We start from the raw sequence: 91,902 nt of genomic DNA on the forward strand, positions 1-91,902 counted from the left end.
ATCTTGCCGAGGTACATCACGCCGACCCGGTCGGAGATGTGCCGCACGATCGAGAGGTCGTGGGCGATGAACATGTACGACAGGCTGAACTCGTTCTGCAGCTTCTCCAGCAGGTTGATCACCTGCGCCTGGACGGAGACGTCGAGGGCGGAAACCGGCTCGTCGCAGATGATCACCTCGGGCTTGAGCGCGAGGCCGCGGGCGATGCCGATGCGCTGGCGCTGGCCGCCGGAGAACTGGTGCGGGTACCGGTTGATGTACTCCGGATTCAGACCGACCACGTCCAGCAGGTCCTGCACCGCCTTGCGCCGGTCGCCCTTGGGCGCCACCTCCGGGTGGATCTCGAAGGGCTCCCCGATGATGTCGCCGACCGTCATCCGCGGGTTCAGCGAGGTGTACGGGTCCTGGAACACCATCTGGATGTTGCGCCGGACGTGGTGGAGGGCCGTGCCCTTGAGGTGGGAGATCTCCTCGCCCTTGAACCGGACGGAGCCGCTGGTGGCGGGCTCCAGGTTCATCAGCACCTTGGCGAGCGTCGACTTGCCGCAGCCGGACTCGCCGACGATGCCGAGGGTCTCGCCCTGCATCAGGTCGAAGGAGACCCCGTCGACGGCCTTCACCGCGCCGATCTGCTTCTTGACGATGATGCCCTGGGTCAGCGGGAAGTGCTTGACCAGGTCCCGCACCTGCAGGATCGGCTCGCCGCGGGGCACCTCCCGGGCGAAGGCGGCGTCCTCGGGCACGGCCTCCACCGTTCCCGCCCCGTCAGACGTCATGGAGGGTCTCCTTCCAGAAGAAGCACGCGCTGCCCCGCCCCGGCAGGGGCGCACCGGTGTCGGCGGTGACCTCGAAGAGCTCGGGCTCCTCCCGTCGGCAGATGTCCTGGGCCCGCGGGCAGCGCGGGTTGAAGGCGCAGCCCTTGGGGATCCGCAGCAGGTTGGGCGGCAGGCCCTTGATGGCGTAGAGCTCCTGGCCCTTCTGGTCCAGGCGCGGGATGGAGTCGAGCAGGCCGCGGCTGTAGGGGTGGGCCGGGTTCTTGTAGAGGTCGTGGACGGGGGCGGTCTCGACGATCCGGCCGGCGTACATCACGGCGATCTTGTCGGCCACGTCGGCGACCACGCCGAGGTCGTGGGTGATCAGGATCAGACCCATGTTGTACTCGGCCTGGAGCTCCGCCAGCAGGTCCATGACCTGCGCCTGCACGGTCACGTCCAGCGCGGTGGTCGGCTCGTCCGCGATGATCAGGTCCGGTTCCAGGGCCAGCGCCATGGCGATCATGATGCGCTGGCGCATGCCGCCGGAGAACTGGTGCGGGTAGTCGTTGACGCGTTCCTTGGCGGCCGGGATCCGGACGCGCTCCATCAGCTCGATCGCCTTGGCCTTGGCGTCCTTGCGGGAGGCCCCGCGGTGCACCCGGTACATCTCGCCGAGCTGCGTGCCGACCGAGTGGACGGGGTTCAGTGCGGACAGCGCGTCCTGGAAGATCATGGCCATCTGTTCGCCGCGGATCTTCCGGCGCTCCTCCTTGCCGAGCTTGAGCAGGTCGCGGCCCTTGAAGACGATCTCGCCGCCGGTGACGTAGCCGGGCGGGCTGTCCAGGATGCCCATGATGGCCTGGGCGGTCACCGACTTGCCGGAGCCCGACTCGCCCAGGACGGCGAGCGTCTCGCCGGCGGCGACGGAGTAGTTCACGCCGTTGACGGCCTTGGCGACGCCGTCGCGGGTGCGGAACTCGACCTGCAGCCCGCGCACGTCGAGCAGGACGTCGCCGGCCGGGCTGCCGGCACCGGACGCCTGGGGATCGATCCGGATGGCTCCGGCGTCGTCGTCGCTGTTGCCGCTGTTCATGGTTGGTGGGGGCCCCTCTCAGCGCAGCTTCGGGTCGAGTGCGTCGCGGACGGCGTCGCCGAGCATGATGAACGCCAGGACGGTGATGCTCAGGGCACCGGCCGGGTAGAGCAGCATGTGCGGGGCGTTGCGGAAGGTCGCCGAGGCCGAGGAGATGTCGATGCCCCAGGAGACGGTCGGCGGCTTGAGGCCGACGCCGAGGAAGCTCAGGGTGGCCTCCAGGGCGATGTAGGTGCCGAGCGCGATGGTGGCCACGACGATGATCGGGGCCACCGCGTTGGGCAGGATGTGCCGGAGCATCAGCCTGGAGTTGCTCGCGCCGAGGGCCCGGGCCGCGGTGACGTAGTCCTGCTGTTTCGCGGTGATCACGGCGCCTCGGCCGATGCGGGCGATCTGCGGCCAGCCGAGGACCACGATGAAGGCGACCACGATCCAGATCGACCGGCTCGGGATGACCGAGAGGAAGACCAGGCCGCCGAGCAGGATCGGGATGCCGAAGAAGATGTCGGCGACCCGGGAGATGACCGAGTCGGACCAGCCGCCGAGGAAGCCGGCCAGGCCGCCGAGCGTGGTGCCGACCAGGGCGGCGCCGACGGTCGCGCAGACGCCGACCGTGATGGAGGCGCGGGCGCCGTACACGGTGCGGGCGTAGACGTCGCAGCCCTGCCCGTCGAACCCGAAGGGGTGGCCGGACTCGGAGCCCTGCTGGGCCTTCGAGAGGTCGCACTTCAGCGGGTCGGTGGAGGTGAACAGCCCGGGCCAGATCGCCATGATCACCAGGAAGACGATGAGCAGTCCGGAGATGATGAAGATCGGGTTGCGGCGCAGGTCCCGCCAGGCGTCCTGCCAGAGGCTGCGCGGCTTGACGCGGTCGTCGGCAGCGGCGATCTCGGGCTCGTCGTCGAGGCGTTCGTTCTTGATTAAAGTCTGCGCTTCCATGGTGCCGAGGTCGAAGGTCCGGCTCTCGATGGCACTCTGGATCTCTTCTTCCTCGGTGCCGGCGTCCGCGAGCGGGTCCGCTTTGTTGTACTTCTCCTGGTCAGGCATAACGGATCCTCGGGTCCAGGACCGCGTAGAGCAGGTCGACGAGCAGGTTGGCCGCCAGGTAGATGATGATCAGGACGGTCACGAAGCCGACGACCGTGGCCGTGTTCTGGCGGACGATGCCCTGGTAGAGGTAGAAGCCCACGCCGTGGATGTTGAAGATCCGCTCGGTGACCAGCGCGCCGCCCATGAGCGCGCCGAGGTCGGCACCGAGGAAGGTGACGACCGGGATCAGCGAGTTGCGCAGCAGGTGGTTGATCGTCACCCGGCGGCGCGGTAGGCCCTTGGCCGTCGCGGTGCGCACGAAGTCGGCCCGGGAGTTCTCGGCGACGGTGGTGCGGGTGAGGCGGGCGACGTAGGCGAGCGACACGGAGGCGAGCACGATGCCCGGTAGCAGCAGCGACTCGAAGGTGAGGTCCTCGCCTGCGGTGGCGGGCAGGATGCCCCACTGCACGCCGACCAGGTACTGGAGCACGTAGCCGGTGACGAAGGTGGGGATGGAGATGACGACCAGGGTGAAGATCAGCACCGTGTTGTCCGACCAGCCGCCGCGGCGCAGGCCGCTGATGAGGCCGAAGCCGATGCCGAAGATCACCTCGATGGTGAAGGCCACCGCGGTCAGCTTGATCGTCGCCGGGTAGGCGGTGGCGAGCAGCGAGGTGACCGACTGCCCGTTGAAGGTGGTGCCGAAGTCCCAGCGGAACAGGTTCCCCATGTAGATCAGGTACTGGAGCCACAGCGGCTCGTCCAGGTTGTACTGCTTGCGGATCTGCTCGGCGACGACCGGGTCGGGGGCCCGATCGCCGAAGAGGGCGTTCACGGGGTCGCCGAGCGCGTGGACCATCACGAAGATGAGGAAGGTGCTCCCGAGGAACACCGGGATCATCTGGAGCAGGCGTCGGATGACGTAGCGTCCCATGCGAACCTCCAGGGGGCCGCCGGAAGGGCGGCTGCCGGGGCCGTGCGGCCCCGGCAGCCGCTGCCGACTACTTGACGGTGATCTGGTCGTAGACCGGGACGCTGAACGGGTTGAGCAGGACGTTGGTGACGCGGGAGGACCAGCCGACGGTGCCGTTCTGGTACCAGAGCGGGATCGCGGGCAGGTCGGTGGCGAGCAGCTTCTCGCCGTCCTGGAACTGGCTGATCGCCGCGGACTTGTCCGAGTTGGCGTTGGCCTGGTTGACCAGGGAGTCGAACTGCGGGTTGCTGTAGCCGGAGTCGTTCGAGGAGGCGCCGGTGGTGTACACGGGCTGCAGGAAGTTCTGGATCAGCGGGTAGTCCATCTGCCAGCCGGTGCGGAACGGGCCGGTCATCTTCTTGGTGGTGACCTGGTTGCGGAAGTCCGCGAAGGTGCCGATCGGGTTGCCGACGCACGCGCTGGTGTTGCCGAGGGCGTTGTTGATGCTGTTGCAGACGGCGTCGACCCACTCCTTGTGCGGGCCGTCGGCGTTGTAGGAGATGGTGAGCTGGCCGCCGGGGATGCCGCCGCCCTCCTGGACGAGCTGCTTGGCCATGGTCGGGTTGTAGGTGCAGGCCTGGCCGCAGATGCCCTCCTTGAAGCCGCCGGCGGCGCCGAGCACCGGGGAGGTCCAGTCACTGGCGGGGGTGCGGGTGTTGTTGAACACGACCTTGGTGATGGTGTTCCGGTCGATCGCCATGGCGAGGCCGAGGCGGACCTTCTGCGCGTTGGGGGTGTTCCAGTTCGCCTGGTACAGCGGGAAGGAGATCGTCTGGATGATGCCGGCCGGGGTGTTGAGGAAGCGGCCGTTGAGGTCGGTCTCGACGGTCTTCAGCGCGCTGTTCGGCAGGCCGTTGTCGACGTCGAGGTTGCCGGCCTGGAGGTCGGCGTAGGCGGCGTTGGTGTCGGTGTAGACCTTGAGGTCGATGCCGCCGTTCTTGGGCTTGTCCGCGCCGGTGTACCCGGAGAACGGCCGCAGCTCCATCTTGGCGCTCTTGGTCCACGAGGAGATCTCGTACGGGCCGTTGCCGATCGGCTTGTTGAGGTAGGCCGCGTGGTCGGAGAAGAAGCTCGCCGGGAGCGGGACGAAGGCCGAGTAGCCGAGGGTCGCGGGCCAGGTGGAGAACTTCTGGGTGAGCGCCACGGTGAAGGTGTTGTCGTCGACGACCTTCAGGCCGGAGAGGGTCTGCGCGGTCGGGTTGCCGGAGGCCGGCGCGACCTGGTCGTAGCCCTGGATGTACTGGAAGAAGCTGCTGTTCAGCTGCTTGTTGGTGGAGAGGGCGCCGTAGTTCCAGGCGTCCACGTAGGACTTGGCGGTCACCGTGGTGCCGTCGCTGAACTTCCATCCCGGCTTGAGCTTGACCGTCCAGTTCTGCTGGTCGTCCGAGGTGATCGACTCGGCGTTGGCGTTGCTCGGTTCACTGGTCTTCGGGTCGTACTGGACCAGGCCGGTGAAGATCATGTCGATGACGGCGCCGCCGTTGACCTCGTTGGTGTTGGCGGGCTCGAGCGGGTTCTGCGGGTCTCCCCACCAGGCGGTCACGATGCCGCCGGTGCCTCCGCTGGCGCCGCTGCCTCCGCCTCCGCCCCCGCTGCTGCCGCAGCCGGTGGCCACCAGGACCACGCTCGTCGCGACGACCACGGCCCAGCGCACTCTGGTCGCAGGCATGAGGCTCCTCCTCTGGGTGTATGACGCATCACACCCCATCGAAGGATCGGGTCATCGGCGGCGCGAGCTGGATACGGCCGGATGGGTGCCCAAAACCCCGCGGGCCCGTGGTGCGCTCGCACCACGGGCCCGCGGAGGGTCGTCAGGCCGGTCAGGAGAGGGCCGCGACGGGCTCGCGCACCGCGGCGAAGTGGCAGGCCGAGGCGTGCTTGGCCGGGCCCTCGCCGATCTCCGGGACGGCCAGCAGCGGCAGCTCGGTGCTGCAGCGCTCCTCGGCCTTCCAGCAGCGGGTGCGGAAGCGGCAGCCGGACGGCGGGTTCGCCGGCGAGGGGATGTCGCCGGAGAGGATGATCCGCTCGCGGCCCTCACGGCCGGCCGGGTCCGGCACGGGGACGGCGGAGAGCAGCGCCTGGGTGTACGGGTGGGTGGCGTGCTCGTAGATCTCCTCGTCGGAGCCGATCTCGACCATCGTGCCGAGGTACATCACGCCGACCCGGTCGGAGATGTGCCGCACGATCGAGAGGTCGTGGGCGATGAACATGTAGGAGAGCTCGAAGTCCTTCTGGAGCTGCTCCAGCAGGTTGATCACCTGGGCCTGGACGGAGACGTCGAGGGCGGAGACCGGCTCGTCGCAGATGATCACCTCGGGCTTGAGCGCGAGGCCGCGGGCGATGCCGATGCGCTGGCGCTGGCCGCCGGAGAACTGGTGCGGGTACCGGTTGATGTACTCCGGGTTCAGACCGACCACGTCCAGCAGGTCCTGCACCGCCTTGCGCCGGTCGCCCTTGGGCGCCACCTCCGGGTGGATCTCGAAGGGCTCCCCGATGATGTCGCCGACCGTCATCCGCGGGTTCAGCGAGGTGTACGGGTCCTGGAACACCATCTGGATGTTGCGGCGGACGGCCTTGAGGGCCGCGCCGGACAGCCGGGAGATGTCCTCGCCCTTGAAGAGCACCTGGCCGGAGGTGGCCCGCTCCAGGTTCATCAGCACCTTGGCGAGCGTCGACTTGCCGCAGCCGGACTCGCCGACGATGCCGAGGGTCTCGCCCTTGTGCAGCTCGAAGGAGATGCCGTCGACGGCCTTGACCGCACCGACCTGCTTCTTGAAGAGGATGCCCTGGTGCAGCGGGTAGTGCTTGACCAGGTCCTTGACCTCCAGGATGGGCTCAGCCATGGAGGGTCTCCTTCCAGAGGTGGCAGGCGCTGCGGCGGCCGGCGAGCTCCGCACCGTCCTTGTCGAGCACCTGGTGCAGCACCGGGATCTCGGTGCGGCACAGGTCGGTGGCCGCGTCGCAGCGCGGGTTGAACGCGCAGCCGGACGGCACCTTGAAGAGGTTGGGCGGCAGGCCCTTGATGGCGTACAGGTCCTCGCCCTTCTGGTCCAGTCGCGGGATCGACCGGAGCAGGCCCTTGGTGTAGGGGTGGGCGGGGTTCGCGTACAGCTCGTGGACGGGGGCGGTCTCGACGATCCGGCCGGCGTACATCACGGCGATCTTGTCGGCCACGTCGGCGACCACGCCGAGGTCGTGGGTGATCAGGATCAGACCCATGTTGTACTCGGCCTGGAGCTCCGCCAGCAGGTCCATGACCTGCGCCTGCACGGTCACGTCCAGCGCGGTGGTCGGCTCGTCCGCGATGATCAGGTCGGGCTGCAGGGCCAGCGCCATGGCGATCATGATGCGCTGGCGCATGCCGCCGGAGAACTGGTGCGGGTAGTCGTTGACCCGCTGGGCGGCGGCCGGGATCCGGACGCGGTCCATCAGCTCGACGGCCTTGGCCTTGGCCTCCTTCTTGGAGGCGCCCTCGTGCACCCGGAACATCTCGCCGAGCTGGTAGCCGACGGAGAGCACCGGGTTCAGCGAGGAGAGCGCGTCCTGGAAGATCATGGCGATCTTGCGGCCGCGGATCCTCCGGCGCTGCTCCTCCTTCATGGCGAGCATGTCCTCGCCGCGGTAGAGGATCTGGCCCTGGGTGATCCGGCCCGGCGGCATGTCGAGGATGCCCATGATCGTCTGGGCGGTCACCGACTTGCCGGAGCCCGACTCGCCGAGGACGGCGAGGGTCTCACCGGCGGCGACGGAGTAGTTCACGCCGTTGACGGCCTTGGCGACGCCGTCGCGGGTGCGGAACTCCACGTGGAGGTCGCGGACCTCCAGCAACGGCGTGCCCACGGCGAGCCGGTCGGTCTTCTTGGTCTCGATGGCGGTGGTCATCCGATCGTCACCCCTTCTCTCAGCGCAGCTTCGGGTCGAGGGCGTCGCGGACCGCGTCGCCGACCATGATGAAGGCCAGCACCGTGACGCTCAGCGCCGCGGCCGGGAAGAGCAGCACGTGCGGCGCCTCCAGGAAGCGGTTCGAGGCGTCGCTGATCATCAGGCCCCAGGAGATCTGCGGCGGCTGCACACCGATGCCGAGGTAGGAGAGCGCGGCCTCGGCGCCGATGTACACGCCCAGGCTGATCGCGGAGACCACGATGACCGGGGCGACGGCGTTCGGCATGATGTGCCGGAAGGTGATCCGCAGGTTGCCCGCGCCGAGCGCCTTGGCGGCCACCACGTAGTCGTTGTGCTTGTTGGCGATCACCGAGGCGCGCATGATCCGGAAGATCTGCGGCCAGCCGAGGGCGGCCAGCACCATCGACACCGACAGCACGTTGCCGGAGCCCCAGAACGACATGATCAGCATGCCGCCGAGCAGCGACGGGACGGCGAAGAAGATCTCGGTGAAGCGGGACAGCACGCTGTCGAGCACACCGCCGACCCAGCCGGCCAGCAGGCCGAGCAGGCAGCCGACGACGGTCACCAGGGTGGTGGTCAGCACGCCGACCACGATGGAGTTGCGGGCCGACCACACCGTGCGGGTGTAGACGTCGCAGCCCTGCACGTCGAAGCCGAACCAGTGCTCGGCGCTGGGGCGCTTCAGCGAGTCCGCGAGGTCGCAGGCGTCGTTGGCGAACGGGCTGCCGCTGGTGAACAGCTGCGGGACGGCCGAGACGACGAGCAGCAGGAGCACCAGGGTCGCGCCGATCACGAAGACCGGGTTGCGGCGCAGGTCGCGCAGGGCGTCGCTCCACAGGCTGGCGACGCGCTCCGGCTTCTGCTTCGGCTCCTGCCCGCCGGCCGCGGCGGCGCTGCCGCTCGGGGCCTCGGGGTCGACGACGATCGTGTCACTCATAGCGGATCCTCGGGTCGAGCACGGCGTACAGCAGGTCCACGAGCAGGTTGGCGACCAGGTAGACCAGCACCAGCAGGGTCACCACACCGACGATGACCACGCCCTGCTTGTTGTAGATGGACTGCGCGAGCAGGCCGCCCACACCGTGGATGTTGAAGAGCTTCTCGGTGATGACCGCACCGCCCATGAGCGCGCCGAGGTCGGCGCCGAGGAAGGTGACAATCGGGATCAGGGCGTTGCGCAGCGCGTGCCGGCCGATGACCCGGCGGCGGCTGAGGCCCTTGGCGACGGCGGTGCGCACGTAGTCGGCGCGCATGGTCTCCATCAGGCTGGTGCGGGTCAGCCGGGCGACGTACGCCAGCGAGGTGGAGGCGAGCACCAGGGCCGGCAGCAGGTAGGCGCGCAGGCCGTCCTCCTCCCGGAAGGAGACCGGGAAGAAGTCGATGCCGTAGTCGTTGCGGAGCTTGACGCCGAGCAGCAGCTGCAGCGCGGAGCCGAGCACGAACACCGGGACGGAGATGACCAGGAGGGTGGAGATCAGCACCAGCTGGTCGAGGAACTTGCCCCGGCGCAGGGCCGCCAGCACACCCGCGGACACACCGATCACGGCCTCGATCGCGAAGGCGACCAGGGCCAGGTTGACGGTGTACGGGAGCGCTTCGCTGATCATGTCGATGACCGCGCGACCTCGCATGTCCTCACCGAGGTTGCCGGTGAAGACCCCGCTGATGTAGTGCCAGTACTGCACCAGGAACGGGTCGTTGAGGTGGTACTTCTCGCGGATCAGCGCGGCGACCAGCGGGTCGGGGCGCTTCTCGCCGGAGAGCGCCTGCACCGGGTCGCCGGGCAGTGCGTTCACCAGGTAGTAGATCAGAAGCGTCGCACCGAGCAGTACAGGGATCGCCTGTATCAGTCGGCGGATGACATAGCGGCCCATCAGACCTCCACACTTTCGGGCAAGGAAGGAGGCGGCCGGCCGGGTCCGAGGACCCGGCCGCCCGCCCCCGGTCGTCTGCTACCGGGTCAGCCGGCGAGCTCGACGTTGGCCAGGTCCATGCGGCCGAAGGCGTCGGTGTCGACGTTCTTCACGGACTTGGTGTACGCGGCGGAGGACATGTTGGTGTACACGGGGATGTACGGCAGGTCCTGGACGAGGACGTCGTCGGCCTGCTGGTACAGCTTCAGGCCCTCCTCCTGGGTCTTCGCCTGGTCGGCCTGGGTGAGCAGGCTCTCGAACTTGTCGTTGACGTAACCGCCGTAGTTCGAGCCCTGGTCGATGGCGACCTTGGAGAAGATCGGGCGCAGGTAGTTCTCGGCGGACGGGTAGTCCATCGACCAGCCCATGCGGAAGGCGCCGGAGTACTGCTTCTCGCCGAGCGAGTCGAGCAGCTTGCCGAACTTCTCGAACGGCTTGGCGGTGACCTCGACGCCGAGGTTCTTCTTCAGCTGGTTGGCGACGGCCTCGATCCACTCCTTGTGGCCGCCGTCGGCGTTGTAGCCCAGCTCGATGGTGTTGTTCGGGACACCGCCGGCCTGGGTGAAGAGCTCCTTGGCCTTGGCCGGGTTGTAGGTGCCGGCCTCGCCCAGGGCGCCCTTGCGGTAGCCGGCCACCAGCGGGCTGATGAAGTCGTCGGCGGGGACGCGGCTGCCGTTGAAGATGGTCTTGCTGATGGCCTCGCGGTCGATGGCCATCGAGATCGCCTTGCGGATCTCCGGCTTGCCGTAGGTGGCCGGGTTGGTGGCGATCGGGAAGCCGATGTAGCCGACGCCGGACTCCGGCTTGTAGATGTAGCGGTCGCCGAACTCCGACTTCACCGTGGACATCGCCGAGGTGGGCAGCTTGTCGGTGATCTGGATCGCGTCGGTGCGCAGGTCGTTGTACGCGGTGTCCAGGCTGTCGTAGATCTTGAAGGTGACGCCCTGGAGCTTGGCCTTGCCGTCCGCGGCCGGGAAGGCGTCGTAGCGCTTCACCTTGATCTGCTTGTTGTGCTCCCAGGAACCGTCCATCTGGAACGGGCCGTTGCCGACCGGCTTCTCGCCGAAGGCCTTGGGGTCGGTGAAGAACGCCTTGGGCAGCGGGTAGAACGCGGTGTAGCCCAGCATGGTCTTGAACTGGGAGAACGGCGCGTTCAGGGTGACGGTGAAGGTCTTGTCGTCGACGACCTTCAGGCCCTTGAGCTCCTTGGCGGTGGGCTTCTTGTCCTTGCCCGGGGCGAGCTCCTCGGAGCCCTCGATCTTGGCGAAGAAGGGCAGGCCCTCCTGCGCGTTGTCCTGGTTGGCGCCGTAGTTCCAGGCGTCGACGAAGGACTGGGCGGTGACCTTCTCGCCGTTGTGGAAGGTGTAGCCGTCCTTCAGCTTGATCGTCCAGACCTTGCTGTCGGCGGACTCGATGGACTCGGCGACGCGGAGCTTGGGCTCGCTGGTCTTGACGTCGTAGTCGACCAGGCCGGCGAAGAGGGCGTTCAGCACCTCGGCGCCCTCGGACTCGGCGGTGTTGGTCGGGACCAGGCCGTGCTGCGGCTCGCCGAGCTGGACGGCGATCGAGCCGCCGTCCTTGGCGGTGGCCTTGTCGCCGCTCGTGCCGGACGTGCTGCAGGCGGTCGCGGCGAGGGCGACAGCGGTGGCGGCCACGATCCACTTGGCCGGGGTTGCTCCGCGCATGGGGAGATGCCTCCTGAGGTGGTTTCAACGCGGAGGCACCGCAGGGGGGATGGCCGGAGTCTTCGCCCCGGCCATGAGGTGCCTCCTCGCCCGAGGTTCGGCGCGCACCCCTGCGCGTGACCCGTGACCCGAGCTCGACTGTCCCACTATCGGACACCGTGAGATGCGGAACTGACCATTACGGATCTCAATTTGGTCACATGCGCGACGAATTGGTTTCACAAATTGGACATTGAGGGCATACCCAACCGGCACCAAACGGACAGTCGTCGCGCATGACGGTCGGTCACGCACGATTACCGGACATCGGCGGTGCTCCGGATACCGGACACCCCGACCGGCCCCGGGCAGACGAAACGGCCGGCTCCCGCCCCCGCGGAGGGGGGTGGGAGCCGGCCGTCCGACGCCGTGCCGAGGCGTACTGCGGGCGTCAGCCCTTCTTGGCGCGCGAGGCGGTGCGGCCGCGCTCCTTCTGGTCCAGGACGACCTTGCGGATGCGCACGGTCTCCGGGGTCACCTCGATGCACTCGTCCTCGCGGCAGAACTCCAGCGACTGCTCCAGCGAGAGCTTGCGCGGCGGGACGATCGACTCGGTCACGTCGGCGGTCGAGGACCGCATGTTGGTGAGCTTCTTCTCCTTGGTGATGTTCACGTCCATGTCGTCGGAGCGCGAGTTCTCGCCGACGATCATGCCCTCGTACACCTCGGTGCCGGGGTCGGTGAACAGCACGCCGCGCTCCTGCAGGTTGGTCATCGCGAAGGCGGTGACCACACCGGCCCGGTCGGCGACCAGGGAGCCGTTGTTGCGGGTCGTCAGGGCGCCGAACCACGGCTCGTAGCCCTCGTGGATCGAGTGCGCGATGCCGGTGCCGCGGGTGTTGGTGAGGAACTCCGTCCGGAAGCCGATCAGGCCGCGGGACGGGACCACGAACTCCATGCGGACCCAGCCCGAGCCGTGGTTGGACATGTTGTCCATCCGGCCCTTGCGGATGCCCATGAGCTGGGTGACGGCACCCATGTGCTCCTCGGGCACGTCGACGGTGAGGCGCTCGACCGGCTCGTGGGTCTTGCCGTTGACCTCGCGGGTGACCACCTGCGGCTTGCCGACGGTCAGCTCGAAGCCCTCGCGGCGCATGGTCTCGATCAGGATGGCCAGCGCCAGCTCACCGCGGCCCTGCACCTCCCAGGCGTCCGGGCGCTCGGTGTCCAGCACGCGCAGCGACACGTTGCCGATGAGCTCGCGGTCCAGGCGGTCCTTCACCTGGCGGGCGGTGACCTTGCGGTCGACCTTGGCACCGGACTTGGCGTCCGCGCCCTTGCCGGAGCCGCCCTTGCCGACCAGCGGCGAGGTGTTGGTGCCGATGGTCATCGAGATGGCCGGCTCGTCCACCGTGATCAGCGGCAGGGCGATCGGGTTCTCGGTGTCGGCCAGGGTCTCGCCGATCATGATGTCGGAGATGCCGGCGACGGCGCAGATGTCGCCCGGGCCCGCCACCTCGGCCGGCTTGCGGGTGAGCGCCTCGGTCATCAGCAGCTCGGAGATGCGGACGTTCTGGATCGAGCCGTCGCGCTTGATCCAGGCCACCGTCTGGCCCTTGCGCAGCTCGCCCTGCTCGACGCGGAGCAGCGCGATGCGGCCGAGGAAGTTGTCGGCGTCCAGGTTGGTGACGTGCGCCTGCAGCGGGGCGGCGTCGTCGTAGGTCGGCGCCGGGACGTGCTCCAGGATGGTGGAGAAGAACGGCTCCAGGCTGGTGGAGTCGGCCGGGACGGTGCCGTTCTCCGGCTTGGTCAGCGAGGCGACGCCGTCACGGGCGCAGGCGTAGACGATCGGGAACTCGATCTGGTCCTCGTCCGCGTCCAGGTCCAGGAACAGGTCGTAGGTCTCGTTGATGACCTCGTCGATCCGGGCGTCCGGACGGTCGGTCTTGTTGATGCAGAGGATGACGGGCAGCCGCGCGGTGAGCGCCTTGCGGAGCACGAAGCGGGTCTGCGGCAGCGGGCCCTCGGAGGCGTCGACCAGCAGGACGACCGCGTCCACCATCGACAGACCGCGCTCGACCTCGCCGCCGAAGTCGGCGTGGCCCGGGGTGTCGATGATGTTGATGGTGATCGGCGCGCCACCGTCCTTGGGGTGGTACTTGACCGCGGTGTTCTTCGCGAGAATGGTGATGCCCTTCTCGCGCTCCAGGTCGTTGGAGTCCATCATGCGGTCGTCGAGCTGCTGGTGGGCGGCGAAGGCGCCGGCCTGCTTCAGCATGGCGTCGACCAGCGTGGTCTTGCCGTGGTCGACGTGGGCGACGATGGCGACGTTACGGATGTCGTTGCGCGTGGGCATGCGGAGCGGAATCTCCCGGTTCGTGGGTTTCGGCGCCCGGCTGCGTGACGCCGACTTGCGATCCCTGTCGATCGCGGCCGCCCGTTCCCGCCTGCTACTACCGGTCCACCCGCCGGGCACACCATGCCACGGCTCCTCCTATGGTACGGGGATTCGTGTCAAGGGCCGAAACGGCCGGTGGCACCGGGTGCAAGATCACATCGCGCCGCGGGACCGGCCGTACCCGTCCGGTGCCCCCGCTCCGGTCAGTCCTGCCGGAAGCCGACGTCCTGGTACCGCGGGGTGGTGAAGCCGTACGCGCCGGCGCCGGCCACCCCGTTGCGGACGGCCACCAGGTCGGGGCGGCGGTAGAGCGGGACGACGTCGGCGAGCTGCCACAGCCGGGCGTCGGCCTGCTGGAGCAGGCCCTGCCGGGCGGCCGGGTCGAGTTCGCCGGCGGCGCGGTCCAGCAGCCGGTCGATCTCCGCGGTGCCGCCGCGGCCGTAGTTGCGGCCGACCACCGGCAGGCCGTCCGGGCCGGGCTGCGGCTTGGCGTACAGCGGCCGGGTGTCGGAGGGGTAGGCGCTGGCCGGCCAGGAGAACAGCGCGAGGTCGAAGTCGCCCTTGGCGAGGTGGTCGGTGACGAAGGTGTCCACGGGGACGGGCTCGGCGGCGACCGCGATCCCGGCCGCGGCGAGGTCGGCGGTCAGCGCGTCGGCGGTGCGGCGGGCGGTGGTGGAGCCGTCCGGGATGAGCAGGGTCAGCGCGAGCTTCTTGCCGTCCTTGCTGCGGGTGCCGTCCGAGGAGGCCCAGCCCGCCCGGTCGAGCAGGGTGCCGGCGGCGGCCGTGCCGAGCGCCCCGCTGTTGTCGCGGTAGCCGTCCTGCCCGGCCACCAGCAGGTGGTTGCCGAGCGGGACGGCGCCGAGGCCGAGCGGCCCGAGCGCGGCGGTGGCGGTCTTCTGCCGGTCGACGGCGCGGGCGACGGCCTGCCGGACGGTGGTGTCGGCCAGCGGACCGCGGGCGGTGTTCAGGGTGAGCTGGGTGAAGGCCGCGGCGGGCGCCCGGTGCAGGGTGAGGCCGGGCAGCGTCTCGGCCCGGTGCAGGGCGTGCGCGGACGCCTCGACCATGGCGGCGGCGTCCGGCGGCGCGGCGGCCGTGGTGCCCTCCGGGACGGCCCGGTCGACGGAGGCGGTGACGGCGGCGACGTCGAGCTCGTCCTTGGCCAGCGCGTCCAGGCGGCCGGCGGCCGGGACTGCCAGGAAGTCGATCTCCTGGGCCTTCGCCGGGTCGCCCCACCAGCGGGGGTTGCGGGTCAGCACGGCGCGGCCGGCGCCCTTGTCCCAGCCGGTCAGCACGAACGGCCCGGCCGAGGTCCGGAAGCCGCCGTCGAGCGGCTGGTTGAAGGCGTCCGCGGTGGACGTCCGGGCCGCCGGGTACAGCGGGGAGAAGAGCGAGCGCCAGTCCGCGTACGGCTGCTTGAAGACCACCTTCACCTCGTGCGGACCGCTGCCCTGCTCGACGGAGGCGATCGCGTCGTAGCCGGCCGGGCGGTCGCTGCGGAAGGCCGGGTCGGCGCCGGACAGTGCCTTCCACTGGGCGGTGAAGTCTGCGGCCGACAGCGGCGAGCCGTCGCTCCACACCGCGGCGGGGTTGAGCCGGTAGGTGACGGTCTGCGGGCTGCGGCCGGCCGGGGTGGACTCGGCGCCGGCCAGGTAGTCCGGGTCGGGGGTGGCGCGGCCGCGGTCGTCCAGCCGGAACAGGCCGGGCAGCAGGGCGCGGGCGATCAGCTCGGAGTCGGCGTCCGCCGCGGGCTGGTAGACGTTCAGGGTGGCCGGGACGGCGTCGACCGCCCAGCGCACGGTGCCGCCGTCGCGGGTGTGCGCGCGGTCCGCGGCGGTGACGTCGGAGGCGGCGGGGCCGTCCTGGGAGCCGCCCGTGCAACCGGCGAGGCCGGCGGCCAGACAGAGGGCGGCGGCCGCGGCGGCGGCCCGGTCGGCGGCTCGGCTGGCGCGCATGCGCTCCTCCGTCGGGGTGTGGCCGGCCCGAGGAATCCGGGAATGCCCCAACGAAAGGCCATCGGCCGCGCCCGCCCGGGGCGACACGGCGCCCGGGCGGACAGATCCACCCGGGCGGCGTAGACCCTCGGGATCAGAGCGCCAGTTCGAACCAAACGATCTTGCCGTTGGGGGTGCGGCGGCTGCCCCAGCGTTCGGCGAGCAGGCTGACCAGTTGCAGGCCGCGCCCGCCCTCGTCGGTCTCCTGGGCCCGGCGCTGCCGGGGCTGCGCGTAGCCGTCGTCCCAGACCTCGCAGAGCACCGTGCGGTCCCGCATCAGCCGCAGCCGGATCTCGCCGCGGCCGTGCCGCAGCGCGTTGGTGACCAGCTCGCTGACCAGCAGCTCGGTGGTGTCGACCAGCTCGTCGAGGCCGCGGTTGATCAGCCAGTCGCAGGACCGCTCGCGGGCCCGGCCGACCGAGGTCGGCTCGGCGGGCAGCCTCCAGTCGCCGACCGAGCCCTCCGGCAGGGCCTGGACCTTGGCCATCAGCAGGGCGATGTCGTCCTCGCCGTGGTGCGGGATCAGCTCGTCGAGCACCTCGTCGCAGAGCTGCTCCAGGTGCTTGGAGCCGTGGGTGAGCGCGGCCCGGAAGGCCCGCAGGCCCTCGTCCAGCTGGTGCTTGCGGGACTCCACCAGGCCGTCGGTGTAGAGGCCGAGCACCGCGCCGTCGGGCAGCGTGATGGTGACCTCCTCGAAGGGCTCGCCGCCGACGCCGAGCGGCAGGCCGGGCGGCACGTCGAGCATCCGGGCCGGTTCGCCGGGGCTGAGCAGCGCGGGCGGCAGGTGGCCGGCGCTGGCGAAGGTGCAGCGCTGGGTGACGGCGTCGTACACGGCGTAGACGCAGGTCGCGAGGTAGACCTCGACGCTGCCCTCGCCGGAGGTGCCGCCGGGGTCGCCGTCGCCGAGGCCGCGGGCGATCTCGTCGAGGGCGCCGAGCACCTCCGCCGGGTCGAGGTCGAGCATGGCGAGGGTGCGCACCGCGGTGCGCAGCTGGCCCATGGCGACGGCGGCCCGCAGGCCGCGGCCCATGACGTCGCCGATGACCAGGGCGGTGCGGCTGCCGGGCAGCGGGATCACGTCGAACCAGTCGCCGCCGACCTCGGTGTTGTTGTTGCTGGGCAGGTAGCGGCGGGCGATCTCCAGGCCGGTGGCCGCCGGGTTGCCCGGGGGCAGCAGGCTGCGCTGGAGGATCAGCGCGCGCTCGTGCTCGCGCCGGTAGAGCCGGGCGTTGTCGACGCAGACGGCGGCGCGGGCGACGAGTTCCTCGGCGATGGCGACGTCCCGCGCGTCGAAGGGCTCGGAGCCGATCGCCCGGGAGAGCTGGACGAGGCCGAGCACCTGGTCGCGGGCGACCAGCGGGACGACCAGGGTGGAGCGCAGCAGCGGGTCGGGGCCGGGCTGCGGGACGACGCTGCGGCCGGTGCGCAGGGCGCGGGCGTGCGGGGAGCGCGGCGGGTAGCAGAGGGTGCCGCCGGCCTCGGCGACCGGGACGGCGCCCAGGCCCTCGCCGAGCACCGAGGAGGCGCCGCCGACGACGCTGGAGACGGCGACGCGGCGCAGTTCGCCGGAGCCGTCGAGCAGGCCGGGGCCGCCGGAGAGCGGGCCGGAGTCGCCGGAGAGGAGCGCGGTGTAGAGGTCGACGGTGGCGAGGTCGCAGAACTGCGGGACGATCACGTCCAGGAGTTCCTTGGCGGTGGTCTCCAGGTCGAGGGTGGACCCGATGTGGGTGCTGGCCTCGTTGAGCAGGGCGAGGCTGCGGCGGACGCCGGCGGCCTCGCGTTCGGCGACGTGCCGGCTGGTGACGTCCTGCACCTGGCCGGCCACGCCGAGCGGGGCGCCGCCGGGGCCGTTCAGCCGGAACAGGGCGGCGGACCAGCGGCGGCGGCCGTCGCGGGTGCCGGCGGCGGGGACGCCGCCGGCGAAGCGCAGGTCGAGGATCGGCTCGCCGCCGGCCAGCACCTTGCGCAGGGCGACCTGCAGCCGCTCGGCCTCGCCGGGGGCGAAGAGCTCGGCGGGGGCGAGGCCGGGGAGGTCCTCGGGGTCGCGGCCGACGCAGGCGGCGAAGGCCGGGTTGACCCGTCGCAGGCGCAGGTCGGGGCCGAAGAGGAAGAAGCCGGTCGGGGTCTGGCCGAAGACCGCCTCGGAGGCGGCGAGGCCGTCCTCGACGGCGCGCAGCCGGCCGACGTCGACGGCGAGGCAGGTGGCGCCGGCGGCGGGGCCGCTGTCGACGGGCATCAGGTAGAGCTCGGCGAGGCCTTCGCCGCCCGCGGTGTCGCGGTAGGGGGTGGTGCCCGTCCACTCCTCGCCGGCGAGGACGCGTTCGAGGCGGGCGCGGCCGCGCTGCCAGTGCTCGCGGGGGACGAGGGTGGTGATCGGGTCGGCGCCGAGGGCGTCGCCGACGGGTACGCCGAAGAATTCGGCGGCGCGGCCGCTCCAGTGGCTGATCCGGCCGTCGGGGCCGATCGCGAAGGTGGCGACCCGCAGGTAGCCGTAGATCGATCCGGGTTCGCCGGGGCCGCGACCGCCGGCGTCGCCGCGCGGGGCGACGCCCTCGTCGTCGGGTGCGCCGGGCTGTCCGGGCACGGCGGCATGACCGCTGCTGCTCGGCGCCTGCGGCGCCGGAATGCTGTTCAACGGACCGACCCCTCCAACCAGTGCCCATCCGGATGTCGAGAAGACCGAGTATTCATCATCCGGGTGCGAGCGCACACGCCCCCGAGCATCACAACATCGAATCGGGGGAGGCCCGCGCGGTGCCCCTTACCCGGCCGTCGCTGTTCGAACCGGCCTGGCCTGCACGGATCGGGCGGTTCGGTCAAGAGCCGGGTCGGACATGGCTGCGTCGTGCACGGATCTGGCAGGATCGATCCGCCGTGTGTCTCGAAAACGCCTACGGATTCGGGCATTTCATCACATGACACAACATCAGCGCCAGCCCGCCGGAACACCCGTCCCGCGGTGTTCCCCCGCAGGTCGCGCGGCGGCTGCGGAGGTGTCGCCCGGGAGCCCGGGGAATCGCGCGGAGCGCGCGCCGAAGTCGGAAAAGTCAGACTTTATGGGTCCGTCTGCCGGACGCCGTCGCCACCGTCCGCACCGGCGCGCCTGCGCCGCGCACGGCCACCGCGGGCGACCGTCCTACTCCTCCGAGTAGTCGCCCTCGGGGTCGTCCGGGGAGAGCTCGAACCAGACGACCTTGCCCATGCCCTCGGCCCGGGCGCCCCAGCGCAGCGCGAGACGGCGGACGAGCTCCAGGCCGCGGCCGCCCTCGTCGGCCTCGGCGGCGTGCCGCTCGCGGGGCGGGTCGGGCAGCGGGTCGCTGATCTCCACCAGCAGCATCTCGCCGAGGGTGAGGCGGACGCCGATCGGTGCGCTGGCGTACCGGACGGAGTTGGTGACCAGCTCGCTGACCAGCAGTTCGGCGGTGTCGGTGAGGTGCCCGGCGCCCCATTCGGCGAGGGTGCCTCGGACGAGGCGGCGGGCCCGGGAGACGGCGGTCGGCTCGGCGGGCAGCGTCCAGCCGGCCGTCGGGGTGCCGGCCTCGCCGTGGCTGAGCCGGGCGAGCAGCAGGGCCACGTCGTCGGGCTCACGACCCTGTTCCATGGTGTCGAGCACGGCCTCGCAGGCCTGCTCGATGGAGGCGTAGGGCTGTTCCAGCACGCTGATCAGCCGGCCGAGGCCGACGTCGAGGTCCTTGTCCCGGGACTCCACCAGGCCGTCGGTGCACAGGGCGAGCAGGGTGCCCTCGGCCACGTCCAGCTCGACCGATTCGAAGGGCACGCCGCCGACGCCGAGCGGTGCGCCGGAGGGCAGGTCGAGGACCTGGCCGACGCCGCCGGGCAGCGGGCCGCCGGCGGCCGGGGCGGGGCCGTCGCCGTCCTTGGGCACCACCAGGACGGGCGGGATGTGGCCGGCCTTGGTGACGGTCAGCCGCCGCCGGACGGGGTCGAAGACCGCGTACACGCAGGTGGCGAGGAGCGCCTCGTCGGGGCCCTGGGCGAGGTCGTCGGCCAGCTCGTGGACGTGCCGCAGCAGGATCTCCGGCGGCAGGTCGAGGGCGGCCAGCACGCGGACGGCGGTGCGCAGCCGGCCCATGGTGGCGGCGGCCCGCAGGCCGTGGCCCATGACGTCGCCGACCACCAGGGCGGTGCGGTCGCCGGGCAGCGGGATCACGTCGAACCAGTCGCCGCCGACCTCGGTGCCGCTGCTGCCGGGGACGTAGCGGTAGGCGACCTCGACGCCGGTGGGCTGCGGGACCTGCTGGGGCAGCAGGGTGCGCTGCAGGGTGAGGGCGGCGGTCCGCTCGCGGGCGTAGAGGCGGGCGTTGTCGAGGGAGCTGCCGGCCCGGTCGGCGAGTTCGACGGCGAAGGCCAGGTCGTCGCGGTCGAAGCCCTCCCGGTAGCCGGCCCGGCTGACCACCAGCAGGCCGATGACGATGCCGCGGGCGCGCAGCGGGACGACCAGCCGGGAGTGCACGCCGAGCTCGTGCGCCGCCTGGGCCTTCGGGTCGCCGGGGTAGCTGAGGTCCTCGGACTCCTCCTTGCCGCTGAGCAGCTCGGGGATGCCGGTGCGCAGCACCCGGCCGAAGGCGGACTCCTCGGTGAAGGTGATCCGGGCGCCGCGGCGGAGCATCACCTCGACCTCCGGGCCGTCCTGGACGGAGGCGGTGCCGAGCTGCAGCAGGGAGGTGCGGCGGTCGTGGCCGTGCCGGGGCAGGTCGTCGCCGTGCGCGACGGCCTGCAGCAGGATGACGGCGGAGTAGTCGGCGAGCCGGGGCACCACGGCGCCGGCGAGCTCCTGGGCGATCCGGGAGGCGTCGAGGAGGTCGCCGATCCGGGAGCCGAACTCGTTCAGCAGGGAGAGCCGCCGGCGGGCGTGCTCGACCTTGGAGACGGCCCGGTAGCGCTCGGTGACGTCCATGACGGTGCCGGAGATGCCGAGCACCCGGCCGGCCCGGTCGGTCATCCGGCTGTAGGAGATCGAGCGGAAGCCGGAGCGGGCGGTGACCGGTGCGGCGAGGGTGACGTCGATGACCGGCTCGCCGGTGGCGAGGACCTGCCGCTGGATGGCGGTGATCTCGTCGGCGGCCCGTTCGGGGAGGGTCTCGCCGGTGGTGCGGCCGACGTGGTCCTCCATCGGGACACCGTTCATCTCGGCGAGGGTGCTGTTGACGGCGGTGTAGCGCAGCTCGGTGTCGAGGACGGCGATGCCGAGCGGGGACTGCTCGAAGAGCGCGTCGCGGACGGCGAGGTCGCGTTCGACGGCGGCGACGGTGCGGGCGTCGGCGAGCGCCACCTGGAGGAAGGGCGTGCCGTCGCCGTCGACGAGCAGTGAGATCCGCACCTCGACGGGGACGTTCACCCCGTCCCGGTCGGAGAGCCGGGTGATGCCGTGCCAGCTGCCGATCCGCAGCGTCTCCTCGATGGCCAGCCGGGCCTGGCCGATCAGCTCGGGGTCGCCGATCAGCTGGTCGATCCGGCGGCCGACCAGGAGCTCGCTGGGCCAGCCGAGCATGTCCTCGGCGGCGGGGCTCCAGAGCACCACCCGGCCGGAGGTGTCGAGGATCGCGATGGCCACCTTGACGACGTCGAAGAGGCTGCCGCGGGCCGGCTCGGCGACCTTGGCGCCGGCGGCGGGGGTGCCGGGGAACGGCAGGATCGGGCGGCCCCGGGGCGAGGCGTTGGGCGGGATGTCGCGGGGCTGCGGTCCGGGCCGGGTCTGCTCGGCGGGGCGGGCGCGGCCGCCGCGGCGCAGCCGGGCGCGGGCGGCGGCGCTGCCTGCTGCGGCGCCGGCGGTGCGGCCGGGCACGCCGGGGGTGGCCGTGCGCTGCGATCCGCGCCGGGGGAGGCGACGGGCCCGCCGCTCTCCCCCGCCGTTTCCCGTGGTCGACACCGACGGCGCCTCCGGCTCGTGGGCTGGGCACCGCGGCCGGGGCCGGGTGCGGGAGGGGTCGGCGGGGCGCCGCCGCGCCCCGCCGATCCCGATGAATTCTGCCGAACTGTGACATACCCCATGCGATGGGTTGATATCCCGGCAAGCGGGTCGACTTTCCGATTCGGCCGCGATCCGGCGGCTGCGGTTCGGCTGCGTGGAGCAATCGGTGGCGGGACGGCCCCGCCGGTCCCGTACCCGGTCCGGGGGCGGCTCAGCCCCGGACCGGCCGACTCCGGTCGGCGGCCCCCGTCGGCGGGCCCCGGGGGGCGCCTCGGGGTGGGCCGCGGCCGGCCGGGCCGGCTGCGGGCTCAGTCCTCGGCGAGCAGCGCGGCGACGTGCGGGAGGACCTCGCGATCGTGGGCGAGCCAGTCGACGTCGTCGAGTTCGCCCGGGCCGAGCCAGCGCAGCTCGGAGTGGTCGGCGAGCGCTCGGGGCTCGCCGGAGAGCAGTTCGGCGGCCCAGATCCGCAGTTCCAGGCCGGCCCGCACCGACCAGCTGCCGGGCAGCGGGCGCAGCGCGCGGGCCCGGATGCCGAGCTCCTCGGCGAGTTCGCGTTCCAGGGCCTGCTCCTGGGTCTCGCCGGGTTCGGCCTTGCCGCCGGGGAACTCCCAGTAGCCGGCCACCTCGGGGGGCGAGTTGCGGCGGGCGGCGAGCACCCGGCCGCGGTGCACCAGGGCGCCGCCGACCACGTACCGGACCTCGGGCCGCTCCGGCTGCGGGGTGGCCGTTCGCTGCGGGGTGCGGGGTTCGACGGCCTCGACCCAGTACAGCTGCTTGTGGCCGCGGGCCTCGAACTCGGCGGCGAGCGCCTCGGCCTCGGCCCGGCCGAGCCCGGTGGCGACGAGGTAGCGGTTGCCGTTGTCGTCCTGTCGCATCACCCGGTGATCGTCCATGCCGCCACCGTAACGGGCCCGGCCCGGTGGGGGACAGGCCGGACCCGTGCGCCGACCGTAGGCCACCATTGCTACCGACCGGTACGGGCCCGGTTAACGGTGGGTAAGACGGCCCCGCACCGCCGCTCAGCGGCGGGCGAGCAGTTCGCCGTGCAGGACGGCGAACCAGCCGTCCGGGTCGGCGGCCCAGCGGCGCCAGCCGGCCGCGATCCGGGCCAGGTCGCCGGCGTCGGCCAGGCCCTCGGCGAGGGCGGTGGCGGCGGTGGCGGACCTCTCGGTGCGCTCGGCCCAGGTCTCGCCCCACCACTGCCGCCGCTCCGGGTCGGCGAAGGTCCAGCTGCCGGAGCCGGCGGTGAGGTCGGTGAACCCGGCGGCGCGGGCCCAGGCGGCCAACCGGCGGCCGGCGTCGGGCTCGCCGCCGTTGGCCCGGGCGATCCGCCGGTACAGCGCGGACCACTCGGCCAGCTCCGGGAGCTCCGGGTACCAGGCCATCGCGGCGTAGTCGGCGTCGCGGACGGCGACCAGGCCGCCGGGTGCGGTGACCCGGCGCATCTCGCGCAGGGCGGCCACCGGGTCGGCGACGTGCTGGAGCACCTGGTGGGCGTGCACCACGTCGAACGCGCCGTCGGCGTACGGCAGCCGGTGCACGTCGGCGACCTCGAAGACCACCGTGCCGATCCCCCGTTCCACGGCGTGCGCGGCGGCCTGCGCGAGCACCTCGGCGGAGGTGTCGACGGCGACCGTCCGGCCGTCGGGGCCGAGCCGTTCGGCCAGGTCCGCGGTGATCGTGCCCGGCCCGCAGCCGACGTCCAGCAGCCGCTGCCCCGGGCGGAGTTCCGGCAGCAGGTAGGCGGCGGAGTCCGCGGCGGTGCGACTGCCGTGCGAGCGCAGTACGGACTCCTGGTGGCCGTGGGTGTAGGCGGCCCGACGGTTCGTCATGTTCGGCTCCTCTCGGCTCCTCACGATGCCGCCGAGCGTAGACCCGTCTCGCTTGACGAGAAATATCGTCCCACTATTCAAGATGATGGGGCGTCGGCGTGGCCACCGCAGGGGCCGCACGACGACAATCTGAGCATGGGAAAGACGTACGAACGCATCGACGGCCGGCTACGCGCCTTCATCGAGAGACAGCCGGTCTTCTTCACCGCCACCGCTCCGCTGGCCGGCGACGGGCACGTCAACCTGTCCCCCAAGGGCCGCGCCGGCACGCTCGCCGTCCTGGACGAACTCACCCTGGCCTACCTGGACTTCGGCGGCAGCACCGCCGAGACCCTGGCCCACGTGCGGGAGAACGGCCGGATCACGCTGATGTGGTGCGCCTTCGACGGGCCGCCGACCGTGGTGCGGGTGCACGGCCGCGGCGAGGCCGTCTTCCGCGACGACCCGCGCTTCGCCGAGCTGATCGGGCACTTCGACCCGGCGGCGGACGGCTCCGCGCTGCGGGCCGTGGTGCTGGTGCACGCCGAACGGGTCAGCGACTCCTGCGGGTTCGCCGTGCCGTTCATGGACTACCGCGGTGACCGGGAGCTGCACGCCCAGTACTTCGACCGCAAGACCGACGAGGAGTTCGGCGTCTACTGCGAGGGCAAGGAGTACGTCGGCACCAGCATCGACGGCCTGCCCGCACTGCCGCTGCCGCTGCCGCCGCGGACCGGCTGAGGCCCGCGACGGCAGCGGCGCCTGGTCGGTTCGGGGTGAACCAGGTGGAGCGGGACTTCTTCCACTCCGGGTGGGTGAGGTCCTCGGCCTGGGTGCCGTCGGCCTGGAGGTCGGCGGCGCCGTCGTCGGTGACCAGCTGGGCGCGGCCGCCCGGCACGGTGAGGTCCGGCACGTCCACCACGGCCTCCGGTCACCTGGTCGTACGGGCGGTGACCGTACGGTGGAGCGGTAGCCGACAGATCGGAGACCCCGTGTCCCGCCGCCCGTACGTCCTGCTGAGCGCCGCCGTCTCCCTCGACGGCCACCTCGACGACGCGTCACCGGAGCGGCTGCTGCTCTCCAACCCGGCGGACTTCGACCGGGTGGACGAGGTCCGGGCCGGCTGCGACGCACTGCTCGTCGGCGGCACCACGCTGCGCCGCGACAACCCGCGACTGCTCGTCAACTCGCCCGAGCGGCGGGCTCGACGCGTCGCGGACGGCCGCCCGGAGTACCCGCTGAAGGTCACCCTGACCGCGAGCGGCGGCCTCTCGCCCGCGCTCGACTTCTGGCACACCGGCGGCGCCAAGGCCGTCTACACCACCGACGCCGCCGCCCCCGCACTGCGCGGCGCGCTCGACGGGCTCGCCGAGGTCGTCGCGCTCGGCGGCGAGGTGGGGCTCGGCGCCCTCCTCGACGACCTGGGCGGCCGCGGCGTACGGCGGCTCATGGTCGAGGGCGGCGGCAGCATCCACACCCAGTTCCTCGCCCAGGGCCTCGCCGACGAACTCCAGCTCGCCGTCGCCCCGCTGCTGGTCGGCCAGAGCGGCGCGCCCCGCTTCCTCGGCCCGGCCGACTACCCGGGCGGACCCGCCCGGCGGATGCGGCTGCTGGAGGCACGTACGGTGGGCGACGTCGTCCTGCTCCGCTACGCCCCGAAGGAGTCCACCCCGTGACCAGCGAAGCCGCCCCCGGCACCGACCTGTACTGGCTCGCGCGCGCCGTGGAGCTCTCGCGCCGCTGCCCGCCCTCCGCGACGGCCTTCTCGGTCGGCGCGGTGGTCGTCGGCGCCGACGGCGAGGTGCTCGCGGAGGGCTACAGCCGCGAGGTGGACGAGAGGAACCACGCCGAGGAGGCCGCGCTCGCCAAACTGCCGGCCGGCGACCCGCGGCTGCGCAAGGCCACCGTGTACAGCTCTCTGGAGCCGTGCGGGCAGCGCGCCTCGCGGCCGCGCACCTGCGCCCAGCTGATCATCGCGGCCGGGGTGCCGCGGGTGGTGGTCGCCTGGCGCGAGCCGGACCTCTTCGTGCAGGCCTGCCAGGGCACCGCGCTGCTGGAGGCGGCCGGGGTGGAGGTCGTGGAGCTGCCGGAGCTCGCCGGGCCGGCCCGCGAGGTCAACGCGCACCTGCTGGGCGGCTGATCCGGCCCGGGCGTCCGTCCCGGCCCGCTTCGGCGGCACTTTTGTATCCTGGTGAGACAAACACCCGTTTCCGAGGAGCCGCCCCGCATGCCTGCCACGACGCTCACCACCCGCGCCCTGCTGCTCGACATGGACGGCACCCTGGTCAACTCGGACGCGGTGGTCGAACGGTGCTGGCGTCGCTGGGCGGCCCGGCACGGCCTCGACGGCGACGCCGTCATGAGCGTCGTGCACGGCCGCCAGGGCCACCTGACCATGGCCGTGCTGCTGCCCGACCGTCCGGTGGAGATCAACCTCGCCGAGAACCGGCAGCTGCTGGCCGAGGAGACCGCCGACACCTACGGCGTCGTCCCCGTCCCCGGCGCCGAGGCCTTCCTCGCCGCACTCCGCGGGCAACCGCACGCCCTGGTGACCTCCGCCGACGAGCCGCTGGCCCGTGCCCGGATGGGCGCCGCCGGACTCCCGCTGCCGCAGACCATGATCACCGCAGGCTCGGTAGGCGCCAGCAAGCCCGACCCGGAGGGCTTCCTCAAGGGCGCCGCCGCCCTCGGCTTCGCCCCCGCCGACTGCCTCGCCTTCGAGGACTCCGAGGCCGGCATCACCGCCGCCCTCGCCGCGGGCATGCCCGTGGTCGGCATCGGCCCGCGCGCCCTGCCGCACCCCGCCACCGTACACGCCGAGGACCTGGAGCAGGTCGCGGTCGCCCCGCAGCCGGACGGCTCGCTGCGGATCACCGTCGGCTGAGCCCGGCCGCCCCGGGGCGCCCTCCCGTGCAGCACCCGGGTGCCGTCCCGGTGCGTCACCTCCCGGCCCGTCACCGCCCGGTGCGAGGCTGCCAGTTCCCCGGGGGCGGCGCGATCCGGAGCGGCGGCGCACGGCGGCAGGGCGGTTCCCCCTGACGATCCGCGGCCGTCGTCCGCACCTCGCTCCGAGCCTTGCTCCCGCCCGGCGGGCGCCCGCGCCCGCCGGGTGGGGTGCGCCCGCGAGTCGTACCGTGGAGGGAGGCCGACCGGGATCGTCGGCCCTCGCTCCGTGCCCGGTCCGGCCCAGGGGGTCGGCACGGTCAGGAGCTTCTTGTCATGGGCAGCAAGACGATCGAGGAACTGGCGGGCGCCCTCCACGGGAGTGTGGTCGGGCCCGGCGACGAGGACTACGACGAGGCCCGCAGGGTCTACAACGCGATGATCGACCGCAAGCCGGCGGCCGTGGTGCGCTGCGCCAACGCCGGCGACGTGATGGCGGCGGTCGACTTCGCCAGGAACAACGGGATGCCGCTGGCCGTCCGCGGCGGCGCGCACAGCGTCCCCGGGTACGGCACCTGCGACGGCGGCGTGGTCGCGGACCTCACGGGCATGCGCGGCGTCCGGGTCGACCCCGTCCGCCGCACCGCACGGGTCGAGGGCGGTGCCACCCTCGGCGACCTCAACGCGGCCACCTACCCCTTCGGGCTCGCCGTCACCGGCGGCATCATCTCGACCACCGGCGTCGGCGGCATCACCCTCGGCGGCGGAATCGGCTACCTGGCCCGCAAGTTGGGGCTCACCTGCGACAACCTGCTGTCCGCGGACGTGGTGACGGCCGACGGCCGGCTGCGGGTCGTCAACGAGAAGGAGGAGCCGGACCTCTTCTGGGCCCTGCGCGGCGGCAGCGGCAACTTCGGCGCGGTCACCTCCTTCGAGTTCGGGCTCAGCCCGGTGAAGGACGTCTTCGGCGGCCCGATGCTCTTCGAACTGGAACACGCCGAAGCCGTCCTGAAGCGCTACCGCGAGTACATCGAGGAGGCACCGGAGGATCTCGGCGTCTTCCCCGGCTTCCAGATCGCCCCGCCGCTCCCGTTCATCCCGGAGGACCGGCACGGCGACACCTTCGCCCTCGTGGTGGCCTGCTGGGCGGGCCCGATGGAGGAGGCCGAGGCGGCGATCCGGCCGATGCGCGAGGTCGCGCCGCGGGTCGCGGAGATGGTCGGCCCGATGCCGTACCCCGCGCTCAACAGCGCCTTCGACCCGCTGGTGCCGCCGGGCCTGCAGCACTACTGGAAGGGCGTCTTCTCGACCGAGCTCACCGACGACGCGATCACCGCCCACCTGGAGCACGGGCCGAAGGTGCCGGCCGTGAACTCCACGATGCACATCTACTCGATCAACGGGGCGTGCCACCGGATGGCGCCCGGGGCCACCGCCTTCGCCCACCGCGAGGCCACCTTCGCCACCGTGATCGCCGGGATGTGGCCCGACCCGGCCGAGAACGACGCCAACGTCGCCTGGGTGCGCGACTACTACGCCGCGGTCGCCCCGCACTCCGAGGCCGGCGGGTACGTCAACTTCATGGCCGACGACGACCAGCACCGGGCCGCCGACAACTACGGCTCCAGCTACGCCCGGCTGGTGGAGGTCAAGCGGGCCTACGACCCCGGCAACCTGTTCCGGGTCAACCACAACATCAAGCCGTAGCCGGGTCGGCGGCCGGGGCCACGGCCGCGGCCGTCAGCCGAAGACGGCGCCGGCCAGCTGCATGATGACCGGGGTCTCGGCGCCGTCCAGGCCGGTCGGGTTGAGCGAGTAGACCACCGTCCGGGAGAGGTCCCGGGTGGCGAACACGCCGTTCGTCCAGCCCGGCCGGGAGCCGGTCTTGCCCCAGATCTCCACGCCGCCGACCTTCGTCCGCTCCAGGCCCATGCTCATGCAGGCCCGGCCGGCGTCCGGCCCGGTCTCGCAGTGGCTGCTGTGGTGGGTCGGCACGTCGGGGACGGTGAACAGCGCCTCCTGCTGGGCGGGCGGCAGCAGGCGGCCGCGGAACAGCGCGGTGACGAAGCGGTCCAGGTCGGCGGCGCTGGAGATCAGCCCGCCCTCCGCCCACGGCCAGGGGCTCTGCTCGGTCACGTCCACCTGCCGCAAGGTCCCGTCCGGGCCGGGCACGGTCAGCCGGGGACGGGCGGCCGGGCGCCGCAGCGCCGGGTCGTCCGCGGCCGGCACCGAGGTGTCGTGCAGCCCGAGCGGGCGGACGATCCGCTGCTGCACCTCGTGCGCGTAGTCGTGCCCGGTGACCTGCTCGACCAGCAGGCCGGCCACGAAGGTGTTCATGCCGTTGTACTGCTGCGCGGTGCCGGGCGCGAAGGCCATCTCCTGACCGTCCATGGTGGCCACCACGCGCTCCGGCGACCAGGACTCGAAGCGGTGGTCGACGAACCACGCGGCCGTGCCGTCGCCCCACGGGCCGTCGGCGCCGTTCGGGAGCCCGCTGGTGTGGTTCAGCAACTGCCCGACCGCGATCGGCGGGAAGGAGGCCGGCAGCAGGCCGGGCAGGTAGTGCTGGACGGGGGTGTCGAGGTCGAGGCGGTGCTCGGCGGCCAGTTGGAGCACCACCGTCGCGGTGAACACCTTGGAGATCGAACCGATCCGGAACCGCCCGTCGGCGTCCGGGGCCCGGCCGGTGGCCGGGTCGCCGATGCCGCCCACCGCGTCCAGCCGGCCGGCCCGTCCGGAGACGTGCACCAGTGCCCCGGACACCTCGGAGGTCGGCAGCCCGGCGAGCACCCGGCGGACGGCCGCCCGGTCCAGCGGCGGCACCGCCGCGTCCTGCCGCACCACGGCCGCCGGCCCGGAGGCGGCCGAGGCGGGTCCGGCCGCGGTGCCCACCGCCAGTGCGGCGAGCACCGCCCCGGCGGCGGCGACGGCGGTCCAGCGGGTACGGCGCACAACAGCGGTCACGGCGGCATCTCCTGATGGTTCGTCGGCACGGACCGGTCCGCCCGGCCCCGCACAGGAGTCTGGCGAAACCGGCCCGCCGATCCATCGGGGACGAACCCCCACCCGCCCCCGATCCCGCACCCGGGACAACCCCGACCCCGACCCGGGCTCCCCTCCGGGACGGGGGACCCGCGAAGGGGCCGGCCCCGGAGGAGCCGACCCCTTTCGAGCCGCGTGTCCGCCGCGTACCGACGCGGCACCGGACGGTCAGACGTTGAAGCGGAACTCCACCACGTCGCCGTCCTGCATGACGTACTCCTTGCCCTCGATGCGGGCCTTGCCCTTGCTGCGGGCCTCGGCGATGGAGCCGGTCGCGACCAGGTCGTCGAAGGAGATGACCTCGGCCTTGATGAAGCCCTTCTGGAAGTCGGTGTGGATGACACCGGCGGCCTCGGGGGCGGTGGCGCCCTTCTTGATCGTCCAGGCCCGGGTCTCCTTGGGGCCGGCGGTCAGGTAGGTCTGCAGGCCGAGGGTCTCGAAGCCGACCCGGGCGAGGGTGGCGAGGCCGGGCTCGTCCTGGCCCATGGACTGGAGCAGCTCCAGCGCCTCCTCGTCGTCGAGCTCGATCAGCTCGGACTCGATCTTGGCGTTGAGGAAGATCGCCTCGGCGGGGGCGACCAGGGCGCGCTGGGCGTCCTTGAAGTCCTCGTCGGCGAGCTCGTCCTCGTCCACGTTGAAGACGTAGAGGAACGGCTTGGCGGTGAGCAGGTGCAGCTCGCGGATCGGGTGGGTGTCGAAGCCCGCCTCGAAGAGGGTCTTGCCGGTCTCCAGGATCGCCTTGGCGGCCTCGGCGGCGGCCAGCACCGACGCGGTGTCCTTCTTGAGGCGCGCCTCCTTCTGCAGGCGCGGCAGGGCCTTCTCCACGGTCTGCAGGTCGGCGAGGATCAGCTCGGTGTGGATGGTCTCGATGTCGTCCTTGGGCGAGACCTTGCCGTCGACGTGCACCACGTCCGGGTCGGTGAAGGCGCGGACGACCTGGCAGATCGCGTCCGACTCGCGGATGTTGGCGAGGAACTTGTTGCCCAGGCCCTCGCCCTCGCTCGCGCCGCGGACGATGCCCGCGATGTCGACGAAGTCGACGGTGGCCGGCAGGATGCGCGCCGAACCGAAGATCTCGGCGAGCTTCGCCAGCCGCGTGTCGGGGACGCCGACGACGCCCACGTTGGGCTCGATGGTGGCGAACGGGTAGTTGGCCGCCAGCACGTCGTTCTTGGTCAGGGCGTTGAACAGGGTCGACTTGCCGACGTTCGGCAGGCCGACGATTCCGATCGTGAGCGACATGAAGCGATGTCCCGTGGGCTTGGAGGGCGTGGAGCGGCCGGAGGCGGCCGATCCCCCAGTCTACGGGGCTCGCTCAGCCCGTCCGGTCGGGCTCCAGGAACTCCAGCCGGTTGCCGAGCGCGTCGGCGCTGCGGAAACGGCGGCGACCCGGGACGGAGTCGTCCCACCGGACGGGGTGGCCGTGCTCCTCCAGCCGGGCCGCGAGCGCGTCCAGGTCGTGCACCAGGATGCCCGGGTGGGCCTTGGCCGAGGGCGCGAAGTCGGGGACGACGCCGAGGTGCACCTCCACTCCCCCGCTGCGGAACCAGCAGCCGCCGCGCGCCGCCAGCACCGGCGGCTTGGCCAGCTCGGTCATCCCGAGCACCCCGGCCCAGAACGCCCGGCAGGCCGGCTCCGCACCGGCCGGGATGTCGAGCTGCACGTGGTGCAGCCGCTCGAAGCCGAAGTCCGTCATCGCACCCCTCCACCGGTGACCGCCCTCGGTCACCCCTGCTCCGGTTCGTCGCCGTCCTATCCCCGCCCGGCCCGGCGGCGGACCGCGTCGGTCGTGGACGACGCTACTCCTGCCGCGGACACGCCCGGTCCGGAATTCCGGCATTACACACTGTGGCGATGATCGGACCGTACGTTGGGTGGGTGGAGCAGCAGAGCATCCGTACCCAGCCCCCCGGGCCCCGGCGGCAGCCGCCGTCCGGCACCGACCGGGCCGCCGTCCCGGGCCCCGCCGCGCCCGTCGACTCCCGGTTGCGCTCGGCCTCCGGCGGCGCGCCGGTCCGCCGTCCGCGCCTGCCGTGGGCGGGCCGCGGCCGGGAGCGGACGGGGCGTCCGGCCCGGCTGACGGCGGTGGGCACCGGGGTGGCCGCGGTCGCCGGGACCCTGCTGGTCGCCGGGGTGGACCGGACGCTGTTCGGCGGCCTCGGCGTGCTGTTCGGCCTGGGCTACCTGGTGCTCTGCTTCCAGCTGGCCGTCCGGGTGCGCTACCCGGACCTGCCGGCGGCGCCGATCGCCGGGCCGATCGCGTTCGCGCTGGCGCTGGCGCTGCTGCAGCCGGCCTCCACCTCCGGGCTGACCGGCCGGGTGGTGTCGCTGGCGAGCGGGCTGGCGGTGCGGGCGGGCTGGCTGTTCGCCGGGACGGGCCTGGCGGCCGTGATCGTGGCCGCCCGGTTCGTGGCCCAACGCCGGATCCGCCGCACCCGTTAGCCCCGCAGGGATGCACGGCACGGGTGCAGCACCAGGGGCGCGTGGGGGCACCTGACGTGACCGCCCCGGGCTCTAGGCCGCGTGGGCCGCGGCGGCCATCGCGGCGCCGACGATGCCCGCGTTGTTGCGGAGTTCGGCGGGGAGGACCTCGGCGTCGCGCTTGCGCAGCAGCGGCAGGAACTTCTCGTGCTTGCGGCTGACACCGCCGCCGATGATCATCAGCTGCGGCGAGAACAGCATCTCGACCAGGTCGAGGTACTCGTCGACCCGCACCGCCCACTCGGCCCAGGACAGCCCGTGCCGTTCCCTGGCGGCCGAGGAGGCGCGCCGCTCGGCGTCCTTGCCGCGCAGTTCGAGGTGGCCGAGCTCGGTGTTGGGCACCAGGGCGCCGTCGACGAAGAGCGCGCTGCCGATGCCGGTGCCGAAGGTGAGCAGCAGGACGGTGCCGCCCCGGCCGCGGCCGGCCCCGTGGGTGACCTCGGCGATGCCGGCCGCGTCCGCGTCGTTGACGACGGTGGCGGGCAGGTCGAGGGCCTCGCGGAAGAGCCCCTCAGCGTCCATGCCGATCCAGTCCTTGTCGACGTTGGCGGCGGTGCGGGTGCGGCCGCGGACGACCACCCCGGGGAAGGTCAGGCCGACCGGCCCCTGGTGGCCGAAGTGCCGGACGACCTCGACGACCGCCTCGACCACCGCGTTCGGCGAGGACGGCTGCGGGGTGAGCACCTTGAAGCGCTCCTCGGCGAGCCCTCCCCCGGCCAGGTCGACCGGGGCGCCCTTGATGCCCGAGCCGCCGATGTCCACGCCGAATACCGTCGCCATTCCGCAGTTCCTCCCTCGAAGCGTCGTCCACAGCCTGTGCACAAACCACGGGCTGCGCACCAACCTACGGGGGCGGGGCCGCCCCCGCCCGCCGTGCCGTCCCTCCGGTACCCGGTGGCGGGCAGCACGAAGCCCGGGCGTCCGCGGTGTGCGGGCGCCCGGGCTCGGGGCGGGGCCGGGGCCACCGGGCCCCGGTGCACGGGTCAGAGCTTGCCGGCGGCCTCGGCGCGCAGGTCGCGGCGGAGCTCCTTGGGCAGCGAGAAGATCAGGTGCTCCTCGGCGGTCTTGACCGTCTCCACGTCGGCGTAGCCGCGCTCGGCGAGGAACTCCAGGACACCGTCGACGAGGATCTCGGGCACCGAGGCGCCGCTGGTGAGGCCGACGGTGGTGACGCCCTCCAGCCAGGCCTCGTCGATCTCGTCGGCGAAGTCGACCAGGTGGGCGGCCTTGGCGCCGTACTCCAGGCCGACCTCGACCAGGCGGACGGAGTTGGAGGAGTTCTTGGAGCCGACGACGATCAGCAGGTCGGTCTCGGGGGCGAGCTGCTTCACCGCGACCTGGCGGTTCTGGGTGGCGTAGCAGATGTCGTCGCTGGGCGGGGAGACCAGCAGCGGGAAGCGCTTCTTGAGCTCGCCGACGGTGGCCATGGTCTCGTCCACCGACAGGGTGGTCTGGGAGAGCCAGACGACCTTGGACTCGTCGCGGACCTGCACGTTTCCGACGTCCTCGGCACCGTCCACGAGGTGGATGCGGTCCGGGGCCTCGCCCATCGTGCCGATGACCTCCTCGTGGCCCTCGTGGCCGACGAGCAGGATGTCGTAGTCCTCCTCGGCGAAGCGCACGGCCTCCTTGTGCACCTTGGTGACCAGGGGGCAGGTGGCGTCGATGGTGGCGAGCTTGCCGGCCTTCGCCTCGTCGTGCACGGACGGGGCGACGCCGTGCGCGGAGAAGACCACGATCGCGCCCTCGGGCACCTCCTCCGTCTCGTCGACGAAGATCGCGCCCTTCTTCTCGAGGGTCTGCACGACGTACTTGTTGTGGACGATCTGCTTGCGGACGTAGATCGGGGCCCCGTACTGCTCCAGGGCCTTCTCCACGGCGATGACGGCGCGGTCGACGCCCGCGCAGTAGCCCCGGGGGGCGGCGAGCAGGACACGGCGCTGTGCAGTGGTGGACATGGCTCCATCGTACGGGCGCCCCGCCGCGGCGCCCGACGCGCAGGGGGCCGACGCGCGCGGGGCCGATGCGCCGGGCCGGGCGCGGCGGCGGCGTCACCGGGCGGCGCTAGCCTCGTGGGCATGGCGAACAGCAGCTCCCCCGAGGCGCCCGTCCCGGTCGGCAGGGTGTCGGCGATGATCGGCGGTTGGATCGACCGGCTGGGCGAGGTCTGGGTGGAGGGGCAGATCGCGCAGCTGAACCGGCGCCCCGGCGCGGGGATGGTGTTCCTGACGCTGCGCGACCCGGAGCGGGACGTGTCGCTCACCGTGACCTGTTTCCGTCCGGTCTTCGAACAGGTGGCGGAGGCCGTGCAGGAGGGCTCGCGGATCGTCGTCCACGCCAAGCCCGAGTGGTACACCGCGCGCGGCACGCTCTCGCTGCGGGCCTCGGAGATCCGGCTGGTCGGGCTGGGCGAGCTGCTGGCCCGGCTGGAGCAGCTGAAGCGCAAGCTCGGCGCGGAGGGGCTGTTCGACGCGGAGCGCAAGCGGCCGCTGCCGTTCCTGCCGCACTGCGTGGGCCTGGTGACCGGCCGCGGCTCGGCGGCCGAGCGGGACGTGCTGGAGAACGCCCGGCGGCGCTGGCCGGCCGTCCGCTTCGAGGTGCGCAACGTGCTGGTGCAGGGACCGAACGCGGCGGCGCAGGTGGCGGCCGCGGTGCGGGAGCTCGACGAGCACCCGGAGGTGGACGTCATCGTGGTGGCCCGCGGCGGCGGCAGCGTGGAGGACCTGCTGCCGTTCTCCTCCGAGGAGCTGGTGCGCACCGTGGCGGCGGCCCGCACCCCGGTGGTCAGTGCGATCGGCCACGAGCCGGACCAGCCGCTGCTGGACTTCGTCGCCGACTTCCGGGCGTCGACGCCGACCGACGCGGCGAAGCGGGTGGTTCCGGAGGTGGGCGAGGAGCTCGCCCGGGTGCGCCAGCTGCGGGACCGCGCCCGGCGCTGCGTGGTGGGCCGGGTCGAGCGGGAGCTGCACGGGCTGGAGGGGGTGCGCAGCCGTCCGGTGCTGGCCGCGCCGCACCGGCTGGTGGAGGACCGGGCGGCGGAGGTGACGGCGCTGGTGGAGCGGGGGCGGCGGGTGCTGGGGCACCGGCTGGACCATGCGCAGACGGACCTCGGGCACGCGCTGGCCAGGGTGGTGGCGCTGTCGCCGCTGGCCACCCTGCAGCGCGGCTACGCGGTGCTGCAGCGGGCGGACGGGGCGGTGGTGACGGACCCGGCGCAGGTGGCGGCCGGGGACGAGCTGCACGCGCGGGTGGCGGAGGGCGGCTTCGGGGTGACCGTCGCGCCGGAGTGAGCGCGGGCCGCGTCGCGCGACCGGGCTCATTCGACCGGTGTGCGGGCGTGCGGGGGACGGCTCATGGTCTCCTGCACGAGGGTGTTCCACTCGCGGCTGAGGTCGGCGAGCTCGGCCTGGGCCCGGTCGGCCGCCTCGTGGGCGTGCCGCAGTTCCCGGTGCACGGCCTCCAGCAGGCGCAGCAGGGCGTCGGCGCCGAGCTGTCGGCCGTCGGCGAGCGGCGGTGCGGGGGGCGGCGGTATCTCGGGCGGTGCGGCCGGCGGCAGGGCGGCCGCGCGGGCGGCGACGAGCTCGGCCTGACGGGCCGTCCTGGCCTCGGTCTCGCGCATCCACCGCCTGGTCCTCGCCAGGGCGTACTCGGTGGTGGACAGCGCCGCCACGGCCAGGCAGCCGAGGAACGGGATCCAACGGGTGTCGTAGGTGCCGGCGACGATCAGTGCTGTTCCGCCGACCGCGCCCACCGCTCTGAGCGCGTCGGCCGCCACCGGAGAGAATCTCGGCATTACTGGCCTCACCTCTGCATGTGCACTGCCCCTCCCCCGCGGTTCTCGTCCGGCGGAAAAGAACCGCGCTCGCTTTCCTGCTGCAGGCCGATCGCCTGGGCGATGGAGGCGAGAAGGAATTTCCGGATCATGGGGTGGGTTACACCCCAGGCGTCCAACGCTTCCTCAGGGGTGATGGGTGAGCGTACTCCCCGGGGGAGATCGTTTGCGGATTCCTCGGAAATCACTCCGCCGCGCACCAGCAGCTCGTGCAGGTCCAGGTGGACGACCTGCGCGATTCTCTGGAATTGGGAGGGGCGGGGAAGGGTGTCGCCGCGCAGCATGCGCCCGACCGCGGAGGCGCTCATGCCGGTGTCCCTGGCGAGGGCGAGCCGCCCGCCGGCGCCCGGGGTGAGGTCGTAGCCCGCGCGCCGGGCGGCCTCGTGAACGACGGCACCGAAACGTTGGGCGGGGGTGGTCTCCGAGGCGGTGTCCTCAGTCGGCTGCATGGCGGGCAAGGCTAGCGCGTGTCATGTCCCAGATGCATCTACTTGCATGAGTGCAAGCCAATGACGATCAGTCAGGCCCTGCCAAATCTGGGTGGCAGTGAGGCGAACTGACGGAATTTCGGAATCGCTTGCACGCATGCATGCCCGCTCGTATCGTTGCGGGACCTGCTCTCCGGGAGGTCCGGTATGGATGGGACGCTGCGTGGAACGCCGCGTGGAACACCGCACCTGATCGAGGCCGCCAAGGCCGGCGACCGGGACGCCTGGGCGGAGTTGTACCGCCGATATCGGGGGCCGGTCCTGGCCTTCCTCACGCGGCGCACCGGGAATCGCGCACTCGCCGAGGACCTGACCCAGGACACGTTCGTCCGCGCAATGGCGTGCATTGACGGGTTCCACTGGACGGGGAAGGACATGGGGGCGTGGATTTTCACCATCGCCCGGAACATCATGTTCGACCACGACAAACGGCGGGCCACCCGCAGCGAGTCGACGGTGGCCGCGGTCGCGGATTCCGATGCGGGAATCTGCGTCGAGGACCAGGTGGTCTCCCTCGTCGAGGCCGAGCGCGTTTTCGCCGCGCTCGCGACATTGACCGAGCACCAGCGGACGGCGCTCACGCTGCGCTACTGGGACGACCTCAGTTCGCGGGAGGTGGCGGACGCGATCGGCATCCGGGTGGGCGCCGTGAAGACCCTCACCTGGCGGGCCCGCAGCACCCTGCGCCGCACCCTCGTCGCCCCCGCCGCCGTCTCCGCCGAGCGCTGCGGCCCCGCGGAGCACCGCGCCCCGGCCGAGCGCTGCGCCGCGGCCGAGCGCCGCAGCCCGTCCGCCCGGCGGCCGGTCAGCCCGCGCTGACGGCGGGCGACCGCACCGGCCTGTCGTCCGCAGCCCCTACGCTGGCGGCATGGCAGATCAGCAGCAGGACGGTCAGGCGGTCCGGGGTGCGGCCGGCGGCGACGAGGCGCTCGGGTACGAGCAGGCCAGGGACGCGCTGCTGGAGGTCGTCCGGCAGCTGGAGACCGGCGGCACCTCGCTGGAGGAGTCGCTGGCGCTGTGGGAGCGCGGCGAGCGGCTGGCCAAGGTCTGCCAGCGCTGGCTGGACGGCGCCCGGGCCCGGCTGGACGCGGCGCTGGCCGCCGAGGAGTCCGCCGAGGGGTGAGCCGCCGGCGGCGACGGCGGGTGACCCGGGGCACGCCCCGCAGGTGTGACGGGGGTCACGCCTGCTTGCGGAATAGTTTAAGTTTCACCTAACGTTGGAGCCCGGTGAACGGTCCTCCCGGCCGTCTCGACCGCTCTCCCGTCTTCCGTTTGAGGTGGATTCCGCAATGACTCTGGCACTCGACGCCGCCGCCCAGGACCTGCTCTTCCGCGAGGCCCGTACCGCCAACACCTTCACCGACGAGCCGGTCAGCGACGAGCAGGTCCGGGCCATCTACGACCTGGTCAAGTTCGGCCCCACCGCGTTCAACCAGCAGCCGCTGCGCATCGTGCTCGTCCGCACCGACGAGGGCCGCGAGCGCCTGCTGCAGCACATGGCCGAGGGCAACCGCGCCAAGACCGCCACCGCCCCGCTGGTCGCCATCCTCGCGCAGGACAACGAGTTCCACGAGGAGCTCCCGACCCAGCTGCCGCACTTCCCGCAGGCGAAGGACATGTTCTTCTCCGAGCGCCCCGTCCGCGAGGCCTCCGCCACGCTGAACGGCGCCCTGCAGGCCGCGTACTTCATCATCGGCGTGCGCGCCGCCGGCCTGGCCGCCGGCCCGATGACCGGCTACGACGCCGCGGGCCTGAACAAGGAGTTCTTCGCCGACGGCGAGCACTCCGTGCTGGCCGTGGTCAACATCGGCAAGCCCGGCGAGGACGCCTGGTTCCCGCGCTCCCCCCGCCTGGAGTACGACGAGGTCGTCACCACCGTCTGATCCCGCTCCGGGCCGCGCACGGCCCGGGCAGGACGAAGGCCCCCGCGGTTCGCCGCGGGGGCCTTCGCCGTACGTCCTCGGGGGCGCGCACCGGCGCCGCGCGCTACTTCAGCGCGGCGGCCAGCTGGGCCAGCTCGTCGTACGAGGCGGAGCCGGTGACGACCGTGGTGGCGGTGCCGGCCGGGGTCGCGAGACCGCGGTACTTGGTGCCCTGGAAGCGCTGCCAGTCCCGGCCGGCCACCGGCGCGCTGCCGTCCGGCTTGCCGCCCGGCACCACGGTGTCGATCACGTCGTCACGGGTGCCGTTGGACTGCTCCACCGCGGCGTACTGGCCGGACGGGGTCACGAAGCCCAGGTGCCACACGGCGTTGCCCTTGCCGTCCTTGCGGTACTCGACCGAGGTCGCCCGCCACTGCTCGGAGAGCCCCTGCGGGCCGAGCACCGGGTAGGGCGCGGCGCGCTTCGCCGAGGCCAGCGCCGAACGGTAGTCGACGACGTGCACGCCGTCGCCGCCCTCGTGCGGGATGAAGAGGTATCCGAAGAAGCCCACGACACCGACCGCCAGCATCGACAGGATCATGTCCCGTACCGTCTGCCGGCCTCTCTTGCTGCTGCTGCCTGCCACCCGTCCATGGTGGACCATGCCCTCCGCGCCCCCGACCACCGGGTACCCCCCGGCGGGGTGAAGCCGGACGAACCGCCGCATACCGGCTGGTCGCGCCGGGTGCGCCACAGACACCCGTCCGGGTGCCGGATACGATCGCACCAACCCTCACCACGGCGTTCCGACCTGGCAGTAGTCGGGCGCTCACTGGCCGTCGCGTACAGAGAGGTAACGACGATGACCACGCAGTACCCGCACCACCTCCCCAGCTCGCTGGAGGTCGCTCCGGAGGCCCCGGACCGCAACCTCGCCCTGGAACTCGTCCGCGTCACCGAGGCCGCCGCGCTCGCGGCGGGCCGCTGGGTCGGCCGCGGCGACAAGAACGGCGCCGACGGCGCGGCCGTGAAGGCCATGCGCACCCTCGTCTCCACCGTCTCGATGAACGGCGTCGTCGTCATCGGCGAGGGCGAGAAGGACGAGGCGCCCATGCTGTACAACGGCGAGCGTGTCGGCGACGGCACCGGCGCCGAGTGCGACGTCGCCGTGGACCCGGTGGACGGCACCACGCTGACCGCCAAGGGCATGCACAACGCGGTGGCCGTCCTCGCGGTCGCCGACCGCGGCACCATGTTCGACCCCAGCGCGGTCTTCTACATGGACAAGCTGGTCTGCGGCCCGGAGGCCGCGGACTTCGTCGACATCTCCGCGCCGACGGCCGTCAACATCCGCCGGGTCGCCAAGGCCAAGGGCATCGCCGTCGAGGACGTCACCGTCGTGGTGCTGGACCGGCCCCGCCACCAGGGCCTGGTCAAGGAGATCCGCGAGGCCGGCGCCCGGATCAAGTTCATCTCCGACGGCGACGTGGCCGGCGCCATCATGGCCGCCCGCGAGGGCACCGGCGTCGACCTGCTGATGGGCGTCGGCGGCACCCCGGAGGGCATCATCGCGGCCTGCGCGATGAAGTGCATGGGCGGCGTCATCCAGGGCCGGCTGTGGCCGAAGGACGAGGCGGAGCGGCAGAAGGCGCTGGACGCCGGTCACGACCTCGACCGCGTCCTCACCACCGACGACCTGGTCTCCGGCGAGAACGTCTTCTTCGTCGCCACCGGCATCACCGACGGCGAGCTGCTGCGCGGCGTGCACTACCGCCAGGAGACCGCCACCACCAGCTCGCTGGTGATGCGCTCCAAGAGCGGCACGATCCGGCGCATCGACTCCACCCACAAGCTGTCCAAGCTGCGGGCCTACAGCGCGATCGACTTCGACCGCGCCAACTGACGCGGCACGTCGCGAACGGCGGCCCCGGGCGTCCACGCCCGGGGCCGCCGCCGTTCGTCAGCCGGCTATCCGGCCCGTCGGCACCCGCCGCGCCTCGCGCAGCTCCGCCTCCCGGCGCCGCCGCCGGGCCAGCACCACCCGCCGCTCGGCCGCGGTCAGCCCGCCCCACACCCCGTACGGCTCCGGCATGGCCAGCGCGTGCTCGCGGCACTCCAGCAGCACGGGGCACCGGGCGCAGACCTGCTTGGCCTGCTCCTCACGCGAGAGCCGGGCCGCCGTCGGCTCCTTGGACGGCGCGAAGAACAGCCCGGCCTCGTCGCGACGGCAGGCCGCCCCGGTGTGCCACGGGTTGTCCTCCAGCGGGTCCGCAGGGGCCCCCACCGTCACCGGACTGCGGCGGACGGCGGCGGAGCCGGTGGCGCTGGACTCGATGGGATGCAGCACGGCTACTCCTGACGCGGTACGGGACTCGGGGAAGCTCGTCCCTGCCCGACTGCCCCGTGCCCACCCGCCGCGGCGCCGCCGCCGTACGGGATCACAGCCGTAACAGGAACCGATGTGCGTGGGGAACTACCCCCTCGCCCCCCGATTCATGCACACCGCACGCAACCGACTACTCCCTGCACTCGACACAACGACGAGTGCCCGCAGCGCAGTTGGCCGGGCGGCGGACTCCAGCCCGGCCCCGCACCCGGCGCCGCTCAGCGGTCGAGCTGCTTGCGCGCCCACTCCCGCAGCTTCTTGCCGCGGCGCGGCTTGGCCTCGCAGCCGCCGAAGACCGCCGCGCCCTTCACCCGCACCACCGGCGCGTACGGGTCGGCCGCGGTCTGCTCGCGCACCGAGAAGCCGCCGAAGATGCCCACGCCGCCGCCGTGCAGGCTGACGTTCTCCGGCACCTTGATGTCCACGCCGCCGAAGATCGCGGTCACCTCGATGACCACCTCGGGCGATTCGAAGACCGCGTCGGTCAGGTCGATCTCCACCCCGCCGAAGACCGCGACGGCCTTCAGGTGCGGCCCGACCCGCCAGCGGCCCTTGCGCTCCGCCCCGCCGAACACCGCCACCATGGTCGGCGCCTCCTGGCGGGCCGGCGGCAGCGGCGCGCGCTGCTGCTGCAGCGGCGGCTTCTCCATCGAGAGCGGGGCACCGGTGGCGGCCGGCAGGTCCCGGGTGAGCGGGACGAGGTCGCCGAAGGTCTTCGCGGCGTAGGCCGCCTCGATCCGCTCCGAGTGCTCCTCCACCGTCAACCGGCCCTCGGCGTACGCGTCGCGCAGCAGGTCGGCGACCCGTTCGCGGTCCGCGTCCGAGCACCGCAGATCGGCCTCGGCGACCGGCGCGGCGACCGCGGGCTGCGCCTGCGGGACGGGGGCCGGCTCCTGCTTGGTCATGGGTACGGGCTGCTGCCCCTGGTCGTCGGGCGACGGCGAAGTGTCCACGCCCAAAGCCTAGCCATCGGGATCACTCCGAACGAGAGTTCGCCGGAGAAAGGCGTGAGCCCCGTCACGCAGGCTCACCTGCGCTCCGCCGCCGCGCCGCCTGCACCTACATTGGAGGGTGCTTCGCAGACGCAGCCGACCTCGCTAAGGATCTCCCCCCATGGCCACCCCGGAATTCGAGTACCGCGACCTCCTCCCGCTCGGTGCCGACCCCACGCCGTACCGGAAGCTCACCTCCGAGGGCGTCTCCACCTTCGAGGCGGACGGCCGCACCTTCCTCAAGGTCGAGCCGGAGGCGCTGCGGCTGCTCACCGCCGAGGCGATGCACGACATCTCGCACTACCTGCGCCCGGACCACCTCGCCCAGCTGCGCCGCATCCTGGACGACCCGGAGGCGAGCCCCAACGACCGCTTCGTCGCGCTCGACCTGCTGAAGAACGTCAACATCTCGGCCGGCGGCATCCTCCCGATGTGCCAGGACACCGGCACCGCCATCGTCATGGGCAAGCGCGGCCAGAACGTCCTCACCTCCGGCCAGGACGAGTCCGCGATCGCCCGCGGCGTCTACGACGCGTACACCAAGCTGAACCTGCGCTACTCGCAGATGGCGCCGGTCACCATGTGGGACGAGAAGAACACCGGCAACAACCTGCCGGCCCAGATCGAGCTGTACGCCACCGACGGCGACGCCTACAAGTTCCTCTTCATGGCCAAGGGCGGCGGCTCCGCCAACAAGTCGTACCTGTACCAGGAGACCAAGGCGATCCTCAACGAGTCGTCGATGCTCTCCTTCCTGGAGCAGAAGATCCGCTCGCTGGGCACCGCGGCCTGCCCGCCGTACCACCTGGCGATCGTGGTCGGCGGCACCAGCGCCGAGTTCGCGCTCAAGACCGCCAAGTACGCCTCCGCGCACTACCTCGACAACCTGCCGACCTCCGGCGACGCGAAGACCGGCCACGGCTTCCGCGACCTGGAGCTGGAGCAGAAGGTCTTCGAGCTCACCCAGAAGATCGGCATCGGCGCGCAGTTCGGCGGCAAGTACTTCTGCCACGACGTCCGCGTGATCCGCCTGCCGCGCCACGGCGCCTCGCTGCCGGTCGCGATGGCCGTCTCCTGCTCCGCCGACCGCCAGGCGCTCGGCAAGATCACCGCCGAGGGCGTCTTCCTGGAGCAGCTGGAGACCGACCCGGCGAAGTACCTGCCGGACACCACCGACGCCCACCTCGACGACGAGGTCGTCAAGGTGGACCTCAACCAGCCGATGGCCGACATCCGGGCGCAGCTGTCCAAGTTCCCGGTGAAGACCCGCCTCTCGCTCAGCGGCACCCTGGTCGTCGCCCGCGACATCGCCCACGCCAAGATCAAGGAGCGCCTCGACGCCGGCGAGGGCATGCCGCAGTACATGAAGGACCACCCGGTGTACTACGCCGGCCCGGCGAAGACCCCCGAGGGCTACGCCTCCGGCTCCTTCGGCCCCACCACGGCCGGCCGGATGGACTCCTACGTCGACCAGTTCCAGGCGGCCGGCGGCTCCATGGTCATGCTCGCCAAGGGCAACCGCTCCAAGCAGGTCACCAAGGCGTGCAACGAGCACGGCGGCTTCTACCTCGGCTCGATCGGCGGCCCGGCCGCCCGCCTCGCCCAGGACTGCATCAAGAAGGTCGAGGTGCTGGAGTACCCCGAGCTCGGCATGGAGGCCGTCTGGCGCATCGAGGTCGAGGACTTCCCGGCGTTCATCGTCGTGGACGACAAGGGCAACGACTTCTTCGCCGAGGTCACGGACGGCCCGCTGATCACCAGCCTGCGGGTCCGCTCCGCGGAGTAGGCGTACGACGGCGCGCGCCCCGGTCCGCGAGGACCGGGGCGCGCGCTGCGTGTGCTTCGAATCAGGGGCAGTTTCCGATCGAGCCCATCGGCTCGTAGACCTCGCCGGACTTGGGGTCGCCCTCGGGTGTCTGCTCGTCGGCCTTCGGCTCGGGCTCCTCGGCGAGGACCGAAAGCGCCTGCTCGATCGCGTTGGGGTCGACCGGAGCCACGGTGTGCTCGGCGGCGACGGGCTCGGTCGTGGTGGTGGTCTCGTCGGCCATGGGTACGCCGCCTTTCAGGTCATCAGATATCGGCGCCCTGGATCGTCCCGGGCGCCAGCCCAGTATCGTAGAGGTCGTTAAATGTCTTATAAACGTCCCGTCCTGCGCACGGTTCGCGGATGTTTGCGCGCTTCCTCATAAGCTGACGCCCCGCCATTCCGGCGGACGACACCGCACGGAACCACTCACAGAGGCCTTCGGGGGAGGACATGGAGCTTCAGGGGACGGCTGCGGCCGATGCGCTGCGCTTCCAGGTGCTCGGCCCCGTCCAGGCCTGGCGCGGGGAGGAGCAGCTCGCGCTGGGCTCTCCGCAGCAGCAGGCGGTGCTGGCGGCCCTGCTGCTCAACCGGGGCCGACCGGTGACCACCGACGACCTGGTGGACGGCATCTGGGGCGACCGTACCCCGCCGCAGGCGGTGGCCGCGCTCCGCACGTACATTTCACGCCTGCGGTCGGTCATCGAGCCCAACCGGGCCGTACGCAAACCGGCCGAGATCCTGGTCTCGGTCAGTGACGGCTACGCCTTGCGCATCCCGGACGGCTCTCTGGACCTCGCCGCCTTCGAGAGCCGGGTCGCCCGGGCGGCCGAAGCCCGGGCCGACGGAGACTTCCGCGCCTCCCACGAATCGCTGCTGGCGGCACTCGCCCTGTGGCGCGGCAGACCGCTGCCCGGTGTGCCCGGCCCGTACGCGGAGGCGCAGCGCACCCGGCTGTCCGAGCGGCAGCTCACCGTGGCGGAGGAGCGCTGTGCGGTCGCCCTAGAGGTCGGTCTGCACGCCGAAATTGTCTCCGAGTTGAGCTCGCTCGCCGCCGCGCACCCGCTGCGCGAGCGGCTGCGCGAACTGCTGATGCTCGCCCTGTACCGGTGCGGCCGGCAGGCGGAGTCGCTCGGCGTCTACGCGGACACCCGCAAGTTGCTCATCGACGAGCTCGGCGTGGAGCCCGGCAGCGGACTCGCCGCCATGCACGCCCGGATCCTGGCCGGCGACCCTGCGCTGATGCCTGCCGTGGCGGCAGCCGTACCGCTCGCCGACGAGGAGCCGTCGACCTTCGTCCCGCCCGCCCAACTGCCCGCCGACGTGTCCGACTTCAGTGGCCGCAGCAAGATCGTGAGTGAGCTCCGGGACGTGCTGCGCGGCGGCTCCGGCCAGGCCGTGGTGGTCACCTCGCTGGCCGGCATCGGCGGCGTCGGCAAGACCACGCTCGCCGTGCACGTCGCACACCGCTTGCGTCCGGACTTCCCGGACGGCCAGCTCTACGTGGACCTGCGCGGGGCTGGTGCCACCCCGGCCGACCCGGCCGTGGTGCTGGGCGATTTCCTGCACGCGCTCGGCGCCACCGACACTCCGGACTCCCTCGACCAGCGCTCAGCGCTCTACCGCTCGCTCCTGGCCGACAAGCGGATGCTGATCCTGCTGGACAACGCCAGGGACGCACGGCAGCTGACGCCGCTGATCCCCGGGGTGTCCGGCAACGCGGTGATGGTGACCAGCCGGTCGCGGCTGGCCGAGATCCCCGGCGCGCACCTGGTGGACATCGAGGAGCTGACCCCGGACGAGGCGCTGGCGCTGTTCTCCGCGATCGTCGGTCACGACCGGGTGGCGGCCGAACCGGCGGCCGCGCTGGCTGTGGTGACCGCCTGCGGTTTCCTGCCGCTCGCGGTCCGCATCGCCGCCGCCCGGTTGGCCAGCCGGCCGCGGTGGAGCGTCTCCGACCTGGCCCGTCGGTTAGCCGACCAGCGCAACCGCCTCCAGGAGCTCCAACTCGGCAACCTCGCGGTGGAGACCACCATCGGCCTGGGCTATGCCCAGCTGCAGCCGGACGAGGCCCGGGCCTTCCGCCTGCTCTCCGTGGTGGACTCGCCGGACCTGCCGCTGCCTGCCGTGGCCGCACTGCTCGGCACCGACGAGCGGACGGCGGAAGACCTGGCCGAGGCCTTGGTCGAGGCCAACATGCTGGAGTGCTTCACCCCGGGCCGCTATCGCTATCACGACCTGCTCCGGCTGTTCGCGCAGCGGCAGAACCAGAAGCTCGGCGACACCGACGAACAGCGGGCCGCGACCCTGCGGCTGCTGGACCTGCTGCTGGCGACGATGCAGAACGCCGCGCATGTCATCGAGCCCGACGACCTGCTCGCGGAGCTGCTCCACGAGCCGGCTTCGGCCGGCCTCCGGCTGGGCGACAGCGAAACCGCGCGCGCCTGGATCAGGTCCGAGGTGGCGCTGCTGCTCAGCAGTGTCGAGGCCGTGGTCCGTGAGCCGATGGAGCTGCTGCGCCCTGCGCTCGACCTGGTCCTCATCCTGCGGGCACTCGTCGAGGACCCGACGCTCGGGCCGCGGATCCGCGCCGCGCTGCTGGCTGCCGCCGACAATGCGCAGCGCCACGAGGACACGGCCACCCTGGCCCGGGTCCGGTACGCGGTCGGACACCTGCACCAGATGGCCGGCGAGCTCGCGGAGGCCGAGGGCTCGCTGCGGCAGAGCCTCGCCCTGCTGCCCACGGAGAACGTGACGCAGCTGCGCAGCTCCGCCTCGAACGAGCTGGCCATCGTCCTGATCCAGGCCGGTCGGCCCGCCGAGGCACTGCCGTTCTACGAACAGGCACTCGGGATAAGCCGTGTGATGGGTGCGTCGATCGGCGAGGCCCGCCTGCTGGCGAACATGGCGCGGGCGTACGTGGGGCTGGACCGGCACGAGGAGGCGGTGGAGTCCGCCCGGGCGGCGGTGATGGCCGCCCGGACGTCGGGCAACACGCCCTGCCTGGCGGACACCCTCTACCAGCTCGGTGTGGTGCTGCGGGCGACCGGTTCGACGGCGGAGGCCGCGGAGCACCTGCGCGAGGCGCACGGGCTGTACCAGTCCCAGCAGTACCGCTTCTGGGAGGGCTACTCGCTGGCCCGGCTGGCGGCCTGTCTGGTGGACGAGGCGCAGTACTCGGAGGCGGCCGCCGCGGCCGGGGAGTCGCTGTCGATCGCGCAGGAGATCGACGCCGCCTACTGCCAGGGCCTGGCCAATGCCGCGCTGGGCGAGGCGCTCCTGGAGCTGGGGCAGCCCGCTCGCGGGCTGGCCTGTCTCCAGGAGGCGCACTCGGTCTTCAGCCGGCTCGGTGTGCCCGAGGCCCAGCCCGTGCGGGACCTCATCGCGGTGCAGGAGCACACCGAGCCCTTCTCTCCCCCCGCGCCGTAGGCCGTCCGTCCCCCCGACGGGCGGCCCCTCCCCCTTGGGGCGCCGGCGTTCCCGCAGCCCCCCGGCTGCGGGAACGCTTTGACGCTTCCCCGGCGCTGAGAACACTCTGGCAGTTGCCAATTGACGTTCGATAAACGCCCAGATGCACGGCGTTTCCGCAGGTCAGAACAGTTGTCCGGCGCACGCCGACAACTGCACCACCCTGATCCGCTCCGGTGTGCCCCCGCGGCCCGGGCCCGTTACGTCCGAAACGCGGCCAACTGCGTCCGACTGCGGCGAGTTGGCCGGAAAGGGGCCCCACGGCGCAGTGATCACGCTTATCCTCGAAGGCCAGCAGACACATCGACAAACCGACGCGGGGGCGGACACTGTGGCGGGCCTCGCCCGCCGGGGAGCCAGGTGGAGAGAGAGGTGCCCAGGGCGTGGCAACCGGACAGATCTCGGACCCGGCACACGCCGGGCACCGGCGCCGTTCCGAACGGGCCCTGCAGGCCGTCGCCTTCGACGCGATCGGCCCGCGCTACGACGAGGTCTTCCCGGACCGCACCGGCCAGACCGCCTGCGGCGACTGGCTGCTCAACGAACTCGCCCTCGGCGCCCGGGTGCTGGACGTCGGCTGCGGCACCGGCGAGCCGACCGCCCGCCAACTCGCCGACGGCGGGCTGCGGGTGACCGGCATCGACCTCTCGGACGGGATGCTGGCGGCCGCCCGCCGGGCCGTGCCGGAGGCCGAACTGCACCGGATGGACATGTACGACCTGGCGACCCCGCGGGCCGCCACGGCCTGGGGCGTGCCGCAGCTCGGCCCCGACGCGGCCGGCTCCTTCGCCGCCGCCACCGCGTTCTTCTCGCTCGTCCTGCTGCCGCGGGCGGAGATCGCCGCGGTGCTGGGCCGGGTCCGCACCCTGCTGCGGCCGGGCGGCCTGCTGGCGCTCGGCACGGTCGAGGCCGACCTCGACGACGCGCCGCTGCCGTTCCTCGGCCGCGAGCTGCGGATCAGCGGCTACCTGCGCGAGGAGCTGGTCCAGACGCTGGCCGCGGCCGGGTTCGAGGTCGAGGCCTGCACCGGCCACCCGTACGCGCCCGCGTCGACCGCCCTGCCGCCGGAGGAACAGCTCTTCCTGCGCTGTCGGCGCACCACCTGAGAGACCAGCCGGCCCGACCACCCTCGACATCTCAAGAACGGGCAGCCCGTGCGCGACCACTCCTCGCCCCAGGCAGGGCGGCCGACCGCCGCCGTGCCACTGGTCGGCGCCCAGCGCTCCGCACCGCCGCACCGGGACGAACGGCCCGGCCTCGCCGAACGGCTCGGGTACCTGGAGACGGCCACCCGGCGGATCAACGGCTCGCTGGACCTGCGCACCACCCTGCGCGACCTGGGCCGCTCGCTCGTCCCGGCCCTCGCGGACGCCGCCGTGGTGCACCTGCGCGACCCGCTGCCGCCGGTCGAACGCGACCCCGGGCCGCCCACCGCACTCCGACTGCACCACGGCCACGGCACCCGGCTCGGCCGGCGCTCCCGGCTGTGCCGGCCGGCGCCCGGCGGCCCGCTCGCCCGGATGCTGGCGGGCCAGGCGCCGTACGGGCCCGCGGTGCTCGGCACCCCGGCCGCGGACCGGCTGCGCCCGCTGCTCACCGAGCTGTACGGCGCCCGCACGTTGGGCCGGCTCGCCGCCGGCACGGCCCTGCTGCTCCTGCCGCTGCGCGGACGCAAGGCCGTGCTCGGCCTGCTGCTGCTGATCCGGCGCCCGGGCAAGGCGGGCCCGGCCCGTTTCGAACCCGACGACACCGCGATGGCCCGCCACCTGGCCACCCAGGCCGGCCTCGCGGTGGACACCGCGCTGCGCTACGCCCGGGAGTTCGAGACCGCCCGCGAGCTGCAGCGCCGGATGCTGCCCGCGCACCTGCCGCAGCCGCACGGGGTACGGCTCGCCCACCGCTACCTGCCCGGCGAGCGCGGCGCCCAGGTCGGCGGCGACTGGTACGACTCGGTCGAACTGCCCGGCAACCGGGTGGCGCTGATCGTCGGCGACGTCATGGGCCATTCGCTGACCTCCGCCGCCGTGATGGGCCAGCTGCGCACCAGCGCACAGACCCTGGCCGGCCTCGACCTGCCGCCGCACGAGGTGCTGTACCACCTCGACGAGCAGGCCCAGCATCTCGGCGCCGAACAGCACCTGGCCACCTGCGTCTACGCGGTGTACGACCCGATCGCCAACCGGGTGGTGGTGGCCAACGCCGGCCACGTGCCGCCGGTGCTGATCGGCCCGGACGGCACCGCCGACCTGCTCGACCTGCCGCCGGGCGCGCCGATCGGCGTGGGCGGCGTCGACTTCGCCTCCACCGAGCTCCCGGCGCCGCCGGGCTCCGCCCTGCTGTTGTTCACCGACGGCCTGGTGGAGAGCCGGCGCCGCCCGCTGACGACCGGTCTGGAGAAGCTGCGCGCCCGGCTCGCCGCCGCGCACCGGCACTCCCCCGAGCACGTCTGCCAGGAGGCGCTGCGGGTGCTGCCGCCGGGCGAGCGCGCCGACGACATCGCGCTGCTCGCCGCGGCCTTCGACGGCATCCCGGCCGAGGACGTCTCCTACTGGTACCTGCAGCCCCGGCACGAGACGCCCGGCCGGGCCCGGCGCCTCGCCGCGCACGCGCTGCGCCGCTGGGGGCTGGAGGAGCTGTCGGAGACCACCGAGCTGATGGTCAGCGAGCTGGTCACCAACGCGATCCGGCACGCCACCCGGCCGGTGACGCTCCGCCTGGTGCGGACCTCGCGGCTGCGCTGCGAGGTCGGCGACGACAGTCCGGCCCTGCCGCGCGCCCGCCGGGCCGGGCCGGACGACGAGCACGGCCGGGGCCTGCAGATAGTCGCCCGGTGCGCCGACGACTGGGGTGCCACCCGGCTCGGCGCGGGCAAGGTGGTCTGGTTCGAGCAGCGCCTGCCGACCCGCTGCCGGGCCGTCCCCACCCGGGCCCGGGACACGGCGTAGCCCCCCGGGCCGGCGGGCGGTTCAGGGACGTTCGAACTCCGGGTGGGTGCGGACGAGTTCGCCGAGGGTGGCGGCCAGGTCGGGGCCGAGGACGGCGTCGGCCAGCGGCGGGGTGCGGCGCAGGGCGAGGACGGTGCGGAGCACGTCGGCGTGGTGCAGCAGCCGCAGGGAGTCCAGGTACTCGCGCTGCTCGGCGGTGCGGCCCGCGGCACCGGCGGTGCGCCAGGCGGTGAGCAGCGACTTGACCACGGTGAACATCATCCGGCGGCCGCGGACGAGCTCGGGGCGGGCGTTCAGGCCGAAGACGTCGATGGTGGCCTCGCCCTTGGCGGTGAGCGGGTCGTAGGCGCCGGACTCCAGGTAGAGCACCAGGTGTTCGGCCGGGTCCTCGCGGGCCGGGTCGACCAGCAGGTGCTCGCCGGTGACGGGGTCGCAGGGGAACCGGTCGCGCTTCTGGTTGCTGTTGCAGTGGGCGCAGGCGAGCAGGTGGTTCTGCCAGTCGAAGGTCCGCAGCGGGTCGCGGGCGATCGGCTCGAAGTGGTCGATGTCGGTGCCGAGGTTGTCCCCGCAGTACATGCAGCGTTCCAGGCCGGGCGCCATCCGGCGGAGCATCAGACGGAGTTGGGCCTTGGGCTGGCGGGCGGTGCGCCAGGCGGCGCGGCCGGCCGCGGTGGTCGGGCCGGCGGTGCGGATGGCGGCGGTGCGGCGGGCCAGTTCGGCGGCGAGGGCGGGGGCGAGCGGCGGCCGCTGCAGCGGGATCACGGCTGGTCGCCCAGCAGCCGGGCGGCGAGTTCGTCCGCGCGGGCGCCGAGGGAGCTGTTGAGCTTGGCGCCGAGGCGCCGGTAGGCGTCGAGTTCGGCGCTGGTGGCGCGGCCGCTGTAGAGCTTGCGCTCCAGCCGGATCAGCAGGCGGCGCTCGGCCTCGGCGGCGGCGGAGTAGGCGCTGGGCAGGCCGAAGAGTTCGGAGAGCGCGGTGTCGTCGCCGCTGCCGTACAGGACGCGCTGGTGCAGGTCCTCGTCGAGGACGCGGGGCGCCTCGTCGGTGCCGGGCGCGGCGAGGCGGACGAGGGTGCCGGGGTCGGCGGCCTGGCAGACGTACGGGCTGTGCGTGGCGACCAGGAACTGCGTCTGCGGGAAGCGGGTGGTGAGCCAGCCGCCGATCTGCTGCTGCCGGACGGGGTGCAGGTGGAGGTCGACGTCGTCGATCAGCGCGATGCCGGGGCGCGGCACGGTGGTCGCGCCGTTCACGGCCTCGGTGCGGGCCTCCCCGGCGAGGGTGCAGACGATCGCGGCGAGGGCGGCGGTGCCGCTGCCGAGTGCGGTGAGCGGCCGGGCGGGGCCGTCCGGCGGTGCGACCAGGGCGCGGCCGGGGTCGGTGATGCGCCAGCCGTCGGGGAGCAGCCCTTCCGCGAGCAGGGCGGCGCCGGCCGCGGTGAGGGCGGTGGGCGGGGTGCGGTCGGCGCCGAGGTGGTGGGCGCGGGTGCGGCCGTGGCGGGCCGGTTCGCCGCTGCCGTCCCACCGGCCGAGGCCGGGCAGGTCGACGGTGCCGGGGGTGCCGCCGGCGGGCTCCGGGCTGCCGGGGGCGCCGAGGGTCCGGGCGAGGGCCTGCAGCAGGGTGGTCTTGCCGGAGCCGTTCGGTCCGGCGAGGACCGTCCAGCCGGGGCCGGGGTCGACGGCGAGGTCGGCCGTGCGCGGGCCGTCGAAGCACCCGAGGCCGGTCACCCTGATCCGCGACACGTACACGCGCCCACCCCCTTCGTTCGGATCTTCGAGGGAGGTATGCCCAACGCGGCGTGCCGCGATGCCGACGGCGGTGCGTCGACGGAGGAGCTACTCGACGATGCGGACGGGCAGCTCGCGCAGGACGTCCTTGAGGGCGGCGGCGAACCGGTCGTACTCGTCGGTGCGGGCGGAGCCGGGACGGGTGGCGAGGCCGATCCGGCGGCCGGGCGCGGGGGCGGCGAAGCGGGCGGCGGCGAGCCGGTCGGAGCGGCCGGCCTCGACGTCGAGGGCGGTGACCGGCAGCAGGGTGGTGCCGAGTCCGCCGGCGACCAGTTGGACGAGGGTGGAGAGCCCGGCGATCCGGGTGGTGCCGGCGGCGGTGTCGGCGCCGACCTCGCGGCAGATGTCGAGGGCCTGGTCGCGCAGGCAGTGGCCCTCCTCGAGCAGCAGCACGTCGAGGTCGAGCAGGACGTCCCGCGGGACGTCGGTGCGGCCGGCGAGCTCGTGCCCGGGCGGGGTGACCAGGACGAAGTCCTCGTCGAAGAGCGGGATGTCCCGGGTGGGCGCGGCGCCGCCGGCGGGCAGGGCGAGCAGCAGCACGTCGAGCCGCCCGGCGGCGAGCCCGTCGAGCAGCGAGGGGGTGCGTTCCTCGTGGACGTGCAGTTCCAGCTCGGGGTAGCTGTCGCGGACCAGCCGCAGCACGGTGGGCAGCAGGTACGGGGCGACGGTGGGGATCACGCCGAGGTGGAGCGGCCCGGTGAAGGGGCGGCGGGCGGCCTCGACCGCCTCGGTGAGGGAGTGCAGCGAGCCGAGGACGCGGCGTGCGTGCTCGGCGACGCGCTCGCCCAGCGGGGTGATGATGACGCGGCGCGTCGTACGCTCGACGAGCTGGGCGCCGAGGGCGTCCTCCAGGGCGGCGACGGCGCCGGACAGGGCGGGCTGGCTGGTTCCGGTGGCGGCGGCGGCCTCGCGGAAGTGCCGGTGTTCGGCGACGGCGACGAAGGCACGCAGCTGGGCGACGCTGGGGGTGCGGGGCTTGCTGTGGTGCGGGGCAGTACTGATAGCTCTCTCCGATCAGATGCGACGAGTCTAGCTATTTCCCCGATCAGTCCGTGGTGTGCGAGGGTGGAGGACGTCCGAATGCGTCGAACCATAGGCAATTCGGGCACTTTCCCTCATATCTCAAACCAGGAGAAGCGAACGTGCTCACGATCGGTGACAAGTTCCCCGAGTTCGAACTCAACGCCTGTGTCGACCTCGACGCCGCGAACGCCTTCGCCGAGATCAACCACAAGACCTACGAGGGCAAGTGGAAGATCGTCTTCTTCTGGCCGATGGACTTCACCTTCGTCTGCCCGACCGAGATCGCCGCGTTCGGCAAGCTGAACGAGGAGTTCGCCGACCGCGACGCGCAGGTCCTCGGCGTCTCCGGTGACTCCGAGTACGTGCACCACGCCTGGCGCAAGGACCACAAGGACCTGCGCGACCTGCCGTTCCCGATGCTGGCCGACGTCAAGCACGACCTGATGCGCGCCTGCGGCGTCGAGGCCGCCGACGGCACCGCCCAGCGCGCGGTGTTCATCGTCGACCCGAACAACGAGATCCAGTTCGTCATGGTGACCGCCGGCTCCGTCGGCCGTAACCCCAAGGAGGTCCTGCGGGTGCTCGACGCGCTGCAGACCGACGAGCTGTGCCCCTGCAACTGGACCAAGGGCGAGGACACCCTCGACGCCCAGGCCCTCCTGGCGGGCTGACCCATGGCCCTCGACGACCTCAAGGCGGCCCTGCCCGAGTACGCCAAGGACCTCAAGCTCAACCTGAGCGCGGTCATCGGCAACTCGGACCTGCCCGAGCAGCAGCTCTGGGGCACCGTGCTGGCCTGCGCGATGGCCACCCGCTCCCCCGCCGTGCTGCGCGAGCTGGAGCCCGAGGCGAAGGCGAACCTCAAGCCGGAGGCGTACAACGCCGCCAAGGGCGCCGCCGCCGTGATGGGCATGAACAACGTCTACTACCGGACGCTGCACCTGCTCTCCGACAAGGAGTACGGCAGCATGCGGGCCGGCCTGCGGATGAACATCATCGGCACCCCGGGCGTCGAGAAGGCCGACTTCGAGCTGTGGTGCTTCGCGGTCTCCGCGATCAACGGCTGCGGCCAGTGCCTGGACTCGCACGAGGCCGTCCTCAAGAAGGCCGGTGTCGAGCGCGAGGTGATCCAGGCGTCGATCAAGATCGCTTCGGTGATCCAGGCGGTCGCCGCCACCCTCGACTCCGAGGCCGCCATCGCGTCCGTCTGAGGACGCACCGGGCGAACCACGAGGGGCGCGGGGAACCGCGCGGAACGGAAGACGGCTGAGCTCGGCCTCTTCCGCCGCGCGGTTCCCCGCGCCCCTGTCGGTGCTTCCCGAGCGTTCGGCCCCTACTTCTGGCGGGCGTTCTCCAGGGCTTCGAAGACCTCCTGGCCGGCGGCGTTGCGGCGGCGGAGGTGGGAGACGACGGTGTTGGTCACCGCGATCAGCGGGACGGCCACGATGGCGCCGCCGATGCCGCCGACGATCGAGCCCGCGGCCACGCCCAGCACCACGGCCAGCGGGTGGACGGCCACCGCGCGGCCGAGGATCAGCGGCTGCAGCAGGTGCCCCTCGAGCTGCTGGACGGCGACCAGCACCACCAGCACCATCAGTGCGGTGAACGGGCCCACGGTCACCAGGGCGATCAGCACCGCGATGGTGCCGGTGACCAGGGCGCCGACCAGCGGCACGAAGGCGCCCAGGAAGATGATCACGGCCAGCGGCATGGCCATCGGCACGCCGAGCAGCTGGATGCCGACGCCGATGCAGAGCGCGTCGATGAAGGCGACGAAGACCGTCCCGCGCACGTAGGCGGTGAGGGTGGCCCAGGCCTTGGGGCCGGCGCCGGCCATCGCATAGCGGGAGTGCCGGGGCAGGCAGCGCAGCGCCCAGGACCAGATCCGGGCGCCGTCGTACAGCAGGAAGAACGTGGTGAAGGCGGCCAGGACGACGCCGGTGAGCACCTCGACGGCGATGGTGACACCGGTGAAGCCGGCCGAGGTGATCTGCTCGGAGTTGCTGCCGATGGCGGTGGAGATCTGCTTGGCGAAGTCGTTGATCTGCTGCTGCGTCAGGTGCAGCGGGCCGGTCACCAGCCACTCGCGGAGCTGGTTGACACCGTCCTGGACCTTGCCGGTGACGGACTCCAGGTTGCTGGTCACCTGCCAGACCACGAACCAGCCGACCAGGCCGATGCCGGCCAGGCCGCTGAGGAAGGTGCCGGCGGCGGCCAGCGAGCGGGGGACGCCGAGGCGCTTGAGCCAGGAGACGGTCGGTTCCAGCAGCGCGGAGATCAGCAGGGCCGCCAGCACGGCGAAGGCGACCAGCCGCAGCATGTCGACCACGCGGAAGAGCACGTAGAGGGCGACGCCGAGCAGCAGCAGCCGCCAGGTGGACTCGGCGGCCACCCGTAGGCCCCACGGCACCGCCTCGACCGGGGTGGCCGGGCGGCCGGGGTTGTGGACCTCGCGGTGGACGGGGGGCAGCCGCTCGGGTTCGGCCCGCCGCGGCGGCGGGAGCCGGTCGGTCGGGCCGTCCTCGGCGTCCGCGGCGGCGAAGGCGTCGGCCTGGGCGGCCGCCCGGCGGCGGCGCTCCAACGCGGCCCACACGCCGGCGGCGACGGCGCCCGTCCTGGCGAGCGCCTTGAGCATCCTGCGGTCCCGCGTCCCGTCGGCTCTGTCCGCTGCCACGTCCGCGCCCTCCCCGTTCTTCCTGTCCGCCAGACGGTACCCGCCCGGGGTGCCCGCGGTCCCCTCCGCCCCGGTGCCCTCCACCGTGGAGAAGGTGACGAATCAACGTGAAACGGATGGTTTCGGTCGTCCTCGATCGGGGAGGACTCCGAACACAGGACCAACTGCCGGCGGACCGGCCGGTGCCGGAGGTCCAGGACCCGCTCCGGCGCCCCGCGTCCGCATCGAGCCGCACCGCCCGTGAGCGCCCTGGTCAGCGCCGCCCGGGCGGCGCGGCCCGCCCTCGGGGCCGCGCCCCGCGGAGGGCTCCCGGCACGCGGAAGGCCCCCGACCGGAGCGGTCGGGGGCCTTCGACGCACGGCTGTGGCGGCAGGATCAGTACCAGTGGTGGGACTGCCAGAACGACCAGGCGCCGCAGGGGCTGCCGTAGCGGCTGTTCATGTAGTTGAGGCCCCACTTGATCTGGGTCGCCGGGTTGGTGCGCCAGTCGTCGGCGACGGAGGCCATCTTGGAGCCCGGCAGGGCCTGCACCAGGCCGTACGCGCCGGAGGACGCGTTGGTGGCGGTGTAGTCCCAGCCGCTCTCGCGCTTCACGATCTCGCTGAAGCAGGAGAACTGGTTGGCGTCGCCGATGATCTGGGCGGCCATCGCCTGGACCGAGCCGGCCGGGACCGCGGCGAGGGCGGTCCGCGCGGCGGCGCGGTTGGCGGCCTCCTCGTCGGCCTTGCGCTTCGCCTCTTCGGCGGCCTTGGCGGCCTTCTCCGCGTCGGCCTTGGCCTGCGCGTCGGCGGCGGCCTTCTGGCGCGCGGCCTCCTCGGCGGCCTTCTTGGCGGCCGCGTCGGCGGACACCTGCTGGGCGCTCGCCTGGCGGGCGAAGTTGTCGCTGATGGTCTGCGCCTGGGCGCCGGAGGGCACATCGGCGAGCAGCGTGGCGCTCGCGACGTCGACCGTCTGCGTGGTCGTGCCCTCGCTGCCCGAGGCCGCGCCCACGACCGCACCGACAGCGGTGACGGCGGTGGCGGAGGCCACAGCAACTCCCCGGACCGAGATCCGAGTCACATGGTTTCCTTCCGGCGGCGACCGCGCGTGACCGTACGGACGCAACATGCCCCTTGCCGCTCGCCTCCGTCGGTGCTGGTCACGGGAGACACTGGCCCGACTGCCGGGCCGAGCGGGCTCGGAACGGCGTGGTGAACGGGCGGCGTACGACTCATCGGTGTTCAGTTGTATGCCCGCCGACCGGAGTTGCCGGGCGCGATTCTGCCGTACGCGGGGCCTGACAGAACCCTCACCATGCCGCACCGGGACGTGTCTACGCAATTCCCGGTTGCGTGGCGGATCTCACAATCTTCGCGAGCTGGGCGTTTGCCCGAAAGGTCGTCGACGACCCGTCGGACCCGGTGACAGATCGAGGGGCCTGCCGGTATGCGGCAGGCCCCTTGACGGTCATTCATACTGATTTGTCCGCTTTTGTCACTGCCGTTCCTACGGCTGGATGTCCTCCAGCATCTCGGTGACCAGGGCGGCGATCGGCGAGCGCTCGGAGCGGGTCAGCGTGATGTGGGCGAACAGCGGATGCCCCTTCAGCTTCTCGACCACCGCGACCACGCCGTCGTACCGGCCGACCCGCAGGTTGTCGCGCTGGGCGACGTCGTGGGTGAGGACCACCCGCGAGCCCTGGCCGATCCGGGACAGCACCGTCAGCAGGACGTTCCGCTCCAGCGACTGCGCCTCGTCCACGATCACGAAGGCGTCGTGCAGCGACCGGCCGCGGATGTGGGTGAGCGGCAGGACCTCCAGCATCCCGCGGGAGATGACCTCCTCGACCACGTCCGGGGTGGTGACCGCGGAGAGGGTGTCGAAGACGGCCTGCGCCCACGGGCCCATCTTCTCGGCCTCGCTGCCCGGCAGGTAGCCGAGCTCCTGGCCGCCGACCGCGTACAGCGGACGGAACACCATCACCTTGCGGTGCTGTCGGCGCTCCAGCACGGCCTCCAGGCCGGCGCACAGCGCCAGTGCCGACTTGCCGGTGCCGGCCCGGCCGCCCATCGAGACGATGCCGACCTCGGGGTCGAGCAGCAGGTCGAGGGCGACCCGCTGCTCGGCGCTGCGGCCGCGCAGGCCGAACGCCTCGCGGTCGCCGCGCACCAGGCGCACCCGCCCGTCGTGGGTGACCCGGCCGAGGGCCTTGCCGCGCTCCGACTGCAGGACGAGTCCGGTGTGCACCGGCAGTTCGGCGGCGCCGTCGACGTCCACCGCGGCGTCGTGCGGGGCGCCGAAGAGCGCGTCGACCTGGTCGCCGGGGATGTGCAGCTCCGTCATGCCCGTCCACCCGGAGGTGATCGCGAGCTCGGCCCGGTACTCCTCGGCGAGCAGGCCGACCGAGCTGGCCTTGATCCGCAGCGGGAGGTCCTTGGAGACGACGGTGACGTCGTACCCCTCGGCCTGCAGGTTCCGCGCGACCGCCAGGATGCGGGTATCGGCCTCGCCGCCGCCGGCGCGGTAGCCGGCCGGCAGGATCGACGGGTCCGAGTGGTTCAGCTCGACCCGGATGGTGCCGCCGAGCTCGCCGACCGGGATCGGCTCGTCGAGCCGGCCGTGGCGGATCCGGTAGTCGTCGAGGAGGCGCAGCGCCTGGCGGGCGAAGTAGCCCAGCTCCGGGTGGTGCCGCTTGGCCTCCAGCTCGGTGACCACGACCACCGGCAGGACGACCTCGTGCTCCTCGAAGCGGCTCATGGCGAGCGGGTCCGCCAGGAGCACGCTGGTGTCGAGAACGTACGTGCGCCGGTCTGGTGTCCGGCGGCTCTTGGAACTGACCACTAGGCCTCCAGAGCGGATGACCCAGCGTCACCCGCGGCTCACCGGTCCCCGCGACCCCGGTGGCCGGGGTACCGGTCTGACCGGTATATGCCCCGGCGGTGGCCCCTGCATACCCCCGGGCGTGAACTCGGGGGTCACAACAGGAGCACGTTTTGGGGTCGTGGCCTGCGGGTATTTCGTTTGACCCGGCGTCAGTGCCGTCCGGTCGGGGGGCTCAGAGGCCCATGCGGCGGTTGCGCAGCTGGAAGTCGCGCAGCGCCCGCAGGAAGTCGACCTTGCGGAAGGCCGGCCAGTACGCCTCGCAGAAGTAGAACTCGCTGTGGGCGCTCTGCCAGAGCAGGAAGCCGGAGAGCCGCTGCTCGCCCGAGGTGCGGATGACCAGGTCGGGGTCGGGCTGGCCCTTGGTGTAGAGGTGCTCGGCGATGTGCTCGACGTCGAGGATCTCGGCGAGCTGCTCGATCGAGGTGCCGCGGTCGGCGTGTTCCTGGAGCAGCGAGCGGACGGCGTCGGCGATCTCGCGACGGCCGCCGTAGCCGATCGCGACGTTGACGGTGACGCCCTCGATGTGGGCGGTGTCGTGGGCCGCCTCCTTGAGCACCTGGGAGGTGCGCGGGGGCAGCAGGTCGAGCGCGCCGACCGGGTTGATCCGCCAGCGGCGGGCCTCGGCGAGGCCGCGGACGGCGTCCTCGATGATGCCGAGCAGCGGGACGAGCTCCTCGGCGGGCCGGGAGAGGTTGTCGGTGGAGAGCATCCACAGGGTGACGACCTTGACGTGGGTCTCGTCGCACCAGCCGAGGAACTCGGCGATCTTGTCGGCGCCGCGCTGGTGGCCCTGGGCGGTGGTGCCGCCGGTGGCCTTCGCCCAGCGGCGGTTGCCGTCGAGGATCACGCCGATGTGGCGGGGGGTGTTGTCGAGGTGGACCTCGACCCGCCGGCCGTACAGCCGGTAGGCGTTGTCCAGCAGGGTGCGCAGACCCGGCGTGCGCTCGACGACATCGCGCAGACCCATGTTCCTCGGCCCCTCCGTGCTGGTTCGCCGCTCGCCCACCTGGTGCGGAATACCTGGCGCAGCCTACTCCGGCGGTGTGCGTGGAGGTAAAGCCGCAGGTACCGATGGGGTCACGGCTTCGCCCCGGGAGCGTCCCGGGGCCGGGCGGGCCGCTCGGACACGATCCGGTCTCCGCTTCCTTAAGCCAGCCGTAAGACGGCGTAAAGCCGCCGTCCGCTTCTTGACGCCCGGCATTGGTCTAGTCCAGCTTGTGAGCGAGGGCACACCGGAGCCCTTCCCGTACCTCCGCGGCCCCAGCCGTCCCTCCCCCACGCGGAGCCGCCGCGCCCCCCACCGCGGCGGCTCCCCCTCCTTCCTTCCAGGAGCCCGCCCATGGCCCGTCACCTCGCGCAGCCGTCCCACCGGCGGCGCCGCTCCAAGCTCCCGGCCGCAGTCGCCGCCGGCACCACGGCCCTCGCCCTGGCCGGCGCCGGCCTGGCGCTGACCGCCGGCGGGGCCGGCGCCGCCGTCGGCAACCTGGTCACCAACGGCGGTTTCGAGGCCGGCAACCTGTCCGGCTGGACCTGCACCGGCACCGCGAGCGCCGCCTCCTCCCCGGTGCACGCCGGCTCCTACGCGCTGACCGCCGCGCCGAGCAGCGCCGACACCGCCGAGTGCACCCAGACCGTCAGCGTGCTGCCGAACACCAGCTACACCCTGGCCGGCTTCGTGCAGGGCCCGTACGTCTACCTGGGCGCCCGCGGCACCGGCTCGACCGACCCCTCGACCTGGTCCAGCCAGAGCAGCTGGAACCAGCTGTCCACCACCTTCACCACCGGCGCGAGCACCAACAGCATCACGCTCTACGTGCACGGCTGGTACGGCCAGGGCGCCTACAACGCGGACGACATCACGCTGACCGGCCCGGGCGGCACCGCCACCCCGACCGGCACCCCGACCTCCGCGAAGCCGAGCACCTCCGCCTCGCCGACGTCCTCGCCGACCTCGTCCCCGACCTCCTCGCCGACGAGCTCGCCGACCGCCAGCCCGACGTCGAGCCCGACCTCCTCGCCGACGCCGCCGAACGGCAACCTGCCCAAGCACGTGCTGACCGGCTACTGGCAGAACTTCGACAACGGCGCGCCGGTGCAGAAGCTGCGCGACGTGCAGAGCGCGTACGACATCATCGCGGTCTCCTTCGCCGACGCGACGGGCACGCCCGGCGCGATCAGCTTCACCCTGGACCCGGCGCTCTCGTCCAAGCTCGGCGGCTACACCGACGCCGACTTCAAGGCGGACATCGCCGCCAAGCACGCGGCCGGCAAGCGCGTCGTCCTCTCGGTCGGCGGCCAGAACGGCGCGATCAGCGTCGCCAACGCCTCCGCGGCGGCCAACTTCGCCAACACCGCCTACGCGCTGGTCCAGCAGTACGGCTTCGACGGCGTCGACATCGACCTGGAGAACGGCGTCGACCCGACGTACATGGCGCAGGCGCTGCACACCCTGCAGTCCAAGGTCGGCGCGAACTTCGTCCTGACCATGGCCCCGGAGACCATCGGGATGTACAGCACCGCCGGTGCCTACTTCCAGCTGGCGCTCAACACCAAGGACATCCTGACCGTCGTCAACACCCAGTTCTACAACTCGGGCGGCATGAACGGCTGCGACGGCAAGGTCTACACCCAGGGCACGATCGACTTCATCACCGCCCAGGTCTGCACCCACATCCAGGGCGGCCTGCGGCCCGACCAGGTCGGCATCGGCGTCCCGGCGTCCAGCCAGGCGGCGGGCGGCGGCTACGTCAACTCCACCGTGGTCAACAACGCACTGGACTGCCTCGCCGCCGGCACCCACTGCGGCAGCTTCGTCCCGCCGGCGAAGTGGCCGACCATCCGCGGCGCGATGACCTGGTCCACCAACTGGGACCTCAAGAACGGCAACGACTTCTCCACCAACGTGGGCGCCCACGCCCACGCGATGCCGTAACCCGCACGGGGCGCGCCGCCTCCTGAGGGTGGGGGCCGGCGCGTCGCTCAGGAGCCCGCCGTACTGCTGGGGTACGGCGGGCTCCGCCCATGTCCGGGCCCGGCCCGGCGCGCCGGACGCGGACGGGCCGTCAGGCCGCGGCCAGCACCGCGAGCAGGGCCCCGGCCAGCAGCGGCGGCCCGAACGGCAGGGCGTCCCCGCGGCCGGCCCGCCGGGTCAGCAGCAGGACGGCCCCCCAGACCCCGCCGAGCAGGAAGGCGGCGAAGACCCCGCCGGCCACCGCGCCCCAGCCGTACAGGCCGAGCACCGCGCCGAGGCTCGGCGCCAGCTTGGCGTCGCCGAGGCCGATCGGCAGCAGCAGGGCGAGCCCGCCGTAGAGCAGACCGAGCGCGGCGGCCGCCAGCAGGCAGCGCAGCAGCACCGCCGGCCGGTGGTCGGCGAGCGGCAGCAGCACCGCCGTCCCGGCGAACAGCGGCAGGGTCAGTGCGTCCGGCAGCCGCAGCACCGCCGCGTCGACGAAGCCGAGCACCACCCCGAACAGGCCCACCCAGCAGAACAGCGGGGCGCTGCCGACGTCCGCCGCCGTGCCCAGCGCGGCCCCGACGGCGACCGCCACCGCCTCCACCGCGCCCGGCCGCGGCCCGGCCGCGGCCTCACCGCAGCCCGCGCAGCGGCCGGTCGGCCACCTCCCCCACCTGCCCGCCGGACAGCACTGCCGCAACGGCTCCCCGTACGGCACCGCGTGGCGCACCGCGACGGCGCGCAGCAGCGGCGCGGCGGCCAGCCCGAGCAGCGCACCGGCCCATGGCCCGATCATCCCGCCCCCTCGTCGGTCCTCCCGATCCTGGCGCGATCCTCGCGCAGCCGGTGCGGTCTGTGGCGTGGAACACGTGATGATCCCCGTAACGGCGCCGTAAAGTAGGCAGGCATGCAGGTCATCCAGTCCAGCAAGCTCGCCAACGTCTGCTACGACATCCGCGGCCCGGTGCTCGACGAGGCGATGCGGCTGGAGGACCAGGGCCATCGCATCCTCAAACTGAACACCGGCAATCCCGCCGCCTTCGGCTTCGAGGCGCCGCCGGAGATCCTCCAGGACATCCTGAAGAACCTCTCCTCCGCGCACGGCTACGGCGACTCCAAGGGCCTGCTCTCCGCCCGCCGGGCCGTCGTGATGCACTACGAGGAGCGCGGCCTGCACGGCCTCTCGGTCGAGGACGTCTTCCTCGGCAACGGCGTCTCCGAGCTGATCCAGCTGGCGATGACCGCGCTGCTCGACGACGGCGACGAGGTGCTCGTCCCCGCCCCGGACTACCCGCTGTGGACGGCCTCCGTCTCGCTGGCCGGCGGCACCGCCGTGCACTACCGCTGCGACGAGCAGTCCGAGTGGTACCCGGACCTCGCCGACATCGAGGCCAAGGTCACCGACCGGACGCGGGCCATCGTGGTGATCAACCCGAACAACCCCACCGGCGCGGTCTACCCGCGCGAGGTGCTGGAGGGGATCGTCGAGATCGCCCGCCGGAACAAGCTGGTGGTCTACGCGGACGAGATCTACGACAAGATCCTCTACGACGACGCCGAGCACGTGCCACTGGCCACGCTCGCGCCGGACCTCTTCTGCGTCACCTTCAACGGCATGTCCAAGGCGTACCGGGTCGCGGGCTTCCGCTCCGGGTGGATGGTGCTCTCCGGCGACCGGCACCGGGCCGCCAGCTACATCGAGGGGCTCACCGTGCTCGCCTCGATGCGGCTGTGCGCCAACATGCCGGCGCAGCACGCGGTGGCCGCGGCGCTCGGCGGCCGACAGTCGATCAAGGACCTGGTGCTGCCGGGCGGCCGGCTGCTGGAGTCCCGGGACACCGCGTACCGGCTGCTGAACGAGATCCCGGGCATCAGCTGCGTGAAGCCCAAGGGCGCGCTGTACGCGTTCCCGCGGCTGGACCCGCAGGTGTACAAGATCAAGGACGACGCGCAGATGGTGCTGGACCTGCTGCGGTCCCAGCGCATCCTGGTCGTCCAGGGCACCGGCTTCAACTGGCCCGACCCGGACCACTTCCGGCTGGTCACCCTGCCCCGCCCGGAGGACGTCGCCGACGCCGTCACCCGCATCGGCGAGTTCCTGAGCGGCTACGCCCAGCCGTAACGCGAACGGACGCTCAACGCAGACCGAGAGGGGCGCGTGGGTTCTCCCCGGCCTTCGGCCGGGAGGTACTCCCACGCGCCCCTCTCGGCTTGCCCGTCAGGGCGAAGCGTTCGAGCAGCGCCGCCCCCCGGTGAGGAGGAGGGGCGGCGCTCCCTCAAACCCGGGCGTCAGCCCAGGCGCTTCACCAGCGCGCGGTACTCGTCCCAGAGCTCGGTCGGCGTGTGCTCGCCGAACATCTCCAGGTGGGCCGGGACCAGCGCGGCCTCCTGGCGCCAGATGTCGGCGTCCACGGAGAACAGCAGGTCGAGGTCGGACTGCGGGATGTCGAGGCCGGTGAGGTCGAAGCCCTCGACCTCGGGCAGCACGCCGATCGGGGTCTCGACGCCCTTGCCGGTGCCCTCCAGGCGCTCCACGATCCACTTGAGCACGCGGCTGTTCTCGCCGAAGCCCGGCCAGATGAACTTGCCGTCGCTGTTCTTGCGGAACCAGTTGACGTAGTAGATCTTCGGGAGCTTCGAGGCGTCGGCCTCGGCGCCGATCTTCAGCCAGTGGGCGAAGTAGTCGCCCATGTTGTAGCCGCAGAACGGCAGCATCGCGAACGGGTCGCGGCGCAGCTCGCCGACGGTGCCCTCCTGGGCGGCGGTCTTCTCGGAGGCGATGTTGGCGCCGAGGAAGACGCCGTGCTGCCAGTCGAAGGACTCGGTGACCAGCGGGACGGCGGTGGCGCGGCGGCCGCCGAAGAGGATGGCCGAGATCGGGACGCCGGCCTGGTCCTCCCACTCGGGGGCGATCGTCGGGCACTGCGCGGCCGGGACGGCGAACCGGGCGTTCGGGTGGGCGGCGGGGGTGCCGGACTCGGGGGTCCAGTCGTTGCCGCGCCAGTCGGTCAGGTGCGCCGGGGGCTGCTCGGTGAGGCCCTCCCACCACACGTCGCCGTCGTCGGTGAGCGCGACGTTGGTGAAGACGGTGTTGCCCCAGAGGGTGTCGATGGCGTTGGCGTTGGTGTCCACGCCGGTGCCGGGGGCGACGCCGAAGAAGCCGGCCTCGGGGTTGATGGCGTAGAGGCGGCCGTCGGCGCCGAAGCGCATCCAGGCGATGTCGTCGCCGATCGTCTCGACCTTCCAGCCCGGAATGGTGGGCTGGAGCATGGCGAGGTTGGTCTTGCCGCAGGCGGACGGGAAGGCGGCCGCGATGTACTTGGCCTCGCCGCTCGGCGGGGTGAGCTTGAGGACGAGCATGTGCTCGGCCAGCCAGCCCTCGTCGCGGGCCATGGTGGAGGCGATGCGCAACGCGTAGCACTTCTTGCCGAGCAGGGCGTTGCCGCCGTAGCCGGAGCCGAAGGACCAGATCTCGCGGGTCTCCGGGAAGTGCGAGATGTACTTGGTGGAGTTGCACGGCCAGGCCACGTCGGCCTCGCCCTCGGCGAGCGGGGCGCCGACGGTGTGCACGGCCTTGACGAACTCGCCGTCCTCGCCGAGCTGGTCGATCACGGCCTTGCCCATGCGGGTCATCACGCGCATGGAGACGGCGACGTAGGCGGAGTCGGTGATCTCGACGCCGTACGCGGCCAGCGGGGAGCCGACCGGGCCCATGGAGAAGGGCACGACGTACATCGTGCGGCCCTTCATCGAGCCACGGAAGAGGCCGTTCTCGCCCGCGAAGACCTCCCGCATCTCGGCGGGGGCCTTCCAGTTGTTGGTCGGACCGGCGTCCTCCTCCTTCTCGGAGCAGATGTAGGTGCGGTCCTCGACACGGGCGACGTCGGTCGGGTCGGAGGCGGCGTAGAAGGAGTTGGGACGCTTCTCGTCGTCGAGCTTCTTGAAGGTGCCCTGGGCGACCAGCAGCTCGGCGAGGCGGTGGTACTCCTCCTCCGATCCGTCGCACCATTCGATGCGGTCGGGCTGGGTCAGCTCGGCGATCTCGGCGACCCAGTCCAGCAGCTGCTGGTGGCGGGTGGGCGCGGACTCGGCGAGCGCAGACTTCAGAGGCGACACGTTCGCTCCGTTTCACACCATCTCGGCCAGGAGACGGCATCGCGGGGGTTTGAGGGTGGTTACACGGTAGCCCCGGACACCACCCCGCTTTGGTGCACTTCGTAGTACGTTCCGAAATCCTTACTACGAAATGTCCAAGAGAATGGGCGACAGGGGTCGGATTCGGCCGCACCGGGACCGGCACTGAGACGTGGGTAACACTCCAGAATGTCCAAAAGTGATGATCGCCACTGACTACCTGGCAGTAACCTACGGTTCCGTAAGATGCTGCGCATGACTGCTGCGGACCTCACTGCGGACCTCGCCGCCGCCGGCGAAGCCCTGAAGCCCAAGTGGCGCGGCTGGCTCCACGCCGGCATGTTCCCCGCCTCGGTGGCGGCCGGGATCGTCCTGATCTGCCTGGCCGACTCGACGGCCGCCACGGCGGCGTGCACGATCTACTCGGTGACCGCCTGGATGCTGTTCGGGGTGAGCGCGGTCTACCACCGCTTCACCTGGGGCCCGCGCGGCGAGGCGATCCTGCGCCGGCTCGACCACGCCAACATCTTCCTGATCATCGCGGGCACCTACACCCCGTTCACCATCCTGCTGCTGGACGGCGCCCGGCAGCAGCTGCTGCTCTGGGCGGTGTGGGGCGGAGCGCTGCTCGGCATCGCGTTCCGGGTGTTCTGGGTCGGCGCGCCGCGCTGGCTCTACACCCCGGTCTACCTGGCACTCGGCTGGGCCGCGGCCTTCTTCCTGCCGGACTTCCTGCACACCGGCGGCGCCGCGGTGCTCACCCTGATGATCGTCGGCGGCGGCCTCTACAGCCTCGGCGGCGTGGTCTACGGCCTGAAGCGGCCGAACCCCTCACCCCGCTGGTTCGGCTTCCACGAGGTCTTCCACGCCTTCACCCTCGGCGCGTTCATCGTCCAGTACGTCGGCGTCTCACTGGTCGCGTACAGCGCGGCCGGCTGAGGACGCCCGCAGCTCCAGACGCTCCTGGGCCCGGCGGCAGCGCTCGCAGTGCGCCGCGCCGGGCCCTTCGCCGGCCGGCCGGGGGTGCGCCTTCGCGCGGAACTTCCGGCCGACGTGCGCCATCACCAGCAGCGTCTCCACCGCGGCCACCATCCAGACCGTCCGCGGCCCGCCGGCCAGGTAGCCCACGACGACGGCCAGCGCGGCCGACACCACCACCACCGCACCCCAGAACCGTGCACTCCGCAGCGCCATCGCCTCGCCTCCCATCACATGACAGATCGTCAGATGCTCCTCCCCGCCCACGGTGACATGCTCAGAGCCTCCGGAGGCTAACTCCGCGTCAACACTGCGGCAACACCTCGTGCCGACCCGACGCTCCGCCTCCGAAACATCCGCACGACGGCCACGGACAAGGGCGGCACGCACACGGAACGCCCGCACGGCCGGCACCCGGCGCAGTGGACCACCGGCGCGGCGGGCAGGCGGGCACCCGGGCACGCCGACGGGCGGCCCGGCCGGTCGAGGACCGGTCGGGCCGCCCCGGGGACGCACCCTCGGACCGGCTACCGCCGGGCGCCGCGCCTGCGGACGGCCAGCCCCGCCCCCGTCAGCACGGTGACCGCGAGCGCTGCGCCCGCCGCCACCGCCGGTCCGCGCCCGGACGGCCGTTCCGGCCCGGCGGCCACGGCGGTGTCCGCCCAGCCGCCGCCCGCGCCCGCCCGGTCGTAGGACGAGCCCGGCAGCCGGCCGCCGTACCGCTGCTGCACCAGCTTCCGGTACTCGGCGAGGGTGGTGCCGCCCGCGCCGACCGAGCGGCGGGCGTCCTCGTCGAGCGGCAGCACCCGGCCGCCGCGCAGCACGTACCAGGCGTCGATCTGCGGCTCCCGGAAGGCGGTGCCGCCACCGGTGGCCGCGGCCTGCGCGGGGTAGTCGGTCTCGTCGCCGCCGGAGGCGACGTTCACCACCCGCCAGCCGCCGCCGTCGCGGATCGTCCAGACCGAGGCGGTCCGCCCGCCCGCGGCGACCGCCCGGCCGGCGACGAACTCCACGCGGGCCACCGGGGCGCCGGCGACGCCCGCGACGAAGCCCTCGTCGAGGCCGTAGACGGCGACCGCGTCCCCGGTCAGCCGGGGTGCGGCGGCGGTCGCGGCCTTCGCCTCGGCCGCGGCGGAGAGTCCGGCCGCGCCGGCCGGGCGGCCCTGTCGGGCGAAGAACAGGGCCACCCGGTCGAGTGCGGCCGGGGCGGCGGCCGCGGACCGGGCGGCGGCCAGCTCCGCCGGGGCGACCGGGGCCGGGGCGGCGGCGTCCGCGGCCGCGGCGAGCGGCGCCGCGGCGAGGCCGAGGCAGCCGGCGAGGACGAGCGCGGTGAGGTGTCTCGGGTATCCGGTCATGGCTGGCTCCTCACGCGCCGATCCGGTACAGGGAGTGGGTCCAGCCGAAGCTGCCGTTGCTCGTGTAGTAGCGGTAATCCGCCCAGTTGTAGCGGTGGTTGGACGGCCAGGGATCGCCCCAGTAGACCCAGCTGCCGGCGGCGTCGTAGCCGTAGAGGACGTGCATGTGGCCGCCGCCCGAGGCCCACTGGATGCGGGTCTCCACCGGCCGCCCGGCGTCGATCTCGCTCTGGACGGTGGCGTAGGAGAGGGTGCCGCTCACGTAGCGGCCGGGGTTGACGCCGATCCGCCACAGGGCGTTCTGGACGTCGCCCAGGGTGGCCTGGCCGTTCGGGCAGGCGGAGTCGACGGCGCGGCCGAAGGCCAGGTTGCAGAACTGGTTCTGGCTGTAGCCGTAGCCGTAGTAGGTCGCGACGGTGTTGCCGCTCGCGGCCCAGCACCAGTTGGACTGCTGCTGTTGCTGCATGGTGATGCCGAGGGTGCGGGACGCCGACTGCCCGGCGGCGGGCGCCGGGGCTTGAGGTGCGGGGACGGGGGGCCGGACGGGGGCGGCCTGCGCCGGGGAGGCGGCGGCCGCGGTGAGGGCCGGGGCCAGGACGCCCAGCGCGAGTGCGGCGACCGCACGGCGCAGGCGTCCCGGTGCCTGCGGCACGGGAGTTGACGGCATGGGGGTTCCTCCTGCGGTGGGGCGTAGGAAGAGGTGTGGGGGTGCGCGTCCGGACGCGGTGCGAAGAGCATCGGGCGCCGTCCGGCACCGGTCAACGCACGGCCGGGCCGCGCCGTCCGCGGTGTGAACGCCCGCCCTCCGGATGTGAACGCGGCCCGCCCGCCACGTCCGTACCTGATGACACGGCGGGCACGGGGTGTGAATATTCACCCCAGCCCCGGAGGTGGCCATGCAGCCGACCGTCCCGCCGGATCTCGCGGCCGTGCTCCGCACCGGCCCGTTCCCGCTCGCCCTGCGCACCGCCATCGCCGCGCGCGGCCTGGCCCTGCAGCGGGTGCAGGAGCGCCTCGCCCGGCGCGGTGTCCGGGTCGGCGTCACCAGCCTCAGCTACTGGCAGCAGGGCAGGCGGCGACCCGAACGCCCGGAGTCGCTGCGGGCCGTGGCGGCGCTGGAGGAGGTGCTCGACCTGCCGGAGCACTCGCTGACCCGGCTGCTCGGCCCCCGCCGGGCCCCGGCCGGGCCGGCCGCGCCGGCCACCCTGCCGTACCGCGCCCTGATCCGGCCGCGCAGCGCCGTGGACGGGCTGATCGCCGCGATCTGCGGCCCGCAGGACTCCGGGCTGCACACGGTGGTGCACGTCGAGCGGATCCGGATCGACGCCCGCCGGCGGCTGGCCCGGCGGGACTCCCAGCACGCGCTGCGCGCCCACCGCGACGGCGTCGACCGCTACCTCGCCATCCACCAGGGCGATCCCGGCTCGGACCCGGGGCGGGTGGTGCTGCGCACCGAGGAGAACTGCCGGCCGGGCCGGATCCGGCGCGACCCGGAGCACGGCCTGCTGGTCGCCGAACTGCTGCTGGACCGCAGGCTGCGCACCGGTGACACCCACCTGCTCGGCTACGGCTTCGACGACGCGCCGACCCCGACGCCGAGCTGCGAGTACGTCCGCGGCTTCAACGCCGGGGCCGGCCAGTACGTCCTCCAGGTCACCTTCGACCCGGCCGCGCTGCCCGTCCGCTGCCACCGCTTCGCCGTCCGGGCGCCGGGCGAGCGGCCGCACGAGTCGGAGGAGCTGACCCTGGACGGGCACCACAGCGTGCACCTGGTGGCGAGCGGCCTGCCGCCCGGCCTGCTCGGCATCGGCTGGGACTGGGACTGACCGCCCGTCAGCCGCCCGTGAAGTCGAAGGTCACGTGGTCGGCCACCGGCCGGTAGCCGAGCTTCTGGTAGATCGAGTTGCTGACCGGGTTGGCGAGGTCGGTGTAGAGCAGCACCTCGGCGGCGCCGGCCGCCAGGGCGTGCGCCGAGGCGGCGGCGACGACCCCGCTGGCGTAGCCGCGGCCGCGCAGGGCGACGGGGGTGAAGACCGGGCCGATCCGGGACATCCCGGCGATCACCGGGCTGGCGCCGGCGAAGGAGACCGGACGGCCGCCGTCCTCCCACACGTGCAGGCCGCCCTCGGCGAGCCGGCCGTCGACGTAGGCGCCGTGGTCGACCGGGTTGCTCTCGCCGATCTCGGCGAGGAAGGCGGCGCTCCACTCGACGAGCTGCTCCCGGTCGGCGGGCCCGGCGGGCCGCGCGGTGCCGGCGGGCACCGGTGAGGGCCCCTCCAGCCCGGCCAGCCGGTAGAGCCGCTCGTCGACGGCGGTCTCGGCGCGGACGGCGCCTGCGGCAGCGGGCGGCCATGCCCGGGCGAACGCCACCGCGGCCGCCCGCTCGCCGGCCACCCCGGGCACCCGCGCGCCGCGGTCGTGCAGGGCCCGGGCGAGCTCGGCGGGCATCCGGCCGAGCCGCACCGGGTAGGGCGGGGTCTGTGCGAAGACACCCGCGACCGGGCCGTCCGGCGCGGCCCGCCAGTGGCCGAACACCGGGTCCCCGTCGCCGAAGGCGTGCCGGCCGCGCTTGGCGATCCGGTCCAGCAGGGTGAGCAGCACGGTGTTGTCGGCCGGGTGGGCGGCGAGGAAGGCGTCGGCTTCGGCCCGGAGGGCGGCGGGGTCGTTCGTGAGGGTCCAGGTCATGCCTCATCCTGGCGCCGCCCGCGACCCGTGCGCATTCGAATTAGCCGAGGCGCTCCGCGAGTTCGGCGGCGTCGGCGGTGGGGGCGTCGCAGCTGAAGTGCCGGCAGACGTAGGCGGCGGGACGCCCGGCGAGCAGCGGGCGGTCGGCCAGCAGCGGGACCTCCTTGCTGCCCGCCTCGCCGACCGCGACGACCGCGCCGGGGGCGGTGGAGAGCAGCGCGGTGCGGTGCAGTTCGGCGGTGGCGGGGTCGCCGGCCGGGCCGACCACGGCGACCTCGCGCGGGCCGTCGAGCAGCGCCTCGGCGACGGCGAGCCCCCAGCCGATGAACCGGGGGGCCCGGGTGCCGAGCGCGCCGACCACGCCGAGTGCCCGCTCGGCGGCGGTGCGGTGGCGCTCGGAGCCGGTGTAGGCGGCGTAGCCGAGCAGTGCGCCGGCGGCGGCCGTCCAGCCGGAGGGGGTCGCGTTGTCGGTCGGGTCCTGCGGGCGCCGGATCAGCTCCTCGGCGTCGTCGGCGGTGTCGTAGAGGGCGCCGGAGGCGGCGTCGGTGAAGTGGGCGAGGACGGTGTCGAGGAGCCCGCCGGCGAGGTCGAGCCACTCGGCCTCGCCGGTGACGGCGTACAGGGCGAGGAAGCCCTCGGCGGTGTCGGCGTAGTCCTCCAGGACGCCGGCGTTGGCGCCGGCCCGGCCGTCGCGGGAGGTGCGCAGCAGCCGGCCGTCGGCGGTGAGGTGGACGGCGAGCAGCAGGTCGGCGGCGCGTTCGGCGGCCTCGACGAGGTCGGGGCGCTCCAGCAGGGCGCCGGTCTCGGCGAGCGCGGCGATCGCGAGGCCGTTCCAGGCGGCGACGACCTTGTCGTCGCGGGCGGGGGCGGGCCGCTCGGCGCGGGCCTCGAAGAGGCGGGTGCGGATCCGCTCGTACGCCTCGGGGTCTTCGGGGTCGGTGAGCAGCTGGAGGACGGAGCTGCCGTGCTCGAAGGTGCCGGTGACCTCGAAGATCCCGGCGGCGAGGGCGGCGTCCTCGGGGCCGAGGGCGGCGGTGAGCTGCTCCGGGGTCCAGGCGTAGTAGGCGCCCTCGGCGGACGTGCCGGTGGCCGGGTCGGGCGAGTCGGCGTCCAGGGCGGAGGCGAAGCCGCCCTCGGGGGTGCGCAGTTCGCGGAGCAGGAAGTCGGCGGTGTCCAGTGCGGTGCGGCGGGCGCGGGCGTCGCCGGTGGCGCGCCACAGGTGGAGGTAGGTGCGCAGCAGCAGGGCGTTGTCGTACAGCATCTTCTCGAAGTGCGGCACGACCCAGTCGGCGTCCACGGAGTAGCGGGCGAAGCCGCCGCCGAGCTGGTCGTACAGGCCGCCGCGGGACATCGCGTCGCAGGTGCGCGCGGCCATCTCCAGGGCGGCGGCGGAGCCGGTGCGGGCGTGGTGGCGCAGCAGCCACTCGACGGTCATGGACGGCGGGAACTTGGGGGCGCCGCCGAAGCCGCCGCGGCGTTCGTCGAAGCCGCGGCCGAGTTCGAGCAGGGCGGCGTGCAGTTCGGCCTCGCCGGGGGCGGGCAGCACGCCGGCGCCGGCGCCGTAGACCCGGGCGCGTTCCCGCAGTTCGGCGCGGATCCGGCCGGCGACCTCGCCGACCTCCTCGCGGCGGTCGCGCCAGGCGGCGGTGACGCCCTCCAGGACCTGCCGGAAGCCGGGCATGCCGTGCCGGGGCTCGGGCGGGAAGTAGGTGCCGAAGTAGAACGGTTCCTTGTCCGGCGTGAGGAAGACCGTCATGGGCCAGCCGCCCTGGCCGGTGGCGGCCTGGACGGCCTCCATGTAGACGGCGTCGACGTCGGGCCGTTCCTCGCGGTCGACCTTGACGGCCACGAAGTGCTCGTTGGCGTAGGCGGCGACGGCCTCGTCCTCGAAGGACTCGTGGGCCATCACGTGGCACCAGTGGCAGGCCGCGTACCCGACGGACAGCAGAACGGGCACCCCGCGTCGCTCGGCCTCGGCGAAGGCCTCGGGTCCCCAGGGCCACCAGTCGACCGGGTTGTCGGCGTGCTGAAGCAGATAAGGCGAGGTCACACCAGCCAACCGGTTCATGCACCCCAGCCTCTCACAGCGTTCCGGCCCCGACCGTGGGACCCGCACACCTCGTCTGCTTTGCCGATTTACTCTCATACGCCATCACGTGGCGAATGGGGATCCAACGGCCCCCGGTAGCAATCCGGCGGCGCTGCCCTGCCAGCCCCTACGCTGCCCTGGTGACGGGCTGGGGTCGAGGGCTGGGGCCGCATTGCTTGCCTCAAGTTGGGCGGCAGCGGCCCGCACGCTGACCTTACAGACGAGTCGCCGGCCAGAATCTCCGCACCGTCAGCGCTGCCAAGACAGTCATCCGGCACTCGACTCCACCGGGGGCGCTCCATCGCGGCGGACCTGTCGATTCTGGCCGCCGCAGAACTCGGATACCGGGCCAACGCTGTACTGGGAGGACGCCGTGACCTGCCCAATGACGGGCTGCGCATCGACGCCATCACCGTGCACGTCCACGTGCCCACACAGGATCTGCATGACGTCCGTGCGCACCTACGCGCCCGAGCACGAGCACGCGCCGCGCAGCAGGAACGCAGCGACCGCATCGCCCAGCTCGTCGACCTGCGCGATCTCCTGCGCGAAGACCCCACGCTCGTCGTCGCCCACATGCTCTTGGAGGCCCCGGGCCAGCTGGACGACAAGACCGTGCAACTCGTCCAGACGCTGAGCGACAAGGTGGCCGCGTACGCACCGGGCGCGGCGTGGGTGCGTACCGCAACCCTTCTTGAGAAGACCTTCGGCAGCCTGGCCCCAGATGCAAAGAGTTACGTCGTGGACCGCTTGTGCACCACACTCACCGAGTTCGGGTTCAAGAACGAGGCCTCACAACTGCATGACAGCCACGGCGGGATTTGAAGCTCTCATTGCTGAGCACTTCAGCGAGCGTCTGCCTCGGGCCGGGGCAGCTCGTCCAGGTCGAGGGTGTAGGTCCGCCCGTCGGCCAGCTCGATGGGCAGCTTGCCCGAGCCGTACTTGTGCGTGTGTGCCGCGATGTACCCGGAGCCGGTGGGCTGGGTGTGGACGACGACCTCTGCGGCGTACGGGTCCACCACCACGTAGACCGGGATGCCGTAGCGGCCGTACTTGGCGGTGCAGTCGTCGTAGTCCTTGCGCGCGGAGGAGACCGACACCACCTCGGCGATCAGCAGCACGTCCTCGAAGCCGTAGCGCTTGCCCTGCCGCTGCGCGTCCTCCCGCAGGATCGCGAAGTCCGGGGCTGAGTTCTCGTCGGCCGGGAAGTCGATGTACACGTCGGAGGCGGTCTTCGCATGCCGGCCGAGCGAGAGCGAGTCGATCTGCATCGACTTGATGGTGCTGGAGTGCTCGAAGCTCTGCGGGGTCATGATCACCTTCCCGTCGGTACCGAAGAAGATCACGTACCCTGCGGGGAACTCGGTGTGCATGACCGCGTCGACGCTCATCAACGGCTCCTTCCTGTCACCCTCAGGATATGGGGCCACCGGTGCCGCGCGGGGTCCGCTACGAGAGTGCCGATCGGTGGCGTCAGGGCGGACAACGGCATCGCAGTGTCCGTGCGGCTGCCCTCTGGCAGAGCCCCAGGTCAGGACTACCTGGTTGTGTTAAGTCACTGGCACCAGTGGCAGGCCGCGTACCCGACGGACAGCAGAACGGGCACCCCGCGTCGCTCGGCCTCGGCGAAGGCCTCGGGTCCCCAGGGCCACCAGTCGACCGGGTTGTCGGCGTGCTGAAGCAGATAAGGCGTGCGGTGCGTGTTCCGGTGGACGGGCCGCGGTACCTACGAGGAGCGGATCACCCTGTGGCGGGCGGCCTCGGCGGCCGGGGCGATCGCGCTGGCCGAGGCGGAGGCGGCCGGGTACGCCGAGGACACCGGTGTCGAGTACACCGGGCTCGCGCAGTGCTACGAGGCGGTGGACGTCCCCGGGCCGGGCGCGGAGGTGTTCTCGCTGCTGCGGGACAGCCCGCTGGAGCCCGACGCCTACCTCGACCGGTACTTCGACGACGGCGGCGAGCGGCAGCTCCCGGTGTGACTACTCCTCGGTGGTCTCCGGCTCCTCGGCGAAGTCGATCTTCTTGAAGCGGCTGTTCATGGACTTCAGCAGGAACCAGGTGGCGATGCCGAGGGCCGCGAAGACGACGAAGCCGAGCAGGCCCGGGGTGACCTTGTTCTGGTCGAGGGCGAGGTCCGCGGCGAGGTGGGTGAGGTTCACGGGGGTGCTCATCTCTCCATGGTGGCCCGGCCCTACACGGGCCGGGCCACCGGGGTGGTGCAGGGGGTTCGCGCTACTTGCGCAGGCCCGCGAACAGGTCGTTCTCGGGCAGGTCGGTGTCGACGTGCGAGCGGGCGAGCTCGTAGTCCTCGGTGGGCCACACCTCGCGCTGGATGTCCAGCGGGACGCGGAACCAGGGGCCGTCGGGGTCGATCTGGGTGGCGTGCGCGATCAGCGCCTTGTCGCGGATCTCGAAGTAGTCGTCGCAGACCACGCGGGTGGTGATCTCGCGCTCCTTGCGGCCGCTCTTCTCCCAGCCGGCGATCCACTCGCCGTACGGGGAGTCGTGCCCGTTGTCGGTGAGGTAGGCGTGCAGGGCGCGGATCCGGCCCATCGGGAAGCCGTGGTTGTAGTACAGCTTCTGCGGCTGCCAGGGCTCGCCGGCCTCCGGGTAGGCGTCCGGGTCGCCGGCGGCGTCGAAGGCCACCATGGTGATCTTGTGGGTCATGATGTGGTCGGGGTGCGGGTACCCGCCGTTCTCGTCGTACGTGGTGATCACGTGCGGGCGGAACTCGCGGATCAGCCGCACCAGGGTGCCGGCCGCCGCGTCCACGTCCTCCAGGGCGAAGCAGCCCTCGGGGAGCGGCGGCAGCGGGTCACCCTCGGGCAGCCCGGAGTCGACGTAGCCCAGCCAGGCCTGCTGCACGCCGAGGATCTCCCGGGCGGCGTCCATCTCCTTGCGGCGCACCTCGTGGATGTTCTCCTCGACCCAGGCGTCGCCCTGCAGCTTGGGGTTGAGGATCGACCCCCGCTCGCCACCGGTGCAGGTGGCCACCAGCACGTCCACCCCCTGGGCGACGTACATCGCCGTGGTGGCGGCGCCCTTGCTGGACTCGTCGTCCGGGTGCGCGTGCACCGCCATCAGTCGCAACTGCTCGCTCAACGCCTGGTTCCCTTCCAGGTATGTCCGGTTCGTCGGGTCGGCTCCCCCGCCGCCTCCGGCGCGGACGTGCCCCTTCTATAGTGACGGACTGAGGAGCCGCTCCATTCCCTCCCCAGCCCGAGCGCGCCTCGTCGAAAGGACCGAGCCGGCCATGGACCCCAGTCGTACGACCACCGCCCTGCCGGAGGGCCGCTACAGCCGCCGCTCCGACGCCGAGGCGGACCGTCGGCTGCGGATCGCCGCGGTGGTGTGCGGCGTGCTGTTCCTGGGCGTGGTGGCCTGGCTGGGCGCCTCGTACATCCTGCGCGAGAGCGTGATCAGCGGCAGCGTGCCGGCCTTCGAGGCGGTCTCCGACCACGAGATGCAGCTGCAGCTGTCGGTCCGCAAGGAGTCGGGCACCGCGGGTGTCTGCACGGTGCGGTCGATGGCAGCGGACAAGGCCGTGGTGGGCCAGTACGACTTCCCGGTGCCGGCCGAGGGCAGCACCTGGTCGCAGGTGGTGACGCTGCGCACCACCGCCCGCGGGGTGACCGCGGAGCTGCTGGGCTGCACGCCCCGCCGCTGATCCGCCACCCGTCCGGGGGAGCCGTCCGGGCGGAATTCCCCTTTGCGCATCGCACCCTCCCCGGCGCATATTCGAGCGTACGGGCGGGCATCCGTACGGAGTGCCGCCGCCCCGCGGCAGCCTGCCGTGGCCGTGCCCGCGAGCTCCCCTCCCGCCGGGAGGCGGAAATTGTTAGGCTCGTGATTTCGCCCCTTCCGAGCCCCCGCGCCCGGGAGCGGGCGTTGCTTTGTAGTTACGACCGAACCTGCTGACGAACAACCCTCAGCACAGCCCAGTACCGACGAGGAGCACCCGTGACCCAGACCAGCGATGACGTGACCTGGCTCACTCAGTCCGGCTACGACCAGCTCAAGGCCGAGCTGGAGCACCTGACCGGCCCCTGGCGCATCGAGATCGCCCAGAAGATCGAGGCGGCGCGCGAGGAGGGTGACCTCAAGGAGAACGCCGGCTACCACGCGGCCAAGGAGGAGCAGGGCAAGTACGAGGCCCGGATCCGCCAGCTCACCCAGCTGCTGGAGCGCGCCAAGGTGGGCGAGGCCCCGGCCGACTCCGGTGTCGTCGCCCCGGGCATGGTCGTGACCGTCGCCTTCGACGGCGACGAGGACGACACCATGCGCTTCCTGCTCGGCTCGCGCGAGGTCGCCGGTGACGACCTGGACATCTACTCGCCGCAGTCGCCGCTCGGCCGCGCCATCAACGGCAAGAAGGTCGGCGAGGACGCCACCTACGAGCTGCCGAACGGCAAGCGGGCCGGCGTGAAGATCATCGAGGCCAAGCCGCACGCCGGCTGAGTCCGCGCACACCACGAGGGGCGGCCCCGGCTTCGCGCCGGGGCCGCCCCTCGTGCTGCACCCGCCGCCGGTCAGCCGGCCGCGGAGCGGTACTTGCGGACCGACAGCCAGGAGAACAGCGCCGTGATCACCAGCGACCAGACGATCGACACCGGCACCGCGTGCTGCATCGGCCAGGCGTCGTCGACCGGGCCGACCTGGTTGCCGAACAGGTCGCGGCAGGCCTGGACGGTCGCCGAGAACGGGTTCCAGTAGGCGATCGGCTGCAGCCAGCCCGGCATCGAGCTGATCGGCACGAAGGCGTTGGAGACGAAGGTCAGCGGGAAGAGCCAGATCAGGCCGGCCGAGGTGGCCGCCTCCGGGCTGCGCACGGACAGGCCGATCAGCGCGCCGATCCAGGAGAAGGCGTAGCCGAGCAGGAGCAGCAGCCCGAAGGCCGCCATCGCCTTCCAGAAGCCCTCGTGGATCCGCCAGCCGACCAGCAGGGCGACCAGGGCGAGCACCAGCAGGATGAAGGCGGTCTGCACCAGGTCGGCCAGGGTCCGGCCGACCAGGACGGCCGAGCGGGTCATCGGCAGCGAGCGGAAGCGGTCGACCAGGCCCTTGGTCATGTCCTCCGCGATGCCGGCCGAGGCGCCGGCGGTCGCGAAGGTGACGGTCTGCGCGAAGATGCCGGCCATCAGGAACTGGATGTAGGCGTCGTGGCTGGCCTGCGTCCCGGGGATCTGGATCGCGCCGCCCATCACGTACGAGAAGAGCAGCACGAACATCACGGGCTGGAGCAGCCCGAAGACCACGATCTCGGGGATGCGGAGCATCCGGCGCAGGTTGCGGCGGGCGACGACCCAGGAGTCGTGCAGCATCGCGGCAAGCCCGGTGCGCCGGCGCGGGACGGCGCGGCCGATGGCGTGCTCGGTGGCGGTGGTCGCCATCTCAGGACTCCTTTCCGTGGCCGTGGCGGCCCCGGGCCTGCTTCTGCCGTCCGTTCCCGCCGTTCTCCTCGGCCTCGGTGGCGTGGCCGGTGAGGGAGAGGAAGACGTCGTCGAGGGTGGGGCGGCGCAGGCCGATGTCGTCGATCTCGATCGAGCGGGCGTCGAGCTCGCGGATGACGTCGGCGAGCACCTTGGAGCCGCCGCTGACCGGGACGGTGATCCGGCGGGTGTTGCGTTCCACGGCCGGCTCGCCCTTGGTGTAGGGGGTGAGGGCGGCGACGGCCCCGGCGACCTCGTCCGGGCGGTGCACCACCAGTTCGATGCGTTCGCCGCCGATCGTCGCCTTGAGCTCGTCGGCGGTGCCGCGGGCGATCACCCGGCCGTGGTCGACCACCGCGATGTCGTGGGCGAGGCGGTCGGCCTCCTCCAGGTACTGGGTGGTGAGCAGCAGGGTGGTGCCCTGGTCGACGAGGTTCTCGATGACCTCCCACAGGGCGAGGCGGTTGCGCGGGTCGAGGCCGGTGGTGGGCTCGTCCATGAACATCACCGGGGGGCGGACGACCAGGGCGGCGGCGAGGTCGAGGCGGCGGCGCATGCCTCCGGAGTAGGTCTTGGCGGTGCGGTCGGCGGCCTCGGCGAGGTTGAACCACTCCAGCAGTTCCAGGGCGCGGGCCTTCGCGTCGCGGGCGCTCATCTGGTACAGCTCGCCGACCATCTGGAGGTTCTCGCGACCGGTGAGGTACTCGTCGACGGCGGCGTACTGGCCGGAGAGGCCGATCAGGCCGCGCACCTCGTTGGGGTGCCTGAGCACGTCCAGTCCGGCCACCGTGGCTCGGCCGGAGTCGGGTCGGAGCAGGGTGGTGAGCACCCGCACGGTGGTGGTCTTGCCGGCACCGTTCGGGCCGAGCAGGCCCAGCACGGTGCCTTCGGGCACGTCGAGGCTGACGCCGTCGAGGGCGCGGACGTCACCGAAGGTCTTGACCAGGTCCTCGGCTTGGATGGCTGGCGCCATGGCCTGCCTCATCTCCTGCTTGTCCGGTATGTCGTCTGATCGTCACACAGGTGCCCGGCCGGGCCGGTCCCGAATCTCGCGATGTATCGCGAGAGGATGGCATCTTGCGATATATCGCGTCAAGGGGTGCGGCGGTGCGCCACCCGCACGGCGGAGCGGTCCTACTGGGTGACCACGTACCCCGCGGCGCGCAGCTCACCGGTCACCACCGCACAGTGTTCCGGCCCCTTGGTCTCCAGGTGCAGGTCCACCTCGACCTCGGTCAGCCCCAGCCGCGGGTCGATCCGCACGTGCGCGACGTCCAGCACGTTGGCGTCCACCCGGGTGAGCACCCCCAGCAGGTCGGCCAGCGCCCCCGGCCTGTCCGCCAGCCGCACCCGCAGCGACAGGTAGCGGCCGGCCGCCGCCAGACCGTGCCGCAGCACCCGCATCATCAGCTGCGGGTCGATGTTGCCGCCGGACAGCACCGCCACCACCGGGCCCTCGAAGCCCTCCGGCCGCTCCAGCAGGGCCGCGATCGGGCTCGCCCCGGCCGGCTCCACCACCAGCTTCAACCGCTCCAGGCCGACCAGCAGCGCCCGCGACAGCGCGTCCTCGGAGACCGTGCGGACACCGTCGGCCAGCGTGTTCACCACCTCGAACGGGATGTCACCGGGCCGGCCCACCATGATCCCGTCCGCCATCGTGGCGATCCCCGGCAGCGACACCGGGTGCCCGGCCGCCAGCGACGGCGGGTACGCGGCCGCGCCCGCCGCCTGCACCCCGACCACCCGCACGTCCGGGCGCAGCGGCTTCACCGCCGCCGCGATCCCGGCGATCAGCCCGCCGCCGCCGACCCCGACCAGGATCGTGCGGACCTCCGGGCACTGCTCCAGGATCTCCAGGCCCACCGTGGCCTGGCCGGTCACCACGTCCCAGTGGTCGAAGGGGTGGATGAACACCGCGCCGGTCGCCTCCGACCAGCGCTGCGCCGCCTGCAGGGCCTCGTCGACGGTGGCGCCGTGCAGCCGCACCTCGGCGCCGTAGTCGCGGGTCGCCGCCACCTTGGGCAGCGGGGCGCCGGTCGGCATGAAGACGGTGGCGGGCACGCCGAGCAGCGAGGCCGCCAGCGCCACGCCCTGCGCGTGGTTGCCGGCGCTCGCGGCGACCACCCCGCCGGCCTTCTGCACCGGCGTCAGCCCGGCGATCCGCACGTACGCGCCGCGCAGCTTGAACGAGCCGGTGCGCTGCAGGTTCTCGCACTTGAGGTGGACTGGCGAGCCCACCAGCGCGGACAGGTACCGGCTCGACTCCATCGGCGTCACCCGGGCGATCCCGGCCAGCATCTTCTGGGCGCCGCGGACGTCGTCGAGGGTGATCGGCCAGCTCTGCATGCGGATCAGCGTACGGCCGCGGGCAGCCTGCGACCGGCAGCGCCGGGCCTGTTCCCGGGCCGGGCCGTCGCGCGTACGCTGCTGGCTCCGAGCACCCGTACCGCCTCTGGAACGTGAGCCGCGATGACGACCCCCTCGCCCCCGGCCGCCCCCGGCAACGACCCCCTCCACAGCCAACTCCACTACCAGGTGGCGGTGTTCGCCCGTCGGCTGGAGCAGGCTCGGCACGGCGCGGTCGGCTCGCTGGACCGCGCCGCCTACCTGCTGCTGGACGAGCTGCAGCGTCGCGGCCCGGCCAGCGTGAAGACCCTCGCCGCGGCGCTCGGCGTCGACTCCTCCACCGTCACCCGGCAGGCCGCGCCGCTCGTCGAGGCGGACCTGGTCGGCCGGGTCCCGTACCCGGCCGACCGGCGTGCCGTGCACCTCGCCCTGACCTCGCTCGGCGGCCGCAGGCTCGCCGAAGTACGAGCCGGACGCGAGGAGTTGATGCGCCACCTGACGGCGGACTGGCCCGCCGACGAGCGGCGGGCCTTCTGCGCCCTGCTGGCCCGCTTCAACGACTCGCTGGAGTCGTACTCGGCGGGCCGTCAGTCCTGACCGGGCCGCGCGGGGCTCAGCCCAGCGCCTGGCGCAGGTCGGCGAGCAGGTCGTCGACCGCCTCGATGCCGACCGAGATCCGCACCAGGTCGGCCGGCACCTCCAGCGCCGAACCCGCCACCGAGGCGTGCGTCATCCGGCCCGGGTGCTCGATCAGCGACTCCACGCCGCCCAGCGACTCGCCGAGGGTGAACAGCTGCGCCCGGTTGCAGACCTCGACCGCCGCCTCCTCGCCGCCGTGCACACGGAAGGAGACCATGCCGCCGAAGGCCTTCATCTGCTTGGCCGCGATGTCGTGGCCGGGGTGCTCGGGCAGGCCCGGGTAGAGCACCTGGCTGACCTTCGGGTGGCTCTGGAGCAGCTCGGCGACCTTCTCGCCGTTGGCGCTGTGCCGGTCCATCCGGACGCCCAGCGTCTTGATGCCGCGCAGCACCAGCCAGGCGTCGAACGGGCCGGAGACCGCGCCCATCGCGTTCTGGTGGTACGCGACCTCCTCCCCGAGGCCGGCGTCGGCCAGCACCAGCGCGCCGCCGACCACGTCCGAGTGGCCGCCCATGTACTTGGTGGTGGAGTGCACCACGGCGTCGGCGCCGAGCGCGATCGGCTGCTGCAGGTAGGGGCTGGCGAAGGTGTTGTCCACCACCAGCAGGGCGCCGGCGGCGTGCGCCACCTCGGCCAGCGCGGTCAGGTCGGTGATGCCCAGCAGCGGGTTGGACGGGGTCTCCACCCACACCGCGCGGGTGTTCGGACGGAGCTGGGCGCGGACGTCCGCGAGGTCCTGGGTGTTGGCGACGGAGAACTCCACGCCCCACCGGGTGAGGACCTTCGCGAACAGCCGGAACGTGCCGCCGTAGGCGTCGTTCGGGATCACGATGTGGTCGCCCGGCTTGAGGATCGTGCGCAGCAGGGTGTCCTCGGCCGCGAGGCCGGAGGCGAAGGCGAGGCCGCGCGCGCCGCCCTCGATCGCCGCGAGGCACTCCTCCAGCGCGGTTCTGGTCGGATTGGCGGAACGGCTGTACTCGTACCCGCCCCGCAGGCCGCCCACCCCGTCCTGCTTGTACGTGGACACCTGGTAGATCGGCGTGACGACGGCCCCGGTCTGGGGGTCTGCTTCCTGACCCGCGTGGATGGCGAGGGTCTCGAAGCCCTGGGGAAGCTGGTGCTCGGTCATGCCCATGAGCCTAGTCCGCGGGGGCCCGGCCGCACGGGCTGAGCGCACGTCCGGCGCCACGCCGTCGGCCGGTGCGGCCGCGGCCGGGCCCGGCGGGACCGCCGTCCGCCGCCGGAGCGGACCGGGCCCGGCCAGCACGGATCCCTTCGCCCGCGGTCGTTCGGACCGCCACCACCGCGCGTCCGCACCGCCGATCGAGAGATCCGATCGGCCGCCGCCCGGAGGTGCCGCAACCGCCGGCACGCCCCCCCCGCCGTCCGCCGCCGAGGCCCGCGGCGGCGCTGTCACAGCCGCCTGACAGGATGCGCGGGTGCCCGACACCCGTACACCCGTCCGCCCCGACTTCCGGGGCGACTTCGAGATCCACCTGACCGTCGCCCCGCAGCAGGGCCCGGCGCTCGCCGCCTGGGCCGCGGGGCGCGGCCTCAAGGTCGTCGACATCGAGCTCGCCCGGGGCGCCGCCCCCCGGCAGCCGATGCTCACCCTGACCGTCTCCGGCACCCTCGCCGAGGCCGAGGCGCTCGCCGCCCGGACAGGGGCGGAGGCCGACTCCGCCGGGTTCGCCGTGCTCCGGACCAAGATCGAGGCCGCACCCTGGACGGCGGGCGTCCCCGCCGGCGACGGGCAGGCCCGGGCCCTCGGCCCGGCGTACTACTTCGAACACCACGTCAAACTGCTGCTGGACGCGCCGCCCGGGCCCGCGCTGGCCTCCACCGCCGAGCGCCACGACGCCCACCTGTCCCGCAACGCCCGGCGCACCCGGCCCGACGGACAGGTCGAGTTCTTCGTCACCCAGCGCTGCCGCCTGGTCGGCGCCGACACCGCCGGCCGCCGCCTGGACGCCCTGCTTGCCGACCTCGCCGGCCACCGGATCGCCTCCGTCGAGCGGGAGTTCGCCGTGCTCGACACCGCCGAGGCGCTGGACGCCGGCTGGATCGCGGAAGCCCGCCCCGCGGACGCCCACCCCACCCGGGACACCGCCGAAAGGACCTCTCGATGACCAACTCCTCCTGGCAGGAACTCGGCTACGGCCCCTGGAGCGAGCAGCTCAGCCTCCCGCACACGAACCCCACCGACAGCGAACGCACCGAGCTCGAACTCCCCCGCTCGATCCGGCCGGTGGCTGGCGAGGGCGTCGTCCAGCGGGCGGTCTTCGACCCCTCGCTGCGCGGCTACGTCAAGGCGATGCGGGCCGGCGACCCGGAGTTCGCCGACGCGGCCACCGGCGCCCGCTGGTACGCCGCCCGGCGGGAGGCCCTGGACACCGTGCTCGCCGCCGTCGCCGCCTCGCCCTGGGCCGGGCACCTGGTGCTGCGCGGATCGGTGCTGCTCACCGCCTGGTTCGGGGCGGACGCCCGCGAACCCGGCGACCTCGACTTCGTCGTCACGCCGACCGACTGGCAGCTCGACGACCCGCGCACCGACGGCCTGCTCACCGGGCTGGCGGCCGCCGCCGAACGGCTCTCCGGCACCGTCCGGCTGCACGCCGACCGGGCCGTCCGGGACGAGATCTGGACGTACGACCGCGTCCCGGGGCGCCGCCTCGTCCTGCCGTGGAGCGCCGACGGCCTGCCCGCGGGCACCGTCCAGCTGGACTTCGTCTTCACCGAGCCGCTGGCCACCGAGCCCGTCCGCACCGCCGTGCCTCCGCTCTCCGGCTCCGGCACGCCCGCCGAACTGCGCACCGCCGACCGCGAGCTCTCGCTCGCCTGGAAGATCCTCTGGCTGGTCAACGACGGCTTCGCCCAGGGCAAGGACCTGTACGACGCCGTCCTGCTCGCCGAGTCCGCCCCGCTCCGCTACGAGCTGCTGCGGGACGTCTTCCTCACGTCCCACCCGTGGTGGGCCACCCGGCCGCTGACCACCGATGACGTCGCCGAGCCGCTGGAGCGCGTCGAGTGGGACGAGTTCCGCAAGGAGCACCCGCAGGTCGGCAGCGCCGAGGAGTACGGCGAGCGGCTGCTCACCGCCCTCGCCCCGACCTTCGGCGACCGCAGCGAGGAGGAGCTCCGCGCGGTGTGGCTGCCGCCGGAGTCCACCACGGAATCCGACGGCACCAGCGCGCGTTGAACCCACCGCACACCCGACCGCCGGACAACCTGGAGCAGGCCTTGCTGTTCAACCGCCACAAGAGCGCTCTCGTCACCGCCGACCAGGCGCTGCCCGGCCGCACCACCCCGCCGTTCACCGTCTCCGACCCGCACACCGTCCTCGGCACCCCGCTCACCGGCCCCTACCCGGAGGGCCTGGAGACCGCCGACTTCGGCCTCGGCTGTTTCTGGGGCGCCGAGCGCGCCTTCTGGCAGCTGCCGGGCGTCTGGACGACCCTGGTCGGCTACCAGGGCGGGCACACCGAGAACCCGACCTACGAGGAGGTCTGCAGCGGCCTCACCGGGCACACCGAGGCCGTCCGCGTCGTCTTCGACCCGGCCCGGATCTCGTACGGGACGCTGCTGAAGACCTTCTGGGAGGCCCACGACCCGACCCAGGGCTTCCGCCAGGGCAACGACGTCGGCACCCAGTACCGCTCGGCGGTCTACACCCACTCGCCCGCCCAGCAGGCCGCCGCCGAGGCCTCCCGGGACGCCTTCCAGCCCGAGCTCACCGCCCTCGGCTTCGGCGCGATCACCACCGAGATCGCCCCCGCCGCCGCCTTCTACCCGGCCGAGCCCTACCACCAGCAGTACCTCTCCGAGGCCAAGAACCCCAACGGCTACTGCGGCCTCGGCGGCACCGGCGCCTCCTGCCCGATCGGCGTCGCGCGGACGAACGGCTGACCGTCCGGTGACGACGGCCCGGGGGCTGTACCGGGCGATGCTGCGCGACGGCGTCGCCCCGCGGCTGCGCGCCCTCGGCCGGAAGGGGTCCGGGTGCAGCTGGGCTTCCGGGGTTCCCGCTCCAACTCCGCGGACTCCCCGGACTTCACGGTCAACATCTCGGTGATCGACCGCCGGGTCGGGGAGGCCCACCGGGCCGATCGGCCCGAACTCCCGACCCGGCCCAACCCGGTCGTCCACTACGACCGCCGCCTCGACCCGGTCCGCATCGGCTACCTACTCGCGGCCGGCCGCGACACCTGGTGGACCACCTCCACCGACCAGTCCCGTGACCACATCGACCGGACGGCCGACGGCGTCCTCGCCGCGGTGACCGACCACGCCGTGCCCGAGATCCGCCGCCGCCTCGGCGGGCCCTGACCGGCGTTCGCGGGCCGGGCGGTCACGTCTCCGTGGCAGCCGTGCGGTGCGCGGCGGAGACTGGGGGTGTCGGCAGGGTGGCCCGGGTGGGTCGCCCCCGTTCGGAGGAGATGCGCGATGGCCGGTCTTGTCCGCATGAGCCTGGACTCGCCCGAGGAGGTCCGTCCGTTCGAGGACGGCCGCGGCCGCATGGAACTGGTCAACCAGGAGGGCGGCGGCGTGGGCCGCGGCACCTTCGAGCCCGGCTGGCAGTGGTCGAAGCACGTCAAGCCGATCGCCGGCACGGAGAGCTGCCGGGCCTCCCACACGGGGTACGTGGTCTCCGGCCGGATGAAGGTCGTGATGGACGACGGGCAGGAGGAGGAGTTCGGCCCGGGCGACTTCATGATCTGCCCGCCGGGGCACGACGCGTGGGTGCTCGGCGACGAGGCGTGCGTGGTGATCGACTGGCAGGGCTTCGCCGACTACGCCAAGCGGTCCTGACGGGCCGGCCCCGCCCGAGGGCGCCCCGCCACCGCGGGGCGCCGCCGGTCGCCGGGCGGGTCAGACGGCGCTGCCGGCCGTCCAGGCGGCCCAGCTCAGGTTCCAGCCGTTGAGGCCGTTGGCCGGGTCGACCGTCCGGTCGCCGGAGTTGACGACCTCGACGACGTCGCCGACCAGCGACTCCTTGAAGAAGACGGCGCCGTCGGTCTGCGGGTCGCCCGCGCCCTTGACGTCGCGCAGCGCGATGCAGCCGTGGCTGAGGTTCTGCTCGCCGAAGGCGCTCCCGGGCGACCAGTAGTTGCCGTGGATGAAGGTGCCCGAGGTGGTGAGGCGCTGGGCGTGCGGCACGTCGGGGATGTTGTACTCGTCGCCGAGGCCGACGGTCTGGGAGTCCATCTTGGTCTGCAGGTACTGCTCGGCGATGACGAGCTTGCCGCCCCAGGTCCGGGTGGCGGGGGCGCCGCCGATGATCGGGTAGGTGGCGGTGACCACGCCGTCGGTGGTGACGGTGAGGGTGTCGGCGGAGAGGTCGGCGACGCTGGTGCGGCTGCGGCCGACGGTGAAGCTGACGTCCTTGGACTGGGTGCCGTAAACGCCCTCGGCGCCCTCGACGTCCTTGAGCCGCAGGCTGAGGGTGACGACCGTGCCCTTGGCCCAGTACTCCTGCGGGCGGAAGTCGAGCCGGGTGCTGGAGTACCAGTGGCCGACGATCTCGACGCCGGGCCGGGCGGTGACGGTGATCGCCTCCTGGACGGCCTTCCGGTCGGTGATCGGCCGGCTGAAGTTGATCGAGACGGGCATGCCGACGCCGACGGTGGCGCCGTTGTCGGGGGTGAAGTGGCCGACGAAGGTGTTGGCGGGGGCGGCGGTGGCGAAGGCCGCGTGCGCGTCGGCCTCCAGCCCGTCCGGGTCGGTGGCGGCGGCGGCCACGGTGTAGCGGGTGCCGCTGCCGAGCGGGTCGGTGGAGGTCCAGCCGTGCCGGTCGGCGGAGAGGGTGCCGGCGACCGCCCGGCCCTTCTCGTCCGTGACGGTGACGGAGGTCAGGGTGCCCCCGGTGACGGCCACCTTGATCGGCCGGGTGAAGGGGGCCGTGGTGGTGCCGTCGGCGGGGGTGACGGTTATTCGGGCGGCCGAGGTCTTCGGGACGTCGGCGCCCTTGGTGGTGGCCGGCGCTCCGGACGGCCCGCCGGCGGCCTTCCCGGCCGCGTTGCCGCTGCCGCTGCCGGTGCCGGTGTCGCCGTTGCAGGCCGCGACCAGCAGGGCCGGGGCGGCGAGCAGACCGCCCAGGACGCCGCGCCGGGTCCAGTTGCTGCTCCCGGACTGCTGGTTCTCGGGTGCCGTCACGTGGTTCTCCCTGCTGCTCGGCGGCGCGCCCGGCGCCCGGTACGGATCGTGAGCATGGCGCAACGGGGCGAATACACCCGTTCGGCGCACATGTTCCAGATCGTACGAGAGTACTTGTCATACCTCCATATCGGACAAAAGGCCCGGTCCGGAAGGGTCCGGACCGGGCCTTGCCGCCGTGCGGCGGTGCCGCGCGGGCGCGACGGGGACTACTCGACGCTGTACTCGTCCCAGCTCTCCTCGTCCGGGTCGAAGTCGGTGTGCGCCGACTCCCAGGTGGCCGAGGTCAGCTCGATGCCGGGGACGTCGCCGAGCAGCGCGACCGGGTCGATGAAGTGGGCGAGCGAGCCGGACGGGTCCACCTCGATGGCCTCGACGGACTGGGCGCGCTCCTCGTCGTCGAGGTACTCGTCGTTCTCGACCTGGGCGAGGGCGGCAGTCTTGAGGGCCTGCTCGTCGGTGATCTCGGCGATGAGCTCGATCTTGAGCCGTACGTAACGCGGTGCGTCCTGCGCGGGCAGGTCAGTGCTGGTCATGGCGGCGAGCCTAGGTCAGCGGACGGGCGGACCCAAACCGGTGCGCCGGAACGCGCGGAAGGGCCGGCGGCCGGGCCCGCGGCGGGCACCCGGCCGGGGGAACACGGGAGGGCCGGCCCCCTGTGACGGGGACCGGCCCTACCGCCTCCGCCGAAGCTCCCCCACCCGGGAGCCGCGGAGACGCGCCTTTCGGCGCGATGGGTGCCGCGGGGGCCGCCGCACCCTGTTGATCGGTCGGAACCGAACAGGGGCGGGACGACGGCAACCCCCGCGGGCGGGACACGGAGGGCCGGGTCAGGGCCGACCGACGTGTCCGTGGTGACTGCGGGACCGGGGAGCCGCTCCCGGCCTCCGCTGCCACCATGCTCGGCGTCTTGCCGTTGACCAATACGATGCAGGACCGTTGTTAACGGCCTGATGCGCCGAGGTGACGTCGGTGTACCAACTGGTGGGACGACGCCCCTTCACCCGGTCGGCCCACCGGGTCCGGTGACACGGGGTCAGTGACCGGCCCGGCTGGTGAGGAAGGCCAGCAGGTCCTGCCGGGTGACGATGCCCTGCGGCTTGCCCTCGACCAGCACGACCACCGCGTCGGCCTTCTCCAGGACCGTCATCAGGTTGGTCACCGACTCGCCGGAGCCGACCACCGGCAGCGGCTTGGACATCACCTTGTCGAGGCTGTCGGTCAGCTTGATCTGCTGCGAGAACAGGCCCTCCAGCAGCTCCCGCTCGACGATCGAGCCGATGACCTCGCCGGCCATCACGTCGGGGTGGCCGGCACCCGGCGACACGATCGGCATCTGGGAGACGCCGAAGTCGCGCAGCACCTGGACGGCCTCGGCGACGGTCTCGTTGGGGTGCATGTGGACGAACTGCGGGATGCCCTCGTGCTCCAGCGCGTCCTTGCGGGCGAGCACCTCGCCGATGTGCGCCTCGTCGGTGGCGGTGGGCAGGAAGCCGTAGTCGGCCATCCAGTCGTCGTTGAAGATCTTGGAGAGGTAGCCGCGGCCGCCGTCCGGCAGCAGCACGACGACCACGTCGTCCGGGCCGAGCCGCTTGGCGACCTCCAGGGCGGCGACCACGGCCATGCCGCAGGAGCCGCCGACCAGCAGGCCCTCCTCCTTGGCGAGGCGGCGGGTCATCTGGAAGGAGTCCTTGTCGGACACGGCCACGATCTCGTCCGCGACGGTGCGGTCGTAGGCGGTGGGCCAGAAGTCCTCGCCGACGCCCTCGACCAGGTACGGGCGGCCGGTGCCGCCGGAGTACACCGAGCCCTCCGGGTCGGCGCCGACGACCTGGACCCTGCCGTCGGAGACGTCCTTCAGGTACCGGCCGGTGCCCGAGATGGTGCCGCCGGTGCCGACGCCCGCGACGAAGTGGGTGATCTTCCCCTCGGTCTGCTCCCACAGCTCCGGGCCGGTCGAGTGGTAGTGCGAGGCCGGGTTGTCCGGGTTGGAGTACTGGTCCGGCTTCCAGGCGTTCGGGGTCTCGCGCACCAGGCGGTCCGAGACGTTGTAGTACGAGTCCGGGTGCTCGGGCGCGACGGCGGTCGGGCAGACCACCACCTCGGCGCCGTACGCGCGCAGCGTGTTGATCTTGTCGGTGGACACCTTGTCGGGGCAGACGAAGATGCACTTGTAGCCCTTCTGCTGGGCCACGATCGCCAGACCGACACCGGTGTTGCCGGAGGTGGGCTCGACGATGGTGCCGCCGGGCTTGAGCGCGCCCGAGGCCTCGGCGGCCTCGATCATGCGCAGCGCGATCCGGTCCTTCACGCTGCCGCCCGGGTTGAAGTACTCGACCTTCGCGAGCACGGTGGCGCTGATGCCCTCGGTGACCTTGCTCAGCTTCACCAGCGGCGTGTTGCCGACCAGCTCGATGATCGAATTGCTGTACCGCACGGGGGTCCTCCCGATAGTGGCGCGTGTGACTGTGGGTGTCTAAAGGGTATGGCCCCGGATGGCCGACGGCCGCCGATAGCAGTAGGGCCGGGAGGGGTACTACGGGGTTACGAGGACTCTGGAAGACCGCACAAGGGGGTGCAGGATGCCAGGGGCACAGGCTTCGCGGGCCCGGGTGGCCCGCCGGATCGCCACGGCGGCCGCGTACGGCGGCGGTGGGATCGGGCTGCTGGGCGTGGGGCTCGCCGGACTGCTGCTGACCGAAAGCAGGATGGCGATCCGGGCGATCGGGCTGCTGGACGGCGATCCGCCGCGCGCGGACGGCGTGTACGGCGACGCCTTCACCGACGCGGGGACGATCGCCCCGGCCTCGGACGAACCGCCGCTGGTGCTCGCCTTCCTCGGCGACTCGACCGCGGCCGGCCTCGGGGTGAACCGCGGCCGGGAGACCCCGGGCGCCCTGCTGGCCTCCGGCCTGGCCTCGGTGGCCGAGCGCCGGGTGCGACTGGTGAACGTCGCCAAGTCGGGGGCGCGCTCGGAGGACCTGGCGGACCAGGCGGCGCTCGCCCTGCCGCACCGCCCCGCGCTCGCGGTGATCATGATCGGGGCCAACGACGTGACCCGGCACAGCCCGGCGGCGCAGTGCGTGCGGCAGCTGGGCGACGCCGTGCGGATCCTGCGGTCGACCGGGTGCGAGGTGGTGGTCGGCACCTGCCCGGATCTCGGCACCATCAAGCCGGTGCGGCCGCCGCTGCGCTGGGTGGCCCGGCGCCTCAGCCGGCAGCTCGCCGCGGCGCAGACGATCGCCGTGGTGGAGGCCGGCGGGCGGACGGTGTCGCTGGGCTCGCTGCTCGGGCCGGAGTTCGCGACCCGGCCGGAGCTCTTCGCCGCCGACCGCTACCACCCGTCGGCGCAGGGCTACGCGACCGCGGCGATGGCGATGCTGCCCTCGCTCTGCGCCACGCTGGACCTGTGGCCCGACGAGGAGGACACCGCCGCCGAGCCGCCGGCCGCGCAGGCGGTGCTGCCGGTCGAGGTCGCGGCCGCGGCCGCGGCGGGCCGCTCGGGCACCGAGGTCGCGGCGGCCGGCACCGGGCCGGCGGCTCGGCGCTGGGCCCTGATGCGGCACCGGTTGCGGCTCGGCCTGCCGGGCACGCCGGAGCCCGAGGCGGCGTCGGCCAGCTCACACCCCGGATCGGGTGACGCCGGGGCTACTAAACGGTAATTTTCCTCCCGAGTGTCGTTGGGAGCCGATACGCGGCCTCAAGTGAATGCTCGCTAGCCGGCCGATCTGCGAGGAGCCCACCATGCCCGAAGCCGTCATCGTCAGCGCCGCCCGTTCGCCGATCGGCCGGGCCTTCAAGGGCTCGCTGAAGGACGTCCGCCCGGACGACCTCACCGCCCAGATCATCGCCGCCGCCCTCGCCAAGGTCCCCGAGCTGGACCCGCGGCAGATCGACGACCTGATGCTCGGCTGCGGCCTGCCCGGCGGCGAGCAGGGCCACAACCTCGGCCGGATCGTCGCCGTGCAGATGGGCATGGACTACCTCCCGGGCACCACCATCACCCGCTACTGCGCCTCCTCGCTGCAGACCACCCGGATGGCACTGCACGCGATCAAGGCCGGCGAGGGCGACATCTTCATCTCGGCCGGCGTCGAGGCCGTCTCCCGGAGCATCAACGGCACCTCCGACGGCATGCCGAACACCCCCAACCCGCTCTTCGACGAGGCCCAGGCCCGCACCGCCCGCCGCGCCGCCGAGGGCGGCGGCGAGTGGCACGACCCGCGCGAGGACGGCATCCTCCCCGACGCCTACATCGCCATGGGCCAGACCGCCGAGAACCTCGCCGCGCTCAAGGGCATCACCCGCGCCGAGCAGGACGAGTTCGGCGTCCGCTCGCAGAACCTCGCCGAGAAGGCCATCGCCGCCGGCTTCTGGCAGCGCGAGATCACCCCGATCACCACCCCCGACGGCACCGTCGTCTCCCAGGACGACGGCCCGCGCGCCGGCGTCACCCTGGACGCCGTCTCCGGCCTCAAGCCGGTCTTCCGCCCCGACGGCACCGTCACCGCCGGCAACTGCTGCCCGCTCAACGACGGCGCCGCCGCCCTGGTGATCATGTCCGACACCAAGGCCCGCGAACTCGGCATCACCCCGCTCGCCCGGGTCGTCTCCACCGGCGTCTCCGGCCTCTCCCCCGAGATCATGGGCTACGGTCCCGTCGAGGCCACCAAGCAGGCCCTCGCCCGCGCCGGCATGACCATCGGCGACATCGACCTCGTCGAGATCAACGAGGCCTTCGCCGCCCAGGTCATCCCCTCCTACCGCGACCTCGGCATCGACATCGACCGCCTCAACGTCAACGGCGGCGCCATCGCCGTCGGCCACCCCTTCGGCATGACCGGCGCCCGCATCACCACCACCCTGATCAACTCCCTCCAGTGGCACGACAAGCAGTTCGGCCTGGAGACGATGTGCGTCGGCGGCGGCCAGGGCATGGCGATGGTGATCGAGCGGCTGAGCTGAGCCGCAGCGCAGGGTGGAGGTCGCCGACCGAGGAACGAGGGGGGCGGCATCCGCCCGCAGCGGAGGCGAAGCCCAGCGCGACCACAAGCACGAGCGGCTGAGCTGAGCCGCAGCGCAGGGTGGAGGTCGCCGACCGAGGAACGAGGGGGGCGGCATCCGCCCGCAGCGGAGGCGAAGCCCAGCGCGAC

Annotated in this window: 84 protein-coding genes and 1 pseudogene; 33 read left to right on the forward strand and 52 right to left on the reverse strand. The window is 72.7% G+C overall.

The features are described from left to right. The 16 genes from AB0O09_RS10960 to AB0O09_RS11035 all read right to left on the reverse strand — a co-directional run. A partial coding sequence (locus AB0O09_RS10960; RefSeq protein WP_363541267.1) for a dipeptide/oligopeptide/nickel ABC transporter ATP-binding protein occupies positions 1-776 on the reverse strand: 776 nt, incomplete at its 3' end. Next, positions 766-1,848 carry an ABC transporter ATP-binding protein gene (locus tag AB0O09_RS10965; RefSeq protein WP_363541269.1) on the reverse strand — a complete coding sequence of 361 codons (1,083 nt, stop codon included), beginning with the start codon at positions 1,846-1,848 and terminating at the stop codon, positions 766-768. The genes AB0O09_RS10965 and AB0O09_RS10960, both read right to left, overlap by 11 nt. Before the next feature lie 18 nt (positions 1,849-1,866). Continuing rightward, a complete protein-coding gene (locus AB0O09_RS10970; RefSeq protein WP_363541433.1) occupies positions 1,867-2,787 on the reverse strand; it encodes an ABC transporter permease in 921 nt (306 codons plus the stop codon). A 100-nt stretch (positions 2,788-2,887) separates the two neighbouring features. Then, positions 2,888-3,811: an ABC transporter permease gene (locus tag AB0O09_RS10975; protein ID WP_363541271.1), complete on the reverse strand. Its 924-nt coding sequence runs from the start codon at positions 3,809-3,811 to the stop codon at positions 2,888-2,890. A 67-nt stretch (positions 3,812-3,878) separates the two neighbouring features. Beyond that, complete coding sequence (locus AB0O09_RS10980) at positions 3,879-5,519, reverse strand: ABC transporter substrate-binding protein (RefSeq protein WP_363541273.1); 1,641 nt, start codon at positions 5,517-5,519, stop codon at positions 3,879-3,881. A gap of 151 nt (positions 5,520-5,670) precedes the next feature. Further along, positions 5,671-6,693, reverse strand: coding sequence for a dipeptide ABC transporter ATP-binding protein (locus AB0O09_RS10985; protein ID WP_363541275.1), 1,023 nt, complete (start codon positions 6,691-6,693; stop codon positions 5,671-5,673). Beyond that, on the reverse strand, positions 6,686-7,732 hold the full coding sequence (locus AB0O09_RS10990; RefSeq protein WP_363541277.1) for an ABC transporter ATP-binding protein: 1,047 nt from the start codon (positions 7,730-7,732) through the stop codon (positions 6,686-6,688). Before AB0O09_RS10990 ends, AB0O09_RS10985 begins: the two co-directional genes overlap by 8 nt. A gap of 19 nt (positions 7,733-7,751) precedes the next feature. Next, positions 7,752-8,693: an ABC transporter permease gene (locus tag AB0O09_RS10995; protein ID WP_363541279.1), complete on the reverse strand. Its 942-nt coding sequence runs from the start codon at positions 8,691-8,693 to the stop codon at positions 7,752-7,754. Beyond that, positions 8,686-9,630, reverse strand: coding sequence for an ABC transporter permease (locus AB0O09_RS11000; RefSeq protein WP_030273527.1), 945 nt, complete (start codon positions 9,628-9,630; stop codon positions 8,686-8,688). Before AB0O09_RS11000 ends, AB0O09_RS10995 begins: the two co-directional genes overlap by 8 nt. A gap of 86 nt (positions 9,631-9,716) precedes the next feature. Beyond that, on the reverse strand, positions 9,717-11,354 hold the full coding sequence (locus AB0O09_RS11005) for an ABC transporter substrate-binding protein (RefSeq protein ID WP_363541281.1): 1,638 nt from the start codon (positions 11,352-11,354) through the stop codon (positions 9,717-9,719). A gap of 430 nt (positions 11,355-11,784) precedes the next feature. Further along, entirely contained in the window at positions 11,785-13,689 is a 1,905-nt protein-coding gene (typA, locus tag AB0O09_RS11010; RefSeq protein WP_263103818.1) for a translational GTPase TypA, read from the reverse strand. A gap of 245 nt (positions 13,690-13,934) precedes the next feature. Next, entirely contained in the window at positions 13,935-15,683 is a 1,749-nt protein-coding gene (locus AB0O09_RS11015) for an ABC transporter family substrate-binding protein (RefSeq protein ID WP_363541283.1), read from the reverse strand. Positions 15,684-15,816: 133 nt separating this feature from the next. After that, the gene (locus AB0O09_RS11020) at positions 15,817-18,219 is read right to left on the reverse strand and encodes a SpoIIE family protein phosphatase (RefSeq protein WP_363541434.1); all 2,403 of its coding nucleotides are present in this window, start codon (positions 18,217-18,219) and stop codon (positions 15,817-15,819) included. A gap of 639 nt (positions 18,220-18,858) precedes the next feature. Further along, positions 18,859-21,612: a SpoIIE family protein phosphatase gene (locus AB0O09_RS11025; RefSeq protein WP_363541284.1), complete on the reverse strand. Its 2,754-nt coding sequence runs from the start codon at positions 21,610-21,612 to the stop codon at positions 18,859-18,861. Between the two features lie 350 nt (positions 21,613-21,962). Further along, positions 21,963-22,547, reverse strand: a complete 585-nt coding sequence (locus tag AB0O09_RS11030) for a (deoxy)nucleoside triphosphate pyrophosphohydrolase (RefSeq protein ID WP_363541285.1) — start codon at positions 22,545-22,547, stop codon at positions 21,963-21,965. A gap of 126 nt (positions 22,548-22,673) precedes the next feature. Next, a complete protein-coding gene (locus tag AB0O09_RS11035) occupies positions 22,674-23,486 on the reverse strand; it encodes a methyltransferase domain-containing protein (RefSeq protein WP_363541287.1) in 813 nt (270 codons plus the stop codon). 135 nt (positions 23,487-23,621) lie between these two features. Between AB0O09_RS11035 and AB0O09_RS11040 the strand changes: the two genes are divergently transcribed. The 5 genes from AB0O09_RS11040 (at position 23,622) to AB0O09_RS11060 (ending at position 28,055) form a co-directional block, all read left to right on the forward strand. Then, positions 23,622-24,206, forward strand: a complete 585-nt coding sequence (locus AB0O09_RS11040; protein WP_344625741.1) for a pyridoxamine 5'-phosphate oxidase family protein — start codon at positions 23,622-23,624, stop codon at positions 24,204-24,206. A gap of 251 nt (positions 24,207-24,457) precedes the next feature. Further along, entirely contained in the window at positions 24,458-25,141 is a 684-nt protein-coding gene (locus AB0O09_RS11045) for a dihydrofolate reductase family protein (protein WP_363541288.1), read from the forward strand. Further along, on the forward strand, positions 25,138-25,605 hold the full coding sequence (locus AB0O09_RS11050; protein WP_363541289.1) for a deaminase: 468 nt from the start codon (positions 25,138-25,140) through the stop codon (positions 25,603-25,605). The genes AB0O09_RS11045 and AB0O09_RS11050 overlap by 4 nt, the downstream gene beginning before the upstream one ends. 87 nt (positions 25,606-25,692) lie before the next feature. After that, entirely contained in the window at positions 25,693-26,349 is a 657-nt protein-coding gene (locus tag AB0O09_RS11055; RefSeq protein ID WP_363541290.1) for an HAD-IA family hydrolase, read from the forward strand. A gap of 335 nt (positions 26,350-26,684) precedes the next feature. Then, positions 26,685-28,055 carry an FAD-binding oxidoreductase gene (locus tag AB0O09_RS11060; RefSeq protein ID WP_363541291.1) on the forward strand — a complete coding sequence of 457 codons (1,371 nt, stop codon included), beginning with the start codon at positions 26,685-26,687 and terminating at the stop codon, positions 28,053-28,055. Between the two features lie 33 nt (positions 28,056-28,088). Here AB0O09_RS11060 and AB0O09_RS11065 read toward each other — a convergent pair whose 3' ends face one another. The 3 genes from AB0O09_RS11065 to AB0O09_RS11075 all read right to left on the reverse strand — a co-directional run bounded on the left by AB0O09_RS11065 (position 28,089) and on the right by AB0O09_RS11075 (position 31,086). Continuing rightward, positions 28,089-29,312, reverse strand: a complete 1,224-nt coding sequence (locus AB0O09_RS11065) for a serine hydrolase domain-containing protein (protein WP_363541292.1) — start codon at positions 29,310-29,312, stop codon at positions 28,089-28,091. Positions 29,313-29,558: 246 nt separating this feature from the next. Beyond that, positions 29,559-30,632, reverse strand: coding sequence for a redox-regulated ATPase YchF (gene ychF, locus AB0O09_RS11070; RefSeq protein WP_344625748.1), 1,074 nt, complete (start codon positions 30,630-30,632; stop codon positions 29,559-29,561). Positions 30,633-30,705: 73 nt separating this feature from the next. Then, positions 30,706-31,086 carry a glyoxalase gene (locus AB0O09_RS11075; protein ID WP_363541293.1) on the reverse strand — a complete coding sequence of 127 codons (381 nt, stop codon included), beginning with the start codon at positions 31,084-31,086 and terminating at the stop codon, positions 30,706-30,708. A gap of 182 nt (positions 31,087-31,268) precedes the next feature. Between AB0O09_RS11075 and AB0O09_RS11080 the strand changes: the two genes are divergently transcribed. Beyond that, positions 31,269-31,832 carry a DUF6542 domain-containing protein gene (locus AB0O09_RS11080; protein WP_363541294.1) on the forward strand — a complete coding sequence of 188 codons (564 nt, stop codon included), beginning with the start codon at positions 31,269-31,271 and terminating at the stop codon, positions 31,830-31,832. A gap of 72 nt (positions 31,833-31,904) precedes the next feature. Here the strand turns inward: AB0O09_RS11080 and ppgK are convergent, their stop codons facing one another. Then, on the reverse strand, positions 31,905-32,651 hold the full coding sequence (gene ppgK / locus AB0O09_RS11085; RefSeq protein WP_363541295.1) for a polyphosphate--glucose phosphotransferase: 747 nt from the start codon (positions 32,649-32,651) through the stop codon (positions 31,905-31,907). A 203-nt stretch (positions 32,652-32,854) separates the two neighbouring features. Continuing rightward, positions 32,855-33,829 carry a 4-hydroxy-3-methylbut-2-enyl diphosphate reductase gene (locus AB0O09_RS11090; RefSeq protein ID WP_363541296.1) on the reverse strand — a complete coding sequence of 325 codons (975 nt, stop codon included), beginning with the start codon at positions 33,827-33,829 and terminating at the stop codon, positions 32,855-32,857. A 120-nt stretch (positions 33,830-33,949) separates the two neighbouring features. Between AB0O09_RS11090 and xseA the strand changes: the two genes are divergently transcribed. Next, complete coding sequence (gene xseA, locus AB0O09_RS11095; RefSeq protein WP_363541297.1) at positions 33,950-35,161, forward strand: exodeoxyribonuclease VII large subunit; 1,212 nt, start codon at positions 33,950-33,952, stop codon at positions 35,159-35,161. A 26-nt stretch (positions 35,162-35,187) separates the two neighbouring features. Here the strand turns inward: xseA and AB0O09_RS11100 are convergent, their stop codons facing one another. Then, entirely contained in the window at positions 35,188-35,664 is a 477-nt protein-coding gene (locus AB0O09_RS11100) for a hypothetical protein (protein ID WP_363541298.1), read from the reverse strand. Positions 35,665-35,672: 8 nt separating this feature from the next. After that, on the reverse strand, positions 35,673-36,152 hold the full coding sequence (locus AB0O09_RS11105) for a helix-turn-helix domain-containing protein (RefSeq protein ID WP_363541300.1): 480 nt from the start codon (positions 36,150-36,152) through the stop codon (positions 35,673-35,675). 186 nt (positions 36,153-36,338) lie between these two features. Between AB0O09_RS11105 and AB0O09_RS11110 the strand changes: the two genes are divergently transcribed. The 3 genes from AB0O09_RS11110 to AB0O09_RS11120 all read left to right on the forward strand — a co-directional run bounded on the left by AB0O09_RS11110 (position 36,339) and on the right by AB0O09_RS11120 (position 38,074). Beyond that, positions 36,339-37,010 carry a sigma-70 family RNA polymerase sigma factor gene (locus tag AB0O09_RS11110; protein WP_363541301.1) on the forward strand — a complete coding sequence of 224 codons (672 nt, stop codon included), beginning with the start codon at positions 36,339-36,341 and terminating at the stop codon, positions 37,008-37,010. Positions 37,011-37,059: 49 nt separating this feature from the next. Then, a complete protein-coding gene (locus AB0O09_RS11115) occupies positions 37,060-37,314 on the forward strand; it encodes an exodeoxyribonuclease VII small subunit (RefSeq protein ID WP_363541302.1) in 255 nt (84 codons plus the stop codon). Between the two features lie 166 nt (positions 37,315-37,480). Beyond that, positions 37,481-38,074, forward strand: a complete 594-nt coding sequence (locus AB0O09_RS11120; protein ID WP_263103837.1) for a malonic semialdehyde reductase — start codon at positions 37,481-37,483, stop codon at positions 38,072-38,074. 103 nt (positions 38,075-38,177) lie between these two features. Here AB0O09_RS11120 and AB0O09_RS11125 read toward each other — a convergent pair whose 3' ends face one another. Then, positions 38,178-38,699 (reverse strand): DUF4245 domain-containing protein, encoded by a 522-nt coding sequence (locus tag AB0O09_RS11125; RefSeq protein WP_363541303.1) that lies wholly within the window; start codon positions 38,697-38,699, stop codon positions 38,178-38,180. 216 nt (positions 38,700-38,915) lie between these two features. Here AB0O09_RS11125 and glpX point away from each other — a divergent pair, with 216 nt between their 5' ends. After that, positions 38,916-39,956, forward strand: a complete 1,041-nt coding sequence (glpX, locus tag AB0O09_RS11130) for a class II fructose-bisphosphatase (RefSeq protein ID WP_344625827.1) — start codon at positions 38,916-38,918, stop codon at positions 39,954-39,956. Between the two features lie 57 nt (positions 39,957-40,013). Here glpX and AB0O09_RS11135 read toward each other — a convergent pair whose 3' ends face one another. Together AB0O09_RS11135 and AB0O09_RS11140 are read right to left on the reverse strand one after the other, a co-directional pair. Then, the gene (locus AB0O09_RS11135; protein ID WP_363541435.1) at positions 40,014-40,343 is read right to left on the reverse strand and encodes a WhiB family transcriptional regulator; all 330 of its coding nucleotides are present in this window, start codon (positions 40,341-40,343) and stop codon (positions 40,014-40,016) included. 314 nt (positions 40,344-40,657) lie between these two features. Then, complete coding sequence (locus tag AB0O09_RS11140) at positions 40,658-41,344, reverse strand: DUF1707 domain-containing protein (RefSeq protein WP_363541436.1); 687 nt, start codon at positions 41,342-41,344, stop codon at positions 40,658-40,660. A gap of 208 nt (positions 41,345-41,552) precedes the next feature. Here AB0O09_RS11140 and AB0O09_RS11145 point away from each other — a divergent pair, with 208 nt between their 5' ends. Further along, complete coding sequence (locus AB0O09_RS11145) at positions 41,553-43,217, forward strand: fumarate hydratase (RefSeq protein WP_344625825.1); 1,665 nt, start codon at positions 41,553-41,555, stop codon at positions 43,215-43,217. 61 nt (positions 43,218-43,278) lie between these two features. On the opposite strand, the gene AB0O09_RS11150 is transcribed toward AB0O09_RS11145, so the two are convergent. Further along, complete coding sequence (locus tag AB0O09_RS11150) at positions 43,279-43,479, reverse strand: hypothetical protein (protein WP_363541305.1); 201 nt, start codon at positions 43,477-43,479, stop codon at positions 43,279-43,281. Between the two features lie 209 nt (positions 43,480-43,688). On the opposite strand from AB0O09_RS11150, the gene AB0O09_RS11155 reads away from it, so the two are divergent. The 3 genes from AB0O09_RS11155 to AB0O09_RS11165 all read left to right on the forward strand — a co-directional run bounded on the left by AB0O09_RS11155 (position 43,689) and on the right by AB0O09_RS11165 (position 49,648). Beyond that, complete coding sequence (locus AB0O09_RS11155; RefSeq protein WP_363541306.1) at positions 43,689-46,664, forward strand: BTAD domain-containing putative transcriptional regulator; 2,976 nt, start codon at positions 43,689-43,691, stop codon at positions 46,662-46,664. A gap of 422 nt (positions 46,665-47,086) precedes the next feature. Continuing rightward, positions 47,087-47,809, forward strand: coding sequence for a class I SAM-dependent methyltransferase (locus AB0O09_RS11160; RefSeq protein WP_363541307.1), 723 nt, complete (start codon positions 47,087-47,089; stop codon positions 47,807-47,809). Between the two features lie 48 nt (positions 47,810-47,857). Beyond that, positions 47,858-49,648: an ATP-binding SpoIIE family protein phosphatase gene (locus tag AB0O09_RS11165; RefSeq protein WP_363541309.1), complete on the forward strand. Its 1,791-nt coding sequence runs from the start codon at positions 47,858-47,860 to the stop codon at positions 49,646-49,648. A 21-nt stretch (positions 49,649-49,669) separates the two neighbouring features. On the opposite strand, the gene AB0O09_RS11170 is transcribed toward AB0O09_RS11165, so the two are convergent. The 3 genes from AB0O09_RS11170 to AB0O09_RS11180 form a co-directional block, all read right to left on the reverse strand. Continuing rightward, positions 49,670-50,410: an HNH endonuclease gene (locus tag AB0O09_RS11170; RefSeq protein WP_344625820.1), complete on the reverse strand. Its 741-nt coding sequence runs from the start codon at positions 50,408-50,410 to the stop codon at positions 49,670-49,672. After that, complete coding sequence (locus AB0O09_RS11175) at positions 50,407-51,390, reverse strand: AAA family ATPase (protein ID WP_363541310.1); 984 nt, start codon at positions 51,388-51,390, stop codon at positions 50,407-50,409. Before AB0O09_RS11175 ends, AB0O09_RS11170 begins: the two co-directional genes overlap by 4 nt. An 87-nt stretch (positions 51,391-51,477) precedes the next feature. Beyond that, the gene (locus AB0O09_RS11180) at positions 51,478-52,431 is read right to left on the reverse strand and encodes a LysR substrate-binding domain-containing protein (protein ID WP_363541437.1); all 954 of its coding nucleotides are present in this window, start codon (positions 52,429-52,431) and stop codon (positions 51,478-51,480) included. A gap of 140 nt (positions 52,432-52,571) precedes the next feature. On the opposite strand from AB0O09_RS11180, the gene AB0O09_RS11185 reads away from it, so the two are divergent. Further along, a complete protein-coding gene (locus AB0O09_RS11185) occupies positions 52,572-53,123 on the forward strand; it encodes a peroxiredoxin (protein ID WP_363541311.1) in 552 nt (183 codons plus the stop codon). A 3-nt stretch (positions 53,124-53,126) separates the two neighbouring features. After that, positions 53,127-53,663, forward strand: coding sequence for an alkyl hydroperoxide reductase (locus AB0O09_RS11190; protein WP_363541312.1), 537 nt, complete (start codon positions 53,127-53,129; stop codon positions 53,661-53,663). A 122-nt stretch (positions 53,664-53,785) separates the two neighbouring features. Here AB0O09_RS11190 and AB0O09_RS11195 read toward each other — a convergent pair whose 3' ends face one another. From AB0O09_RS11195 to AB0O09_RS11210, 4 genes are all read right to left on the reverse strand, one after another. Then, entirely contained in the window at positions 53,786-55,087 is a 1,302-nt protein-coding gene (locus tag AB0O09_RS11195; RefSeq protein WP_363541438.1) for an AI-2E family transporter, read from the reverse strand. 414 nt (positions 55,088-55,501) lie between these two features. Then, a complete protein-coding gene (locus tag AB0O09_RS11200; RefSeq protein WP_363541314.1) occupies positions 55,502-56,185 on the reverse strand; it encodes a transglycosylase SLT domain-containing protein in 684 nt (227 codons plus the stop codon). A gap of 426 nt (positions 56,186-56,611) precedes the next feature. Next, the gene (locus AB0O09_RS11205) at positions 56,612-57,946 is read right to left on the reverse strand and encodes a PhoH family protein (RefSeq protein ID WP_363541315.1); all 1,335 of its coding nucleotides are present in this window, start codon (positions 57,944-57,946) and stop codon (positions 56,612-56,614) included. Between the two features lie 214 nt (positions 57,947-58,160). Next, positions 58,161-58,955, reverse strand: coding sequence for an isoprenyl transferase (locus tag AB0O09_RS11210; protein WP_344625815.1), 795 nt, complete (start codon positions 58,953-58,955; stop codon positions 58,161-58,163). 372 nt (positions 58,956-59,327) lie between these two features. On the opposite strand from AB0O09_RS11210, the gene AB0O09_RS11215 reads away from it, so the two are divergent. Continuing rightward, entirely contained in the window at positions 59,328-60,920 is a 1,593-nt protein-coding gene (locus AB0O09_RS11215) for a glycosyl hydrolase family 18 protein (protein ID WP_363541316.1), read from the forward strand. A gap of 130 nt (positions 60,921-61,050) precedes the next feature. Here the strand turns inward: AB0O09_RS11215 and AB0O09_RS11220 are convergent, their stop codons facing one another. After that, the gene (locus tag AB0O09_RS11220) at positions 61,051-61,737 is read right to left on the reverse strand and encodes a prepilin peptidase (protein WP_363541317.1); all 687 of its coding nucleotides are present in this window, start codon (positions 61,735-61,737) and stop codon (positions 61,051-61,053) included. A 111-nt stretch (positions 61,738-61,848) separates the two neighbouring features. Here AB0O09_RS11220 and AB0O09_RS11225 point away from each other — a divergent pair, with 111 nt between their 5' ends. Continuing rightward, positions 61,849-63,063, forward strand: coding sequence for a pyridoxal phosphate-dependent aminotransferase (locus AB0O09_RS11225; protein ID WP_363541318.1), 1,215 nt, complete (start codon positions 61,849-61,851; stop codon positions 63,061-63,063). A gap of 167 nt (positions 63,064-63,230) precedes the next feature. Here the strand turns inward: AB0O09_RS11225 and AB0O09_RS11230 are convergent, their stop codons facing one another. Beyond that, the gene (locus AB0O09_RS11230; RefSeq protein WP_363541319.1) at positions 63,231-65,057 is read right to left on the reverse strand and encodes a phosphoenolpyruvate carboxykinase (GTP); all 1,827 of its coding nucleotides are present in this window, start codon (positions 65,055-65,057) and stop codon (positions 63,231-63,233) included. A 273-nt stretch (positions 65,058-65,330) separates the two neighbouring features. Between AB0O09_RS11230 and AB0O09_RS11235 the strand changes: the two genes are divergently transcribed. Then, positions 65,331-66,014 (forward strand): hemolysin III family protein, encoded by a 684-nt coding sequence (locus AB0O09_RS11235; protein WP_363541320.1) that lies wholly within the window; start codon positions 65,331-65,333, stop codon positions 66,012-66,014. Here the strand turns inward: AB0O09_RS11235 and AB0O09_RS11240 are convergent. The 3 genes from AB0O09_RS11240 to AB0O09_RS11250 form a co-directional block, all read right to left on the reverse strand. Further along, a complete protein-coding gene (locus tag AB0O09_RS11240) occupies positions 65,985-66,320 on the reverse strand; it encodes a hypothetical protein (protein ID WP_363541321.1) in 336 nt (111 codons plus the stop codon). The genes AB0O09_RS11235 and AB0O09_RS11240 overlap by 30 nt on opposite strands. 260 nt (positions 66,321-66,580) lie before the next feature. Beyond that, a complete protein-coding gene (locus tag AB0O09_RS11245) occupies positions 66,581-67,408 on the reverse strand; it encodes a hypothetical protein (protein WP_363541322.1) in 828 nt (275 codons plus the stop codon). Between the two features lie 10 nt (positions 67,409-67,418). Then, a complete protein-coding gene (locus AB0O09_RS11250; protein WP_363541324.1) occupies positions 67,419-68,075 on the reverse strand; it encodes a papain-like cysteine protease family protein in 657 nt (218 codons plus the stop codon). 229 nt (positions 68,076-68,304) lie between these two features. On the opposite strand from AB0O09_RS11250, the gene AB0O09_RS11255 reads away from it, so the two are divergent. Then, complete coding sequence (locus tag AB0O09_RS11255) at positions 68,305-69,234, forward strand: hypothetical protein (protein ID WP_363541325.1); 930 nt, start codon at positions 68,305-68,307, stop codon at positions 69,232-69,234. 7 nt (positions 69,235-69,241) lie between these two features. On the opposite strand, the gene AB0O09_RS11260 is transcribed toward AB0O09_RS11255, so the two are convergent. After that, a complete protein-coding gene (locus AB0O09_RS11260; RefSeq protein WP_363541326.1) occupies positions 69,242-70,093 on the reverse strand; it encodes a GNAT family N-acetyltransferase in 852 nt (283 codons plus the stop codon). 40 nt (positions 70,094-70,133) lie between these two features. After that, the gene (locus AB0O09_RS11265; RefSeq protein WP_363541327.1) at positions 70,134-72,161 is read right to left on the reverse strand and encodes a thioredoxin domain-containing protein; all 2,028 of its coding nucleotides are present in this window, start codon (positions 72,159-72,161) and stop codon (positions 70,134-70,136) included. 207 nt (positions 72,162-72,368) lie between these two features. On the opposite strand from AB0O09_RS11265, the gene AB0O09_RS11270 reads away from it, so the two are divergent. Continuing rightward, the gene (locus tag AB0O09_RS11270; RefSeq protein WP_363541328.1) at positions 72,369-73,007 is read left to right on the forward strand and encodes a hypothetical protein; all 639 of its coding nucleotides are present in this window, start codon (positions 72,369-72,371) and stop codon (positions 73,005-73,007) included. A 20-nt stretch (positions 73,008-73,027) separates the two neighbouring features. Here AB0O09_RS11270 and AB0O09_RS11275 read toward each other — a convergent pair whose 3' ends face one another. Both AB0O09_RS11275 and AB0O09_RS11280 read right to left on the reverse strand, forming a co-directional pair. Beyond that, the gene (locus tag AB0O09_RS11275) at positions 73,028-73,573 is read right to left on the reverse strand and encodes a Uma2 family endonuclease (RefSeq protein ID WP_363541329.1); all 546 of its coding nucleotides are present in this window, start codon (positions 73,571-73,573) and stop codon (positions 73,028-73,030) included. A gap of 170 nt (positions 73,574-73,743) precedes the next feature. Then, positions 73,744-73,866 (reverse strand): annotated as a pseudogene (locus AB0O09_RS11280) (DUF255 domain-containing protein); the annotation flags it as partial. A gap of 16 nt (positions 73,867-73,882) precedes the next feature. Between AB0O09_RS11280 and AB0O09_RS11285 the strand changes: the two are divergent. Next, entirely contained in the window at positions 73,883-74,161 is a 279-nt protein-coding gene (locus AB0O09_RS11285) for a hypothetical protein (protein ID WP_363541330.1), read from the forward strand. Here AB0O09_RS11285 and AB0O09_RS11290 read toward each other — a convergent pair whose 3' ends face one another. Together AB0O09_RS11290 and mca are read right to left on the reverse strand one after the other, a co-directional pair. Beyond that, on the reverse strand, positions 74,162-74,353 hold the full coding sequence (locus AB0O09_RS11290; protein ID WP_030273631.1) for a hypothetical protein: 192 nt from the start codon (positions 74,351-74,353) through the stop codon (positions 74,162-74,164). Between the two features lie 61 nt (positions 74,354-74,414). Beyond that, positions 74,415-75,284, reverse strand: coding sequence for a mycothiol conjugate amidase Mca (gene mca, locus AB0O09_RS11295; RefSeq protein WP_344625802.1), 870 nt, complete (start codon positions 75,282-75,284; stop codon positions 74,415-74,417). A gap of 151 nt (positions 75,285-75,435) precedes the next feature. Between mca and AB0O09_RS11300 the strand changes: the two genes are divergently transcribed. Both AB0O09_RS11300 and greA read left to right on the forward strand, forming a co-directional pair. After that, positions 75,436-75,849 (forward strand): DUF4307 domain-containing protein, encoded by a 414-nt coding sequence (locus AB0O09_RS11300; RefSeq protein ID WP_363541332.1) that lies wholly within the window; start codon positions 75,436-75,438, stop codon positions 75,847-75,849. Between the two features lie 293 nt (positions 75,850-76,142). Then, positions 76,143-76,640 (forward strand): transcription elongation factor GreA, encoded by a 498-nt coding sequence (gene greA, locus AB0O09_RS11305; protein WP_363541333.1) that lies wholly within the window; start codon positions 76,143-76,145, stop codon positions 76,638-76,640. A 71-nt stretch (positions 76,641-76,711) separates the two neighbouring features. On the opposite strand, the gene AB0O09_RS11310 is transcribed toward greA, so the two are convergent. From AB0O09_RS11310 to ilvA, 3 genes are all read right to left on the reverse strand, one after another. After that, a complete protein-coding gene (locus AB0O09_RS11310; protein ID WP_363541334.1) occupies positions 76,712-77,572 on the reverse strand; it encodes an ABC transporter permease in 861 nt (286 codons plus the stop codon). Between the two features lies 1 nt (position 77,573). After that, positions 77,574-78,584, reverse strand: coding sequence for an ATP-binding cassette domain-containing protein (locus AB0O09_RS11315; RefSeq protein WP_363541335.1), 1,011 nt, complete (start codon positions 78,582-78,584; stop codon positions 77,574-77,576). Positions 78,585-78,745: 161 nt separating this feature from the next. Then, positions 78,746-79,957 carry a threonine ammonia-lyase gene (ilvA, locus tag AB0O09_RS11320; protein WP_363541336.1) on the reverse strand — a complete coding sequence of 404 codons (1,212 nt, stop codon included), beginning with the start codon at positions 79,955-79,957 and terminating at the stop codon, positions 78,746-78,748. Between the two features lie 123 nt (positions 79,958-80,080). On the opposite strand from ilvA, the gene AB0O09_RS11325 reads away from it, so the two are divergent. Further along, on the forward strand, positions 80,081-80,554 hold the full coding sequence (locus AB0O09_RS11325; RefSeq protein WP_363541337.1) for a MarR family winged helix-turn-helix transcriptional regulator: 474 nt from the start codon (positions 80,081-80,083) through the stop codon (positions 80,552-80,554). A 16-nt stretch (positions 80,555-80,570) separates the two neighbouring features. On the opposite strand, the gene AB0O09_RS11330 is transcribed toward AB0O09_RS11325, so the two are convergent. Next, a complete protein-coding gene (locus AB0O09_RS11330) occupies positions 80,571-81,725 on the reverse strand; it encodes a cystathionine gamma-synthase (RefSeq protein ID WP_363541339.1) in 1,155 nt (384 codons plus the stop codon). A gap of 310 nt (positions 81,726-82,035) precedes the next feature. Between AB0O09_RS11330 and AB0O09_RS11335 the strand changes: the two genes are divergently transcribed. The 5 genes from AB0O09_RS11335 to AB0O09_RS11355 all read left to right on the forward strand — a co-directional run bounded on the left by AB0O09_RS11335 (position 82,036) and on the right by AB0O09_RS11355 (position 85,405). Continuing rightward, positions 82,036-82,725, forward strand: a complete 690-nt coding sequence (locus AB0O09_RS11335) for a hypothetical protein (RefSeq protein ID WP_363541340.1) — start codon at positions 82,036-82,038, stop codon at positions 82,723-82,725. Continuing rightward, positions 82,722-83,795 carry a nucleotidyl transferase AbiEii/AbiGii toxin family protein gene (locus tag AB0O09_RS11340; protein WP_363541341.1) on the forward strand — a complete coding sequence of 358 codons (1,074 nt, stop codon included), beginning with the start codon at positions 82,722-82,724 and terminating at the stop codon, positions 83,793-83,795. The genes AB0O09_RS11335 and AB0O09_RS11340 overlap by 4 nt, the downstream gene beginning before the upstream one ends. Positions 83,796-83,836: 41 nt before the next feature. After that, complete coding sequence (gene msrA, locus AB0O09_RS11345) at positions 83,837-84,502, forward strand: peptide-methionine (S)-S-oxide reductase MsrA (RefSeq protein WP_363541440.1); 666 nt, start codon at positions 83,837-83,839, stop codon at positions 84,500-84,502. A 93-nt stretch (positions 84,503-84,595) separates the two neighbouring features. Continuing rightward, positions 84,596-84,922, forward strand: coding sequence for a hypothetical protein (locus tag AB0O09_RS11350; protein ID WP_363541342.1), 327 nt, complete (start codon positions 84,596-84,598; stop codon positions 84,920-84,922). A 117-nt stretch (positions 84,923-85,039) separates the two neighbouring features. After that, positions 85,040-85,405, forward strand: coding sequence for a cupin domain-containing protein (locus tag AB0O09_RS11355; protein ID WP_344625791.1), 366 nt, complete (start codon positions 85,040-85,042; stop codon positions 85,403-85,405). A gap of 60 nt (positions 85,406-85,465) precedes the next feature. Here the strand turns inward: AB0O09_RS11355 and AB0O09_RS11360 are convergent, their stop codons facing one another. From AB0O09_RS11360 to AB0O09_RS11370, 3 genes are all read right to left on the reverse strand, one after another. Next, the gene (locus AB0O09_RS11360) at positions 85,466-86,749 is read right to left on the reverse strand and encodes an Ig-like domain-containing protein (protein WP_363541344.1); all 1,284 of its coding nucleotides are present in this window, start codon (positions 86,747-86,749) and stop codon (positions 85,466-85,468) included. A gap of 209 nt (positions 86,750-86,958) precedes the next feature. After that, positions 86,959-87,285 carry a hypothetical protein gene (locus tag AB0O09_RS11365; protein WP_263103880.1) on the reverse strand — a complete coding sequence of 109 codons (327 nt, stop codon included), beginning with the start codon at positions 87,283-87,285 and terminating at the stop codon, positions 86,959-86,961. 500 nt (positions 87,286-87,785) lie between these two features. Continuing rightward, positions 87,786-89,186, reverse strand: coding sequence for a cystathionine beta-synthase (locus tag AB0O09_RS11370; protein WP_363541345.1), 1,401 nt, complete (start codon positions 89,184-89,186; stop codon positions 87,786-87,788). A gap of 145 nt (positions 89,187-89,331) precedes the next feature. On the opposite strand from AB0O09_RS11370, the gene AB0O09_RS11375 reads away from it, so the two are divergent. Beyond that, entirely contained in the window at positions 89,332-90,411 is a 1,080-nt protein-coding gene (locus AB0O09_RS11375; RefSeq protein WP_363541346.1) for an SGNH/GDSL hydrolase family protein, read from the forward strand. A gap of 82 nt (positions 90,412-90,493) precedes the next feature. Then, the gene (locus AB0O09_RS11380; RefSeq protein WP_363541348.1) at positions 90,494-91,714 is read left to right on the forward strand and encodes an acetyl-CoA C-acetyltransferase; all 1,221 of its coding nucleotides are present in this window, start codon (positions 90,494-90,496) and stop codon (positions 91,712-91,714) included. Positions 91,715-91,902 lie beyond the last annotated feature (188 nt).

This window comes from Kitasatospora sp. NPDC093679 (assembly GCF_040683455.1).
GTDB classification, from domain to species: Bacteria; Actinomycetota; Actinomycetes; order Streptomycetales; family Streptomycetaceae; genus Kitasatospora; species Kitasatospora arboriphila.

What these genes read in the sequence shown, in the direction of transcription:
- AB0O09_RS11000 (WP_030273527.1), bottom strand. Translation starts at nt 9,630, where the DNA reads ATGGGCCGCTATGTCATCCGCCGACTGATACAGGCGATCCCTGTACTG.
- AB0O09_RS11145 (WP_344625825.1), top strand. Translation starts at nt 41,553, where the DNA reads ATGGCCACCCCGGAATTCGAGTACCGCGACCTCCTCCCGCTCGGTGCC.
- AB0O09_RS11195 (WP_363541438.1), bottom strand. Translation starts at nt 55,087, where the DNA reads ATGCTCAAGGCGCTCGCCAGGACGGGCGCCGTCGCCGCCGGCGTGTGG.
- glpX (WP_344625827.1), top strand. Translation starts at nt 38,916, where the DNA reads ATGACCACGCAGTACCCGCACCACCTCCCCAGCTCGCTGGAGGTCGCT.
- AB0O09_RS11220 (WP_363541317.1), bottom strand. Translation starts at nt 61,737, where the DNA reads ATGATCGGGCCATGGGCCGGTGCGCTGCTCGGGCTGGCCGCCGCGCCG.
- AB0O09_RS11225 (WP_363541318.1), top strand. Translation starts at nt 61,849, where the DNA reads ATGCAGGTCATCCAGTCCAGCAAGCTCGCCAACGTCTGCTACGACATC.
- AB0O09_RS11210 (WP_344625815.1), bottom strand. Translation starts at nt 58,955, where the DNA reads ATGGGTCTGCGCGATGTCGTCGAGCGCACGCCGGGTCTGCGCACCCTG.
- AB0O09_RS11090 (WP_363541296.1), bottom strand. Translation starts at nt 33,829, where the DNA reads ATGTCCACCACTGCACAGCGCCGTGTCCTGCTCGCCGCCCCCCGGGGC.
- AB0O09_RS11110 (WP_363541301.1), top strand. Translation starts at nt 36,339, where the DNA reads ATGGATGGGACGCTGCGTGGAACGCCGCGTGGAACACCGCACCTGATC.
- ppgK (WP_363541295.1), bottom strand. Translation starts at nt 32,651, where the DNA reads ATGGCGACGGTATTCGGCGTGGACATCGGCGGCTCGGGCATCAAGGGC.
- AB0O09_RS11365 (WP_263103880.1), bottom strand. Translation starts at nt 87,285, where the DNA reads ATGACCAGCACTGACCTGCCCGCGCAGGACGCACCGCGTTACGTACGG.
- AB0O09_RS11190 (WP_363541312.1), top strand. Translation starts at nt 53,127, where the DNA reads ATGGCCCTCGACGACCTCAAGGCGGCCCTGCCCGAGTACGCCAAGGAC.
- AB0O09_RS11150 (WP_363541305.1), bottom strand. Translation starts at nt 43,479, where the DNA reads ATGGCCGACGAGACCACCACCACGACCGAGCCCGTCGCCGCCGAGCAC.
- AB0O09_RS11055 (WP_363541290.1), top strand. Translation starts at nt 25,693, where the DNA reads ATGCCTGCCACGACGCTCACCACCCGCGCCCTGCTGCTCGACATGGAC.
- AB0O09_RS11275 (WP_363541329.1), bottom strand. Translation starts at nt 73,573, where the DNA reads ATGAGCGTCGACGCGGTCATGCACACCGAGTTCCCCGCAGGGTACGTG.
- AB0O09_RS11155 (WP_363541306.1), top strand. Translation starts at nt 43,689, where the DNA reads ATGGAGCTTCAGGGGACGGCTGCGGCCGATGCGCTGCGCTTCCAGGTG.
- typA (WP_263103818.1), bottom strand. Translation starts at nt 13,689, where the DNA reads ATGCCCACGCGCAACGACATCCGTAACGTCGCCATCGTCGCCCACGTC.
- AB0O09_RS10980 (WP_363541273.1), bottom strand. Translation starts at nt 5,519, where the DNA reads ATGCCTGCGACCAGAGTGCGCTGGGCCGTGGTCGTCGCGACGAGCGTG.
- AB0O09_RS11105 (WP_363541300.1), bottom strand. Translation starts at nt 36,152, where the DNA reads ATGCAGCCGACTGAGGACACCGCCTCGGAGACCACCCCCGCCCAACGT.
- AB0O09_RS10990 (WP_363541277.1), bottom strand. Translation starts at nt 7,732, where the DNA reads ATGACCACCGCCATCGAGACCAAGAAGACCGACCGGCTCGCCGTGGGC.
- xseA (WP_363541297.1), top strand. Translation starts at nt 33,950, where the DNA reads ATGGCGAACAGCAGCTCCCCCGAGGCGCCCGTCCCGGTCGGCAGGGTG.
- AB0O09_RS11075 (WP_363541293.1), bottom strand. Translation starts at nt 31,086, where the DNA reads ATGACGGACTTCGGCTTCGAGCGGCTGCACCACGTGCAGCTCGACATC.
- ilvA (WP_363541336.1), bottom strand. Translation starts at nt 79,957, where the DNA reads ATGCAGAGCTGGCCGATCACCCTCGACGACGTCCGCGGCGCCCAGAAG.
- AB0O09_RS11340 (WP_363541341.1), top strand. Translation starts at nt 82,722, where the DNA reads ATGACCAACTCCTCCTGGCAGGAACTCGGCTACGGCCCCTGGAGCGAG.
- ychF (WP_344625748.1), bottom strand. Translation starts at nt 30,632, where the DNA reads ATGTCGCTCACGATCGGAATCGTCGGCCTGCCGAACGTCGGCAAGTCG.
- AB0O09_RS10975 (WP_363541271.1), bottom strand. Translation starts at nt 3,811, where the DNA reads ATGGGACGCTACGTCATCCGACGCCTGCTCCAGATGATCCCGGTGTTC.
- AB0O09_RS11120 (WP_263103837.1), top strand. Translation starts at nt 37,481, where the DNA reads ATGACTCTGGCACTCGACGCCGCCGCCCAGGACCTGCTCTTCCGCGAG.
- AB0O09_RS11100 (WP_363541298.1), bottom strand. Translation starts at nt 35,664, where the DNA reads ATGCCGAGATTCTCTCCGGTGGCGGCCGACGCGCTCAGAGCGGTGGGC.
- AB0O09_RS11060 (WP_363541291.1), top strand. Translation starts at nt 26,685, where the DNA reads ATGGGCAGCAAGACGATCGAGGAACTGGCGGGCGCCCTCCACGGGAGT.
- AB0O09_RS10965 (WP_363541269.1), bottom strand. Translation starts at nt 1,848, where the DNA reads ATGAACAGCGGCAACAGCGACGACGACGCCGGAGCCATCCGGATCGAT.
- AB0O09_RS10970 (WP_363541433.1), bottom strand. Translation starts at nt 2,787, where the DNA reads ATGGAAGCGCAGACTTTAATCAAGAACGAACGCCTCGACGACGAGCCC.
- AB0O09_RS11250 (WP_363541324.1), bottom strand. Translation starts at nt 68,075, where the DNA reads ATGCCGTCAACTCCCGTGCCGCAGGCACCGGGACGCCTGCGCCGTGCG.
- AB0O09_RS11380 (WP_363541348.1), top strand. Translation starts at nt 90,494, where the DNA reads ATGCCCGAAGCCGTCATCGTCAGCGCCGCCCGTTCGCCGATCGGCCGG.
- AB0O09_RS11035 (WP_363541287.1), bottom strand. Translation starts at nt 23,486, where the DNA reads ATGACGAACCGTCGGGCCGCCTACACCCACGGCCACCAGGAGTCCGTA.
- AB0O09_RS11315 (WP_363541335.1), bottom strand. Translation starts at nt 78,584, where the DNA reads ATGGCGCCAGCCATCCAAGCCGAGGACCTGGTCAAGACCTTCGGTGAC.
- AB0O09_RS11015 (WP_363541283.1), bottom strand. Translation starts at nt 15,683, where the DNA reads ATGCGCGCCAGCCGAGCCGCCGACCGGGCCGCCGCCGCGGCCGCCGCC.
- AB0O09_RS11140 (WP_363541436.1), bottom strand. Translation starts at nt 41,344, where the DNA reads ATGACCAAGCAGGAGCCGGCCCCCGTCCCGCAGGCGCAGCCCGCGGTC.
- AB0O09_RS11325 (WP_363541337.1), top strand. Translation starts at nt 80,081, where the DNA reads ATGACGACCCCCTCGCCCCCGGCCGCCCCCGGCAACGACCCCCTCCAC.
- AB0O09_RS11255 (WP_363541325.1), top strand. Translation starts at nt 68,305, where the DNA reads ATGCAGCCGACCGTCCCGCCGGATCTCGCGGCCGTGCTCCGCACCGGC.
- AB0O09_RS11005 (WP_363541281.1), bottom strand. Translation starts at nt 11,354, where the DNA reads ATGCGCGGAGCAACCCCGGCCAAGTGGATCGTGGCCGCCACCGCTGTC.
- AB0O09_RS11260 (WP_363541326.1), bottom strand. Translation starts at nt 70,093, where the DNA reads ATGACCTGGACCCTCACGAACGACCCCGCCGCCCTCCGGGCCGAAGCC.
- AB0O09_RS11115 (WP_363541302.1), top strand. Translation starts at nt 37,060, where the DNA reads ATGGCAGATCAGCAGCAGGACGGTCAGGCGGTCCGGGGTGCGGCCGGC.
- AB0O09_RS11215 (WP_363541316.1), top strand. Translation starts at nt 59,328, where the DNA reads ATGGCCCGTCACCTCGCGCAGCCGTCCCACCGGCGGCGCCGCTCCAAG.
- AB0O09_RS11310 (WP_363541334.1), bottom strand. Translation starts at nt 77,572, where the DNA reads ATGGCGACCACCGCCACCGAGCACGCCATCGGCCGCGCCGTCCCGCGC.
- AB0O09_RS10985 (WP_363541275.1), bottom strand. Translation starts at nt 6,693, where the DNA reads ATGGCTGAGCCCATCCTGGAGGTCAAGGACCTGGTCAAGCACTACCCG.
- AB0O09_RS10995 (WP_363541279.1), bottom strand. Translation starts at nt 8,693, where the DNA reads ATGAGTGACACGATCGTCGTCGACCCCGAGGCCCCGAGCGGCAGCGCC.
- AB0O09_RS11265 (WP_363541327.1), bottom strand. Translation starts at nt 72,161, where the DNA reads ATGAACCGGTTGGCTGGTGTGACCTCGCCTTATCTGCTTCAGCACGCC.
- AB0O09_RS11245 (WP_363541322.1), bottom strand. Translation starts at nt 67,408, where the DNA reads ATGACCGGATACCCGAGACACCTCACCGCGCTCGTCCTCGCCGGCTGC.
- AB0O09_RS11355 (WP_344625791.1), top strand. Translation starts at nt 85,040, where the DNA reads ATGGCCGGTCTTGTCCGCATGAGCCTGGACTCGCCCGAGGAGGTCCGT.
- AB0O09_RS11040 (WP_344625741.1), top strand. Translation starts at nt 23,622, where the DNA reads ATGGGAAAGACGTACGAACGCATCGACGGCCGGCTACGCGCCTTCATC.
- AB0O09_RS11330 (WP_363541339.1), bottom strand. Translation starts at nt 81,725, where the DNA reads ATGACCGAGCACCAGCTTCCCCAGGGCTTCGAGACCCTCGCCATCCAC.
- AB0O09_RS11300 (WP_363541332.1), top strand. Translation starts at nt 75,436, where the DNA reads ATGGACCCCAGTCGTACGACCACCGCCCTGCCGGAGGGCCGCTACAGC.
- AB0O09_RS11030 (WP_363541285.1), bottom strand. Translation starts at nt 22,547, where the DNA reads ATGGACGATCACCGGGTGATGCGACAGGACGACAACGGCAACCGCTAC.
- AB0O09_RS11235 (WP_363541320.1), top strand. Translation starts at nt 65,331, where the DNA reads ATGACTGCTGCGGACCTCACTGCGGACCTCGCCGCCGCCGGCGAAGCC.
- AB0O09_RS11375 (WP_363541346.1), top strand. Translation starts at nt 89,332, where the DNA reads ATGCCAGGGGCACAGGCTTCGCGGGCCCGGGTGGCCCGCCGGATCGCC.
- AB0O09_RS11290 (WP_030273631.1), bottom strand. Translation starts at nt 74,353, where the DNA reads ATGAGCACCCCCGTGAACCTCACCCACCTCGCCGCGGACCTCGCCCTC.